At 47.3% G+C, this 115,343-nt stretch carries 100 protein-coding genes and 3 riboswitches; of the genes, 85 read left to right on the forward strand and 15 right to left on the reverse strand.

The features are described from left to right. The first annotated feature begins 215 nt into the window (after positions 1-215). The 11 genes from H9X84_RS01450 to H9X84_RS01495 all read left to right on the forward strand — a co-directional run bounded on the left by H9X84_RS01450 (position 216) and on the right by H9X84_RS01495 (position 12,331). A complete protein-coding gene (locus H9X84_RS01450; protein ID WP_205132549.1) occupies positions 216-878 on the forward strand; it encodes a Crp/Fnr family transcriptional regulator in 663 nt (220 codons plus the stop codon). 128 nt (positions 879-1,006) lie between these two features. Beyond that, on the forward strand, positions 1,007-1,777 hold the full coding sequence (locus H9X84_RS01455) for a formate/nitrite transporter family protein (protein ID WP_205132550.1): 771 nt from the start codon (positions 1,007-1,009) through the stop codon (positions 1,775-1,777). 2 nt (positions 1,778-1,779) lie between these two features. Continuing rightward, complete coding sequence (gene asrA, locus H9X84_RS01460) at positions 1,780-2,796, forward strand: anaerobic sulfite reductase subunit AsrA (protein WP_205132551.1); 1,017 nt, start codon at positions 1,780-1,782, stop codon at positions 2,794-2,796. Continuing rightward, positions 2,789-3,583, forward strand: coding sequence for an anaerobic sulfite reductase subunit AsrB (asrB, locus tag H9X84_RS01465; protein WP_205132552.1), 795 nt, complete (start codon positions 2,789-2,791; stop codon positions 3,581-3,583). Before asrA ends, asrB begins: the two co-directional genes overlap by 8 nt. 12 nt (positions 3,584-3,595) lie before the next feature. After that, entirely contained in the window at positions 3,596-4,561 is a 966-nt protein-coding gene (gene asrC, locus H9X84_RS01470; protein ID WP_205132553.1) for a sulfite reductase subunit C, read from the forward strand. Between the two features lie 769 nt (positions 4,562-5,330). After that, a complete protein-coding gene (locus tag H9X84_RS01475) occupies positions 5,331-6,332 on the forward strand; it encodes a FecCD family ABC transporter permease (RefSeq protein ID WP_243423485.1) in 1,002 nt (333 codons plus the stop codon). After that, positions 6,325-7,104 (forward strand): ABC transporter ATP-binding protein, encoded by a 780-nt coding sequence (locus H9X84_RS01480; RefSeq protein WP_205132554.1) that lies wholly within the window; start codon positions 6,325-6,327, stop codon positions 7,102-7,104. Before H9X84_RS01475 ends, H9X84_RS01480 begins: the two co-directional genes overlap by 8 nt. 356 nt (positions 7,105-7,460) lie before the next feature. Next, entirely contained in the window at positions 7,461-8,483 is a 1,023-nt protein-coding gene (locus tag H9X84_RS01485) for an ABC transporter substrate-binding protein (protein WP_205132555.1), read from the forward strand. 862 nt (positions 8,484-9,345) lie between these two features. Beyond that, positions 9,346-9,480, forward strand: a complete 135-nt coding sequence (locus H9X84_RS13185) for a hypothetical protein (protein WP_275552233.1) — start codon at positions 9,346-9,348, stop codon at positions 9,478-9,480. Positions 9,481-9,769: 289 nt separating this feature from the next. Next, a complete protein-coding gene (locus H9X84_RS01490) occupies positions 9,770-11,413 on the forward strand; it encodes an EAL domain-containing protein (RefSeq protein ID WP_205132556.1) in 1,644 nt (547 codons plus the stop codon). Between the two features lie 207 nt (positions 11,414-11,620). Then, entirely contained in the window at positions 11,621-12,331 is a 711-nt protein-coding gene (locus H9X84_RS01495; protein ID WP_205132557.1) for a GAF domain-containing protein, read from the forward strand. A gap of 170 nt (positions 12,332-12,501) precedes the next feature. Here H9X84_RS01495 and H9X84_RS01500 read toward each other — a convergent pair whose 3' ends face one another. Continuing rightward, positions 12,502-13,407 (reverse strand): LysR family transcriptional regulator, encoded by a 906-nt coding sequence (locus H9X84_RS01500; RefSeq protein ID WP_205132558.1) that lies wholly within the window; start codon positions 13,405-13,407, stop codon positions 12,502-12,504. A gap of 148 nt (positions 13,408-13,555) precedes the next feature. On the opposite strand from H9X84_RS01500, the gene H9X84_RS01505 reads away from it, so the two are divergent. From H9X84_RS01505 to H9X84_RS01545, 9 genes are all read left to right on the forward strand, one after another. Then, positions 13,556-14,584 carry a YeiH family protein gene (locus H9X84_RS01505; RefSeq protein WP_205132559.1) on the forward strand — a complete coding sequence of 343 codons (1,029 nt, stop codon included), beginning with the start codon at positions 13,556-13,558 and terminating at the stop codon, positions 14,582-14,584. Positions 14,585-14,742: 158 nt separating this feature from the next. Continuing rightward, on the forward strand, positions 14,743-15,330 hold the full coding sequence (locus H9X84_RS01510) for a hypothetical protein (protein ID WP_205132560.1): 588 nt from the start codon (positions 14,743-14,745) through the stop codon (positions 15,328-15,330). Positions 15,331-15,352: 22 nt separating this feature from the next. Further along, positions 15,353-19,018 carry a helicase-exonuclease AddAB subunit AddA gene (gene addA / locus H9X84_RS01515; RefSeq protein ID WP_205132561.1) on the forward strand — a complete coding sequence of 1,222 codons (3,666 nt, stop codon included), beginning with the start codon at positions 15,353-15,355 and terminating at the stop codon, positions 19,016-19,018. Positions 19,019-19,402: 384 nt separating this feature from the next. Continuing rightward, positions 19,403-20,098: a response regulator transcription factor gene (locus H9X84_RS01520; RefSeq protein ID WP_205132562.1), complete on the forward strand. Its 696-nt coding sequence runs from the start codon at positions 19,403-19,405 to the stop codon at positions 20,096-20,098. Next, positions 20,073-22,346, forward strand: coding sequence for a sensor histidine kinase (locus H9X84_RS01525; RefSeq protein WP_205132563.1), 2,274 nt, complete (start codon positions 20,073-20,075; stop codon positions 22,344-22,346). Before H9X84_RS01520 ends, H9X84_RS01525 begins: the two co-directional genes overlap by 26 nt. 181 nt (positions 22,347-22,527) lie before the next feature. Further along, positions 22,528-23,796, forward strand: coding sequence for a chloride channel protein (locus H9X84_RS01530; protein WP_330612222.1), 1,269 nt, complete (start codon positions 22,528-22,530; stop codon positions 23,794-23,796). Positions 23,797-24,062: 266 nt separating this feature from the next. Then, entirely contained in the window at positions 24,063-24,869 is an 807-nt protein-coding gene (locus H9X84_RS01535) for a transporter substrate-binding domain-containing protein (RefSeq protein WP_205132565.1), read from the forward strand. A gap of 196 nt (positions 24,870-25,065) precedes the next feature. Next, positions 25,066-25,755: an amino acid ABC transporter permease gene (locus H9X84_RS01540; protein ID WP_205132818.1), complete on the forward strand. Its 690-nt coding sequence runs from the start codon at positions 25,066-25,068 to the stop codon at positions 25,753-25,755. Next, complete coding sequence (locus tag H9X84_RS01545; protein WP_330612224.1) at positions 25,745-26,491, forward strand: amino acid ABC transporter ATP-binding protein; 747 nt, start codon at positions 25,745-25,747, stop codon at positions 26,489-26,491. Before H9X84_RS01540 ends, H9X84_RS01545 begins: the two co-directional genes overlap by 11 nt. 116 nt (positions 26,492-26,607) lie before the next feature. Here the strand turns inward: H9X84_RS01545 and H9X84_RS01550 are convergent, their stop codons facing one another. Beyond that, a complete protein-coding gene (locus H9X84_RS01550; RefSeq protein WP_205132566.1) occupies positions 26,608-28,131 on the reverse strand; it encodes a putative polysaccharide biosynthesis protein in 1,524 nt (507 codons plus the stop codon). 198 nt (positions 28,132-28,329) lie between these two features. Beyond that, positions 28,330-28,430, forward strand: a riboswitch (glycine riboswitch). After that, positions 28,431-28,508, forward strand: a riboswitch (glycine riboswitch). Between the two features lie 79 nt (positions 28,509-28,587). Here H9X84_RS01550 and H9X84_RS01555 point away from each other — a divergent pair. From H9X84_RS01555 to H9X84_RS01630, 16 genes are all read left to right on the forward strand, one after another. Then, complete coding sequence (locus H9X84_RS01555) at positions 28,588-29,916, forward strand: APC family permease (protein WP_205132567.1); 1,329 nt, start codon at positions 28,588-28,590, stop codon at positions 29,914-29,916. Between the two features lie 702 nt (positions 29,917-30,618). Next, complete coding sequence (locus H9X84_RS01560) at positions 30,619-31,083, forward strand: Na+/H+ antiporter subunit E (protein WP_205132568.1); 465 nt, start codon at positions 30,619-30,621, stop codon at positions 31,081-31,083. Next, complete coding sequence (locus tag H9X84_RS01565; RefSeq protein ID WP_205132569.1) at positions 31,080-31,403, forward strand: monovalent cation/H+ antiporter complex subunit F; 324 nt, start codon at positions 31,080-31,082, stop codon at positions 31,401-31,403. Before H9X84_RS01560 ends, H9X84_RS01565 begins: the two co-directional genes overlap by 4 nt. Beyond that, entirely contained in the window at positions 31,400-31,705 is a 306-nt protein-coding gene (locus H9X84_RS01570) for a cation:proton antiporter (protein ID WP_205132570.1), read from the forward strand. The genes H9X84_RS01565 and H9X84_RS01570 overlap by 4 nt, the downstream gene beginning before the upstream one ends. Further along, positions 31,702-31,968 (forward strand): hydrogenase subunit MbhD domain-containing protein, encoded by a 267-nt coding sequence (locus tag H9X84_RS01575; protein WP_330612225.1) that lies wholly within the window; start codon positions 31,702-31,704, stop codon positions 31,966-31,968. Before H9X84_RS01570 ends, H9X84_RS01575 begins: the two co-directional genes overlap by 4 nt. A gap of 1 nt (position 31,969) precedes the next feature. Continuing rightward, a complete protein-coding gene (mbhE, locus tag H9X84_RS01580; RefSeq protein WP_205132571.1) occupies positions 31,970-32,875 on the forward strand; it encodes a hydrogen gas-evolving membrane-bound hydrogenase subunit E in 906 nt (301 codons plus the stop codon). A 1-nt stretch (position 32,876) separates the two neighbouring features. Continuing rightward, positions 32,877-33,251, forward strand: a complete 375-nt coding sequence (locus tag H9X84_RS01585) for a sodium:proton antiporter (RefSeq protein WP_205132572.1) — start codon at positions 32,877-32,879, stop codon at positions 33,249-33,251. After that, the gene (locus H9X84_RS01590) at positions 33,251-34,756 is read left to right on the forward strand and encodes a complex I subunit 5 family protein (RefSeq protein ID WP_205132573.1); all 1,506 of its coding nucleotides are present in this window, start codon (positions 33,251-33,253) and stop codon (positions 34,754-34,756) included. The genes H9X84_RS01585 and H9X84_RS01590 overlap by 1 nt, the downstream gene beginning before the upstream one ends. A gap of 32 nt (positions 34,757-34,788) precedes the next feature. Beyond that, entirely contained in the window at positions 34,789-36,255 is a 1,467-nt protein-coding gene (locus H9X84_RS01595; protein WP_205132574.1) for a complex I subunit 5 family protein, read from the forward strand. 18 nt (positions 36,256-36,273) lie between these two features. Further along, positions 36,274-37,752: a complex I subunit 5 family protein gene (locus tag H9X84_RS01600; RefSeq protein ID WP_205132575.1), complete on the forward strand. Its 1,479-nt coding sequence runs from the start codon at positions 36,274-36,276 to the stop codon at positions 37,750-37,752. A 15-nt stretch (positions 37,753-37,767) separates the two neighbouring features. Next, complete coding sequence (locus tag H9X84_RS01605; protein WP_243423486.1) at positions 37,768-39,729, forward strand: complex I subunit 5 family protein; 1,962 nt, start codon at positions 37,768-37,770, stop codon at positions 39,727-39,729. 126 nt (positions 39,730-39,855) lie between these two features. Continuing rightward, the gene (locus H9X84_RS01610) at positions 39,856-40,926 is read left to right on the forward strand and encodes an FAD:protein FMN transferase (RefSeq protein ID WP_205132576.1); all 1,071 of its coding nucleotides are present in this window, start codon (positions 39,856-39,858) and stop codon (positions 40,924-40,926) included. A gap of 11 nt (positions 40,927-40,937) precedes the next feature. Further along, entirely contained in the window at positions 40,938-41,234 is a 297-nt protein-coding gene (locus H9X84_RS01615; RefSeq protein WP_205132577.1) for a permease of phosphate ABC transporter, read from the forward strand. A gap of 329 nt (positions 41,235-41,563) precedes the next feature. Continuing rightward, positions 41,564-41,884, forward strand: coding sequence for a hypothetical protein (locus tag H9X84_RS01620; protein WP_205132578.1), 321 nt, complete (start codon positions 41,564-41,566; stop codon positions 41,882-41,884). A 158-nt stretch (positions 41,885-42,042) separates the two neighbouring features. Further along, complete coding sequence (locus tag H9X84_RS01625; protein ID WP_205132579.1) at positions 42,043-42,726, forward strand: single-stranded DNA-binding protein; 684 nt, start codon at positions 42,043-42,045, stop codon at positions 42,724-42,726. A 21-nt stretch (positions 42,727-42,747) separates the two neighbouring features. Beyond that, the gene (locus tag H9X84_RS01630) at positions 42,748-43,230 is read left to right on the forward strand and encodes a cob(I)yrinic acid a,c-diamide adenosyltransferase (protein WP_205132580.1); all 483 of its coding nucleotides are present in this window, start codon (positions 42,748-42,750) and stop codon (positions 43,228-43,230) included. A gap of 60 nt (positions 43,231-43,290) precedes the next feature. Here H9X84_RS01630 and H9X84_RS01635 read toward each other — a convergent pair whose 3' ends face one another. From H9X84_RS01635 to H9X84_RS01650, 4 genes are all read right to left on the reverse strand, one after another. Further along, positions 43,291-45,498: a YhgE/Pip domain-containing protein gene (locus H9X84_RS01635; protein WP_205132581.1), complete on the reverse strand. Its 2,208-nt coding sequence runs from the start codon at positions 45,496-45,498 to the stop codon at positions 43,291-43,293. 108 nt (positions 45,499-45,606) lie between these two features. Next, positions 45,607-46,359 carry a 4-hydroxy-tetrahydrodipicolinate reductase gene (gene dapB, locus H9X84_RS01640; protein WP_205132582.1) on the reverse strand — a complete coding sequence of 251 codons (753 nt, stop codon included), beginning with the start codon at positions 46,357-46,359 and terminating at the stop codon, positions 45,607-45,609. Between the two features lie 88 nt (positions 46,360-46,447). Further along, entirely contained in the window at positions 46,448-47,329 is an 882-nt protein-coding gene (gene dapA, locus H9X84_RS01645) for a 4-hydroxy-tetrahydrodipicolinate synthase (protein WP_205132583.1), read from the reverse strand. 35 nt (positions 47,330-47,364) lie between these two features. Continuing rightward, positions 47,365-48,360, reverse strand: a complete 996-nt coding sequence (locus tag H9X84_RS01650; protein ID WP_205132584.1) for an aspartate-semialdehyde dehydrogenase — start codon at positions 48,358-48,360, stop codon at positions 47,365-47,367. A 116-nt stretch (positions 48,361-48,476) separates the two neighbouring features. Continuing rightward, a riboswitch (Lysine riboswitch) is annotated at positions 48,477-48,656 on the reverse strand. Between the two features lie 146 nt (positions 48,657-48,802). On the opposite strand from H9X84_RS01650, the gene H9X84_RS01655 reads away from it, so the two are divergent. From H9X84_RS01655 to H9X84_RS01725, 15 genes are all read left to right on the forward strand, one after another. Further along, positions 48,803-49,018 (forward strand): small, acid-soluble spore protein, alpha/beta type, encoded by a 216-nt coding sequence (locus H9X84_RS01655; protein ID WP_205132585.1) that lies wholly within the window; start codon positions 48,803-48,805, stop codon positions 49,016-49,018. A gap of 77 nt (positions 49,019-49,095) precedes the next feature. After that, on the forward strand, positions 49,096-49,863 hold the full coding sequence (locus tag H9X84_RS01660) for a class I SAM-dependent DNA methyltransferase (RefSeq protein WP_205132586.1): 768 nt from the start codon (positions 49,096-49,098) through the stop codon (positions 49,861-49,863). Position 49,864: 1 nt separating this feature from the next. Further along, on the forward strand, positions 49,865-50,743 hold the full coding sequence (hslO, locus tag H9X84_RS01665) for an Hsp33 family molecular chaperone HslO (protein WP_205132587.1): 879 nt from the start codon (positions 49,865-49,867) through the stop codon (positions 50,741-50,743). 38 nt (positions 50,744-50,781) lie between these two features. Further along, the gene (locus H9X84_RS01670; protein WP_205132588.1) at positions 50,782-51,210 is read left to right on the forward strand and encodes an NUDIX hydrolase; all 429 of its coding nucleotides are present in this window, start codon (positions 50,782-50,784) and stop codon (positions 51,208-51,210) included. Positions 51,211-51,875: 665 nt separating this feature from the next. After that, the gene (locus H9X84_RS01675; protein ID WP_205132589.1) at positions 51,876-52,202 is read left to right on the forward strand and encodes a hypothetical protein; all 327 of its coding nucleotides are present in this window, start codon (positions 51,876-51,878) and stop codon (positions 52,200-52,202) included. After that, positions 52,189-54,183 (forward strand): V-type ATP synthase subunit I, encoded by a 1,995-nt coding sequence (locus tag H9X84_RS01680; protein ID WP_205132590.1) that lies wholly within the window; start codon positions 52,189-52,191, stop codon positions 54,181-54,183. The genes H9X84_RS01675 and H9X84_RS01680 overlap by 14 nt, the downstream gene beginning before the upstream one ends. After that, the gene (locus H9X84_RS01685; RefSeq protein WP_330612226.1) at positions 54,173-54,661 is read left to right on the forward strand and encodes a V-type ATP synthase subunit K; all 489 of its coding nucleotides are present in this window, start codon (positions 54,173-54,175) and stop codon (positions 54,659-54,661) included. Before H9X84_RS01680 ends, H9X84_RS01685 begins: the two co-directional genes overlap by 11 nt. Before the next feature lie 26 nt (positions 54,662-54,687). Next, positions 54,688-55,248, forward strand: coding sequence for a V-type ATP synthase subunit E (locus tag H9X84_RS01690; RefSeq protein ID WP_205132592.1), 561 nt, complete (start codon positions 54,688-54,690; stop codon positions 55,246-55,248). Between the two features lie 12 nt (positions 55,249-55,260). Further along, positions 55,261-56,238 (forward strand): V-type ATP synthase subunit C, encoded by a 978-nt coding sequence (locus tag H9X84_RS01695; RefSeq protein ID WP_205132593.1) that lies wholly within the window; start codon positions 55,261-55,263, stop codon positions 56,236-56,238. Beyond that, on the forward strand, positions 56,231-56,548 hold the full coding sequence (locus tag H9X84_RS01700; RefSeq protein ID WP_205132594.1) for a V-type ATP synthase subunit F: 318 nt from the start codon (positions 56,231-56,233) through the stop codon (positions 56,546-56,548). The genes H9X84_RS01695 and H9X84_RS01700 overlap by 8 nt, the downstream gene beginning before the upstream one ends. Before the next feature lie 21 nt (positions 56,549-56,569). After that, on the forward strand, positions 56,570-58,345 hold the full coding sequence (locus H9X84_RS01705) for a V-type ATP synthase subunit A (protein WP_205132595.1): 1,776 nt from the start codon (positions 56,570-56,572) through the stop codon (positions 58,343-58,345). Continuing rightward, on the forward strand, positions 58,342-59,718 hold the full coding sequence (locus tag H9X84_RS01710; protein ID WP_205132596.1) for a V-type ATP synthase subunit B: 1,377 nt from the start codon (positions 58,342-58,344) through the stop codon (positions 59,716-59,718). Before H9X84_RS01705 ends, H9X84_RS01710 begins: the two co-directional genes overlap by 4 nt. Before the next feature lie 6 nt (positions 59,719-59,724). After that, a complete protein-coding gene (locus H9X84_RS01715) occupies positions 59,725-60,399 on the forward strand; it encodes a V-type ATP synthase subunit D (RefSeq protein WP_205132597.1) in 675 nt (224 codons plus the stop codon). Positions 60,400-60,520: 121 nt separating this feature from the next. Continuing rightward, positions 60,521-61,471, forward strand: coding sequence for a nucleoside hydrolase (locus tag H9X84_RS01720; RefSeq protein ID WP_205132598.1), 951 nt, complete (start codon positions 60,521-60,523; stop codon positions 61,469-61,471). A gap of 61 nt (positions 61,472-61,532) precedes the next feature. After that, complete coding sequence (locus tag H9X84_RS01725) at positions 61,533-62,651, forward strand: glycosyltransferase family 2 protein (RefSeq protein WP_205132599.1); 1,119 nt, start codon at positions 61,533-61,535, stop codon at positions 62,649-62,651. Positions 62,652-62,754: 103 nt separating this feature from the next. On the opposite strand, the gene asnA is transcribed toward H9X84_RS01725, so the two are convergent. After that, positions 62,755-63,762 (reverse strand): aspartate--ammonia ligase, encoded by a 1,008-nt coding sequence (gene asnA, locus H9X84_RS01730; RefSeq protein ID WP_205132600.1) that lies wholly within the window; start codon positions 63,760-63,762, stop codon positions 62,755-62,757. Between the two features lie 160 nt (positions 63,763-63,922). Between asnA and H9X84_RS01735 the strand changes: the two genes are divergently transcribed. The 3 genes from H9X84_RS01735 (at position 63,923) to H9X84_RS01745 (ending at position 67,567) form a co-directional block, all read left to right on the forward strand. Next, entirely contained in the window at positions 63,923-64,300 is a 378-nt protein-coding gene (locus H9X84_RS01735; RefSeq protein WP_205132601.1) for a BlaI/MecI/CopY family transcriptional regulator, read from the forward strand. Between the two features lie 4 nt (positions 64,301-64,304). Next, on the forward strand, positions 64,305-66,842 hold the full coding sequence (locus H9X84_RS01740) for a M56 family metallopeptidase (RefSeq protein WP_205132602.1): 2,538 nt from the start codon (positions 64,305-64,307) through the stop codon (positions 66,840-66,842). Between the two features lie 77 nt (positions 66,843-66,919). Further along, positions 66,920-67,567 carry a sugar O-acetyltransferase gene (locus H9X84_RS01745; RefSeq protein ID WP_205132821.1) on the forward strand — a complete coding sequence of 216 codons (648 nt, stop codon included), beginning with the start codon at positions 66,920-66,922 and terminating at the stop codon, positions 67,565-67,567. Between the two features lie 46 nt (positions 67,568-67,613). Here the strand turns inward: H9X84_RS01745 and H9X84_RS01750 are convergent, their stop codons facing one another. Next, the gene (locus H9X84_RS01750; RefSeq protein ID WP_205132603.1) at positions 67,614-68,507 is read right to left on the reverse strand and encodes a DegV family protein; all 894 of its coding nucleotides are present in this window, start codon (positions 68,505-68,507) and stop codon (positions 67,614-67,616) included. A 157-nt stretch (positions 68,508-68,664) separates the two neighbouring features. On the opposite strand from H9X84_RS01750, the gene H9X84_RS01755 reads away from it, so the two are divergent. The 15 genes from H9X84_RS01755 to H9X84_RS01825 all read left to right on the forward strand — a co-directional run bounded on the left by H9X84_RS01755 (position 68,665) and on the right by H9X84_RS01825 (position 84,361). Then, positions 68,665-69,123, forward strand: coding sequence for a CarD family transcriptional regulator (locus tag H9X84_RS01755; protein WP_205132604.1), 459 nt, complete (start codon positions 68,665-68,667; stop codon positions 69,121-69,123). Between the two features lie 72 nt (positions 69,124-69,195). Then, the gene (locus tag H9X84_RS01760) at positions 69,196-70,272 is read left to right on the forward strand and encodes a PIN/TRAM domain-containing protein (RefSeq protein WP_205132605.1); all 1,077 of its coding nucleotides are present in this window, start codon (positions 69,196-69,198) and stop codon (positions 70,270-70,272) included. Positions 70,273-70,338: 66 nt separating this feature from the next. Further along, a complete protein-coding gene (gene ispD / locus H9X84_RS01765; RefSeq protein ID WP_205132606.1) occupies positions 70,339-71,034 on the forward strand; it encodes a 2-C-methyl-D-erythritol 4-phosphate cytidylyltransferase in 696 nt (231 codons plus the stop codon). Further along, a complete protein-coding gene (gene rnhA / locus H9X84_RS01770) occupies positions 71,031-71,498 on the forward strand; it encodes a ribonuclease HI (protein ID WP_205132607.1) in 468 nt (155 codons plus the stop codon). Before ispD ends, rnhA begins: the two co-directional genes overlap by 4 nt. A 112-nt stretch (positions 71,499-71,610) precedes the next feature. Then, the gene (locus tag H9X84_RS01775; RefSeq protein ID WP_205132608.1) at positions 71,611-71,811 is read left to right on the forward strand and encodes a cold-shock protein; all 201 of its coding nucleotides are present in this window, start codon (positions 71,611-71,613) and stop codon (positions 71,809-71,811) included. A gap of 218 nt (positions 71,812-72,029) precedes the next feature. After that, the gene (gene typA / locus H9X84_RS01780; RefSeq protein WP_205132609.1) at positions 72,030-73,865 is read left to right on the forward strand and encodes a translational GTPase TypA; all 1,836 of its coding nucleotides are present in this window, start codon (positions 72,030-72,032) and stop codon (positions 73,863-73,865) included. Between the two features lie 56 nt (positions 73,866-73,921). After that, the gene (locus H9X84_RS01785) at positions 73,922-75,553 is read left to right on the forward strand and encodes a putative polysaccharide biosynthesis protein (RefSeq protein WP_205132610.1); all 1,632 of its coding nucleotides are present in this window, start codon (positions 73,922-73,924) and stop codon (positions 75,551-75,553) included. A gap of 97 nt (positions 75,554-75,650) precedes the next feature. Next, the gene (gene uvrC / locus H9X84_RS01790) at positions 75,651-77,501 is read left to right on the forward strand and encodes an excinuclease ABC subunit UvrC (protein WP_205132611.1); all 1,851 of its coding nucleotides are present in this window, start codon (positions 75,651-75,653) and stop codon (positions 77,499-77,501) included. Between the two features lie 72 nt (positions 77,502-77,573). Continuing rightward, complete coding sequence (gene hprK, locus H9X84_RS01795; protein WP_205132612.1) at positions 77,574-78,503, forward strand: HPr(Ser) kinase/phosphatase; 930 nt, start codon at positions 77,574-77,576, stop codon at positions 78,501-78,503. Positions 78,504-78,518: 15 nt separating this feature from the next. After that, positions 78,519-79,427: a UDP-N-acetylmuramate dehydrogenase gene (gene murB, locus H9X84_RS01800; protein WP_205132613.1), complete on the forward strand. Its 909-nt coding sequence runs from the start codon at positions 78,519-78,521 to the stop codon at positions 79,425-79,427. A 24-nt stretch (positions 79,428-79,451) separates the two neighbouring features. Then, positions 79,452-80,324, forward strand: a complete 873-nt coding sequence (gene rapZ, locus H9X84_RS01805) for an RNase adapter RapZ (RefSeq protein ID WP_205132614.1) — start codon at positions 79,452-79,454, stop codon at positions 80,322-80,324. 44 nt (positions 80,325-80,368) lie between these two features. Continuing rightward, positions 80,369-81,322 carry a DNA-binding protein WhiA gene (gene whiA, locus H9X84_RS01810; protein ID WP_205132822.1) on the forward strand — a complete coding sequence of 318 codons (954 nt, stop codon included), beginning with the start codon at positions 80,369-80,371 and terminating at the stop codon, positions 81,320-81,322. Beyond that, positions 81,319-81,561, forward strand: a complete 243-nt coding sequence (locus tag H9X84_RS01815) for an HPr family phosphocarrier protein (RefSeq protein ID WP_205132615.1) — start codon at positions 81,319-81,321, stop codon at positions 81,559-81,561. Before whiA ends, H9X84_RS01815 begins: the two co-directional genes overlap by 4 nt. Positions 81,562-81,806: 245 nt before the next feature. Continuing rightward, positions 81,807-83,270 (forward strand): stalk domain-containing protein, encoded by a 1,464-nt coding sequence (locus H9X84_RS01820; RefSeq protein WP_205132616.1) that lies wholly within the window; start codon positions 81,807-81,809, stop codon positions 83,268-83,270. A 170-nt stretch (positions 83,271-83,440) separates the two neighbouring features. Continuing rightward, positions 83,441-84,361 (forward strand): AEC family transporter, encoded by a 921-nt coding sequence (locus tag H9X84_RS01825; protein WP_205132617.1) that lies wholly within the window; start codon positions 83,441-83,443, stop codon positions 84,359-84,361. Here the strand turns inward: H9X84_RS01825 and H9X84_RS01830 are convergent. Continuing rightward, a complete protein-coding gene (locus tag H9X84_RS01830; RefSeq protein ID WP_205132618.1) occupies positions 84,354-85,220 on the reverse strand; it encodes a LysR family transcriptional regulator in 867 nt (288 codons plus the stop codon). The two genes, H9X84_RS01825 and H9X84_RS01830, sit on opposite strands and share 8 nt — an antisense overlap. 98 nt (positions 85,221-85,318) lie before the next feature. Between H9X84_RS01830 and H9X84_RS01835 the strand changes: the two genes are divergently transcribed. From H9X84_RS01835 to H9X84_RS01880, 10 genes are all read left to right on the forward strand, one after another. Continuing rightward, positions 85,319-86,236: an acetamidase/formamidase family protein gene (locus H9X84_RS01835; protein ID WP_205132619.1), complete on the forward strand. Its 918-nt coding sequence runs from the start codon at positions 85,319-85,321 to the stop codon at positions 86,234-86,236. Between the two features lie 189 nt (positions 86,237-86,425). Then, positions 86,426-87,658, forward strand: a complete 1,233-nt coding sequence (locus H9X84_RS01840) for a 6-phosphofructokinase (RefSeq protein WP_205132620.1) — start codon at positions 86,426-86,428, stop codon at positions 87,656-87,658. A gap of 48 nt (positions 87,659-87,706) precedes the next feature. Further along, complete coding sequence (locus H9X84_RS01845; RefSeq protein WP_205132621.1) at positions 87,707-88,240, forward strand: BofC C-terminal domain-containing protein; 534 nt, start codon at positions 87,707-87,709, stop codon at positions 88,238-88,240. Between the two features lie 317 nt (positions 88,241-88,557). Further along, positions 88,558-90,615, forward strand: coding sequence for a glycoside hydrolase family 13 protein (locus H9X84_RS01850; RefSeq protein WP_205132622.1), 2,058 nt, complete (start codon positions 88,558-88,560; stop codon positions 90,613-90,615). Beyond that, positions 90,612-91,274 carry an RluA family pseudouridine synthase gene (locus H9X84_RS01855; protein ID WP_205132623.1) on the forward strand — a complete coding sequence of 221 codons (663 nt, stop codon included), beginning with the start codon at positions 90,612-90,614 and terminating at the stop codon, positions 91,272-91,274. The genes H9X84_RS01850 and H9X84_RS01855 overlap by 4 nt, the downstream gene beginning before the upstream one ends. Positions 91,275-91,427: 153 nt before the next feature. Further along, positions 91,428-93,875, forward strand: coding sequence for an ATP-dependent Clp protease ATP-binding subunit (locus H9X84_RS01860; protein WP_205132624.1), 2,448 nt, complete (start codon positions 91,428-91,430; stop codon positions 93,873-93,875). A gap of 153 nt (positions 93,876-94,028) precedes the next feature. Next, complete coding sequence (locus H9X84_RS01865; protein WP_205132625.1) at positions 94,029-94,442, forward strand: endosialidase; 414 nt, start codon at positions 94,029-94,031, stop codon at positions 94,440-94,442. A gap of 92 nt (positions 94,443-94,534) precedes the next feature. Then, on the forward strand, positions 94,535-95,911 hold the full coding sequence (gene radA, locus H9X84_RS01870) for a DNA repair protein RadA (protein ID WP_205132626.1): 1,377 nt from the start codon (positions 94,535-94,537) through the stop codon (positions 95,909-95,911). Between the two features lie 148 nt (positions 95,912-96,059). Then, a complete protein-coding gene (locus tag H9X84_RS01875; protein ID WP_205132627.1) occupies positions 96,060-99,527 on the forward strand; it encodes a pyruvate carboxylase in 3,468 nt (1,155 codons plus the stop codon). A 327-nt stretch (positions 99,528-99,854) separates the two neighbouring features. Continuing rightward, positions 99,855-101,159 carry an acetyl-CoA hydrolase/transferase family protein gene (locus H9X84_RS01880; RefSeq protein WP_205132628.1) on the forward strand — a complete coding sequence of 435 codons (1,305 nt, stop codon included), beginning with the start codon at positions 99,855-99,857 and terminating at the stop codon, positions 101,157-101,159. Positions 101,160-101,208: 49 nt separating this feature from the next. Here the strand turns inward: H9X84_RS01880 and H9X84_RS01885 are convergent, their stop codons facing one another. Together H9X84_RS01885 and H9X84_RS01890 are read right to left on the reverse strand one after the other, a co-directional pair. Continuing rightward, positions 101,209-101,886, reverse strand: coding sequence for a YoaK family protein (locus H9X84_RS01885; RefSeq protein WP_243423487.1), 678 nt, complete (start codon positions 101,884-101,886; stop codon positions 101,209-101,211). A 15-nt stretch (positions 101,887-101,901) separates the two neighbouring features. Next, positions 101,902-103,434, reverse strand: a complete 1,533-nt coding sequence (locus H9X84_RS01890) for a YifB family Mg chelatase-like AAA ATPase (protein WP_205132629.1) — start codon at positions 103,432-103,434, stop codon at positions 101,902-101,904. Between the two features lie 199 nt (positions 103,435-103,633). Here H9X84_RS01890 and dprA point away from each other — a divergent pair, with 199 nt between their 5' ends. The 6 genes from dprA to H9X84_RS01920 all read left to right on the forward strand — a co-directional run bounded on the left by dprA (position 103,634) and on the right by H9X84_RS01920 (position 111,248). Beyond that, positions 103,634-104,725 (forward strand): DNA-processing protein DprA, encoded by a 1,092-nt coding sequence (dprA, locus tag H9X84_RS01895; RefSeq protein WP_205132630.1) that lies wholly within the window; start codon positions 103,634-103,636, stop codon positions 104,723-104,725. 23 nt (positions 104,726-104,748) lie between these two features. Beyond that, a complete protein-coding gene (gene topA / locus H9X84_RS01900; protein ID WP_205132631.1) occupies positions 104,749-106,899 on the forward strand; it encodes a type I DNA topoisomerase in 2,151 nt (716 codons plus the stop codon). Between the two features lie 162 nt (positions 106,900-107,061). After that, positions 107,062-107,793 (forward strand): 30S ribosomal protein S2, encoded by a 732-nt coding sequence (rpsB, locus tag H9X84_RS01905; RefSeq protein WP_205132632.1) that lies wholly within the window; start codon positions 107,062-107,064, stop codon positions 107,791-107,793. An 86-nt stretch (positions 107,794-107,879) separates the two neighbouring features. Next, complete coding sequence (gene tsf, locus H9X84_RS01910) at positions 107,880-108,812, forward strand: translation elongation factor Ts (protein WP_205132633.1); 933 nt, start codon at positions 107,880-107,882, stop codon at positions 108,810-108,812. A 102-nt stretch (positions 108,813-108,914) separates the two neighbouring features. Next, positions 108,915-109,910: a DUF2971 domain-containing protein gene (locus H9X84_RS01915; protein WP_205132634.1), complete on the forward strand. Its 996-nt coding sequence runs from the start codon at positions 108,915-108,917 to the stop codon at positions 109,908-109,910. An 84-nt stretch (positions 109,911-109,994) separates the two neighbouring features. Further along, entirely contained in the window at positions 109,995-111,248 is a 1,254-nt protein-coding gene (locus tag H9X84_RS01920; RefSeq protein WP_205132635.1) for a diaminopimelate decarboxylase, read from the forward strand. 76 nt (positions 111,249-111,324) lie between these two features. On the opposite strand, the gene H9X84_RS01925 is transcribed toward H9X84_RS01920, so the two are convergent. From H9X84_RS01925 to H9X84_RS01940, 4 genes are all read right to left on the reverse strand, one after another. Then, positions 111,325-112,218 carry an aldo/keto reductase gene (locus H9X84_RS01925; protein ID WP_205132636.1) on the reverse strand — a complete coding sequence of 298 codons (894 nt, stop codon included), beginning with the start codon at positions 112,216-112,218 and terminating at the stop codon, positions 111,325-111,327. 65 nt (positions 112,219-112,283) lie between these two features. Next, positions 112,284-113,696: a tetratricopeptide repeat protein gene (locus H9X84_RS01930; RefSeq protein WP_205132637.1), complete on the reverse strand. Its 1,413-nt coding sequence runs from the start codon at positions 113,694-113,696 to the stop codon at positions 112,284-112,286. Positions 113,697-113,711: 15 nt separating this feature from the next. After that, on the reverse strand, positions 113,712-113,882 hold the full coding sequence (locus H9X84_RS01935) for a hypothetical protein (RefSeq protein WP_205132638.1): 171 nt from the start codon (positions 113,880-113,882) through the stop codon (positions 113,712-113,714). A gap of 16 nt (positions 113,883-113,898) precedes the next feature. Continuing rightward, on the reverse strand, positions 113,899-115,188 hold the full coding sequence (locus tag H9X84_RS01940; RefSeq protein WP_205132639.1) for a bifunctional folylpolyglutamate synthase/dihydrofolate synthase: 1,290 nt from the start codon (positions 115,186-115,188) through the stop codon (positions 113,899-113,901). Between the last annotated feature and the right edge of the window lie 155 nt (positions 115,189-115,343).

Below are 115,343 nucleotides of genomic sequence, written 5' to 3' on the forward strand. Positions count from 1 at the left end.
AAATCCTCATCATAATAATTTTTTTTAGTCATAAAGATACCTCCTTTTGGTGTCTAACATTATGGTACATCTGTTTATAAATCGTGTCTACTTATTTAATATAGATCCATTATGTTGAGATGAAATAGGGGAGGAAGGCTAATTTTCCGAAAACGTGCGATCATGAAAGAAATAATGAACTGTGGATTATCTATCAGCGAAATGGGATGGGAATTATGAAAAATATAGACCGGCTACTTACATATCCATTATTTCGAAATTTACAGCCAACAGCCTTGGAGGAAATTCTCCATTGTGTTCATGTGCAGTACAGAAGTTTTCCTAAAGGTTATTATCTGGCTATGACAGAGGATGAAATCAGATATATTGGTATTGTCTGTAAAGGCAGTGTACAAATGATAAAAGAAGATTATTGGGGCAATAAAACCCTTTTGGTACATATGCTTCCCGGCGAGTTGTTTGGGGAAACTTTTGTTTGCAGTGCGCTGTTTGCTTCAAAAGTTTCTTTTGTAACGGCAGAAAAAACGGAAATTCTGTTTTTGAATTATGATAGAGTGATGCATACATGTTCTTTGACTTGCAGGTACCATCATCGGCTTATTGAGAATATGCTGCAATGTATTGCCGAAAAAAATATGCGATTGATGGAAAAAATAGAAATCGTATCTAAGAAAAACCTTCGTGATAAGTTGATGACGTATTTATCTTTTGAGGCGCAGAAACAAGGGACAGAGTACTTTACCATTCCTCTTGGGCGTATGGAACTGGCAGAGTACTTATGCACAGATCGTAGTGCTATTACAAGAGAATTGGTAAGTATGCAGGAGGATGGCTTGATCTCTTTTAAAAAGAACCAGTTTCGTATTTTGACAAAATAAAGAAATTTACAGAGACCTTTTGTTCTGACAAGAGGTCCTTTTTTTAAAAAAATTTTGGTTGGGTTGCCTGCGCAACGTCAAAGGTGGTTGTTTTTTGTTATTTTAATAACAAGAAGGGAGGCAATGTTATGTATCAAGAAGAATTTATGGCAGTAGGTCAAGCGTCCATTGGAAAAGTAAATTTCCTAAGAAAGAATCCCATAGGATATTTTCTTGCATCTATGTTAGCGGGAGTTTATGTGGGATTTGGTATCTTATTGATTTTTTCCATTGGCGGGCAATTAGCAGGGGCATCGTACACAAAGGTGGTGATGGGTATTTCTTTTGGTATTGCCCTGAGTTTGGTGATTATAGGAGGTGCAGAACTTTTTACCGGTAACAACTTCGTTATGGCAGGTGGCATGCTGCAAAGGAAAGTCAGTTTGCAGCAATCCATAGCGCTTTGGATTGTGTGTTTTTTTGGAAATTGGCTGGGCGCTATTGTCCTTGCAGCAGTTTTTGCAGGTACTGGACTGGCAGAAGGAAACAAGATTGGAGATTTTATGATTACATCTGCTGCATCAAAAATGTCAGCCGGTATGCTGCCTCTGTTTTTCCGGGGTGTGTTGTGCAATATGTTAGTATGTTTGGCAGTATGGTGTGGATTTCGATGCAAGAGCGAAAGCGCAAAGCTGATGATGATTTTCTGGTGTCTCTTTGCGTTCATTACAACGGGGTTTGAGCACAGCATCGCCAATATGACACTGTTCACATCCGCTATCTTGTTGGATGGAACAGGAACGATCACCCTGAATGGGTATTTGTATAATTTGTTTTTTGTAACGTTGGGAAACATGGCAGGAGCAATCTTAGGTCTTGCAATTCCTTATGGAATCATTGGGAAAAAGAAAGAGGTGTAATTATGGGTTATTGTTTTACAGAAGATGGGATGATGTCTGTCTGGAGTGAACTGGAAAAGCGGTATGATATTTACGCACCTAAGCGCTTTGCGGGAAAGGGAAGGTTTTCCGATACAGACTGTGTGCGGTATGGGCAGGTGCATAGCGCAACAGAGATTGTGTTTGACAAGAAAGCGGAATATTCAGCGAAAGAGTTTCTTCTGCCCAATGCGGAAACTTTGTTTTACTTTACCGAAGATCAGATTCTTGAAAGCGCCTGCAAAGAAAAAGAAATGCTGGTTTTTCTAAGAAGCTGCGACCTGCATGCCATCAAGCGGTTGGATGCTGTATATTTGGAACAGGGGTTTATTGACAGCTATTATAAGCGCCTCAGAGATAAAGTGAAATTTGTTTTAATGGGCTGTCCAAAGGCTTTTGATACATGTTTTTGCGTAGATATGGGTACAAACAAAAGCACAGATTATGATATGAGCATTGATAAAGTCAATGACAAATACTATATGGACTGCAAAATAGAAGAATGGACAGAACTGTTTGCGCAAAGCGCGGAAAGGGTTCAGGATGTACAGCCTGCTTATGTAACAGAAACGAAAACTCATGTAAATTTGCCGGTACAGATGCCTAACACCATGCTGCAAAGCGATTTATGGAGAGAATATGACGGCAGATGCATTGCCTGTGGCAGATGTAATTTTGTTTGTCCCACTTGTACCTGTTTTACCATGCAGGATATGTATTATACAGAAAACGGAAAGGCTGGAGAAAGACGCAGAGTATGGGCATCCTGCATGGTAGATGGTTATGCGGATGTTGCCGGCGGCGGTACTTATCGAAAAAAACACGGGGAACGTATGCGCTATAAAGTGCTCCATAAAGTCTGGGATTTCCAGAAAAAACATGGCTATCCTATGTGCGTAGGGTGCGGCAGATGTGATGATATTTGTCCGGAATATATCTCATTCTCTCATTGCGTAAATGGGTTGAAAAAGGCTTGTAAGGAGGTAATGGAAAATGAATGAAAACGTATATGTACCATTTTTGTCAAAAATCCAGAAGGTCATTCGGCATACATCCATTGAGTACACATTTCGTATGGAATACCATGGCAACGTAAAACCGGGACAGTTTTTTGAAGTTTCCATGCCAAAATATGGAGAAGCTCCCATTTCTGTCAGCGGCATCGGAGAGGGCTATGTGGATTTGACTATCCGTCGTGTTGGGAAAGTTACTCATGAGATTTTTGAAAAATATGAAGGGAATTCTCTGTTTTTGAGAGGGCCTTATGGAAATGGATTTGAGGTTTCGGACTATGCAGGCGGTGAACTGGTTATCGTTGCCGGAGGTACAGGGGTGTCTCCTGTTCGTGGCGTCATTTCTCACTTTGGGAACCATCCTGAGGAACATGATGGAATGACTTTGATTGCAGGCTTTAAATCGGATGATGACATTTTGTTCAGCATGGATTTTGAAACATGGAAAAAACAAATGAATGTGATTTTGACAGTTGATAAAGGTGAACCTTCCCCAGATCGTCAGGTTGGGTTAGTCACATCGTTTATTCCACAGTTGGAGCTGAAAGATGTCGCATCCGCGAAAGCCATTGTAGTAGGTCCTCCCGCTATGATGCGTTTTTCGACGGCTGCGCTTTTGGAGAGAGGCTTCCGGGAAGAAAATATCTGGATTTCTCAGGAAAGAAAAATGTGCTGTGGGCTTGGAAAATGTGGTCATTGCCGTATCAACGATAAATATGTTTGTCTGGATGGACCAGTATTTCCCTATACAGTAGGGAAAAATCTGTTGGATTGAGGAGGGAACATAATGGATATCAATACGAAAAAATTGAAGAAAAACGCATTTCGTGTGACAAAGGTGCGGAATAAAACCGCTTCCCGTATCCGTGTGCCCGGCGGTCATCTGGAGGCAAAATACTTGCCTGTGCTGCAGCATATCGCGGAAGCATATGGTGATGGAACGTTGCATATTACCAACCGTCAGGGATTTGAGATTCCGGGCATTGATTTTGAAAAGATGGTAGAGGTAAACGCTTTGTTGGAAAGCATCATCACAGGCATGGATATCAATCGTGAAGAAGAAAATGGGGGTTATCCGGCAGCAGGTACAAGAAATATTTCTGCTTGCGTTGGGAATCGTGTTTGTCCCTATGCTTGTTATGACACAACGGCTTTTGCTCAGAGAATTGAAAAAGCTGTTTTCCCTAATGATCTTCATTTTAAGATTGCGCTGACGGGCTGTTCCAATGACTGTGCGAAGGTGAGAATGCATGACTTTGGCATCATTGGCATGACAGAACCACAGTTTGAGCCTGACAGATGCGTAACCTGTGGTGCTTGTGTGAAAGCCTGCACAAAAAAATCAACAGGTGCTTTGACAATGGTGAATTTCCGCCCCCAAAGAGACGCGCAAAAATGTATTGGTTGCGGAGAGTGTGTTTTGGCTTGTCCTAATATGGCGTGGACAAGAAGCAAGGAAAAATACTATCGTTTGACACTGCTGGGCAGATCTGGGAAAAAGAATCCCAGATTGGGAGAAAACTTCGTCAAGTGGATTGATGCGGATAGTATCGTTCAGATTATTTTGAATACGTACGAATATGTGGAAAAATATATTGATCCGGAAGCTCCCGGCGGAAAGGAACACATCGGTTATATCGTAGACCGTACAGGATTTGAGGAGTTCTATAAATGGGCGATGAAAGGGGTACATCTCTCAGAGAAAGCGGAAATTACATCTCCTATGTATTGGTCCGGAATCCGTTATAAATAAGGAAAGCACTGTGTCTTACTCCATATGTGTAGAATCTGCTCAGGAAAAATTGTTATGTGTATCACTGGGATTAAGTCAGGCTATGAAAGTGATGAATCAAAGAATAGAATGCATCATCGAAGAATTAAATAATTAAGTTCCTATATAAAGCTTTATTTAAGTTGGGAATAGAAAAAAATCCTCTTTTCTGTGAAATTTAAGGGGACGGAGGGAGATATTTCAAATAATTTTATGAAATATCAGCATATTAAACCAGCGAAATATTTGGAACTCACCCAAAGAAAGAAGCGGAGTATAGAGAGACTCTGCTTCTTTCTTTTCGACTATAAAAAATAAGTATGAGGAATATAAAAACGAGGTGCCAGGAAGATGAACAGTAGAAATTTTATAGATGATTTAACTGAGAAAATGATTTGCTTTGTTCAAAGAAATGCAGATCAAATCCTACATTTTGTGTAAATGTATTGGTTTGCGCAATTTCAGTGTTCCGGAGAATAAGCTCACATGAAAACAAAACTTATTACGGCATGTGCGGCCTTAGTGCATGATATAGGGATTCTTTCTGCTGAAAGAATTGTGTTTGCAAAATGCGGAGAGAAAGACGGATTTGTTATTTAGATGAAAATCCCCAAAGGTAACAAAATTCAAGAAGCGGAATATTTATTTTAGATAGCATACATCAAACTAATTTAAAAATGTGCCTGTGATCCGGCATCAAAAAGAATTTCTGAGAATTATATTTAAAATACTTTACTTGTGGAGGAAAAGGATGAAAACACAAAGCAAAATGTTAATTTTATCTTTTATAATTATTTTACTATTTGTATTGACACTCTGTTTCAGCCTATTTACAGGCAATACGATGTTTTCGCCTTTAAAATTATGGAATGATTTTATTCAGGGACAATCAAATACAACGGAATATCGTATTTTTATGTATTCCCGTTTGCCAAGAACAATGGCGGCTATAGCAGCTGGTGCTGCTCTGGCAGTCAGCGGTACTTTAATACAAGCGGTATTAAATAATGCATTGGCAAGTCCTAATATTATTGGCGTCAGTTCTGGTGCAGGCTTTTTTGCATTGCTGAGTGCGTCATTTTTCCCAATGTATCCTGGGCTTGTACCGATATCGGCTTTTTGGGGAGCATTATTGACCAGTATGTTGATTTACCTGATTGCAGTTAAAACTGGTGCTTCAAGAATTACTTTGATATTGTCTGGTGTCGCAATCAGCGGAATTCTTTCAGCCGGGATAGATTTGATTACGATACTATATCCAGATGATGTTATTGGTGCTACTGGATTTATGGTTGGAAGTTTTTCGGGAATAACATTTTCCTCCTTGTTTCCAGCGGTTTTTCTCATTGGTATCGGTATTTTGTTTGCTTTCGTTTTTAGTTATGATTTGAATATTCTTGCTTTGGGAGAAAGTACAGCAGCCAGTTTGGGCTTGCGGGTATCTTCTCTGCGTCTTTTGGTTATTACGGTGTCTGCGTTGTTATCAGGAGCCGCTGTTAGTTTTGCGGGGCTTTTGGGCTTTATTGGCTTGATCGTACCGCATATTTGCCGCGCTTTGGTTGGGCATGACTATCGTAAGCTGATCTTCTATGCGGCTGCCATAGGAGCAATTTTCGCAATGTTATGTGATTCTTTAGGGAAATTGCTGTTTGCGCCTTTTGAAGTCCCGGTCGGGATTGTTCTTTCATTTTTAGGCAGCCCCTTTTTCTTGTTTCTTCTTTTTGCAAAAAAAAGGGGGCGTATTTATGAATGATGAAACAATTCTTTCTCTTCACAATGTAAAAGCAGGTTATGGCATGTCAACAATTTTAACCGATATTTCACTGGAAATAAAGAAAGGCGAAATACTTACTCTGGCAGGATGCAACGGCAGTGGGAAATCAACTCTGCTAAAAGCATCTTCACGCCAGATTCCATTAAAAAGCGGAGAAATTTTGTTAAAAGGCAAAATGCTTTCTTCATATCCACAAAAAGAACTTGCAAAAACAATATCATTTTTAACACAAATGCCAATTACGCCAGCAATTTCTGTTGAGAATCTCACACTTCATGGTAGATTTCCATATTTGGGATTTAGCAGAAAAATTACGAAAGAGGATAAAGAGAAGGTGGAACAGGCAATGGAGATGGCAGGTGTTGTATCATTCAGAAAACGAGATTTGCGTCAATTATCCGGAGGGGAACGGCAGAAAGCGTTTTTATCCATGGTGATTGCGCAGGATACGGATGTGTTGTTTTTAGATGAACCGACGACATATTTAGATATCGGCAAACAGTTTGAAATATTAGATTTAGTGAAAAAGATAAATAGCGAGGGCAAAACGATTGTTATGGTACTTCATGATTTGGCTCATGTTCTATCTTACAGCAATCGGATCGCTTTAATGGAAAAGGGAAAGATCCTTGCGTTAGATAGTCCGGAAAGGATTTATGAAAATGGTTTATTAGATACGCTATTTGGTGTACAGGGACATTTTGCGGAAAGGGAAAAAGTTTATTATTTTACATCTTTTTGTAAAAAATAAGGATACCAGAAAAACTGCCTGCTGAAAATCAGGTTGTGCCTATGATATTATCTGAAAACACAATCAATACGTCATATTGGAAGACAAAACACTGCTGACGGCAGTCTGGCCAGAACCAATGTCATATGGGGCGAGCCTGCTTTTCCTGTCAAAGCAGGGAGAAACAATACACTAAAAATGCCGTAGCCGGCAGTAATCATCGCCAAGGCGTACGGCAAACACTCAGAAACAAAAAATGACTTCTCATCTAATCATAAAACCATCTGGCATTTCTTTTTAAACTATTTGACCGGAAAAAGCCTTTTCGGCAAAAAGGAATTACGGCTTAGCAGCACCAATAAAGGAGAGAACATAACATGAAAAAAAACTGGCATCGTATGTGTACAGCAGGACTGTCCACATTGCTGCTTTTGTTCAGTTTAAACGCCTGCACAAATACAGCGGAACAAACACAGCAAACAAAACAAACAGAAGATACACAACAGATCGAAGCGAGCGATACAGGATATATTGCCTATCACGATGCGTTCGACAGAGAACAGGAATTGACTGCGGAAAACGCAAAACGTGTAGTTGCGCTGTATGGTTCTTTTGCCGAGGCTTGGGAACTGGCAGGCGGTACACTGGTTGGCGTAACTGAGGACGCCATAGAAGAGCGCAATATGGATTTGGGAGAAGATGTTGCCATGATTGGCAGTGTCAAAGAGCCTAATTTCGAGGAAATCATCGCACTCTCTCCCAGCCTTGTCATATTGTCCGCTGATGTTGCCACACAAGTAAATCTAGAACCAGCATTACAGCAAGCGAGTATTCCGTATGCCTATTTTCGCGTAGATACTGTGGAGGATTATGTGGAAATGATGCATGTTTTCAGCTATTTGAACGGACGCGAAGATTTGTATGAGCAAAACGCAGAATCTGTGTATGATAAAGTACAGGAAATTAAAGCACTTGTGACATTGCAGCCCAACCCGACGGGCTTGTTGATTCGTGCGTTCTCTACAGGTGCGAAGGCAAAAGGTGCGGATAACCAGACCGGTGTTATCATGCGGGATTTGGGTGTTGATAATATCGTTGCACGCCATGACAGTTTATTAGAAGATTTGAGCATTGAGGAAATCATTACAGAGGACCCTGATTATATTTTTATTACTACCATGGGAAGTGAGCAAGCAGCTTTAACCGCTTTGGAAAAAGGTATTATGACAAATCCTGCGTGGGCAGGCTTGCACGCCGTGCAGCAGGACAAATGCTATGTATTGCCAAAAGATTTATTCCACTACAAACCCAACGCGCGCTGGGCGGAAAGTTATGCCTATATGGCGAAAATTTTATATCCCAATCTGACAGAGGAAATAGATAATATCATGGCAACTTAAAGGGAGTTCATTTACGTTGTGTTTATGGGTATTGCTTGTACTTGTGATTTGTTTAAGTCTGTTTACAGATTCCAGCAGCCTTTCTATGGCACTGCTTTTGGAACAACTGCGTACAGACGATACCACAAGCACAGCGTACTCATTACCATTGTACCATCATCGAATTCGGTTACACATTCTGCAGTACATCATTACTAGGCGATACATGCTCAGAATTTTATTGGTGTCGTAAGTTCATAAAACCAGTTTTTATTCTTTTGTAATGTCAGCCTGACTCAATTTGTCCATATATCTCATTTACTTTTTTCCAGTGCATTCTTTCGGGATATACTGGTCTATTTTGTGTGTTCTTTATTGTACCATTGTGAGTATGTTTTGTATACAATAATAAATGAAATGATAGGGACATGTTAACAGGATGTTGAATAGTTGTCCCGCTTTCATCAAAGAAAAGACTTGTATCATTCAAGCCGTTTTTTTCTTTGTGAGAAATGGATTTCGGCTGAGGAATGCTTTGTTCCTCAAGTTCCTCTACCGCCCGAAAAAGTAGTTTTTGATAATTTGCTTATCTGAAACAGATAAAAAAGTGGTAACTTCATTGTTATGTCGGAAGCGGCAAATTGCAATGATTATGTAAGAGAATCTGCAAATGCGGATGAAATTTGGACAGAAGTTTATTAAAAGAATTTAAAGAAAAAGGCTTATGTTTTGGCATAACCCTTTTTTGTATAAGGAAAACCACGCGTTAGACGCGTGGTTCAAAAAAGCCTTCCGGCGTTGAGGCAGAAGCAAAACTTCATTTCCCTATCATGAGATTGCATTCTGCCAATTGCAGGAAATATAGTGAAAAGGAGGTCCGTATATGGGAATTTTATTAAGATATTTTAAACGGAAAAGAAGAGGAAACTATGGCAGAAATGGAAAAAAACAAACGGAAAAATTTATGGTGCGTGTGATCCCGAAATTCGCAGTTAATATAATTGTGCAAAGAATATAATTCTGCGGGAACAGGCCAATGGTGTTCGTTGGGGGCGGAATGGCAAGGCGGAGAACTGGGGCAGCGATGATAAGATCCTTTCATCACAAAAAAAGACTGCACGAAAACGAGAAGTGTGCTATAATTTATGCAAAGAAAATAGCAAAGAGAGTCTATAAATGATTTGATTGTATGGTATTAGATGATTATTTTTATCTATGGAGCATGAATTCGCTATACTTTAGATAAATCTGTAACTATAAAATGCTTGTCACCGGATGCGCAGGCAGAAAAAGAAAGTGTGGTAGAAATGGAAACTGTTTGGGAAAAACCTCAGCTTCGGCAAAAAATATTGAATCAATTTGGCAACAGTGCGGGAATGTGCTGCCAGTTCTATCACTTTGGGGAGAAAATATTTTGCTTTTCCGATAACATTGGAGAACTGACTGCCGAAATTACCGACTGTTCTTGTTCTCTGGAACAATGGTATCAGGTAATTTATGAGTCGGATCGGCGCAGACTGCAGCGGTATGTCGATGGTTTATTCCATAGGACGGAGGAAAAATATAATTTCAACTACCGTTTGCGTAATCGAAAAGGTCAGCTGGTTTGGGTAACCAGCAAGGGAAAATGTACCTTTGACGAGGAGGGGCATCCAAAGTATTTTCTGGGATTTCTCGTAGTTCCCAAAGAACGGCAGGACGATGATGAGAAAACTCGTCAAGCCGCATTTTTGCAGGAACTTAACGCTCTGCACAGTCAGGGGGAAGACGGTTACCTGTTGATGGTAAATGTGGATGACCTGAGTCAGATCAATTTGAAATACGGCCGGGAATTTGGAGACGGCATTCTCCGGAATCTGGAGAACAGCATGGGAAGTGCGCAGTCCCGGTTTTCCCGCCCCTTCCGAAATGGGCACAGCAGTTTTTGCACTTTGGTTACGGGGACACACAGGGAGATAGTAGAGTCATATTTTCGTACTTTACAGCAGGATATGCAGGCACAATGCACTTTGTCTCGAGGATGTGTGTCATTGCAGGAATTTCAGGTTCCCAGCAGTGAGCTGCTGGTGCATTATGCTTCAAGTGCGCTGGATACTGCAAAGCTGAACGGAAAAAACAGGTTGGTGTTCTTTCACCCCGAGGATTATGAACGAAGGCTGGCCGAAATAGAGTTGCAGGCGGAGCTGGAAGAGGCTGTAAAAGAGAATTTTTCCGGGTTTTCCCTTCGGTACCAGCCTCAGGTTCGTTCCGAAACCTTTGAATTGGCCGGCGCGGAGGCATTGGTCCGCTTTCATTCTCCGAGGAGGGGGATGGTGCTGCCGGCGGAATTTGTACCCATTTTGGAGCGCAGCGGTCTGATGATACCCGTAGGAAGCTGGGTGCTCCGTACCGCTTTGGCCCAGTGCAGGGTATGGCGGGAAAAACTGCCTTCCTTCCGAATCAGTGTGAATATGTCCTATACGCAGCTGCGGTGTCCGGAGATTCAGGCCGAGGTACTCTCGGAACTCCGGGAAAATGATCTTCCGGGCAGCGCCTTGACCATTGAGGTGACGGAAGGCATTGAATTGCAGGAATATGGATATCTGAATGCCATTTTCAGTGCATGGAAAAAAGAGGGGATAGAGATTTCCGTAGATGATTTCGGCACTGGTTACTCTAGTCTGGGTTGGCTGAAAAAACTGGAAATTGATGAAATTAAGATTGACCGCTGTTTTATCAGCGGTATCCAGCATAGCGTGTATAATCTGCGTCTTGTGTCCAATATTATTGAAGTTGCTAAAAGCGGCTTTCTCCGGGTTTGCTGCGAGGGTGTGGAGACGATGGAGGAATTGGCCGCGCTGGAGACATTACAGCCTGCTTTATATCAGGGTTTTTATTTTTCAAAGCCGGTTCCGCCGGAGCATTTTGCATTAAATAGTCTGATGCAGCGGTTTAAAGAGCAGTGCCAGTAGATGGAGCATACTTCCTGCGCAAAAGGAAGCTCATTGGAAAGTCCAACCATATTGGAACACGCCGTTTTGGAAAAATCAGAAGATGCGATTACAGTGTGCGATATGGTTACTCATGAGCTTTACTATCTGAATCCGGCAGCGCAGCGGATTTTTGGTGTAAGAGACTATCGTGGAAGGAAATGCTATCAGGCTTTGCGAGGTCGCAGTATGCCATGCGAATTTTGCCCCAAAGATATTTTGCGTCATGATACCTTTCATATCTGGGAAGATAGAAATGAGTATTGCGACCGCCATTTCCTATTGAAGGATAAACTCATGGATATCGGTGACAAGACGGTACGATTCCAGGTAGCAATGGATATTACAAAACAGGAGTACGTCAGCCAGAAAACCAGAGAACGTCTGGAATTTGCCAATCGTATTGCGGGTTATGCCGATCTGCTTGGCCGGCAGAAGGAATGGCGTAAGGTCGTGAATGTGGCACTGGCAGGTATGGGAGAGTTTTATAAGGCAGACCGTGCCTATCTTTTTGAAGAAGTTCCGGGGAAAAGCGGCTATTGGAGCAATACCTTTGAGTGGTGCGCGCCGGGGGTAACGCCTCAGAAGGATAATCTTCAGCAGGTACCGCCGGAAGCTGTGGAACGGTGGATGGAAGCATTCCGCACGCAGGGCTCCATTTTGCTTTATAATCTGGAGCCTTTGCGGAAAAAATCACCTTTGGAATGGGAGATCCTGAATAGTCAGGATATTCAGCGCGTGATTGCCGTACCGTTGATGTCCAACGGTCAAGTGGCTGGATTTATCGGTGTTGATAATCCCCGCTATGCAATTCAGGACGATACCCAAATCCGGGTACTGGCCAGCTTTATGATGGTTCGTTTCCGCAGAGAACGAAAGAACTGGCAGGAAAAGCAGTAACAATAGTAAATTTGAGTTCATCATCTGTCAAGATCGTCAGCCATAACCTCGTTTTATGAAGCGGTTATGGCTGATTTTTTTGTCAGCCAACAAAAAAACCCGGCTATGCCGGGGAATCAAAAAGACTTATTTTATATGAATGATTCAGCGCAGATGAGTTGAAAATGCAATTATTCTGTGGTCTTTGTACGGAAGGTTTCTTCTGTTTGAAACAGGCGGAAAATATCCTGATAATATGTATCAAAGGTACTGTTTTTCCGCCAGATAAAGTTAAAGGCGTGGGAGAGGGCGCAGTTTTCCAGAGAAATCTCTCTTAACTGTCCTTTTTCCAGTTCTTCCTGAACGACGGGCAGATAGAAAAAGGCGATACCGGCTCCTGCGCAGACCATTTTTTTGATAACATTCAGACTTCCCAGCTCTGTAATCAGAGGGAAATCCGATAGTGTCAGGTTATGATCTTCCAAGGCACGGGAGAGGACTTCTCTGGTGCCGGAACCGGGTTCCCGGATCAGAAGACGTTCCTCTAATAGATCCTCCAGACGCAGAATCGGTCTGGAGAATGTGTAGGAAGGGGCACATACGGGGATATAAGGCTGGATACAATAGGAGAGGCTTTCGTATTCCTGTCTCGGGAAAAAGCCTTCTACAATGGCGAATTCGATTTCTCCGTTATCTAACAGTCGCAGCAATTCTTTTGTATTTTCCACGATCATTCGAAGGCGCAGGGTAGGCTCCTCCTTTAAAAGGCCGGTCAGAACCGGAGGCATGACATATTCTCCGATGGTGAGGGTAGCGCCGAAACGGATGCTGCGGCGGGTGCCCAGCTGACGGATGGCATCCCGAAGATGTTGGTCGTCCTGATAAAAGGTAGTAGCCGTTTGAAGGAAAAGCTGTCCCGCTTCCGTTAAAAATATCTGTTTTCCCTGATAGCGGAAAAAACGGGCGCCGTACTGCTTTTCCAATGTATGAATATGCTGGGTCACTGCGGGCTGTGTGATATGGAGCAGTTCTGCCGCCCTGGTGAAGTTCATGGTCCGGCAAACCGTTAAAAAGGTTTCTACACGAAAATCCAGCATAAAAAGACCTCCTTTCTCCTGGAAAATATTTCTCCTATAACCATAACATATAATTATCGAAAAATAAACTATTATAATTTGACTTTATTGTTAAGAGCATTTACAATAAGTTTAACAAACATGATGGAATATTTTAGGAGGGATTGTTGTGAGTAAAGTAAGTAAGCTGGCGCCCGGTGTTGCCCTTTGTCTGGTAATTGCGGTGCCGTCCTGGCTGCTGGGCAAGAAGTTCCCCATTGTAGGCGGAGCGGTATTTGCGATTCTGATCGGTATGGTCATCGCTATTTTTTATCAGAATCGGAATAAGACAAAAGACGGTATTACCTATACATCGAAGAAAATCCTGCAGTACGCGGTTATTCTGCTGGGGTTTGGCCTGAATCTGTCAGAGATCGCCAGAGTAGGCGCAACTTCTTTGCCGATTATTATTTCTACCATAGCAACTTCTTTGATTGTATCCTTTGTGATCCATAAACTGCTGGCGGTACCTTCCAATATTTCCACACTGGTAGGTGTTGGTTCCTCCATCTGCGGCGGTTCCGCTATTGCCGCTACGGCACCTGTTATTGGCGCGGATGACGAAGAGATCGCGCAGGCCATTTCTGTTATCTTTTTGTTCAATGTCATCGCCGCTTTGATTTTCCCTACCATGGGTAATGCGCTGGGACTGAGCAATCAGGGCTTCAGTCTGTTCGCAGGTACAGCGGTTAACGATACTTCCTCTGTTACGGCGGCTGCTTCCGCATGGGATGGAATGCATCCCGGTGCCGGCGCTCTGGAAGAGGCAACCATTGTTAAACTGACAAGAACATTGGCGATCATCCCCATTACGCTGGTATTGGCACTGCGCCAGACTGCAAAGGCGAAAAAGGCAGGCGGCGAAGCAAAAGGCAGCTTCAGCCTGACAAAGATCTTCCCGTTCTTTATTCTGTTCTTTGTGCTGGCTTCTATTATCACCACAGTATCTGTTTCCGCAGGGGTAGACGCGTCTGTCTTCTCTCCTCTGAAGGAACTGTCCAAGTTCTTCATTGTAATGGCCATGGGCGCCATCGGGCTGAACACAAATATTGTAAAGCTCATCAAAACTGGCGGTAAGCCCATTGCTATGGGGTTCTGCTGCTGGGTAGCCATTGCCTGCGTCAGCCTGGGTATGCAGCATCTGCTGGGTATTTGGTAATGTAATATACAAGATTCCTCTTTCTTGACGGTATGGACTTTTGTCTGTGCCATCTTTTTTTGCGGAAAAACAACGAAGGGCGGCTGTATTTGCGGCGAAAGCCCTCTCTTATTTCTCTTTGTTCTATTTTACAATAGAACCAGAGAGGAGTGTGTGCCATGAAATTGGGACAAAAAAATAAAGAACAGGAAAAGGAAGCCCGCCGGAATTTAGCGGAAGCCAGAGAAGTATTTCTGGAACGGGCGTATGCTTTGGATAATCTGTTTTACAGCGGGTTTTATGCCCAGTGTGTGGAAAGTACAGCGGCAGACGGATGGGAGATATTTTTTGAGGACCACAGCGCCGCTAATTTTTTTCGGGAAAATATGGAGCGGCTGGATGAAAGCGCGGCGCAGAGGTTTTATAAGCTGGCGGGGATCCATCATACCATCCGGGTGCTGCGGCGGCGAAAAAAAGAATTGGCGTGGGACGAGATGAAAGAGCAGATGCGTCAGGTTTACGGGCTGAGTGATACGGAAATGGAGATGGCACAGATTCTATACCGCTGTGCCTGCCTGTACCAGAATCGTTTCCCTGATCTTTTTTCACGTACAACGGCGCGGTATCTGTTTCACCTGACCTGGCTGACCCCCTTTTTATTGGCCTTTTTGATGAACTTCTGGTATAATTCATACAGTAGTTTTATGGCGTCCTATACGGGTTATGTTCCCTTTCATATCAGACGCAAACGGGTAACGGCAGGATAAAGAAAGCAGGGAAGTGAAGCAAATGGGCAATACATGGACCGATCAGCAAAAAATGGCCATTCAGGCAAAGGACAGCGATATTCTTGTTTCCGCGGCGGCGGGCAGCGGCAAAACGGCCGTATTGGTGGAACGAATCATATCCGCCGTAACGGCGGAGCAGAATCCCAGGGACATCGATCGGATGCTGGTGGTGACTTTTACCAAGGCGGCGGCTTCGGAAATGAGCCAGAGAATTGGCGCGGCCATTTCTGCAAAGCTGGAGGAGCAGCCGGACAATGCCCATCTGCAGAATCAGCTGACACTGCTGAACCGGGCGGACATCAAAACCATCCATGCTTTTTGCTTGCAGGTAATCCGGGAATATTACAGCAGACTGGATCTGGACCCGGCGGTAAAGACAGCGGACCCTTCGGAAATATCTCTTTTGCAGAAAGAAGTGCTGGCGGATCTGTTTGAGGAGCTTTACGGCGAGGAACGGGAGGATTTTCTTCTTTTGCTGGAAACCTATGGAGAGGCTACCGGAGACCGAAAGCTTCAGGAACTGATTTTGCAGGTCTATGAATTTGCGCAGGGATATCCTCAGCCTAAAGTCCTGCTGGAACGAATGGCGGAAATGTTTTTCCTGCGGCCGGAGGATACGGTAGACACCTGCGTTTGGATGGAACTGGTGCAGGAAGGCATCAGAAATGGCGTGGATTTTGTCCGCTATCTGCTGAAAAAAGCGGAGGAACGCGTTGCCGGAGACAGCGGCTTCACAGCCTATGCGCAACGCCTCGGCGCGGAGTGTGCCGCTGCGGAGGAATTGGCGCTGGTGTTGGAGGAACGGAATTACCGGCGTTGGCACATGGCATATGTGGCCATGGAATTTGCCAGACTTCCCGCTTATCGGGGAGAGGATAAGGAAAGCGCGGAATATGTGAAGGGTCTTCGGAATGAGGCCAAGGCGGCATGGGGCAAGCTGGGGGAAAAGTATTTCCGTTACGGCGAGGAGACTCAGAGCAGCCTTATCCGTCAGCTTTACCCTGTGGCAAAAGCCCTGTCGGAGATTACCATACTCTTTATGGACCGTTTCGCTGAGGCGAAAAAAGAAAAGCTGTGGATTGACTTCCATGATTACGAGCATTTTGCTTTGGAGATTCTGACGGAAAAGGGCAGTGAGCCGGGCCATGTGATCCCTTCTGACGCGGCCAGGGAAATTGCCGGGAAATATGATGAAATCATGATTGATGAGTATCAGGACAGCAATCTGGTGCAGGAAATGGCGCTTTCCGCCGTATCGGGCGAATGGGAAGGAAAGAACAACCGCTTTATGGTGGGAGACGTGAAACAGAGTATTTACCGTTTTCGTCTGGCTATGCCGCAGCTGTTCAATGAAAAATACAGAGTTTATCCCATCCAGGCAGGCGGAAAAACGAGGAAGATCATACTTTCCAAAAATTTCCGCAGCAGAAAAAATGTGCTGGATGGCATCAATTTTCTTTTCCGCCAGATCATGAGTCTGGAATTCGGGGATGTGGATTATAACGAAGAGGCGGCGCTGTATGCCGGGGCCAGGTTCCCGGCCTGCCAGGGCCTTTGCGGAGGAGATAACGAAATTCTTCTGGTGGAAACGGCATTGCCGGAGGAAAGCGAACTGCCGGAAGAGATTGAGGAAATGGGCCGCAGAGAACTGGAGGCAACTGCTATTGCCGCGAAGATCAAGGAGATGATGGCGGCGGGATACCAGGTGCTGGATCATGGTGAGTATCGCCCTATGTCCTTTGGGGATGTGGCGGTGCTGTTGCGCAGTGTGAAAAACTGGGGCTCTGTGCTGGATGATTGTTTTGCCAGGGCGGGGATTCCCTATTTTGCGGAAACAGCATCCGGCTATTACGATGTGCCGGAGGTAGACACGGTGCTGAATCTGCTGCGGCTCATAGATAATCCCTTGCAGGATATTCCGCTGCTGTCACTGCTGCATTCTCCCATTTACGGCATCAACGCCGACGGTTTGGCACAGATTCGCCTTTTTGGCGGGGAGGGGCGGTTTTATGACTGTGTACTGGCCTATGCCGCCGATGGCGAGGAAACAGATATACGCAACAAACTGGAGAAATTTCTGACAGACCTGAGTCGATGGCGGCAGGAGGAGCGTCAGCTATCCTTGACGGAACTGCTGCGGATGCTGTATCGGGAGACCGGGTATTATGATTATGTTGGTCTGACGGCAGGAGGAAGACTTCGGCAGGCCAATCTGCGGCTGCTTTTGGAAAAAGCGGAGCAGTTCGAGAAAAACAGCAGGCGGGGACTTTTCTTTTTTGTCCGTTTTGTAGAAAGCATGAAGACGGCGGAAGCGGAATCCTCCTCGGCGAAGCTCCAGAATGCCGGAGAAGATCTGGTGCGGGTCATGACTATACATAAGAGCAAAGGTCTGGAGTTTCCGGTGGTTTTTCTGGCGGATACCGTGAAAAAATTCAATGAGGCCGACGGAAGGGCGCCTGTCATTACCCACCAGCAGTGGGGCTATGGTATGGACTATACGGATCTGGAGCAGAGAGCGGTATATTCCACTCTGGCAAAAACGGCTCTGGCGGAGGAGGTGCGGCTGGAAAATCTTTCGGAGGAAGTCCGTGTTCTGTATGTGGCGTTGACGAGAGCCAAGGAAAAGCTCATCCTGACAGGCGCGGTAAAAGATATCAGAAAATCGTTGACCAAATGGATGGAAACGGCGGACAGCCAGGAAGAACGCCTGCCTTTGTTCCGTCTGCGGCGGGGCGCTAACTATCTGGACTGGATCATGCCAGCCTTTCTGCGTCATCCCACAGGCAGAGCCATGGCGCAGGAGTGGGGAATAGAGCCAGCGGGGCGAACGTTGCCGGACGAGTCCTGTTGGAGCTGGCAGGTACGCAGCCGTATGGATCTCTATTTAGAGGAAAAGGAAGAAACAGAAGTGGCTAGGGATTTAAAAGAATATTATCGGAACTGGGAGAGCGTTGGGGATTACAGCGGCAGCAGACAGGAGATTTTCCGTGTTCTGTCCTGGCAGTATCCTTATGGGGAAGAAACGGCGTTACCGGCAAAGGTTTCTATTTCTGAGATCAAGCGCAGAAATGCCGCCGAGATTACCGGAGAAGAGCCGACTCCTGCGGAAATGCCCTGGTTTTCGGAAAAAGTTCGGACGGAACGTCTGACGGCGGCCCAGATAGGTACAGCCATGCATGTGTTTATGGAAGCGGCCGATTTTCGCCGGGAATATGATGCCGGAGAGATTCAGGAGCTTTTGGCGGAGCTGGTGGCGGAGGACAGACTATCCGCCCGGGAGGCGGCGGCAGTACGGCGAAAGGAACTGCTGGCCTTTTTCCGCTCTGATTTGTCAAAACGTATGAGAGTGGCGGAAAGGATAGAAAAAGAACGGCCTTTTTCTATGCTGGTGGAGCCAAAGGATATTTTTCGGGAAGAAAAATACTGTAATATGGAGGAATATATCCAGATCAACGGGATCATGGACTGCTTCTTTTATGAGGAAGATGGTGTGGTGCTGGTTGATTACAAAAGCGACAGGGTCTATGATGAGGAGATCCTGAAAGAACGCTATCAAATCCAGATGGCCTTGTATCGTGAGGCGCTGGAAAGAGTTACGGATCGACCGGTAAAAGAGGTTTATTTGTATTCTTTCGCCATGGGAAAGGCAGTTTCCATGGGAATGTGACATGGCCCAAAAGAATGAAAAACAGTGGCCTCTATCGGAGGAAAGAGAAAAGCGCTGGAGTCCTTTGCGCGTGTCAAGGATTCCGGCGTTTTTTATAAAGAAGTCCTGAAATAAAGCGGTTTTCTAGCAAAAGTATCGGAATCTTCTTTGGAATAGGGATTCCGGCAGTACGAGTTTTCTTATAAAGACGTTCCGGACGTTCTTCTTTTTTATTTCCCGGGAAATGGGTACGGCAAAAATAGCCTTTGTGTTTTGGCCAAGAACATGATACACTGGATGAAACTTAATAATTTTGTAAGGAAGTTCATGGAATTTTGTAATTTCTATTTGATAAGCTGAAGATCAGGATAACAGAAGAGAAACGCAGGACGGGGAGGCGGTTTTATGGAAAAGTTTAATATTCTGGTATGTGACGACGATAAAAGTATCGTAGACGCCATTGAAATTTATCTGAAGCAGGAAAATTATAATGTAATCAAGGCCTATAACGGGCTGGAAGCGCTGCAGGCATTGGAGGAAAATGAGATCCATCTGATTCTGCTGGATATTATGATGCCAAAAATGGACGGGCTGAACACGACAGTAAAGATCAGAGAGACTTTGAACATTCCCATTATCATTCTGTCTGCAAAATCGGAAGATACCGATAAAATTCTGGGGCTGAATTTTGGCGCCGATGATTATATTACAAAGCCCTTTAATCCTCTGGAACTGTTGGCCAGAGTAAAAAGCCAGATGCGCCGTTATACTGCTCTTGGCTCTATTGCGGAAAAAAGCAATGTAATCAAGATCGGCGATCTGGAACTGGACAAGGATGCTAAAGAAGTAAAGGTAAGAGGCGAGGCTGTAAAACTGACAGCGACGGAATACGGTATTTTGCAGCTTTTGATGGAGAACGCCGGAAAGGTATTTTCTATCGATCAGATTTATGAAAAGGTATGGAATGAACTGTCCTTTGCGCCGGAGAATACAGTTTCTGTTCACATTCGGCGTATCCGGGAGAAGATTGAGATCAATCCTAAGGAGCCGGAATATTTGAAGGTGGTGTGGGGGATTGGCTACAAAATCGAGAAAATATAAAAGCTATCAGACCAGATGGAAGGTCTGTATGGTCATATTGCTTTTCATCAGTGCGCTGCTGATTTTTCTCAGCGGCGTCATTTTTACCAATATCTCTAAAAACTGGCGTACAGACGCTCTTTACGCAGAGGATTTCTATGATACACTGGAATTTCGAAACGCTGTATATGATGCCCTGGATGATGTTGTGCTGGCGGATGTATTTTATGAAAGCGAAGCCAAGATCAAAGAAGGTGAAAAGATCGACAGGGAAGCGCTGATCGAAGGGTTCAAACGCTATTACGGCATTATTGACGGTGTCATTACAGGCAGTACAGAAATCAATGATACCTATGACGGGCTTGAGGTGCATGGCATCATCCCGCCTACGCTGGAAAGCAATTTTCTGGAATATCAGGAACTGGTGGAAAGCAGACTGCCCCAATATCGGGAAATTTATATCCAAAACCAGCTGGATGATTACAGAGCGGCGGAACGGGCATTGGAAGATCTGGTAAATTTCCGGTATTTTGTAGAGGATGAAAATGGGAATATCCTGGGAGGAAACGCTACCCGGGGAGAGGTCAGCAGTATGGACCATACCATTATGCTGTCCCGGGAATTCAGCAGCGATAACCTGAGCCAGGATACCTATTATCCGTACAGCAATTATTATCTGGAAAACAGCAACTACCGTGTGTATGCCGCAGTCAAAGAGCCTTTGGAGGCAGGCGACAGATTTTATGATCTGTATCAGGATTTTCGCTTTGCCAGAGCGAGCCTGCCTTATTTATTTGGAGTTTCCATCGTTTCCTGCATTGTTTTTTTGTTTTGCCTGATCTATTTGATCCGAGTAGCGGGGCAGCGGGAAAAGGGCGGAGAGGTTACTTATCTGCTGGTGGACCGTATGTACAATGAGGTGCATTTTCTGCTGGTAGGTGCTTTTGCGCTGCTGGCCTTTTTCGCGGGATTTTCCATGCTGGATACCATTTATATGGAAACGATGCCTTTTTGGTCCTATGTATTTATTACGCTGCTGGGGCTGATCTATATTGCTTCTGTTGCGGTAGGGCTCAGTTATATTCTGTCGGTGACAAGACAGATCAAGGGCAGGCGGTTTTTCAGAAACACGTTGGTCTCTGCTCTGATTCGAAAGATTTCCTCTCTCTTTACGGGAACTACTTTCCGGGGCTGGATGGTACTGGTAATGCTGGCATACGGCATGGGAAATGGGGTGCTGGTATTTTTCATGTGCATGTACTGGTACTCAGATCTGATGCTGCCGGCTTTTCTGGCACTGGTGGCCTTTAATGTTTTCTGCCTGTATCTGTTTTTGCGGGCACTGCGTTCTTTGAAAAAAATCATGATTTCCGCCAGGGAGACTTCCAAGGGAAATCTGGCCTATCAGCTGGATTTGGCGGAGATTTCTCCTTCTTTCCTGAATTTTGCCGAGGATATCGCCAATATACAGGATGGCTTGAAAAATGCCGTAGAGGAAGCGGTCAAAGGGGAACGGATGAAAACAGAGCTGATTACCAATGTTTCCCACGACCTGAAAACACCTTTGACGTCGATCATCACCTATGTGGATCTGCTGAAACAGGAAAAGCTGGTGAATACTACGGCGAAAGGATACGTAGAGATCTTATATGAAAAGTCTTACCGTCTTAAGCAGCTGATTGAGGATCTGATCGAAGCCAGCAAGGCCTCCAGTGGTAATGTGAAAGTAGTAAAAATGCGGGTGGATTTTCACCAGCTTGTCATGCAGGCTGTGGGTGAAATGGAGGAAAAAATCGAAAGCTCCGGCCTTCAGGTCAAACTCAGTTGCCCGGAGCCCGTTTATATTGATGCCGACGGCAGGCATATGTGGCGGATATTGGAAAATCTTTTATCAAACGCCGCCAAGTATTCCATGCCTAATTCCAGAGTCTATGTCGATATTTTCCGAACGGAGGAGCATGGCATATTAGTGATGAAAAATGTTTCGGCTGCGCCCATCGACTTTGACGCTACCAGATTGACAGAGCGTTTTGTCCGCGGGGATTCTTCCAGAACGACGGAAGGCAGCGGTCTGGGTCTTTCGATCACCCAAAGTCTGACAGAACTGCAGGGTGGCACCTTTGGCATACAGGTGGACGGCGATCTGTTCAAGGCAATCGTCAGCATGCCTTTGTGGATTACAGAGGAGGATGAACTGGAGGAAGAGGAAGAAACCTTGGTACAGGAGGAAGAACCTTCAGAAGCAGACGAAGAAATGCTGCAAGAATGATACAATCTATATATTAAGAAAAAAGTCTTTCCGGGCAAAAGACGGTTTTTGCCGGAAAGACTTTTTTGCGTATGAAAACAAAAGAAGCTGGACTGTCATTTCTCAGGGACCGCTTGTTTTTTGCCGGAGAATCAGGTATATTTGAAATGTAAATTTTTCGATCAAAATGGAGGAAACAACGGTGCGGGAAAAAATATGCTGGCTAAAAGAATATTTGGAAAGCGGAGAGGATGGATTTCTGATCTTTCTGTCCTGGGCTATGGCCAGCAGTATTGTAGGTTTGACTGTGGGGCTGGTGGGAATTGCCTTCCATGTGACGCTGGAATTTGTGACTTCCTACCGTACCGCCCATCCGGCCATTATTTTTTTGCTGCCTTTGGCCGGTCTGGCGATTGTGTTCCTGTATCGTATCCTGCATATGGAAAAAGATAAGGGCACCAATTTCATATTGATGGCTGTCCGGGCCAATGAGGAAGTCACCTTTAAAACGGCGCCCCTGATTTTTATCAGTACGGTGCTGACACATTTTTTCGGCGGCTCTGCCGGACGAGAAGGGGCAGCTTTGCAGATTGGTGGCAGTATTGCCTCCTCTATGGGCAGATGGGCTAAAATGAACGAAAAAGACGAGCGAATCATGACCATGTGCGGTATGAGCGCAGGCTTTGCGGCTCTTTTTGGGACGCCCATTGCCGCTGTGGTTTTCTCTATGGAAGTCATTACCGTTGGTGTTATGCATTATTCTGCTATGGTGCCCTGTGTCATATCCGCGCTGGTAGCGGCGGGGCTTTCCTATGGTGTGGGCATCGCTCCGGCAGGGTATACGCTGCTGGGAGTCCCGGAAATGAGCCTGAATGGGGCGTGGAGCGTTGGGATTCTTGGAATATTCTGCGCGGTGCTCAGTATTGTTTTCTGTCTGGTTATGGAAAAAACAGGGGCGGTTTATCGCAGATTTCTGCCCAATGCCTATCTGCGGATTTTTATTGGCGGCTGTATTGTCATTGGCGTGACGCTGCTGCTTGGCACTCGGGATTACAACGGCGCGGGAATGGATGTGATCGCCAGAGCCATGCGTGGACACGCAGAAACAGAGGCCTTTCTGCTGAAAATCATATTAACGGCTTTAACGCTGGGAGCCGGTTATAAAGGCGGCGAGATCGTGCCTTCTTTCTTTATCGGTGCGACCTTTGGATGTGTGGCAGGGCCGTTGTTGGGATTGTCGCCTTCTTTTGCGGCAGGGCTGGGGATGGCGGCTCTTTTCTGCGGTGTGACCAACTGCCCGCTGGCGTCTTTGATTTTATGTTTGGAGCTGTTTGGTATGGAGGGGATTGGCTATTACGCTCTGGTTTGTGCCATCAGCTACATGCTGTCCGGCTATTATGGACTTTACTCGGAACAGAAGATCATGTATTCCAAGATGAAGCCTGAATTTATCAATAAAAAAGTCCATTGATGAATGAAATATTCACTTATACATTTCAATATGCATTTGTCGTGTGACAAGAGGCGAGTTTTCTCCGTAAAAATGAGAACGGGTTTCTCTATAAATTAGAAAAAAGGTTGAGTTTTTGTGCATAATGCCTAAAAATCAGGCCTAAAATTTGGATTTCTCGGTGGTGATTTGGGTTGAATTTTATGCACAGATCAAGTATAATGCCATTATGTGATCGGCAGAGGCCGGTCCCAAAAGCATGAGAAAAAAGAGGGAGGAACTCAAACATGAAAAAGTATTTGAAAAGCATTTTTGGTGCTGCAATGGTATTGACTATGACAGCTGCTCTGGCAGGCTGCGGCGGCACAACAACAGATGAAACAGCAACAGATGACACAGCAAACACAGAAGGGAAAGAAACTCTGATTATGGCAACAAACGCAGAATTCCCTCCTTATGAATACTACGAAGGTCAGGAAATTGTTGGTATCGACGCTGAAATCGCAAAAGCAATCGCTGACAAGCTGGGTTATGAACTGAAAATCGAAGATATGGCTTTTGAATCCACCATTCCTGCTGTTGTTTCCGGCAAAGCAGATATGGTTATGGCTGGTCTGACTGTAACAGAAGAACGTCTGGAAAGCGTTGACTTCACAGACAGCTACGCAACAGGCGTACAGGTTATCATCGTTCCTGAAGGTTCCGAAATCACAAGCGTTGACGATCTGTTCGCAGAAGGCGCTAACCACATCATCGGTGTACAGACAGCAACCACAGGCGATATCTACACAACAGGCGATATCGAAGACGCTGGCCTGGGCACAGTAGAACGTTACAACAAAGGCGCTGACGCAGTAGCATCCCTGCTGGCAGGCAAAATCGACTGCGTTGTTATCGACAACGAACCCGCAAAATCTTTCGTAGCTGCAAACGAAGGTCTGAAGATCCTGGATACAGAATATGTAACAGAAGATTACGCTATCGCTCTGGCAAAAGACAGCGAACTGACAGAGCCCATCAACACAGCTCTGCAGGAACTGATCGCAGATGGTACAGTTCAGAGCATCATCGACAAATACATCACTGCTGAATAATTCAGACAGTATTGTAACATCAGTCAAAGATCCGGGGACGGGAAACCGTCCCTGTTTTCTTATGTATGGTTTTTGTGGAAATTTTTGGTGCAGAAAATATTTTTTTGAGAGTTCCCATAATCAATAAAAAGAGTAAGGAGGATTTCTTTTGGAAGGATTACAACTTTGGTGGGAGGGCATCCAGAAGCAGTTTGTGATGAACTTCATTGCGGATGATCGCTGGAAATATCTGAGAGACGGCCTGGTTGTTACATTGCAGCTGACGTTCTGCGCGGTTTTGATCGGTATTGTCATCGGTGTTGTTATTGCTATGATCCGCTCTACCCATGACAAAAATATCAATGAAATGCATAAGGGATTGGGGAGCCTGATCCTGAAATTTCTGAACTTTATCGCGAAGGTGTATCTGACGGTGATTCGTGGTACTCCTGTGGTTGTCCAGCTGATGATTATGTATTATATCATCCTGGCTTCCTCCAGCAGCAAGCTGCTGGTAGGTACTATTGCCTTTGGTATCAACTCCGGTGCCTATGTGGCGGAGATTGTGCGAAGCGGGATTATGTCTGTGGACCAGGGCCAGTTTGAGGCGGGCCGCAGCCTGGGCTTCAACTATGTACAGACCATGCGTTATATTATCATTCCGCAGGCGCTGAAAACAGTGCTGCCTACGCTGGCGAACGAGTTTATTGTACTGCTGAAGGAAACTTCTGTTGCCGGCTATATCGCCATGCAGGATCTGACCAAAGGCGGCGATATTATCCGCGGCGCTACCTTTAGTCCGTATATGCCCCTATTTGCGGTGGCACTGATTTATCTGGCAATGGTAATGTTCTTTACCTTCCTGGTAAACAGACTGGAAAGGAGGCTGAGAAACAGTGAGCGGTAATGAAGCGTTGATTCGAGTGGAAAATTTGCAGAAGCATTATAATAAAGGCGTCATTAAGGCGCTGGACGGCATCAATACAGAGATCAAAAAAGGCGAGGTTGTTGTAGTAATCGGACCTTCCGGTTCCGGAAAATCCACCTTCCTTCGCTGCCTGAATCTGCTGGAGGTACCTACCGGCGGCCATATCTTCTTTGAGGGTGTGGATATTACAGACGCGAAGACGGATATCAATGTCCATCGCCAGAGAATGGGGATGGTATTCCAGCACTTTAATCTGTTCCCCCATATGACGATCTTGAAAAATATGACCATCGCGCCCATGAAGCTCCAGGGCAAAAGCGAGGCGGAGGCAACAGAGATGGCCATGAGTCTGCTGCGCCGTGTTGGGCTGGAGGATCGTGCCAATGCCTATCCTTCTCAGCTTTCCGGCGGTCAGAAACAGCGTATCGCCATCGTCCGGGCCCTTTGTATGCAGCCGGAAGTGATGCTATTTGACGAACCCACCTCCGCGCTTGACCCCGAAATGGTTGGGGAGGTACTGGAGGTTATGAAACAGCTGGCGAAAGAAAACATGACCATGGTAGTGGTGACCCATGAAATGGGCTTTGCCAGAGAAGTGGGTACCCGCGTTATGTTTATGGCCGATGGCAAACAGGTGGAAGAGGGGACTCCCGAGGAGATCTTCACCGATCCAAAGAGTGAGCGTTTGCAGTCATTCCTGGCGAAAGTACTGTAAGGTTTCGGTATTTTGTAATGAAAAAAGCACGAGGTTTGAGGCGGTTCCCTCAGAAAACAAAAAAATGTTTTCTGGCGAGTGCTCCGCTTTCCCTCGTGCTTTTTGTGTGTTCTGCATCAGAGAGACTTTCCGGAGGGAAAGAGCGTTTCTTTGGAAAGGCAGCCCAGAAGAAACAAAAGCAGAAGATACAGAAGCCCCATGCCGGAAAAAGTCAAAAGAAAAAAGGGCTTTGACGGTGTTCCGTTCAAAATCAGGAATCGAATGGGCAAAGCGGTGCCCAGTCCTGCCAGCAGCGGTTTCCCAAGGCAGGAAAGAGGAGAGGGCATTCCTCCGGTGGCCCCTTTCAGCCGAAGCAGAGCCAGCGCCGTAGTTAGCAGAAGGCTGAGAAACCATCCCGCCAGAAAAGCGGAAATGCCATAAATGGGCATAGCAAACCAGACGAAAGCGATGGTGATGGCGGATGAGAGAATATGGCTCCAAAAGAGAAAGATATGCTCTCCCAGTCCGTTGAGGAGTCCGGATAAAGTGGTCTGCCCATAGAGAAGGGGGCAGAGGAAAGCCAGGGGCAGCAGCAGTCTGCCCAGTTCCGGCTTTCCGTAGATGAGATAGCAGATCTCTTTCGGGAACACCGCAAAGAAACAGGCGGCGCCAACGCTGATGACGGAGGTAAAGAGTAAAGAAGCCGATACGGTCCGGGAGAGCCGGCGGGACTGGCCGGCGGCACAGGACTGTGTGATCTCCGGCACCAGAGAGGTGGAGGCCGCCATCAAAAAAGCCGAGGGCAGCAAAAGCAGAGGCATTGCCATCCCCGTCAGTTCCCCGTAAAGAGCCAGCGACTTTTCCGCGGAGTAGCCATAAGCCTGAAGTCTGCCGGGAATCAGAATATTTTCCGCGGCGGAAAGCAGAGAAGAGGAAATCCTGGTGGCGGCCAGCGGCAACGCCATAGACAGAATCACGAAAGCGGCACTCCGGGAAGAAAGAGAGGGACGCTTTATCAGTTTTCTGCGGCGTTTGAAGCGCAGGTAGGAGAACAGAGTAAAGCCAAAGGAAAGGGTTTCACCGGCAAAAATGCCGCAGACAGCGGCGAAGCAGGCATAAGACAGCCCAAGGGGAACAAAAAGATCCGCCAGAAGGAAAATCGTCAGAAGGCGAACAATCTGTTCCAGTACCTGAGAGAGGGCAGGAACCTGCATTTGCTGTAAGCCCATAAAGAAGCCCCGCAGACAGGACCCGGCCGCCATAAGCGGAATGGCGAACGCCAGCAGACGAAGAGACAGAGCCGCCCGGCCGTCATGGAGAATTCCAGCAGAGATTTGCTCCGCGCCAAAAAAGAGAATTGCTCCTGCTGCGGCGCTGAGGACCAGGCACATCCCCAGCGCCTGCTTTACAATACGGCCCATATTCCCTGTTTCGCCCCTGGCGGATTCTCTTGCGGTCAGACGGGAAACAGTGGTGGTAAATCCGGAGGAAGTCACACTCCACGCCAAGGCGTAAAGGGGCATGATAAGCTGATAGAGGCCCATGCCTTCCGCCCCAATGGCTTCCGACATATAGATCCGATAGTAAAAACCGAGAAATTTTGTAAAAAGATTGGCGAAAGTTAGGATGATTGTACTTTGGATCAGCTGCTTTTTACTCATGAACGCACCTATTGGGAATAATTTGTACTATACTTATGATTTCTTTTGTAAAAGTATACAAAATTTATTTCTTATGCTAAATATTTACAAAAAATGGGATGAAAAAATGCGTATCAACTAAAAAATAGTTCATTCTTTTTGTTGACAAAAATACTTTTTCTGTATATAATTTACAGTAAGAAAATCATGAATACCCAAATGAAGCGAGAGGGAAAATTTCCATCGGGGATGCCAAAGATGCAATCTGAAAACGGCCGAATTTCAGAGAAACTTTCGGGCAAAAAGACCTTTCGTGGATGGAAACTCTGGAGAGAATTTCCCTTAGGGGAGGTCACCGTAGAAGTAAAGCTTTCAGGTAAAGGAACAGAGGATATCAGGCATACCTTTTGCCCGGATGTCCTTTTTTCTTGTGCGAAAGGGGAAGATTTTCTAAATTATTAGAGGGAGGAATTTGGAATGGAAAACAAACAAGAACTGAAGAAGAATCTTGGCATGTCCACCGCTATGGCAACCGTTGTCGGCTGTGTAATCGGCTCAGGTGTATTCTTCAAACCCCAGGCGATTTATACTGCAACTGGCGGCGCACCCGGTCTGGGTATGCTGGCTTGGCTGATTACTGGTCTGGTATGTATCGCCGCAGCGATGACATTCGCTGAAATCGCTATCATGATCCCCAAAACAGGTGGTATGGTAGCTTATCTGGAAGAGGCTTTTGGTAAAAAAGTCGGTTTCCTTGCTGGTTGGATGCAGAGCGTACTGTTCTATCCTGCCATGATCGCAGCCCTTGCGGTTGTATTTGCTGAACAGGCATCTTTATTTATTGGCGATGGGTTTATGCTGCCTACCGCAATCGTAGCAATCATTTTTGTTATTATTCTGAACAACCTGGGTTCCGCTGTCGGCGGTGCCGCACAGATCATCTTTACAGTATGTAAGCTGATCCCTATTGTATTGTTGATTATCTTTGGTTTCCTGAGAGGATCCGGCGAAAACCCTATTTTCAATCCTATGATCGGTGAAGGCCTGAGCCCCGTAGTTGTACTGGGTCAGCTGATGATCGCCGTACTGTTCGCTTTCGAAGGCTGGACAAACGTAGGTGCGATCGCCGGTGAAATGAAGAACCCCGGCAAAGATCTGCCTATAGCGATCGTTGGCGGTGTATCCGTTATCATGGCTGTTTACTTCGTAATCAACCTGGCTTACCTGTGGGTACTGCCCGCAGATGAAATGATGAACCTGGCAGCTCCTGCTTCCGCAGTAGCTCTGGCAATCTTCGGTGATTTCGGCGGCAAGCTGATCTCCGTTGGTATCATGATTTCCGTTATCGGTGCGGCAAACGGCTTTATTCTGTCCGGTTCCCGTGTTGCTTATTCCCTGGCTTCCGAAGGCACACTGCCTTTCAGCAGCAAACTGGCAAAGATCAACAAAGCACAGGTTCCCACAAACTCCATCCTGCTGATCGGCGTTCTGGCTTGCCTGTACGCAGTCAGCGGTCAGTTCAATACACTGACAAACCTGGCAGTATTCTCCTGCTGGATCTTCTATACACTGACCTTTATGGCAGTTATCAGCATGCGTAAAACACAGCCTGACAGAGAAAGAACATACAAAGTACCTCTGTACCCTGTGATCCCTATTATCGCTATCATCAGTGGTCTGTATGTAATTATCAACCAGCTGTTCATGTCCGGTATGACAACAACTCTGCTGGCTGTTGGCAGTATCATCCTGACATTGATCGGTCTGCCTATCTATGCGACAACGACAAAAAAGAAAAACATGTGATTATTGACCTGAGGAATTGATTCCCCCGTATCTGCGGACCACGAACGGCAGGTACGGATCTTTCGATATCATATGAGAGGGGCTTCCTCGTAACGAAAAGCATGAAATCTCACAAAGGGATTTCATGCTTTCTTTTTTTGCAATTTAGGCGGAAAAAAGAAAATAAATTTTCGTAGGGGACATATAAGTTTCCTTTAAAGAAAATCACGAATTTTGTTAAATTTATGAAAATGAAAATAGAAACAAAAGGGAAAAAATGGAAAATAAGTGATTATTTTTTTTTCTATTGTTCTTTCGGTGACGGAGGAATGTATTTTTATCAATGCACTGGTAAAATCAGGGTTTTGTTTGTCGGACAACCTGGAAGAAGGACAGTTGTCTTTGCCAGCCCCCGAAAACTAAGGATTTGACGGAAAAATACAAAAAAATGGGAGCGGAAAAGAATGCTGTAATTTATTCATTTTATATGATTTATTGAAATAAAAATAGAAAATAATATACATTTAGCACAGAAATATGTGTTTCGTTAAGAAAATGTTAGGAATTTAATCGGCATATAGCACTACGATACTTGACAATTTCCCAGGATTCACCGATAATAGAATCGTTAAATACCGTAAAAATGGATAATTTTGGTGTCCAACCGCGGTAAAAAGAGGTATTCTTTCAGGGTACTGCGTGATGAGAAGGAAGGGTGATGGGATGTACCTGATATTGCTTTTGTTATGGTTTATTTTCAGTGGAAAGATCACTTTGGAGATCGCATTGTTTGGTCTGGTGATCTGCAGCTGGCTGTACTGGTTCATGACAAAGTACATGGATTACAATGTGAAAAAAGATATTGCTCTGATAAAGAAGATCCCGCTGTTCCTGCTCTATGGCGTGACCTTGGTATGTGAGGTCATCAAGTCCAATCTGGCAGTCATCCGGATCGTGCTTTCACCGGGATTGGAATGTGAGCCCACCTTCACCACATTCCAGACAGATTTAAAAACAGAAGTAGCCAGAGTAACACTGGCCAACAGTATTACGCTGACGCCTGGTACTTATACCTGCGGTTTGGAAGGAAATACATATACTGTCCATGCGCTGGACAAAAAATTTACGGAGGGGATTGACGAATCCGTATTTGTAAAACAGCTGAGAAAGTTGGAGGAATCAGTATGAGTGAGATATTACATACCATATTGGAGATCAGTATGCTGGTACTGGCCGTTGGGATCATTCTGGCATTTGTGAGAGCGCTGCAAGGGCCAAGATTTACCGACAGGATTGTGGCCATCAATATGATTGGTACCATGACCACCGCCATTATCTGTATACTTTCCGCTTATTTGGGAGAAACCTCTTTGGTGGATGTGGCGCTGGTATATACACTGCTGAGCTTCCTGGCCGTGGTGATTATCTGCCATGTGGTTACACTGCACCATAAAGGCCGGGAACTGCATCTGAAAGAAAAACAGGAGAAGGAGGCGGAAAACTCATGAGAGAGATCATAGCGGCAGTCTTTATCATAGCGGGCATGCTGGTATTTGTGGTAGCACTTTTGGGGATCTACCGCCTGAAATATGTAATGAACAGAATCCACGCGGCGGCGCTGGGAGACACCATGGGTCTTGGCCTGGTGACCATTGGTCTGATGATCCTGGGCAAGGATGTATTCCATATCGCCAAGTATATTCTGATTATACTGTTTTTCTGGATGTCCAGTCCCATTGCTTCCCACATGATCGGGAAGGTGGAAATGCTGACAAATAAGGATTATGACGAAAGGGTGCATGGCAAATGAGTATGGAATTAAGCACAATCATACAGATGGTCCTGGTTGTATTCCTTATCGCCAGCGCCATCGGGGTTTCGATCACAAGAAACCTGTTTCTGGCGGTAATCGTCTTTATGGGGTACAGCTCCATTATGGCGATTATCTGGGTATTTTTGGAGTCTCCCGACCTGGCCATCACAGAGGCGGCCGTTGGCGCGGGGGTAGACAGCGTTTTATTCTTCCTCACGCTGAAAAAGGTACACGCTTTGAAAGGAACGAGGGAAGGATAATATGAACGAGAAAAAAACATTCTGGCAACACCTTCAGGCATGGGTCAATGGAGAGGAAGCCATGCTCCATGCGGATGAATATATTAAAAAACGGGAACTGCCCCGTGAAAGGAACTGGATCAGAAAACCGGATTTCCAGAGAATCAAGGCCAACAAAGGGCTTTACTGGTTCCTTTGCGTACTGGTATCGGTGGTATTTATTACCATTATGCTGACGGTTGTGGCGAACCTGCCTACCTTCGGTCAGCCAATTAACCCTGCGAATAACGAGGTAGTGGAACGGTATCTGGAAAAAGGCATTGAGGAAACCGGCGCCATCAACTTTGTGGCAGGTATGATCCTGGATTACAGAGCCTTCGATACCTTCGGTGAATCTAATGTATTGTTCCTGGCAGTCATCAGCGTATTGATTCTGCTGAAACGCGACAAGAAAAATATTGATGCCAGAGAGGATCGGGAAACGGAGGAAGATGAGCGGTTTGATAAATCGGATCACAAGTCTATTTTGAAGATCGGCGCGAAATATCTTTCCCCCGTAATCATTCTTTATGGGATCTATGTAGTACTGAATGGTCATCTTTCTCCCGGCGGTGGCTTCTCCGGCGGCTCCATTATCGGCGCTGGCCTGATTCTTTACGCTGCGGCCAATGGACATGAAAAGATGCACAGATTTTTTACATTTAAAACATTTACCTTAATCAGCGTAGGATGTTTGCTGACTTATTGTGGCTGCAAGAGCTATTCCTTCTTTACAGGCGCCAACCATGTAGGGTATGAGATCCCGAAGGGCATTCCGGGCAATATCCTCAGCGCGGGATTTATCCTTCCGCTGAATATCTGCGTCGGATTGATTGTTGCTTGCACAATGTATGGTTTTTACGCACTGTTTACAAAAGGGGATATGTGATATGAGTCATTTGCTTTTAAATTATTATGAAGCGGCTTCGGTTATCCTTTTCGGTATCGGATTTATGAACCTGCTGCTGCAAAACAACTTAATTAAGAAATTTATTGGTTTGAATATTATGGATACGGCGGTGTATCTGTTCCTGGCGGCCAAAGGCTACATTTTCGGCAGAGTAGCGCCCATATTGACCAACGGTGTGATTGATGCGGATTATTATATCAATCCTGTGCCGGCTGGTCTGGTATTGACAGGGATCGTTGTATCTGTCAGTGTCACAGCGTTTTCTCTGGCGCTGGTACAGCGGCTGTATAAGCATTACGGCACGCTGAATATGGATGAAATCATGAAATTATCCAGAGAGAGGGAGGGTGAGTGATGGAACACGTAAATCTGGTACATAATATACCCTTCTTCAGTATCTTTCTTGCCATGTTCTGCGGCATTATTACGCCGCTGCTCAAAAACGGAAAGGTCGCGCATAAGGTACATATGATTATGGTACTGATTGTAATGGTGATGTCAGCGATTCTGCTGATGAGCGTAGTCAAGAACGGGGAATCCTTTACCTTTATGATGGGGCATTTCCCTGCACCCTGGGGCAACGAGCTGCGGGCTGGCCCGCTGGAGGCGCTGATGGCTCTGACCTTCAGTGTGGTTATGTTCCTGACGGTGACCGGCGGCATCGAATTTATTTACCATGATGTGGTGCCTGAAAAACAAAGTCTTTATTTTATCATGATGAACGCCATTTTTGGCGCGATGCTGGCGCTGGTGTATACCAACGATATTTTTACAGCATACGTATTTATTGAGATCATTACCATTGCCTCCTGTGCACTGATTATGGCAAAAGGTACTGCACAGGCTATGGTGGGCACAACACATTATCTGGTCATCAGTCTGCTGGGTTCCGGTCTGGTGTTGCTAGGCATCTGTATCCTGTACAGTATCACAGGCCATTTGCTGTTCCCACAGATCAAGGAGGCCGTTATGGAACTGTATCAGACGGGGGAATATGCTTTTCCTCTGCTGGTTGTTACGGGCTTTATGTTTATCGGGATCGCCATCAAAAGTGCGCTGTTTCCCTTCCATTCTATGCTGCCCGGAGCATATCAGGCGGCAGTACCTACTTCCAGCGGTATTCTGTCCGGTCTGGTGCTGAAAAGCTATATCGTCCTGGGGATCAAGCTGATTTACAGCGTATTTTCTGTTGATGTTATGCTGAATCTGAAGATTATGGATATTCTCTTTGTCTTCGGTCTGGCGGGCATGGTTATGGGGTCTGTTTATGCGATGAGGGAAACCAGAATGAAGCGTATGCTGGCTTATTCCTCCGTAGCGCAGATCGGGTATATCTATATGGGTATCGGCATGGCTTCCAGAATCGGTATGGTAGCTGCCTGCTTCCATATTCTGGCCCATGCGGTAACGAAGTCCATGCTTTTCCTCTGCTGCGGCAGTATGGTAGAAAACTGCGGCAACAAAGAGCAGATCTACTATATGCGCGGCGCGGGTCTGCGCAACCCTTTGGCAGGTATTGGCTTTACTGTCGGCGCTCTATCTATGGTCGGTGTACCATTGTTTGTCGGATTTATTTCAAAGCTGTATTTTGCGACGGCTTCTATTTACGCGCCGGGCAAAATGGCGGCGGTTTTGATTGTGCTGGGGATCAGTATGATCTTGAATGCGTTGTATTTCCTGCCTTCTGTCATCGCCATCTGGACACCGGTGAAGAACGAGGACGAGGAGAATAAAAAAGCAGTTATTTCTCCTGCTTTCGGCGTTTCTATCGTGCTGTTTATCCTGATCAATATTGGAATGGGCATTTTCTATCGTCCTTTCATTTCCATGATTGAAATGGGTATCAGTCTGCTGCAGTAAATCGAAACGCAAGAGGGGATAGGTGATTGAGAATGAACGGAAACGCAATAATGCTTTTTCCGCTGCTCTTTCCTTTGATCGCCGGTATTATCATCGGTTTTCAAAAGCAGGAGAAGCAGCGAAATCTGCTTGTTTTTATAACGATAGCCATTGAGCTTGCCGTAGTGGTATATCTGGCAGGAGGAAGCAATACTCTGGTGGTTTGGCAGATGACGGACCGGCTCTCATTGGCATACCATACGGATGGTCTGGCGAAGTTTTTCGCTGTTATGATTTGCGCGATCTGGCTTTTGGCGGCAGTATTCTCCTTTGAATACATGAAGCACGAACATAAGCCTGCCCGGTTCTTTATGTTTTATACCATGGCGCTGGGGGCTTTGATGAGCCTTTGCTTCTCATCCAATATGGTAACATTGTATTTATCTTATGAATATATGACCCTGCTGACACTTCCGCTGGTCATCCATACGGGAACGGTGGAAGCAGTACGCGCGGGTATGAAGTACCTGGGGTATTCCGTATTCGGCGCGGGCCTTGGGCTGATGGGGCTGTTCTTCCTGAACAGCTACTGCACCTCTACCTCCTTTGTGCCCGGCGGTACATTGGATCAGGGGCTCTTGGGCGGAAATGGAAGCCTGATGCTGCTGATTTACTTCCTGATGATGATCGGCTTTGGATGTAAGGCGGGTATGTTCCCCCTGCACGCATGGCTGCCTACGGCCCATCCCGTAGCGCCTTCCCCGGCATCTGCCGTACTGTCCGGCATCATTACCAAAGGCGGCGTTATTGCCATTATTCGTGTGACCTTCTATCTGGTGGGGGCGGACTTTATCAGAGGCAGCTGGGTACAGACCGCGCTGTTGACCCTGGCTATCATTACCGTATTTATGGGCTCCATGCTGGCCTATAAAGAGCGGCTTTTGAAGCGGCGGCTGGCTTATTCCACCGTCAGTCAGGTTTCTTATGTACTGTTTGGTCTAATGACACTGCATCCCATTGGGTTTGTGGGCGCGCTGATGCAGGTGGTATTCCACGCGGTTGCGAAGAATATCCTCTTCCTTGGCGCCGGTGCTATCATTTATAAAACAGAAAAAACCTATGTAGATCAGTATAAGGGATTGGGCAAACAGATGCCTGTGGTGATGTGGTGCTTTACCATCGCCTCTCTTTCTCTGATCGGTATTCCGCCCACTGGCGGTTTCGTCAGCAAGTGGTACCTGGCCCAGGCTGGTCTGGACCCTGCTTATGGTACGCTGGGACTGGTCGGCGTAGCGGTGCTGATGGTCAGCGCCCTTTTGACAGCGGGGTATTTGCTTCCCATTGTAATTGACGCGTTCTTCCCCGGAAAAGACTTTGATGATACGAAGCTGGAGAAAAAAGAACCGAATTATCTGATGACGGTGCCGCTGGTTCTGCTGTCGGCAGCCGTATTGGCCTTTGGGATTTTTCCCGGTGGCCTGATGCAATGGATCTTGAATATTAGCAGCGTTATTTTCTAAGGAAAAGGTGGGAACGATATGGGCGCATTTATAACCATTTTACCGGTGATCTTTCCAATGATCGCGGGCGTGTGCCTGCTTCCGGTAAAATTTAAAGACAGAAAACAACGAGAACGATGGGTTCTCACGATCACGGTTCTTAACGCTATATTCGCGTTGTTCGCCATTTATGGCGGTATGGCGGAACCGCTGACTTTCCTGCGCTTTAGTGATAAATTAACGCTGGCGCTGGATATTGATGGTCTTTCCAAGGTATTTGGTACCATGGTATCTGTTCTTTGGATCATTACGACCATATACGCCTTTGAGTATATGACACACGAGGGCAGGGAAGATAAATTCTTCGCCTTCTTTACCATGACCTTTGGCGTTGTGCTGGGGATTGCCTTTTCCAGCAACTTCCTGACGATGTATTTATTCTATGAATTCCTGACTCTGGCGACGCTGCCTCTGGTCATGCACGCCATGGACAATAAGGCCCGCTATGCCGGAAAAATGTATATCCTTTACATGATGTTCGGCGCGTCTTTGGCCTTCATTGGATTCGTATTTATTTACTGCTATGGTTCTACCATTGACTTTGTGCCCGGCGGTGTATTGAACCCGGCGCTGGTAGCGGGTCATGAAGGCACCTTGCAGATGGTATTTGTGGCGGCTTTCTTCGGTTTTGGCGTAAAGGCGGCAGTGTTCCCGCTGTACCGCTGGCTGCCGAAGGCATCCGTTGCGCCGACGCCCGTTACGGCGCTGCTTCATGCCGTGGCTGTCGTAAAATCCGGTATTTTTGCCATCATTCGTCTGACCTATTACAGCTTTGGCACCTCTTTTCTGATTGGTACCTGGGCGCAGAATGTAATGCTGGTCATGGCGGCCATTACCATTGTGTTTGGTTCTACGGTGGCACTTCGTACACCACATGTAAAAAGAAGATTTGCCTACTCAACGGTATCCAATCTTTCCTATATCATTTTTGGTATCGCGCTGATGACGCCGGTTGGCTTAGCGGCGGCCCTGCTGCATATGCTGTACCACGCGGTTTTAAAGATCACATTGTTCTTTACAGCCGGGGCGGTGCTTTATAAAACGCACAGAGAATATCTTTATGAGATGGAGGGCTTTGGCAGGTACATGCCGGTTACTTTTATAGCCATGGCCATTACAGGCATCGGGCTGGTAGGTATCCCGCCCTTTGCAGGGTTCCACAGTAAATGGGCTTTGGCGACGGCGGCGGTGGAGACCGGCAATCCGGTAGCTTATATCGGCATTGCAGCATTGATTATCTCTGCTTTGCTGACGGCGCTGTATGTATTTTATATTATTGTGCGGGCGTTTTTCCCCAGGGAAAAGGAATATCCGGCTGGGTATTACGATCATGTATCTGATCCCAACTGGTATATGAAGGGCCCGCTGATCGTTTTGACGATCGCGTCTATTGTTCTGGCGCTGATCCCGGGACAGCTTCTGGATATCCTGGGCGGCGTTGTATCACGTTTGTCGTAAAGGAGGGGAGAAAAAATGACAGAGGTTATGAATAACGTTTTGCTGCCGTTTCTTGTTTTCTTCCCTATGATTGGCGGTCTGATCGGCTATATCATCGGCAGACGGAATCAGGGAGCCAGAGATTTCTGGGCCATGGCCGTTACACTGGTGGTTTGTATCGGCGCCTTTCTGCTGATGGGCAGAGAGGAAGGCTATGCGGCAGTGGGCATTTGCGGCCTGGGCCTGCAGATGGAAAGTGGCGGGTTTCAGCTGATTCTGGCGGTGCTCACTGGTGTGATCTGGTTCCTGACGACAGTATTTTCTAAAGAATATTTCGCGCAGGATAAAAACCTGAACCGGTATTATCTTTTTATGCTGCTGACGGAAGGGGCTACCATGGGTATTTTCCTTTCGGCGGATTTCTTTACCACCTTTATTTTCTTTGAGATCATGTCCTTTACTTCCTTTGTGCTGGTAATGCATGACGAGACAAAAGAAGCCATGAAGGCGGCAAAGACTTATCTGGCAGTGGCGGTGCTGGGCGGTCTGGTGACTCTCATGGGGCTGTTCATGCTCTATCAAAAGACCGGTACATTACAGATGAATGAATTACAGCAGATTTTTTCCGTGATGGAGGACAGATCCGCTTATTATTGCATTGGCGTATTGGTGTTCTTCGGTTTCGCCGCGAAGGCGGGTCTGTTTCCGCTGCATATCTGGCTGCCGAAGGCATATACCTTGGCGCCTGCGCCTGCCAGCGCGCTGTTGTCCTGTCTGCTGACAAAGACAGGCGTATTTGGCGCGATGGCCATTACGGCGAAGATTTTCCTCTACGACGCTGTGTGGGGCAATTTTGTGCTGATTCTTGGCGTAATTACCATGCTTATGGGGGCAATACTGGCAGTGTTTTCCATCAATTTGAAACGGACGCTGGCATGCTCTTCCATGTCACAGATTGGTTTTATTATGGTGGGTATCGCCATGCAGGGAATTTTGGGCGAGCATAACGCCCTGGCGGCGGCAGGTACACTGCTCCACTTTATCAACCATTCCATGCTGAAACTGGTGCTGTTCCTCAGCGCAGGTGTAGTGTTTATGAGTCTGAAGGAGCTTGATCTCAATAAGATCAAGGGCTTTGGCAGAGATAAGCCGCTGCTGAAGGGGATTTTCCTGATGGCCCTGCTGGGGATCGGCGGTATCCCTCTTTGGAACGGCTATATCAGCAAAACGCTGCTGCATGAGAGTATTGTGGAATACATTCATTTACTGGAAGAAGCAGGGCAGTCGGCGGCTTATATGCAGATGGTAGAATATCTTTTCCTGTTTGCGGGCGGTCTGACACTGGCCTATATGACAAAGATTTTTGTGGCTGTGTTTGTGGATAAAAACCCCAACCCTCTGCCGGTGCAGAAAAAAGGCCCTTATATGAGCAAGGTCAATGCGGTAATTTTAACTGTATGCGCTCTGGCACTGCCCGTATGCGGCATGCTGCCTTATATGACGCAGGACCGTCTGGCGGAGCTGGGCAGAGGTTTTCTGGGTGCCCACGCGCCGGAACACGCTGTGGAATACTTTGCCTGGGTCAATCTGAAAGGCGCGGTGATTTCCCTGGCTGTGGGCGCGGTAGTATATTTCCTGTTTATCCGAAAGGTGCTTATGCGCAGGGACGCGGCTGGAAATGTGGTTTATCTGGATCGTTGGCCTAAATGGCTGGATCTGGAAGAAAAGGTATATCGTCCGCTGCTGTTGACGGTACTGCCTTTTATCGGCGGTTTCTTCGCAAGATTGGCGGCAACATTAACGGATGGTTTTATTTCTATCCTGCGTATGCTGATATTCAACGATGACAATGGTCGTGTGATCCCGCCGGAGGACAAATATTTTTCCGCCTATACCGATGGGGAAACGGACAAGACTGTATACCGGGAAGGCTTTGCGCGAAGCCTTCTGATGATCGGCATTGGTCTTGCTGTAGCGATGCTTTATATTCTGGTATAAATAAAAGAGGGCGAACAGCGGTTTTCCGGGAGTTTTTCGGAAAAAGGCAGTTCGCCTTTTTGTTTGTTTGACAGAGGACATTTTGCCATGTAAAATAAAAACAAAGATTGTCAAAGGAGAAGAAGGATGAAGGGAAAACGGATGATGTTATGCCTGTTGGGCGGTATGATGCTTTGTTCCGGCTGTGCCGCAAGACGGGAGCAAGCCCAGCAGATGCTGCAGCAGCAAAAGGAAGAAGACCGGTATGATTCCATGACACTGGCCATGGATACGGTGATCAATACCACTATATATGACGAGAGAGGCGAGGAGCTTTTGCTGGAGGTGGAGCAGGAGATCCAGCGTTTAGAAGGACTGTTTTCTGTTACAAAGGCTGACAGTGATATTTCCAAACTGAACGCTAACGCCGGAAAAGAGGAAACTGCGCTTTCAGAGGAAACATACGCTCTTTTGAAAACCAGCAAAGAGATTTCCACTGAGACCGGCGGCAGCTTTGATATTACCATTTCCCCTGTGGTCAAGCTGTGGGGATTTACGGAGGAAGAGCATCATGTGCCTTCTCAGACGGAAATCGACCAGGCTATGGCATTGGTAGATGAGGACCAGCTTCTGATGGAAGAAAATAATACCGCTTATCTGGAGGAGGAAGGCATGGCGGTAGATCTGGGGGCCATTGCCAAGGGATATGCTTCCGATGTGGTAGCGGATCTGCTGCGGCAGGAAGGCGTAGAATCGGCACTGATTTCTCTGGGAGGAAATCTGGCTTGTATCGGTACAAAACCGGACGGCTCTTTATGGGAGGCTGCCTTGGCGAATCCATTGGACGAAACAGATTATGTGGGACTGTTCCAGGTTTCTGACTGTTTCCTGATTACTTCCGGCGGCTATCAGCGGTATTTTGAGCAGGACGGCAAACGGTATCACCATATTATTGATCCCGATACAGGCTATCCGGCGGAAAGCGGCTTGCTGTCCGTGACGATCCTGAGTGAGGACGGCACAAAGGCGGATGCCCTTTCTACGGCGCTGTTCGTTATGGGGCTGGATCGAGCACTGGATTTCTGGCGAAACAGCGATGATTTTGAGGCGGTATTGATTACAGAGGACGGCAGAGTCATTGCCACAGAAGGGGCCGCGGCGGTATTTTCCTTTGAAGGGCGTGACAATGACTTTACATATGAAACGGTGAACAGATAAGGAGGACGGCCATGAAAAAATTACTTGCTTTGCTGAACGGTTATGTTCTGGAATGCGAATGGAAGGATCTTGCGCTGATGAAAACCTGTATTTGCGCTTTTGGCGTGATGCTGGGGTTAAGTCTGCCCAGAGAGAAAAAGAAACCTGCTCTGGCAGTGAGCGGGGTATTGTTTGTTGCGTCAACTGCGCTGCTGGCAGTACGTTTTCTCAAGGAGTTTTGCCCCTGCTGCGCGGCGGAAACAGAGGAGGAGACTGCCGATGGTGAGGACGAAGAAGGATTTATCATGCGGATCGTAGAAGAAGAGTGATCCATGTGGCAAGACAGGAAGAAAATCGGGCCGAGGATTTCCCGCGGGAAGGGAGATTTTCGGCCTTCCTGCATTTTTTGGAAAGTGTTTGCCAAAGCCGGGAAGAGAAAACTGTGAAAGTTGCATGAGAATGGGGATTTTTCCTTTGGGTTTTTGGGGCTTGTGCAAAAAAAACAGAAAAAATTTCTGGTTGTGGAAAGGAAGGATTTTCCTTGATTTTGCAAGGTTTTTTCTGTTGTACCCTTCCTTTGGGACCAGAGGTTGATATTGACATTTGTCCTTGTAATCAGTACCATAGAGAGAGAATGTAGAAACAAATGGAGGCGTGTATGGCGAAAAGGGAACCAGTTCTGGATTTTGAGCAGTCCAGAAAAAGAGTAGTGGATTTTTTTGGTTGTGACAGTGATTTTTTCATCAAGCCCCTGCTTGATCTGGAATGGACAGTCAAGGAGTCGGAGGACTTTTTCTTCCTTTCCTACTGGACGAAAGAGGGGAAAAAGGTCGATGCTGTCGTGGTGAAAAAGGGCGGACAGCCTTTGATCTATAAAACAAAGGATTATACCATGGTCGTCGCCATAGACTGCGTGAAGATCGGTTTTGTTTTCCGCAACGGAAAAAATATAATGGCGGAAGAGACCGAATCGTTGTAACAAAAATACTTTCCCGCGAGGACGGAGAAAGAATTTCGCCGATGCGGAAAAGGCGCTTTTTTAAAACAGACTTCTAAACGTGTTTTTGCGGAATAGACTGTTTAAAGAAAAGCAATGCTGAAAAGAAATTTTTTTTGGCAGAGAAAAGGGGAGAAAGCATGCAGATAAATAATTGGCCGGAGAACAACAAAGTGACTGTTACGGGGATCGTAGCGGAAGAAGCGGCTTTCAGCCATGAAGTATACGGAGAAGGGTTTTACACATTTAAGATTGCCTCGGAACGTTTGAGCGATCAGGCGGATATCCTTCCGGTGATGATTTCTGAAAGGATTTTGGCAGTTTCCGGCGGAGAATTGAAAAAAGGCAGCAGGATACGCATAGTTGGCCAGCTGCGCAGTTATAATAATTACACAGAAACAAAGAGCCGTTTGGTATTGACCATATTCGCCAGAGAGCTGTCCCTTCGTCCGGAGGAGACTACGGCGGCGGTCAATGAGATTCATTTGCAGGGATATATCTGTAAAAAACCTATTTACCGAAAGACTCCCTTTGGCCGGGAAATCTCCGATATTCTGGTGGCAGTGAACCGAGCCTATAATAAATCAGACTATATCCCCTGTATTGTATGGGGCAGGAATGCCCGGTACGTGGATACGGTACAGGTAGGTACTCCCATTGAAATCCGAGGCCGTATTCAAAGCCGCACCTACCAGAAAAAACTGGGAGATGTGGTGGAGGAAAGAGTGGCCTATGAGGTTTCGGTTTCCCAGATCAGTCTGGCGGAAGGACATACAGGGGAAAAGACGGAAAAAGGCGGGGAAGGCGTAACGCCGACCGTATAAAAAAACAGGAGTTGAACAAAAGTGAAGCAAGGACAAATTTCAGTATATTACGGGGCGGGAAAAGGAAAAACTTGCGTGGCGCTGGGCAGAGGCCTGCGTGCTTTGGGAGAAGATCTTCGGGTCGTAATGATCCAGTTTATGGATTACCATAGCCACAAGGAGATGGCGCTTCTGGAAAAACTGGAACCGGATTTTCGTGTGTTCCATTTCGAGAAAAACCGTACTGGCGAGGTCATTACGGAGGAGATCCGAAAGGAAATCGCCGGAGAGATCCGCAATGCCTATAATTTCGCCAAAAAAATCCTGGATACAGGCGAGTGTGAGATGCTGATGCTGGATGGTATTCTGGAATGTGTCGAAGAGGGCTTCCTTCCGGAGACGGATGTAGTTGCGCTGATGGAAAAGCGGCCGGAAAATATGGATATGATATTAACGGGGTCTGGCTTGCCCGGTGGTGTGGCAGAAAGAGCCAACAGTATTTATCAGATCGTTCCGGAAAAATAATCAATCAGGAAAATAGAAAGCGTGGAAAACTCAGATGGAGTTGTCCACGCTTTTTTATGGTTACATCAGGCCGGTTTCCTCCAGTTTTTCTTCAAAGAAATGCTTCAGGCGGATCAGCGGTGTACGCAGCACAATACCGATCAGCAGAGAAATCGGGATAAAAGGGGATGTCTTCAAAAAATCCATCCAATAGGCGTTTTCATACATACCGCCGACACACTCCCGCATGGCGTTAATCATATGAGTAAAGGGCATCAGCGGATTCAGTACACGGAAAAACAGCGGCGTTACTTCAATGGGGAAGGTGCCGCCAGCTCCGGCTACCTGAATCACCAGAAAAACTACTGCGATGGCTTTGCCCACGTCTCCGAAGGAGATGGTCAGTGTATAGATGAAAAGGCTGAATACAAAAGCGGTGTAAATGGCGGCCAGTACGAAATGTCCGGGATGGAGACATTGTATTTTTAGAAGCAAGAGATCTCCTGCCGCCACAACGATCCCCTGTACAACAGCAAAGAGTAAAAAGATCATATACCGCCCCAGATACTTCTGCCAATGGGTCGCTTTGGCAATGACGTCATCTTCCCGTATTTCGCATTTAAGAATGGCCGCAAGAATCAGACCGCCAACCCAAAGACAAAGGACAGTGTAAAAGGGCGTCATGGCGGAGCCGTAATTCTCAATAGGGTAGAGCTTATGGGTGGTCAGCGTCACAGGGGAGGCCATAAATTCACTGATGGACTCCGGGTCAGTCTGTATCAGCCGCAGGAGCTGGTCTAAATCGCCTCCAGCCGCAAGTTTTTCCCCTTCATGATAAATTCTGTCCATATGATCGTTCATGTAATCTACGGCCGTATTCAGCTGAGAAAGGGCATCCAAAAGATGTGCATAAGTTATATCCAGACCGTCCAGCGTCGCTTCTGTATGGGGCAGGCTGGATTCCAGCAGGGCCATCCGGTTGGAAGCGGCAGAAAGGACGTCATATATGTCATCCAGAGAAGTCAACAAATCATTTTTTACATTTTTACGATAATATTGCTCCAGATCTCTCTGGGCGTTCTCCAGAGCATCATAATTTTGGGAAAGCTCGTTCAACAGGCTTTCGGAAAGCTGTACACCTTTGGAGACGTTAGATTTTGCCGTATAGAGCCGATCAATTATGAGTTGGGTGCGGTCGATCTGGGCGCTCATTTTTTGCAGGAGCGTCTCTGTGGCGGGGTGGCTGTCTCCGGGAAGAAAATGGTCCAATTCCGTCAGACCGGCAGAAATACCTTCCTGAAGACGCAGGAGCTTCTGGTTCAGGTCAATGGCCTTTTGGAGGGCGGACTGCACTTTGACGCTATCTGTTTCGGCAATGGAACAGGCAAAATCAGAAGCGTTTTCCGCCGCGGCAGCCAGATCGTCCATAGAGGAGAGAATGTCATCCATTTGATCCAGCGTCCTTTTGGTGAGCAGATGGGCGGCATCAATGGCGGAAGTCATGTTTTCCGTCTTGATCTGACCTTCTGGCAGTATTTCGGAAAAATCCGGCAAAAGATCACGGGCGGTGTCTCCAATTTGCTGCGCGGCCCGCAGAGTCCCTTCAAGGGCCTTTAAATTAGTAGAAAGGAGTTTGGTATCCTCCTGCATCCGTGAAAGGATTTCCAGAACATTAGAGGAGACTTTATTTTCCAATTCGGACAGGCCTTCTCCCGCAAGATTCATAACGGAAGAGAGGGCCTGAGAAACGGCGCCCACAAAGGATTCGTTCACCTGCTGCTGGATAGTGCCTACGCCTTTGTCCGTAATTTTGGTGGCGATGGCGTTTTTCTTCTCATTGACATAATAGGCGATTTCCGGATGGGTCACATCTTCTGTCAGTATACTGGCGATATCCCGGCTGAAAGAGGCGGGGATCACGACGGCGGCGTAATAAGAACCATCGGAAACACCATTCATGGCATCCTCTTCATCTACAAACTGCCATCCGATTTGATTGTTTTTCTTCAGATTGTCTATGACCATTTCCCCGATATTGATTTCTGTGTCGGAAAGAAGGCTTTCCGCATGTTCCGGCAGATCCAGATCCGCGGGCCGAAAGCCCATATCCTCATTGACAACAGCGACTTTTAACCCGCCGGTATTGCCGTAGGGGTCCCAGTTGGCCGCGATATTAAACCAGGCGTACAAGGACGGCAGAAGCATAATGCCCGCGGCAATCAGGGCCGCAAAAGGATTTCGGAATACAGATAAAAGGTCTTTTCGGAATATGTACCAGATAGTTCTCATGTGAGTCCTCCATTCAGATTTTTCGTAATCCAATTATGAAAGAAAAAACAAAGCAGCACAATAGACAATTGTGCTGCTTTGTCGCATCTATATTTAATTGAAATCTGCTTATGCCAGAACTTCCTTCATGGAGTACAGACCGGCGGGCTGGCCAGCCAGGAATTTTGCCGCTTTTACCGCGCCGACCGCGAATACTTCACGGCTGGCAGCGTGGTGGCTAAGGGTGATCACTTCATCCCGTCCTGCGAAAACCACATCATGCTCACCGACAATGGTACCGCCGCGCAGCGCGTGCATACCGATCTCGGTGCGTTCTCTCTTTTCCCGTTTCTGGGAACGGTCATATACATAGTGAAGCTGGTGGTCCAGAGCTTCGTTGATGGCGTCTGCCAGAGCTACTGCGGTGCCGCTGGGGGCGTCAATTTTCTGGTTATGGTGTTTTTCGATGATCTCAATATCGAAGTTTGCGTCATAAAGGATATTTGCCGCACGCTGTACCAGATCCAGCAGCAGATTGATGCCGACGGACATATTGGCGGATTTCAGGATGGCAACATGATGGGATGTTTCCTTCATTTTTGCCAGAGTATCATCGGAAAGCGCTGTGGTACACAGAACAACGGGGGTCTGTGTTTCCTTGGCGTAGTCCAGCAGAGCGGGTACCGCTGTGGCGGTGGAGAAGTCAATGATAACGTCGCCTTTTATGGTACATTCCGCGGGAGAAGCGAAAACAGGGAAATCCAGCGTGGGTGTGGTGGGATCAATGCCTGCTACTACCTGGCACTGGGGATCATTTTTAATGATTTCAGCAACGACATGGCCCATTCTGCCGCCGCAGCCATGGATAATAATATTTGTCATAAGTCAAAACCTCCTTATAAAATGGGAAAGCCCGTGGTGCCTTGTCTGAAACAGAACAGGCAGACGGGCTTTTGATTGTAATATTGAATTACAGCAGACCGTAGTTTTTCAGAGCGGTCTTCAGTGTTTCCAGATTCTTTTCTTCCATATCGCACAGAGGCATACGGCAGGGACCTACCTCATAGCCCATCAGGTTCAGGGCGGCTTTTACAGGAATAGGATTTACTTCGCAGAACAGCGCGTTAATCAGTTCGATGGCATCCAGCTGCAGTTTTGCTGCGCCTTCAATATCGCCGGCGAAGAATTTAGCAACCATATCATGGGTGTTTTTGGGTGCTACGTTAGACAGTACGGAAATAACGCCTTTTGCGCCCAATGCCAGCATGGGAACGATCTGGTCATCGTTGCCGCTGTAAATATCGAAATCGGGTCCGCACAGTGCAGCGATCTCAGCGATCTGAGAGAAGTTGCCGCTGGCTTCTTTTACGGCTACGATATTTTCTACCTTGGACAGTTCATAAACTGTTTTGGGAGCGATGTTGCAGCCGGTACGGCCGGGAACATTGTACAGGATTACGGGAATCTTGATGCTGTTTGCTACTGCGGTATAGTGCAGGATCAGGCCCTTCTGTGTTGCTTTGTTGTAGTAGGGGGTTACCAGCAGAACAGCGTCTGCGCCTGCTTTTTCACAACCCTGCGCCAGTTCGATGCAGTGTGCGGTATCGTTGCTGCCTGCGCCGGCAATTACGGGAACGCGGCCGTTTGCCACTTCTTTGGCATAACGAACACATTCGATCTGTACTTCATCGCTCAGTGTGGATGCTTCACCGGTGGTGCCGCAGATAATCAGAGCGTCTGTCTCATTGGCGATCTGGAATTCGATGAGTTCTTTCAGTTTGTCAAAGTTTACACTGCCGTCAGCATATGTAGGTGTTACCAGGGCTACGCCCGCGCCTTTAAAAATAGACATAATCATTTACCTCCTTAAAAATCTCCTGATGATGTTTACTGCATATTTTTAATAATTTCTTCTGCGATCTGTACTGCGTTGGTGGCTGCGCCTTTTCTGATGTTGTCAGCTACAACCCAGAGGTTAACGCCGCTTTCTACGCTTTCGTCGCGACGGATACGCCCGATGAATACTTCATCATGACCTGCCGCGTTGATGGCCAGAGGATATTCATTTTCCTGAGAATTGTTCTGCAGAACAACGCCCGGTGCGTTTCTTAATGTTTCGATCAGTTCATCCAGATCGAAGGGTTTTTCAAATTCAATATTGATAGATTCGCTGTGGCTGTCGAATACAGGCACACGAACGGTAGTTGCTGTTACGCGCATATTGTCGTTATGCAGGATTTTTCTGGTTTCGTTTACCATTTTCATTTCTTCTTTGGTATAGCCGTTGTCCAGGAATACGTCAATATGGGGCAGGCAGTTGTTGGCGATGGGGTGAGGGAACTTCTTGGGAGCTTCGCCTTTCAGACCGTTCTCCAGATCCTTCCAGCCTGCCAGACCTGCGCCGGATACTGCCTGATATGTGGAATATACCACACGTTTGATTTTATATTTGTCGTCCAGAGGCTTCAAAGCAACCATGGCCTGAATGGTGGAGCAGTTGGGGTTGGCAATGATGTTTTTGTGCCAGGCGATATCTTCGGGATTTACTTCGGGAACGACCAGAGGTACTTCCGGGTCCATACGCCACTGAGAACTGTTGTCGATGACGATACAGCCGTGGGCCGCCGCGATAGGAGCAAATTTCTCGCTGGTGCTGCCGCCTGCGGAGAACAGGGCAATATCAATGGGTTTATCGAAAGAGTGCTCTGTCAGTTCTTCTACCACATATTCCTTCCCGTTGAAGGTAAGGGTGGAGCCTGCGGAACGGCTGGATGCCATTACATAAAAATTTTCAATGGGCAGCTGTCTTTCTTCCAAAACCTTCAAAAAGGTTCTGCCTACCATACCTGTTGCGCCTACAACGGCAAGATTTACTTTCTTCATTTTAAAGATACCTTCTTTCCTATGTATTGATTTATTGTATCCGTAGAAACAAAAAAGAGCCGGCGCTGCCGACTGCAAAAAACCATAGAAAATAAAGTGATTTCTCCATGGTAAAATGAGATCGTAGCGCTCCATTGGGGAAGACCCAATGACAGTCATACGGATCTTATCCGCACAACCAGAAGAAAACAGATAAGGCTCTTTCCTTCTTCGGCATTTTCCCCTTTTGCCGAGCTTCGTGTATCCCTTATGATATTCGCCCGGGTACTCTTGAAAAATGCACCTCTACTTCCTTTGTATTTACTTATGGTATAGTCTAGCAAAAGAAAGTGATTCTGTCAAACCATTTCTGCGGTTTTTCCAAAAAAAGCGGGAAATCCATTTTTGCAGGAAAGAAAAAGGGGATTTTGGCGCATCCTATGGCAAAAAGGAGGCGTTTTGTATGGAACAGAAAAAGAAAAAAGAACTGACACCGGCGCAGAAGGCGGATCTGGCTATGAAATATGAGATTGCGGCAGAACTGGGATTGGCGGACAAAATAGAAAAGGAGGGTTGGAAGGCGCTGACTTCACGGGAAAGCGGACGTATCGGGGGCATTATGGGGAAGCGGAAACGGGAATGTAAAAAAGAACAGCCAAAACAGCAGGAAACCCTATAAAAATACTTGCATTAGAATGTCATAGGAGATATAATTTAAAATTAGACTATGGCAGGATCGAATGAGGGAGGAGACCAATGGAGACTTATCAGCTCTTTGCGTCAGTATATGATATTTTTATGGATGAGATACCCTATGAAGCATGGATCGACTTTCTCAGGGAGATCTGGCAGAAGGAGGGGGTACATCCCCAAAGGATTACGGATCTGGGCTGTGGTACGGGCAATGTTCTGCTGCCTCTGGCCAGAGCGGGCTATGAAATGACGGGAGTGGATCTCTCCTATGATATGCTGGCTCAGGCGGAGCACAAGCTGCGTCAGGAAAATCTTTCCGCCAGGCTGCTTGCCCAGGATATGACGGAATTTTCCCTGCCGGAAAAGGCAGACTGTATCATCAGTCTTTGTGACTGTCTGAACTATCTGACAGAGGATGGCGAACTGTCGGCAGCCTTTGGCTGTGTGGCAGAACATTTGGCGGAGGATGGGCTGTTTTTCTTTGATATGAATACAGCCTACAAATTCCGGGAGATCTACGGAGACAACACCTATGCTTCCGTGGAAGAGGATGCGGCCTATATCTGGGAGAATACCTATGACGAGGAAGACTCCATCAATGAATATGCGGTCAATTTCTTTCTGCGCCGCCCGGATGGCAGCTATGAAAGAACAGAGGAATATCATTATGAAAGAGCCTATTCTATGGAAGAAATAGAGCAGGCCTTAGAAGAAAACGGCCTTTGTGTGGCGGGTGTCTATGATGATTACCGCTGGCAGGCGCCGGAAGAAACGTGCCAGAGAATCTGTGTTCTGGCAAAAAAGAGGAAAGAGAAAACGGAGGAAGAATGAGATGCAGGATTATGTAATCAGAGCAACGGCGGGCAACGGCAGCATCCGTGCCTTTGCGGCCAGCACAAAAAATCTGGTGCAGCACGCCAGAGAAATTCATCATACCTCTCCTGTGGCGTCTGCCGCATTAGGGAGAATGCTGACAGCGGCTGCTATGATGGGCAGCATGCTGAAGGGGGAGAAGGATCTGGTGACCCTTCAGATCCGGAGCCTGGGGCCGCTGAAAGGCATTGTGGTTTCCGGGGACGCCCAGTGCAGAGTCAAGGGATATGTGTTTAATCCCAGTGTGGATATCCCCTGTAAGTATCCGGGCAAGCTGGATGTCAGCGGTGCCATTGGCGAAGGCTATTTAAGCGTCATCAAGGATATCGGCCTGAAGGAACCCTACGCGGGGCGGATCAAGCTGATCAGCGGTGAGATCGCGGAGGATCTGACATATTATTACGCTCAGTCGGAACAGGTGCCTTCCGCGGTAGGTCTTGGTGTACTGGTGGATACAGACACTTCTATCCGTCAGGCAGGCGGTTTTATGATTCAGCTGCTGCCGGACGCAACGGAAGAAGCGATTTCTACCTTGGAACAGAGGCTGAACACCATTCCTTATATGACAGATCTTCTGGATATGGGAAAAACACCGGAGGATATCCTGGAGATGATTCTGGGAGATATGGATTTGAAGATCATGGACAAGGTACCTGCGGAATTCTACTGCAACTGCACGAAGGAACGTGTAGAAAAGGCCTTAATCAGTATTGGTAAGGAAGAACTGGAAAAGATCATCAATGAGGACAAAAAAGCAAACCTGCATTGTCATTTCTGTTCCAAAGAGTACGATTTTACGGAAGAGGAACTGCGGACTTTGCTGGAAAGTGCGAAATGATTTTTTGATTGTGAAGGGAGAAAAAAGGAGGTGAGCCTGTGAAGCGTGATTTTGCCGTGGCTGTGAAGGCAGTCATTGTGAAAGAGGATAAAGTTCTTGTACTGCGCCGTTCCCGTCGGGAAATGGAATGCAGCTACATGAATAAATACCAGAAATGGGATCTCCCCGGAGGCGGACTGCATTTTTACGAAAAGGCAGAGGATGGACTTCGGCGGGAGATTCGGGAAGAGACAACGCTCCAGGTCAGCATCGGAACGCCGGTTTCCATGTTCGATGTGATACGGCGGCAGGTTCACCTCTGCATCTTCACTTATGCGTGCCGCTGGGAAGCGGGAGAGGTACGCCTGAGTGAGGAACATGAAGCATACATATGGATGACCGGAGAGGAAGTGGCGCAGAGCACACTGCCTTTTTGGATGAAACGGGATCTGCTCCGGGGCCTGGAGCAGTTTGGGAAAAACGCGTGATTTTGCCTATGGCAAAGAACGCGTTTTTTTGTGAAGAAAATCAGAATGAAGAAAATCCTGCAAAACCCAATGTTATGTGTAATTTTTTCAAGGGAATCCGTTTATTTTGCGGAAACAAATGTTAAAAATATGTAAAAAAACCATGAAAAAGACAAGTCTATTTTGTGTGAATTCACAATAGCTTTTTTTTGAACAGTAGAAGTATTCACGACTTTAGATTTTGTGTGCTAATAAATAGTATGCAAAATACCATAGACAAATCCCGATAAATTAAGGATTTTGTTTTTCTGAGAAATATATTTCGATTTAATTTTAACAATAATGTCGACGATTCTGCATTTTTATATAAACAACGGGGCGGAAGTGCATATTGACATTATGGAATCGTTCCAGTATTATTTAAAATAAGGTATGGTATAAATACAAGTCATACCCCGGATTTGCCGATAAAACTTATAAAATTTTGACATTTTTTACCGGCAAAATGTTTTCCTTTTTTGTGTTAAATGAATGGGAAAGGAAGGAAATGCATTGGTTTGCGTGGAAGGGTACAGGGTATTACTGGAAACATGATTATGTTATATTATTAACAATATGTTTTGTATCGGAACATGAAACACCTATGCAGACAGTAACAAAAAATTGCAGCAAGAGAGGTGATGAAGGTGGCTTATGAAATTTTGAAAAGTATTGTGGATGCGGAAGCACAGGCTGTGGAAAAGAAACGTCAGGCCAATGCGGAAGCCGAAAATATGAAGGCGGAAGCAAAGGCACAGAGCACGGCCCTGCTGGACAGCACCCGCAAAGAGGGCCTGCGGGAGATCGATGACGCAGTAGCGCGCGCTGTGGAAGACAGTGTGGTTACCATTCAGGGGATTCGCCGCGATGCCCAGGAGGCTTGTTCGGAAATCAGAAGTCAGGCTGCAGGCAAAAAGGAAAAAGCAATTCAGGCGGTAATCGGAAAGGTTGTGGGAACTTATGGCAGTTGTTGAGATGTGCAAGCTCTCTGTCATCGGTTTGAACAGCAGCCGTACACCTTTTCTCCATGAATTGATGCGTCTGGGGGTTGTAGAGATCAATTCCCAGGAGGGCGTTGTCAATGATGAGGAATGGATGCCAGACATTTTCCGGACCAGTAACAGCGCGGATGTATCCCGACTGGAAGCCGATCTTTCCCGCGTCAGTGTGGCGCTGGATGCCATCGGCAGGTATGATACAGGGAAAAAACCCCTGATTCATACCAGAAAGGAAATCCGCAGAAATGAATTCGTTCGCTATATGGACGAAACCAAAACGGCAACAGAACGGAATGTGGACAAAGCGGTTCAGGCGGCAAAGGCCATTGCCGATGCCCAAAGTGAGATCAATCGTCTGCGTACGGTGATCGCCGGTCTGAAGCCCTGGGAAAAGCTGGATGTTCCTCTGGAGATGTCGGAAACAGAGTTTGCCTGCATGATGCTGGGAACAGTCAGTGCCAAGACCAATACGTCTCAGGTAATGACAAAAGTTCCGGCGGAAGCGCCGTCGGCAGTGGTTTTGGAAATCAGCGCCGATCAGCAGCAGAAATACCTTGCGCTGATCTCTCTGAAAGAGGAGAGAGAAAAAGCACTAGAAGCTCTGCGGGAATATAATTTCTCGCCGATCACGCTTTCTGACAGCAAGGGCAAGCCGGCGGATCTGGTAACGGCTTATGAAGGCCAGATAACAGAGCTGGAAGAAAAGATAAAGGAAAACGAAACCATTCTGGGCGGTATGGCTCCGGTAAGAAAAGATATCGAATTCCTTTACGACAGCTTGACGATGCGGCGTGACAGAGCCCGCATAGTCGGAGATATGCTGAGCACGGAAACAGTATTCTATTTTGACGGCTGGCTTCCGAAAAGAAGTCGGGACAAAGTGGAATCTTTGCTTCGGGATTATAAGTTTTATTATGAGATCAAGGAACCGGATCCCGACGAGGAAGTGCCGATTCTGCTGCACAACAACGGTGTGGTAACGGCATTTGAGGGAATTACAGGAATGTACAGCCTTCCTTCCCGTCATGATGTGGACCCCACAGCGCTTCTGGCGCCATTTTATTTCCTGTTCTTCGGGCTGATGCTCTCCGACGCGGCATATGGTATTATCCTTTCTGTGGGATGTGCCATTGTATTGAAGAAATACAAGCTGGAAGGCACCATGTATCGTATGTTTAAAATGTTCTTCTACTGCGGTATTTCCACATTTATGTGGGGCGCATTGTTTGGCGGTTGGTTCGGTGACTTTTTCACCGTGGCCGCAAGGACCATGTTCGGCGTGGACTTTACCATTCCGGCGATCTGGTTCAACCCTCTGGAAGAACCTATGAAGCTGCTGATCTTCTCCCTGATTCTGGGCGGAATTCACATCTTCGTTGGTATGGGCGTGCAGGCCTATATGTACATCAGAGACGGTCATCCGCTGGATGCGGTATTTGACATCGGCCTTTGGTATTTGCTTCTGATCGGTCTGGTACTCTTCGGTTTCGGCGGTACCCTGGGAAGCGCCTTCCCTGCGGTAGGCAAATATATGGCCATCGTCGGCGCTGTTGGCATCCTTTTGACCGGCGGCAGAAAGAAAAAAGGCATTGGCAAGATTACAGGCGGTCTGGGCAGCCTCTACGGCATCACCAGCTACCTGTCTGACGTGCTTTCCTATTCCAGACTGCTGGCGCTGGGTCTGGCGACCGGCGTAGTAGCGCAGGTTGTCAACACGCTGGGCTCCCTGGCAGGCGGCGGCATCGTTGGTTCCATCGTTTTGATCGTTGTGTTCCTGGCAGGTACGGTATTTAATATCGCGATCAATGCTCTGGGCGCGTTCGTACATTCCTGCAGACTGCAGTACGTTGAATTCTTCGGTAAATTTTATACAGGCGGCGGCAGAGAGTTCCGTCCTTTTGAAAGAAAGACCAAATATATCAAGATTATAGAGGAGGATGTTGAAGATGGTAGATAGTTTATTAAACGGTCAGGTATTGGCATTATCCGGCGCGGCGATCGCCGCAGCGTTGGGCGGTATCGGCAGTGCTTTGGGTGTAGGTGTAGCAGGTCAGGCTGCTGCCGGTGTTGTATCCGAAGACCCCAATAAATTCGGTCAGGTTCTGCTGCTGCAGGCTCTGCCCGGCACACAGGGCATTTATGGCCTGCTGATCGCCTTCATCGTAATGGTTAAAGTAGGTTTGTTGGGCGGCGACGGTATGCTGGATCTGTCCGTAGCACAGGGCGCATCCATTTTTATGGCATCCCTGCCCATCGGTATCGTTGGTCTGGTTTCTGCCATCGCTCAGGGCAAGGCAGCGGCAGCAGGCGTTATGTTGGTAGGCAAAAGACCCAGTGAGCTGGCAAAAGGTATGCTGTTTGCGGCTATGGTAGAAACATACGCAGTATTGGCGCTGTTGGTATCCTTCCTGATGCTCAACAGCCTCCAGCTGTAATTCGTAAAAAAGGAGGAATCACTCCTATGAATGACGGTAAAATCATTATAGACAGAATCATGCAGGAAGCGGATAAGGAGATCCAGGTAATCCTGGGTCAGGGCAAAAAAGAGGCAGACGCCATTTTAAAGGCGGCCCAGGAAAAAGCCCGCAAGGAAAAGGAATCCTACCGCAAAAGAGCTGAGGAAGAAGCCAGAAAGGCACATGCCAAAGAGGTTTCCGGCGCTGAAATGGAAGCGAAAAAATCCCTGCTGCAGGAAAAGCAGGCCATTTTGAGCGAGGTAATCGACGAGGCAAAAACAAGACTGGAACAGCTGCCTGATGAGGAATATGCAAAAGTCATTGGCGGTATGCTGGATCGTCTGGACCCTGCGGAAGGCAAGGAAATCATCGTTTCTGAAAAGGATCATTCCCGTCTGGCGGCTGTGATTGCCGAAAAGGGACTGGTGCTGTCCGACGAAACAAGAGAGATCGATGGCGGTTTTATTGTAAAGAACGGCGATATCGAATATAACTATTCCTTTGAAGCGATCATTATGGTAGAAAAAGAAGAGATTCAGCAGACAGCAGCGAAAATATTGTTTTAAGGAGGGGTAGAAATGTCTAAAAATAAAATTTACCCTTTCGCCGTGGCGAGCGTTCGTTCCATGGAAAACAAGCTGCTGAGCAAGCAGAAGCTGATGCAGATGGCGGAAGCCAAATCTGTGGAGGAGGCAGTACGTATGCTGTCGGATACCGCTTATGGCAAGACACAGATTCAGGATGTGCATCAGTTTGAGCAGATGATCGAGAGCCATTTGGAGGAAACCTATACTTCCGTGGCGAAATTGATCCCGGACGAAGCGCTGATTGATATTTTCCTTTATAAAAACGACTATCACAATGTGAAAGTTCTGATTAAGGAGGAAATTTCCCGTGTCAGCGGCAAGCGTCTGCTGGTCAGAGGCGGTACTATCCCGCTGGAGGTTCTGGTAAAGAGTTTCCGGGAACGCAATTACGCGGAGCTGCCTACCATTGACGGAGATGCTGTGGAAGAGGCCATTGCCTTGTACGCAAAGACGAAAAACGGCCAGTACATTGATACAGTTCTGGATAAAGCCTGCTTTGCGGCAATGGCGGCCAGAGCGGCGGAAATGAAAAACCGCTTTGTGCAGAAGTATGTTATGATCCTGGCGGATCTGACAAATCTGAAAACAGCGCTGCGCGTAAAAATGATGAGACGGCCTTTCCAGGCATTTGAGGACGCTTATGTTGTCGGCGGCAGTATCCGGCTGGATATTTTTGTCCGGGCTTTCCGGGACGAGAGCCTGATTCCGGTGTTGAAGGAAACGGCATATGGTTCTCTGTGTGAACAGAATATGGAGCAGGGCTTTACGGTATTTGAAAAGGCCTGTGACGATTATCTGATGGACTATGTAAAAGAAGCCAAGTATAAAACACTGACACCGGAACCGGTTGTTGCCTATATACTGGCAAAGGAAACAGAAGCGAAATGCGTCCGGATCATTCTGACTTGCAAAATGCATGAGATCGATGCGGAGATCATCAAAGAAAGGGTGAGAGAAGTATATGTCTAAAGTTGGTATCATTGGCGATAAAGACAGTATTCTGGGCTTCCTCGCTCTGGGAATCAATATTTTTCCCGCGTATACTCCCGAGGACATCAAAAAGACCATCCACAATCTGGCGGAAAAAGAGTACGCGATCATTTATATCACGGAAGAAGCCAGCTTGCAGGCGAAAGAGAGTATTGCGAAATATAAGGATTTTGAATTACCGGCGATCATCGTGATTCCGGGCATCGGCGGCAGCATGGGCCTGGGTATGAACGAAGTAAGAGAGTCGGCGAAACGTGCCATCGGTGCGGATATACTATTTGGTGAATAAGGATTGTAGGTGAGTGAAGATATGAAAGCAGGCACGATAGTGAAGGTGTCCGGCCCGTTGGTCATCGCGGAGAACATGAGGGAAGCCAATATGTTCGACGTGGTACGTGTATCCGACAAGCACTTGATCGGTGAGATCATCGAGATGCACGGGGACAGAGCATCTATTCAGGTATATGAAGAAACATCCGGTCTGGGCCCTGGTGAGGAAGTTGTTTCCACAGGGATGCCTTTGAGCGTTGAGCTGGGCCCCGGCCTGATCTCTACCATTTATGATGGGATTCAGCGTCCGCTGGAACGGCTGTATGAGCTGAGCGGCACAAATATCCATAAGGGCGTAGAGGCACCTTCTTTGGATCGCGAGAAAAAATGGAAATTTGAACCTGCCTGCCAGGTCGGCGATAAAGTAAAAAGCGGCGACATCATCGGCAAGGTACAGGAAACAGCGGTAGTAGAATGCCGTATTATGGTACCCGTTGGTGTAAAGGGCACCATCAAGGAAATCTATATCGGTGACTTCACAGTAGAAGAAACCGTATGTATCATTACAGATGAAAAAGGCAAAGACATCGAAGTAACCATGATGCAGAAATGGCCCGTTCGTAAGGAAAGACCTTACAAGGTAAAAGAAACACCCGACTCTCTGCTGGTAACAGGTCAGAGGGTTATCGATACGTTCTTCCCCATTACAAAGGGCGGCGTTGCTGCTATCCCTGGCCCCTTTGGCAGCGGTAAGACAGTAACACAGCATCAGCTGGCAAAATGGGCGGATGCGGATATCGTTGTATACATCGGCTGCGGCGAGCGCGGCAACGAAATGACAGACGTACTGAACGAGTTCCCCGAACTGAAAGACCCTCGTACCGGCGAGTCTCTGATGCAGAGAACCGTTCTGATCGCAAATACTTCCGATATGCCCGTAGCGGCCCGGGAAGCATCCATTTACACAGGCATTACCATTGCGGAATATTTCCGTGATATGGGTTACAGTGTAGCGCTGATGGCAGACTCCACTTCCCGTTGGGCTGAGGCGCTGCGTGAAATGTCCGGTCGTCTGGAAGAAATGCCCGGTGAAGAAGGCTACCCTGCATACCTGGGTTCCCGTCTGGCACAGTTCTATGAAAGAGCCGGCCGCGTAGTCTGCCTGGGTTCTGACAACAGAATGGGGACTCTGACAGCCATCGGTGCGGTATCCCCTCCCGGCGGCGATACTTCCGAACCTGTATCTCAGGCGACACTGCGTATCGTCAAGGTATTCTGGGGTCTGGATTCGTCTCTGGCATACAAGAGACATTTCCCTGCTATTAACTGGCTGACCAGCTACTCCCTGTATCAGGATAAGGTAGATGTTTGGGCGGACAAAAATGTCGATCCCAATTTCTCCGAACAACGTACTCTGGCGATGCGTCTGCTGCAGACCGAAGCGGAACTGCAGGAAATCGTACAGCTGGTTGGTGTAGACTCTCTGTCTCACAGCGACAGACTGATTCTGGAAACAACACGTTCCATTCGTGAGGACTTCCTGCATCAGAACTCCTTCCACGAAGTGGACACATACACTTCTCTGCATAAGCAGTATCGTATGCTGAAACTGATCCTGAACTTCTATGAAGAAGCAGGGGAGGCTATCAAACAGGGCGTTCCCATCCAGAAGATCACAAAGCTGGACGTTGTAGAACGTATCGGTCGTGCAAAATATGTGGAAGAGATCAACGTAGACAAGAGTTACGATGAAATCGAGCAGGATATTAAATCCGAAATGAAAGAATTGATTCAGAAGGGGGCTGAGGAATTATGATAAAGGAATATCGTTCCATTCAGGAAGTTGCCGGCCCTCTGATGGTTGTATCCGGTGTTGAAGGCGTAAAATACGACGAGCTGGGTGAAATCGAGCTGGCAAACGGTGAGGTAAGAAGATGCAAGGTTCTGGAGGTAAACGGCGATACTGCTCTGGTACAGCTGTTTGAATCTGCTACTGGTATCAACCTTTCCGACAGTAAAGTGCGTTTTTTGGGCAAGAGCCTGGACTTTGGCGTTTCCCCTGACATTTTGGGACGTGTCTTCAGCGGCATGGGCAAACCCATCGACAATGGCCCCGAAATCATTCCCGAAAAGAGAATGGATATTAACGGCGCACCTTTGAATCCTGCGGCAAGAGAATACCCTGCGGAATTTATCCAGACTGGCGTTTCCGCCATTGATGGTCTGAATACACTGGTTCGTGGTCAGAAACTGCCAATCTTCTCTGGTTCCGGTCTGCCTCACGCAAATCTGGCAGTACAGATCGCCAGACAGGCGAAAGTAAGAGGTACTGATTCCAAATTCGCCGTAGTATTTGCGGCAGTTGGTATCACCTTTGAAGATGCGGAATTCTTCATCAATGATTTCCGTCAGACAGGCGCCATCGACCGTTCCGTTGTATTTGTAAACCTGGCAAACGACCCTGCCGTAGAGCGTGTATCCACACCTCGTATGGCACTGACCGCTGCGGAATACCTGGCATTTGAACAGGGGATGCACGTACTGGTCATCATTACCGATATTACAAACTACGCCGAGGCTTTGCGTGAAGTATCCGCGGCGAAAAAAGAGGTTCCCGGACGCCGTGGCTATCCTGGTTACCTGTATACTGACTTGGCGACCATGTATGAACGTGCCGGACGTATCAAAGGAAAACCCGGCTCTATTACCATGATCCCCATCCTGACTATGCCCGAGGATGATAAGACACATCCCATCCCCGACTTGACAGGATATATTACAGAAGGCCAGATTATTCTGAGCCGTGACCTGTATAAAAAAGGTATCCAGCCTCCTATCGACGTACTGCCGTCCCTGTCCCGTCTGAAGGATAAAGGTATCGGCAAAGACAAGACAAGAGAGGACCATGCGGATACCATGAACCAGCTGTTCGCGGCTTATTCCCGTGGTAAAGATGCGAAGGAACTGATGGCAATCCTGGGCGAAAGCGCATTGTCCGAGACTGACCTGATGTATGCGAAATTTGCGGATGAATTTGAAAAACAGTATGTTTCTCAGGGCTTCCGTACAGACCGTACCATTGAACAGACATTGGATACCGGCTGGAAGCTGCTGCGGATGCTGCCGAAGAGTGAGCTCAAACGTATTCGTGACGAGTATCTGGAAAAATATCTGCCGGATGAGGAGTGATGAACTGTGACGAAATTAAACGTCAATCCTACCCGAATGGAAATGACCAGGCTCAAACGTCAGCTGAAAACGGCGACCAGAGGGCATAAACTGCTGAAGGATAAACTGGATGAACTGATGAAGCAGTTTTTGGAGATTGTCAGAGAAAATAAACGTCTGCGTGAGCAGGCGGAGGCGGCCTTGGAAGAGGCTTATCGCAACTTCATTATCGCCAGAGCGGTCATGAGCGAAAGCTCTCTGTCCGAGTCCTTGATGATCCCCCAGCAGGCTGTCTCCGTTAAGGTGACCAGACGAAACATCATGAGCGTAAATGTGCCTGTATTTGACTTTAAGAAGGAAGAGGGCAGCGGCGATATCTATCCCTATGGTATGGCGTTTACCTCCGGGGAACTGGACAGCGCCATGAATTCCTTCTCTGACGCCATGGAACCGCTGCTGCGGCTGGCGGAAAGTGAAAAAACAGCACAGCTTTTGGCGCAGGAGATCGAACGTACCCGCCGCCGTGTAAACGCGCTGGAAAACGTTATGATCCCCAACTATCAGGAAACCATTAAATTCATCGCCATGAAGCTGGAAGAAAACGAAAGAGCCGGCACAACCAGAATGATGAAGGTAAAGGATATGGTTTTGAAAAAAGCCATCGAAGAAAAGAGAACGCGGGACGAGGCGGCACACGCCTGAGTTTCGTAAAAAACACGCAGGATATTTTATCAAAAATATCCCGCGTGTTTTTTTGCATAATGCAAAAAAACATCAGCTGCGGTATAATAAAACAAAAATAAGCGCAAAAGGAGGGATCAGCATGAAAAAACTGATTCTGGATTTGGATACTGGTATTGATGACAGCATGGCGCTGGCCTATGCAGTGGAAAGTTCTGATTTTGAACTGATTGGTGTAACAGGGACATACGGAAATGTTTATACGGAAGTAGGTGCGCAGAATGCGCTGAATGTATTGCAGGTACTGGGCCATTCTGATGTACCCGTCTACTGTGGCGCGAAGCATAGTTTGCATACAGAACGGTATCTCCGCCATGAGATCAGCGCGAAAATCCACGGAGAAAATGGTGTCGGAGATGTTGATCTGCCTATGGCATCCAGACCCATAGAAGAAAAAAAAGCCGTGGATTTCCTGATCTGGGCCATTACAAAATACCGTCAGGATCTGGTTATTGTAGCAACGGGGCCTTTGACGAATCTGGCACTGGCATTAAAGCAGGCGCCGTTGCTGAAAGAGATCATCGGGCCTGTGGTCATAATGGGAGGTGCTTTGACTGTGCCGGGAAATGTAAGCCCTTATGCCGAGGCCAATATTTCCAAGGACCCTCATGCGGCAAAATTCCTTTTTGAAAGCGGTATCGATCTTACTATGGTGGGATTGGATGTCACCGAGCGTTCTCAGCTGACGAAACAGGATACGCAGACCTGGCGTCAGGTACAGACCATGTCCGGCAGGGTATTTGCCGATATGGTAGATTATTATATTGCGCAGCATCCCCACAGCGGCGCAACAGCATCCTATCTCCATGATCCCTCTGCGGTCATTTGTGCCGCACATCCCGAATGGTTTACTATGCTGCCCATGCATATGACGGTAATTACGGAAGGAGAAGGTACAGGGCGTACCATTGGTGATCCTGCCAAGCTGAGGACGCCGGAACCCAGAGTAAAGGTCTGCGTTGGTGTGGACAGTGAAAAGGTAGAAAGACATTTTGTGGAGACATTAACGGCGTTGTTCCGAAAGGCTATTTAAACAGGCACGAAGCACAGAAAGTTTCATAGACTGAAAGGAAAAGGTCTTTGGAGGTGGCTGTATGGCTTCCATCAGCCTGTGTATGATCGTGAAAAATGAGGAAGAGACCATGGCTCGTTGTCTGCGAGGAGTAAAGGGGATCGTGGACGAAATGATCGTAGTGGATACGGGTTCCACAGATAAAACAAGGCAGATCGCTGCTGTGGAAGGGGCCAAAGTTTTTGATTTCCCGTGGCAGGAGGATTTTTCCGCCGCCCGAAACTATTCTTTTTCTCTGGCCGTATCGGATTACTGCATGTGGCTGGATGCCGATGATGTTCTGGACGAGGAAAACCAGCGGCGTTTGGCGGAATGGAAAAATCGTCTGGATCAGGAGCAGCCGGATGTGGTGATGACGCCCTATGATGTGGCGTTTGACGAGGAAGGCAGAGCTATCTTTACTTATTTTCGGGAGCGTATTCTGCGCAGAGGTCCCTTGAGCCGCTGGCAGGGGAGAGTTCATGAAGTCATTACGCCGTGGGGAAAGGTGGTTTATGGAGATGTGCATATCCGCCATAAAAAGGAAAAGCCCCATGATGGAGACAGAAACCTGCGGATTTATGAAACCATGCTGGCAGAGGGTTGTGACTTCTCTGCCCGGGAACTGTATTATTATGGTCGGGAATTGTATTATCATGATCGGAACGAAGAGGCGGCCGCTGCTTTTCGTGAATTTTTACAGCGTCCGGACGGATGGCTGGAAAATCAGTTGGAAGCCAGTCGTCAACTAGCGGAATGTTATGGAAGGCTGGGAGAGGAGGAACAACAGCTTCGTGTGCTGTATGACAGCTTTTTACTGGATCTGCCCCGGGCGGAGACCTGCTGTATGCTGGGTGGGATCTATTTCCGGCAAAAGGAATGGCGGAAGGCAGCCTTCTGGTATGAAACGGCGCTGCGCCGGGAAAGAGAGCAGACCGGCGGATTTGTTCAGGAGGACTGCTATGGATATTTGCCCTGTATCCAGCTTTGTGTTTGCTATGACCGGCTGGGGGAATACGAGAGGGCCGAAACCTGCAACGAAATGGCGGCGCTATGGAAACCAAATGATCCGGCGGTGGCGTATAATCGAAATTATTTCCGGCAGAAAAAGGAATCAGAGACCGGAAATGTGACAAGTGAAAGCCTGAGAACATCCTTATAAAAAAGAACAACACGCTGGAATCCTTGTAACACAGAGGATTTCAGCGTGTTGTTTTGATCCGTCATTTCTTTCAAAAAGAAATGAATATTTTGCTTTTTGTGGTTTACAGCAGTGTAACGCCTGCTTTCTCACAAACATCGATGGTTTCCTGATCCCAAATAGAGGACTGTACTTCACCGATGTGCGCCTTGCCCAGAAGAAGCATGCACAGTCTGGACTGACCGATACCGCCGCCGATGGTGCAGGGCAGTTTGCCTTCCAGCAGCATTTTGTGGTAGGTCAGCTGACGTCTGTCGTCGCAGCCTGCTTTTGTCAGCTGGCTGTCCAGAGAAGCCGCGTCAACACGAATACCCATGGAGGAGACTTCCAGAGCGTTGTCCAGAACAGGATTATAGAACAGCAGGTCCGCGTTCAGCTGCCAGTCATCATAGTCGGGCGCACGTCCGTCATGAGGTTCGCCGGAACGAAGTTTGTCGCCGATCTGCATGATGCAGACAGTTTTGTGTTCTTTAACAAAGGCGTTTTCCCGTTCCTTCGGTGTCAGGTCGGGATATTTGTCTTCCAGCTCCTGAGAGGTGATAAAAGTAACTTCCCGGCACAGCTCTGTTTTGATGCGGGGATATTTTTTCTTCAGAACCTCCAGGGTATCACAAATACAGATGACGATGCCCTGAACAGTGAATTTCAGTTCCTGTAAATTTCTTTTCTCCGGAGTGATGACTTTTTCCCAGTCCCACTGATCTACATAAATGGAATGAAGGTTATCCAGAGTTTCATCCCGGCGGATAGCGTTCATATTGGTGTAAAGACCTTTGCCGGGGCGGAAATCATAGCGGTAAAGCGCCATTCTTTTCCATTTTGCCAGAGAATGTACGACCTCGGCTGTTACGCCGGTGGCGGGTACTTCAAAGCTGACGGGTCTTTCCACACCGTTCAGATTATCATTTAAGCCGGTGCTGGGGTCCACAAACAGGGGAGCGGATACCCGTTTCAGATTCAGTGTCTGGGACAGATGCTCCTCAAATGTCTGATGGATCAGGCCGATGGCATTTTGTGTTTCGTATAATGTCAGGACGGACTGATAGCCTTCAGGAATATATGTTTTGCTCATAATAACACCCTCTTTCTTAAATCACTTTATTAGCATATCATAAACGGTGGAAAAGTCAAGGAAAACCCGTTTTCTTTGGAGGAAAAGCATTGACAGAAAACTCCTACAAGTGTATGATATAGTAAAACATACAGATGTAGGAATAGAAAGGAGGGAAATTATGCAGAAATTACCAGATACGGAACTGGAGATCATGCAGGTGATATGGAAGGAGGGACGTGTGCTTTCCACATCAGAGATCAAAGAACTGCTGGAAGAGCATCGGCCATGGAATATATCCGCTTTGCAGACACTGTTGAATCGTCTCATTGACCGTGGATTTTTGGATTCCTATAAAGAAGGAAAGAGCCGGTATTATCAGACGAAGATAAAGGAGAAAGATTATCTGGCTTTTGAAAACAGTCTGTTTTTGCAGAAAGTCAACGCAAATTCTCTGACAAAGCTGGTGGCCTCTTTGTATCAGAGCAATTCCATTACAGACGAGGATTTGGACGAACTGGCGAAATTCATTGAGGAAAAGACGAGAGGAGGGGCGTAAAGGAATGGAACAGAATCTTTTGATTAGATTGCTGGAATGGATGTTTCAGGCCATTTGGGCCATTACGCCCGGCGTGACGATTTCTGTACTTCTGCTTCTTTGCGCTGCAAAGGTGCTGGGGAAACGGTTGGGCTATGGCTGGATGTGGATCTGCCTCAATCTGATGATACTCATATCTGTTTTTCCAACGATTTACGCAAATGCGAGGATGGATCGATTTTTGGTGTCGATTCCCTCTGTGATCCACTGGGAAAGCGATGGTGTGGAGGATGCCGTATCAGTTCCGCTGTCAACGCAGACAGAAGAACTGGTTTCCGGGAATCAGGAAATAAATGTCACTGTTTCTGATGGAGCGGATTTAAAGGAACGGGAGGAATTTCTGGGAGTATCCTCACAGCCGCCGGAGGAGATGGCTTCTGGATTCCGGTTTAGTCTCTTTTCCATCTGGTTGATGGGTGCGCTGCTTTTTTTGATGTATCATATCATACAATATGCCAGAATGACCGTCTATCTGCGTCGGGGCAGGGAACGGATCAAGGACCCGGAGATTCTGGATCAGTATGCCATGATATTTTCGCAGTATCAGAAACGATGGAAAAAACAGGATTGGGAGCGGCCTGCGATCTATTATCATAGAGGGCTTCCCAGTTCGCTCTGCGTTGGCCTGATTCGGCAGGAGATTTATATAGATTCTCAGGATCGGGATATGAGAGATACGAAATGGATTTTATGCCATGAACTGGTTCACGCCATACGGGGAGACCTTTCAAGCAAAGTAGGGATGTTGATTTTGCAGACTCTGCACTGGTTTAATCCCTTTGTGCATCTGTATGTACGGAAAATGGATCAGATCATAGAAATGGGCTGTGATGAGGAAGTTGTGCGGGATTTGTCTGAGGAGGAGAAAAAGAACTATTGTATGACTATCCTGAACAGCATTCGGGAGGGCAATAGAAAGAGAAGCCGGATGTCTACAGCTTTTATGGAAAACAAAAAGACGTTGAAAAACAGATTGGAGCACATTATGGATGTGAAACCCAAAAAGAAAACCCGCTTCTTAGAACTTGCTTTGGTAATCATGATTTTTTTCGCGGTGAATCTGGTTGGCTGCCAAAAGATGGAAGAGCCGCAGCAAACAGAACAGACAGATTTGATCTCAAAGCTTTACAGCGCACAGACAGACTATATCGGAAATGCCTCCGCCGTAGGCAAAATTCTTGGGCTTCTGCCTTTGCCGGAATATCTGGCCTTTCACGATGAGGGCATGGAGTTGTTTACCGATGAGACGGCGCCAATGGGGGTCAATCGTCATTTGACCTTTGTGGGAACCATTTCCTCTGAAATAGATGACGCCGCATTTGAACGAAACGCCTATTTGTTTTTGGCACTGGTAAATAACGCTGATTTTGTGGAATACACCATCCATGGAGAAGAAAACGCTGTTTTGGTAACCTATCGTTATGACCGCAAAATGGCGGAGGAATATTATGGGGATACAGACCTGCGTTCCTTTACAGCAGACCCGCAAACTTTCCGAACTTTTGTGGAGGAACTGAGTCAGCTTTTTGATTCTCCGCTGACAGAGGATGCTTTTGCAGAAACATCCGCAACGTGGGAAGAAAACCAGAGGCAGGCAGGGCAATATATTGCCACATTGGCAGAACTGCCAATGGAGGGAGATTTTACATCCTGGGCGGAGAAAATCCGCCAGCAGCCGGAGTTTGACGCTTTGTGCAAACTGGGGGATGATACCCTGATCTATTGTCTCAGTCATTTTGCTGTTTATGCCGGGGAGGATACGGAAAGCATGGTTATGATGCTGGCAGCGGATCAGATCGCCTTTGGTGAGAAGGATCCGGCGGAACTGGCACAGACCACACCTGCCCAGTGGTATAGTTTTTACAACGCTCTGGATTCTGTTTATCTTGGTTCTTTTTACAAGGGTATGGAAAAACAGTATGCCGCTATGCCGCAGACCAGCTATCTGTCGCTTTCCAAAGAAGCGGCAGCTTCTACGGTGATATCCAAGAACAGCGATGTACAAGCTGTCTATGAAGCGCTGTCTTCACTGTATGAACAGGAGGCCGGAGATGGGCATAGGATGACGATTTTTGCACCTCTGATTTTAGATATCTCGAAATCAGAGAACTGGATGACTGTCAGCTGTGTGGTGCATACAAGAGAGTATTGTCTCATGCGGGTGAAGGAAAAGGGGTACTGCATGAAACAAATCAGCGGGTCCAGCGTTCCGGCCAGCTTGTTCTTTACGAAGGAAGAAGGTGGATGGAATATCTCTGATGTCCGTTGGGCAAAGGATGGCAGCCAGTATGAGCCTTCCATTAAAGCCATGGCACCCAATGACGTAGTAGCACAGAGGATGATGTCTTATGATTCTGACGAAATTACAAGACTGCTGTATGAAAATATGATTTCTTATCTGGAGATTGTCGGAGTCACACAAAACGGGCCTTATATTTATGATGGCTCCTATATGGAACCAGATACAAAGACGGAAATCTCCAAATTCCTGCGGTTGGCATAAGACGGATTCTTTCTGGAAGTATGTTCCTGGGTGTGCTAAAATAGACGAAGGAGATATTTTTGGAAAGGATGATGGAAATGACAGAGGAAGAAAAGATTTTCGCGGGAAAAATGTTCGACCCAAGAAAACAGGAATTGAAGGATATTAAGCATAAGGCCCACGCCGCCTGCCTCAGATATAACCAGATGGACGAGTACGATCCGGATCGTCTGCCGATCGTGAAGGAGTTTATCGGCGGTATCGGCAACGTATATTATTTTCAGGGACCCATTCAGTTTAATTATGGCTCTCATACCTTTATCGGGGAAAACTTTTTTGCCAATTTCAATCTGACGGTCATGGATGACGCCAGAATTTATATTGGGGATAATGTTTGTTTTGGGCCGAATGTATCTTTAATGGCTACCTCCCATCCTTTGATCGCGCAGGAACGAATGGGGCTGGATGAGGAAGGAAAGACCACCATGGCGGAATACGCCGATGAGATCCATATTGGGAATAATGTATGGATCGCCTGCAACGCCATTGTAACCGGGGGCGTGCATATCGGGGATGATGTGGTCATTGGCGCGGGAAGCGTAGTGACAAAGGATATTCCTTCCGGGTATCTGGCCTATGGGAATCCCTGCCGTCCGGTGCGGAAAATAACAGAGGCAGACAGCAAAAAAGATTTGATCCTGCCGGAGGATCGGGAACATTTTTCCTATAATCTGAAAAAGAAATAAGCATAAAAAGGCCGTTGGAAGAGGAATCTTCCGATGGCCTTATTTTTTACAGATTGTATGCTTCAAAGCGTTTTACAAAGCAGACGCCGGTGGTACCGGGACCGGTATGGCTGGAAATGGTGGCGCCAATTTGATAAAAAGGCTCCAGAGGAAGGGAAGGAAGATGCTGCCGCAAATATTCCCGCAAAAGAGGAACCTCTTCAAACAAATCCGTAACACCGATATTTGCCAGATACTGTGATGGGTCCTCTCCCGATTCCTGAAAATGGAAAAGCGCCAGTTCCGCCAGCTTTTGCAGTCCTTTTTTCCGGCTGCGTACAGCGCCGCCTACATGGATTTCTCCGCCCTTGAGGATGATGACGGGCTTAATTTTCAGAAGGCTGCTGGAAAGTGCGGCGATTTTTCCGATTCGTCCGCCCTGTTGAAGATGCTTCAGGCCGCCAATCATGAAAATAATCCGTGCGTCTTCCTTGGCTTGCTCCAGATAAGAAGCGATTTGGACAGCGGTTTTGTCGGCATCCCGCATTCTTGCGGCCTCTTTCAGAAGAAGGGCCTGAGAACCGGTGGCGTTCCAGCTATCGATGATGTAGATTTCTCCATCCGGATAGGTCTCTTCCAGAATCAACTTGGCAGTCTGGGCCGACTGCACGGAACCGCTGAGGGTATGGGTGATGTGGCAGCTGATGATCTGCCCGCCCTGTTCCAGAACGGGGGTAAACGCTTCCACATAGTCGTGGACAGAGGGCAGAGAGGTAGAAGGAAAGCCGTCTTCCTCCAGCATAAAGCGATAAAAGACATCCAGAGACAATTCCTCCAGTTCTTTTTGATATTGATGTCCACCCATGGATACGTAAAAAGGAATGACAGAGATGCCCAGACGAGCAGACTCTTCTTTGGTCAGGTCGCAGGACCCGTCGGAAAAAATAAAAACGTTAGACATAAGCGCCTCCTTCCTGAGAATCATATTCTTAACATAAATTTAGCACAGAATACGCCAATTTACAATATACAAAAACACGTTATGTAGTATAAGAAACTGGATGCATTTTGTATAAATATTCAATAATTGGAGATACTCTCCAAAAGGAGGGATGCGTATGTTTTTGGCGGGGGAAACCATCTTCTATCCGCTTCATGGCATCGGAACGGTGGTAGGGATCGCGGAGGACGGAAGTTATCAGATCCATCTGGCGGAAGAGAATGTTAATATTAAAGTTTCACAAAAAGGGGCAGCGGCCATCGGACTGCGCTATCCTCTGACAAAAGGGGATTTTTTTCAACAGCTGGAAGCGGGAAAGACTGCGCAGATCCCACAGGAGAAGCCGTGGCGACAGCAGCGAAAGGAGAACGCCGAAAGCCTGAAAAGCGGAGAAATCAAACAGGTAGCATCAGTGCTACGCCGGCTGGAGGAAAAGGAGCGGAAAAAGCCGTTGTCCGCCAGTGAGATCCGCATGAAACGCCTGGCTAGACAAATTATACAAAGTGAAATCCGATTTATTTTGGATATTGACGAAAAAAAAGCGAAAGAACTCCTTGCCAATTTCATGAATTATTGATAAAATTTGAATAAGGCGCAGGAGGGGTTTTATACTTTTTTCCGTGGCGCTGGGCGAAAGGGGGTGAAAGAGATGAAAAAGCTGCTTGAAATTATCATTAGTTTGCTGGTTACGGCGGCGATGTACGCAATCTTACATGTTATTTTCATACTGAATGTATTCCAGCTGGAAACACATTTTACAAGATATCTGCCCATAGGACTGGCGGTATTGACCGGACTCATATTCTATTTTATCATTGCATCGGCTGTGACGGAAATGATGATGCGGCGGCTGGCACAGACGGAGGACAGGCTGTCCAGAATGAATGTCAAAGAATTGTTTTTCTCTGTACTGGGATGTCTGTTTGGTCTGATGATCGCCAATTTGATCGGTTTGGCCTTCCGGGGATTCGGTGCGGCAGGGACATTTATTGTAGTTTTGCTGAATATCCTTTTTGGTGTGCTGGGGTTCCGTGTGGCCAGAAAAAAGAAGGATGAAGTCAATGTGACCAACCTTCAGCGGATTTTGATGCAGAATCATCCGCTGATGCAGGAAGGCGTCGTATATGGGCGCCCTAAAATACTGGATACCAGTGTAATCATTGACGGTCGGATCATGGATATTCTTCAGACTGGATTCATTGAAGGCAAGATTATCATTCCGGATTTTGTGCTGGAAGAGCTGCGTCATATTGCGGATTCGGCGGATGGATTGAAACGGAATCGGGGCAGACGTGGTCTGGATATTTTGAATGAGATCCAAAAACAGCTGGCAGTTCCGGTGGAAATCAAGGAGTTCAGTGTAAATCAGCCCATGGAAGTAGATTCAATGCTGCTGAAAATGGCGGAAAGCATGGATGCCTTCGTGGTGACCAATGATTTTAATTTGAATAAGGTCGCGGAATTCCAGGGTGTTCGGGTACTGAATATCAATGAGCTGGCCAATGCCATCAAGCCGGTGGTGCTGCCGGGAGAAGAAATGCAGGTGACCATCATCAAGGCTGGTAAGGAAGCGGGCCAGGGTGTGGCGTATCTGAACGATGGCACGATGATCGTTGTGGATGGCGGCAGCAAGCATATTGGAGAAACAAGAACCGTTGTGGTTACCAGTGTGCTTCAGACGGCGGCAGGCCGTATGATCTTTACAAAGCTGGTCGCGGCTGCGTGATCGAGGAAAAGCGGGGATAAGGCTTTCAGGCGTTATCCCCTTATTTTTACGAAAGGGAGAGAAACCATGAGACCCTACTGCACGGCCGTCATTATGGCGGCAGGAAAAGGAAAACGGATGGGCACAGATATCAGCAAGCAGTTTTTGCCGGTCTGCGGAAAGGAAATCCTTGCCTGGACGGTAGAAAAGTTTGAGGCCAGTCCCTCGGTGGATGAAATTATCCTGATGGCGGGAAAAGAAGGCAGAGAAGAAGTACAGGAGCTTTGTGACCGATATGGCTGGAAGAAAATCCGTCAGGTGGCGCTGGGCGGCAAGGAACGCCAGGATTCTGTGGCAAATGGGCTGGAGCTGCTGTCCGCTCAAACGGAGGTCGTATTGATTCATGACGGCGTCCGTCCCTTTGTGACAGAGGAGATGATCCGGGAAAGCATTGAGGGCGCTTTAAGTTATGGCGGCTGTGTCATCGGTGTTCCGGCAAAGGATACCATTAAGGTCTGTGACAAGAACCAGATGGCGGTGGAAACGCCGGAGCGCAGTACCTTATGGCAGATACAGACCCCCCAGACCTTTCAGCGGGAACTGATCTGCCGTGCCTATGAAAAAGCGAAAGCGGACGGCTTTCTGGGAACAGATGATGCGTCTGTGGCGGAGCATATGGGACGGCAGGTCTATGTGGCCAAAGGAGACTACCGCAATATCAAGATTACGACAAAAGAGGATCTTGTGATCGCGGAAGCGTTTATCAGGGAGGAAAAAGCATGAAGGAAGTCGTGATTTATACAGATGGCGCCTGCTCCGGGAATCCGGGGGCCGGCGGCTATGGCGCGATCCTGATGTATGGCAGTGCCAGAAAGGAGCTTTCCGCCGGGTATCGTCTGACAACCAACAATCGTATGGAAGTGCTGGCGGTTATTGCGGCGCTGGAGGCGCTGAAAGAGCCTTGCAGTGTCATATTATACAGTGATTCCAAATATGTCGTGGATGCCATTGAAAAAGGCTGGGTTACAAAATGGAAGGCCAATGGCTGGTACCGGAATAAGAAGGAGAAGGCGTCCAATGTGGATCTGTGGGAACGGCTGCTGGTACAGCTGGAACGGCATAAAGTGCGGTTTCAGTGGGTCAAGGGACATGCCGATAATCCGGGGAATGAGCGCTGCGACGAACTGGCACGGGCGGCCATTGTTTCCGGGGACCTGCAGGAAGACGAGAATTACGGAAATATGTAAAAAATGTAATAAAAATGAAAAATCCGCAGGGGAAATATGCATTGACACCCTTAGAAATATATGGTAGTATCGGGATGTAACATTTTTATTTTTTTAGTAGGAGGATTTATCAATGAAAAAAGGTACAGTAAAATGGTTTAATGCAGAAAAAGGCTTCGGTTTTATTTCCGTACCTGGCGAAGATGATGTATTCGTACATTTCTCCGCAATCCAGGCTGAAGGCTACAAGACTCTGGAAGAAGGCCAGGAAGTAGAATTTGAAGTAGTACAGGGTGCAAAAGGCCCTCAGGCTGCAAACGTAACAAAGGCTTAATCAATCTTATTTATTGAATTGCAGATGCTTACGCATTGAAAGGATATAGAATATCATTCGGTTATGTCAAGAGACCCTTCGCAGGAATGCGAAGGGTTTTTTCTGTGAACAATCGGGGGAAAATGGGGTTTTTTGTCAAGAAATAATTGCATCAAAAACAGGGCTGTGCTAAAATAATATGATGTACGTAAGAAAAGAAGGAAACGGAGTTTGAGATCATGAGACAGAAAATTGAGAATATCAGAAATGTAGCTATCATTGCCCATGTCGATCACGGCAAAACCACACTGGTGGATCAGATGCTGCGTCAGAGCGGTATCTTCCGCTCCAACCAGGTGGTACAGGAACGTGTCATGGACAGCGGAGATATTGAACGGGAACGTGGAATCACTATCCTGTCTAAAAATACTGCTGTTCACTATGGCAATACAAAGATCAATATTATTGATACACCGGGACACGCGGACTTCGGCGGTGAGGTAGAACGTGTTCTGAAAATGGTTGACGGCGTTGTTCTGGTGGTAGACGCCTTTGAAGGCCCTATGCCCCAGACAAAATTCGTTCTGCGCAAGGCGCTGGAACTGGATCATCCTGTTGTAGTCTGTGTCAATAAGGTAGACAGACCGGAGGCGCGTCCCCAGGAAGTGGTGGACGAGGTCCTGGAGCTGTTCCTGGAACTGGAAGCCAACGATAAGCAGCTGGATTCTCCCTTTGTATTCGCTTCCGCAAGAGGCGGCTACGCTTCCGAAGATCCGGAAGCCAGAGAAGGAGATATGAAGCCGCTGTTTGAGGCCATTCTGAACCATATTCCCGCGCCGGAAGGCGATGCGGACGCGCCCTTGCAGGCACTGATCTCCACCATTGATTACAGCGAATATGTGGGACGGATCGGTATTGGCAAAATCGAAAACGGCACCATCCATGTCAATGACGAAGTGGTGGTTTTGAATATGCACAACGCGGAAACCCAGAAAAAGGTCCGCATTACAAAGCTATATGAATTTGACGGCTTGCAGAGAGTAGAGGTAAAAGAGGCTAGCGTAGGCAGTATCGTAGCTCTCAGCGGTATTGAGAACATTATGATCGGGGACACCATCTGTTCTCCTCTGAAACCGGAAGCGCTGCCTTTTGTAAAAATTTCGGAACCTACTATTTCCATGACATTCTCTGTCAATGACAGCCCCTTTGCCGGTCAGGAAGGAAAATATGTTACCTCCCGTCAGATTCGTGACAGACTGTATAAAGAACTGAATACAGACGTGAGCCTGCGGGTAGAGGATACAGATTCTATGGACGCCATGAAGGTTTCTGGCCGTGGGGAATTGCATCTGTCTATTCTGATCGAGACCCTTCGCAGAGAAGGCTATGAATTCCAGGTATCCAAGCCGGAAGTTCTGTATCACGAGATCGATGGCAAAAAATGCGAGCCTATGGAAGCAGTAACCATTGATGTACCGGAAGAATTTGTGGGAAATGTCATTGAGAAACTAGGGGCAAGAAAAGGGGAAATGACCAATATGGCGCCTTCCAAAGGCGGCTATACCCGTCTGGAGTTCTCTATCCCCGCCAGAGGTCTCATTGGTTATAGAAATGAATTTTTGACAGATACCAAGGGTAACGGTATTTTGAATTCTATTTTTGACGGCTACGCTCCTTACAAAGGAGAGATCCCTACCAGATCTCAGGGATCTCTGGTGGCTTTTGAAAGCGGTGAGGCCATTACCTATGGTCTGTATAACGCACAGGAGAGAGGCGATCTGTTCATTGGCGCCGGCGTAAAGGTATACGAAGGGATGATCGTGGGCCGCAACGCCAGAGCCGATGATATGGATATTAACGTCTGCAAGAAAAAACAGCTGACCAATACACGTGCATCGGGTTCTGACGATGCTCTTCGTTTGACTCCGCCTATCCAGATGTCTCTGGAGCAGTGTATGGAATTTATTGGTGATGATGAACTGGTAGAAGTAACACCAGTTAGTCTTCGTATGCGGAAAAAAATACTTGACTGCAATCAGCGCAGAAAATTTAGAATCCACGGGAAACAGGCATAAGTAAGAAACTGCTTTGAAAAAACAGGAAAACAGTGGAAGGGAATAGAGGTGTACCCATGGCGGTGAAGGTGAAAAAAAGAGGATCTTTTGTAAAGCAGGCGGCGATTCTGGCTTCTGCTGGTATCCTGGTGCGTTTTTTGGGCTTTGTCTATCGTCTGCCCCTGACCAATATGATCGGGGACGAGGGAAATGCCATATACAGCGCTGGGTATTATATCTATACCTTTTTGCTGATCCTTTCTTCCGCCGGGCTGCCTGCGGCTATCTCCAAGCTGGTTTCAGAACGTCTGGCGCTCAGGCAGTATCGAAACGCTCATCATGTATTTCAGGCGGCACTGATCGTTTCGGTGAGTATGGGTTTGTTTTTCGGCATCATACTTTTTGTATTCAGTGACAGAATCGCTGTGATTTCTGGGATACCAGAAAGCTCTTACTGCGTGAAAACTTTGGCACCTACGCTTTTGGTTGTTGCGGTGATGTCAGCATACCGCGGATATTTCCAGGGAATGAATACCATGGTTCCCACAGCAATCTCACAGATCATAGAACAGATTTTTAATGCATTTTTCAGCGTTTATCTGGCCTATGTATTCTTAGGACTGTATATTCCAGAGGGAATGACAAAAAATATTCCTCTGGGGGCTGCTGGCGGTACTATGGGTACTGGTGTTGGCGCTGTTGCCGGATTGGTGGTTGTTGTCTTTAGTTATATGCTGATCCGCCCTACACTGACCAGAAGAGCAAGACGATGTCATCAGCCAGTGGAGATCAGCAGGAAGGAAGCTGTGGGAATGGTGTTGCAGACGGCCTGGCCTATTATTGCGGGAACGGCTGTGTTTAGTATCACCAATCTGATTGATATGAGTATGGTGATGCGGATTCTGGAAAGCATCAACTATACCCATGATGAAGCAGAAGTTCTTTATGGACAGCTTTCCGGTAAGTATGTGACATTGACGACGCTGCCGGTATCTATTTCCACGGCCATTGCAACGGCGGTACTGCCCAGTATTGCCGCTTCCGTAAAGCTGGGGGAGAAGAAACAGGTACGTAAGAAAATGGATTTGACCTATCGTATTTCCATGATTATTTCTGTGCCCGCCGCTGTTGGGATCGGCGCCCTGGGCACACAGATTATTGCTATGTTATTTCCCAGCGCCAGTGAAGGCGGAAGCCTGCTGACAGTGGGAGCGGTCTCCATTATTTTCCTGGCCCTCTGCCAGACCTCTACGGGGATTTTACAGGGGATTGGACGTATCAAAGTACCGGTGGTCGGCGCCCTGCTGGGAGCGGTCGCCAAGATTATTTTGAATTTGCTTCTGATTTCCAGACCCAGCCTGAATATTTATGGGGCGGTGCTTTCCACCACGGGATGCTATTTCGTAGCGGCGGTATTTGATGTTGCTATGCTGTCCCGTTATACAGGAACAAAATTTGATATTATGGGCAGTTTCCTGAAACCCATCATTGGCTCTGCCATTATGGGCGCCGCAGCGCTGGGGGTATATCATGGGCTGTATCTGCTGCTGCCCAATAACACAGCCTGCACATTGATCGCCATTGCCATCGCTATTGTGATTTATGGTCTGGTTATGCTGGTTATCAAAGGGATCACGGAGGATGACCTCCAGCATATTCCCGGGGGAACCAGACTGATACCAATGCTGCGGCGGTGTCATCTGCTGTAATTTTTAGAAGAAACAGGGGAGTGGAAGGGGAAAATGAAGATTTTTCCGGCTGCTCCCCTTCTGTATATCCAGAGGAAAAAAGAGAGGAGGGAAGCTGATGTTTGATATTGCGGAGGAATTGAAAAAGCTGCCGCAGAAGCCCGGTGTTTATCTGATGAAAAACGATATGGGCGAGATTATTTATGTGGGGAAGGCCATCAATCTGCGCAACCGTGTGCGGCAGTATTTCCAGAGCAGTAAAAATCATACGCTGAAAACAAAAAGCATGGTGCCGCATATTGCCGAGTTTGAATATATCGTCACCGATTCGGAGATGGAAGCGCTGATTTTGGAGTGTAATCTGATCAAAAAGCACAGCCCAAGATATAATATCATGCTGAAGGATGATAAAACCTATCCCTATATCAAAGTGACCCTCCAGGAGGATTTTCCCAGGATTTTTGCTACACGGCGAAGAGAAAAAGACAAGGCCAAATACTACGGGCCTTTTACAGACGGCCTTGCCATGAAGGAAACCATTGAGACCCTCCATAAGCTCTTTCCCATTCGAAAATGCAAGAAGGTATTTCCGAGGGACATCGGTAAGGAGCGTCCCTGTCTGAACCATCATATCGGGCAGTGTCTGGCGCCATGCAGCGGGCAGATAACCAAGGAGGAATACGGTCTTTACGTAAAGGACGCTATGGATTTCCTGGAAGGACGTCATGAGGATATCCTGAAAAAAATGAAAAAAGAGATGATGGAAGCGGCGGAAAAAATGGAGTTTGAAAAGGCCGCCTCTCTCCGGGATAAAATACAGGCCATCCAGAGTATTGCCCAGAAACAGAAAATGGCGAATACGGTAATGCAGGAGGCGGATGTCATCGCTTTGGTGCGGGCTTTTTCCCAGTGCCTGGTACAGGTATTTTTTATCCGGGACGGCAAAATGACGGGCCGGGAGAATTTTACGCTGACGGCGCCGGAGGAGCAGAGCCGAAGCGAGATTATGACAGCCTTTGTTACGCAGTTTTACAGCGGCACGGCCCATATTCCGAAAGAAATCATATTGCAGGAGCCGCTGCTGGAAGAGGAAACACCGCTGCTGGAGGAATATCTTTCGGAAAAGCGGGGCAGCAAGGTGACTTTCACATTGCCCCAAAAAGGGGAGAAACAGAAGCTGGTGGAATTGGCTTACAAAAACGCCAACCTTGTTTTTGAACAGTTTGGGGAGCGGATGCGCAGGGAAGAAATGCGGACGAAAGGGGCTATGGAGGAAATCCGGCAGGCTCTCGGTCTGCCCCAGACACTGCATAGAGTAGAGGCCTATGACATTTCCAATACTCAGGGATTTGAGTCTGTGGGCTCTATGGTGGTTTTTGAGGACGGAAAGGCGAAATACAGTGATTACCGAAAATTTAAGATCAGAACAGTAGTGGGGGCCAATGACTTTGCTTCCATGCAGGAGGTACTGTGCAGAAGGCTGAATCATGGCATCAAGGTACAAATGGAAGGGAAGAACGACAGCTTTACCCGTTTGCCGGATTTGATCCTCATGGACGGCGGCAGGACACAGGTCCACGCGGCCCAGGAGGTACTGGCGGAATTTGGCATGGAGATCCCTGTCTGCGGCATGGTAAAGGATGACCGGCACCGCACCAGAGGGCTGTTTTTTGACGAAAGAGAAATTCTCCTTCCGCTGTCCTCGGAAGGTTTTCGTCTGGTGACAAGGATACAGGATGAAGTGCATCGTTTTGCTATTACCTACCATAGACAGCTGCGGCAGAAAAAAGCCCTCCATTCCGCTTTGGATGATATCAAGGGCATCGGTCAGGTCAGAAGAAAGGCGCTGATGCGTCATTTTGGCTCTGTGGAGCGGATCGCGCAGGCGGAGGTGGCGGAACTGCTGGAGGTGGAGGAAATGAATATCCCCTCGGCGGAAGCGGTTTATGCTTTTTTCCATGGAGATTGATTGCATCCTTTTGTATTTTTCGGTATGATAAAATAGTAATCATATTGTTTGGCGAGGAAAGGGGTTGCGGAAATGTATTCTGCGGATATTAAAAAATTTGTAGAACGATTTGAACTGGAAAATCTTCTGCCGGAGATTGACCTGGAAGGACGGGTCATCAGCCGGAAGGAAGTCAACCGTCCTGCCCTTCAGCTGACAGGATTTTATGAGAGATTTGACAATGACAGAGTACAGATCATTGGACGGGTAGAGCACAGCTATCTATTGACGCTGGACCCGGAAGAACGCCGTCAGGCTATCTGCCATTTGTTTGAGTATCATATCCCCTGTCTGATTATCTGTAAAAATCTGGAGATTTTCCCGGAAATGCTTTATTACGGGAGAAAATACGGTGTGCCGATTTTCCGTACCCAGGATACGACTACCAGCTTTGTGGCGGAACTGATCGTTTGGCTTCATGACGAACTGGCGGATCGGGAGACTGTCCATGGGGTATTGGTGGATATTTACGGGGAAGGCGTTTTGATTATTGGAGACAGCGGTATCGGCAAAAGCGAAACTGCACTGGAGCTGATTAAAAGAGGCCATCGTCTGGTGGCGGATGACGCTGTGGAAATCCGGAAGATCGCGGATAAGAAGCTGGTAGGCTCCTGTCCGGAGCTGATCCGTTATCTCATTGAACTGCGAGGTATCGGTATCATCAATGTAAAGGAATTGTTTGGCGTCGGCGCAATCAAAATGAAAAAAACCATTGACCTGGTGATCCGTCTGGAAATGTGGGACGGCACCACCGGCGGCTATGACCGGATTGGTCTGGACGAGGAATATATTGACATCCTGGGGAATAAAGTTCTTTGTAACACTATCCCCATTCGTCCCGGCAGAAATGTGGCTGTAATCTGTGAATCTGCGGCCATTACCAACCGTCAGAAGAAAATGGGCACCAATACGGCGAAAGAGCTGGAAGCCAGACTGATGATGAAGTGCAAAAATTCAAAGTAAACAGAGGAGTATGCCATGGAAAAGACAGTAGCGTGTTTAAAAGAAATATTGGGAGCGGAGGGCCTTCTGGAACAGGAATCCATGGCCTTGCATACAACCTTTAAAACAGGCGGCCCGGCGGATCTTTTTCTGATGCCGGAAACTGCACAGCAGCTGAAAGAAACCATTTCGAAGCTGCGCCAGGCCAATATCCCCTATTATATATTGGGCAACGGCAGCAACCTGCTGGCAGGCGATAAAGGCTATCGCGGCGCCATGATCCAGCTGTACAGCCGAATGCAGAAGATCCAGGTCAGTGGAGAGGAGATCCATGTGGAATGCGGCGCGCTGCTTTCCGCAGTGGCGGCGGAGGCAGCAAATGCGTCGTTGGAAGGCTTTGCTTTTGCTTCCGGCATCCCTGGCACTTTTGGCGGTGCCGTTGTGATGAATGCGGGGGCCTATGGCGGTGAAATGAAGGATGTTCTGGTCAGTGTGGATGTACTGACAAAGGATCTGGAGGTTCTGTCGCTGCCGGCGGAGGAACTGGAGCTTTCCTACCGTCACAGCATCGTGCCGGAAAAGGAATATATCGTTCTGGGCGGTGTGATTCGCCTGAAAAAGGGCAATCAGGAAAAGATCCGGGAGGAAATGGCGGAACTGGCAAAACAACGCAGGGAAAAACAGCCTTTGCAGTACCCCAGCGCGGGAAGCACCTTTAAACGACCGCAGGGATATTTTGCGGGAAAACTCATCAGTGATGCCGGACTAAAAGGACGGAGTGTAGGCGGTGCGCAGGTTTCGGAAAAACATGCCGGTTTTCTGGTGAATAAGGGAGGTGCCACGACCCAGGATATTTTGGATCTGATCCGGATCTGCCAGGATACGGTATGGGAGCAGTTTGGCGTAAAGCTGGAAACGGAAGTGAAATTTATCGGGGAGCAATAAGACGGAAAGGGAGGTGTTTCGTCTGTGAGGTTCGTGATTGTTACGGGGATGTCCGGTGCCGGGAAATCATCGGCGCTGCGTTTTCTGGAAGATATCAACTATTTTTGTGTAGATAATATGCCGCCGGCGCTTCTGCCCAAATTTGCGGAGCTTTGTTTTGAGCAGGACGGCGGCTTTGAACGGGTAGCTATCGGAATTGATATCCGTGGCGGAAAACTGTTTTATGATCTGTTTTCCGTATTATTCCAGCTGCAGGAAAGCGGCTATGAATACGAGATCCTGTTTTTGGACGCAAAGGACAGTGTACTCATCAAACGGTATAAAGAAACCAGAAGGAGTCATCCGTTGTCCCGGAAGGGGTCCATTGAAGAAGGCATTTCCAAGGAACGGGAAATGCTGCGGGATGTAAAGTCGAAGGCGACCTATATTATTGATACCAGCAATGTATTAACGAGAGAATTGAAGGAGCAGATCAACCGGATCTTTCAGGATGATGAGAAATTCGACAATCTGGTTATTACTGTTTGTTCCTTTGGGTTCAAATACGGGATACCGCCGGACAGCGACCTGGTATTTGACGTGCGCTTCCTGCCTAATCCCTATTACATTTCCGAATTGAAGGAACTGACAGGAAACGATGCCCCGGTCAGTGATTATGTGATGGGGTTTGAGGAAAGCCGGGCCTTTTTGGACAAGCTGGTGGATATGCTGGAATTCCTGATCCCTCACTATATCAAAGAGGGAAAAAACAGCCTCGTCATCAGCATTGGATGCACAGGCGGAAAACACCGTTCAGTAACATTGGCAAACGCTTTGTTCGCGGCGCTGAGTCAGGAAAAGCATACAGTCCTTTTGAAGCATAATGACATTGAAAAAGATGCCAAGAGAAAAGGCTGAAAGGAAGAAGAAGGAACGAGGATTTTATGACGGAAATCGCAAATTTGTCATTTTCATATAAGGTTAAAGAGGAGTTGTCCGCCCATTTTGGGAATGCCCGTCATTGTATGATCGCGGAACTGGCTGCCTATATAAATATGTGTGGACAGATCGTCACTTTTGGAGATTCTTTTTGTTTAAAAATACATACAGAGAATTTTTTTGTAGTGAAAAAGTGCTTTACATTATTGAAAAATGCTTTTAATATTAGAGTTGAATTATCCGTACGCAGCGGCAGCCGGAAAAAGCGGTCATATCTTCTTTTGATCCGGGATTCTGCGGATGCGCAGCGGGTTTTGATGGCAGTCGGCGTGCTGCATCGTCAAAGAGGAGAGAGCAGACTGAAAAACTGTATTTATCCTCCTGTGACGGCATCTGTATGCTGCCGGCGGGCATATGTGAGAGGGGCTTTTATTGCGGCGGGCTCAGTAAATAATCCGGAAAAGAACTATCATCTGGAATTTGTTCTTTCTGACGCGGAGCTGGCGGTACAGCTGAAAGACCTGATCAATTCCTTTGAATTAGACGCCAAAATGGTGGAAAGAAAAGACCATTCTGTTGTATATCTGAAAGAAGGAGAGCAGATCGTAGATCTGTTTAATGTCATGGAAGCGCATGTGGCTTTGATGGATCTGGAAAATGTTCGGATCGTAAAGGAAATGCGCAATGATATCAACAGAAAGGTAAACTGCGAAACGGCAAATCTGAACAAGGTGGTCGGCGCTGCTGTAAAACAGCTGGAGGATATTGCCTATATTGAACAGACCATAGGTCTGGGGCAGCTGCCGGAACAGCTGGAGGAGCTGGCGAGGGTGCGGCTGGAATACCCGGATAAGAGTCTGAAGGAGCTGGGAACATATCTTTCAGAGCCTGTGGGAAAATCCGGCGTTAATCATCGTTTGCGTAAAATCAGCAGTATCGCGGAATCTTTGAGAGAGGGTAAGGGTGAAGTAGAATGACACAAAAAACAGTTACGATCAAAGCGGCTTTAGACGCAAGACAGGCAGCCTTCTTTGTACAGACTGCAGGCAAATTCAAGAGCGAAATCCGTATTGCCATTGAGGACAAGAAAATCAATGCCAAAAGCATCATGGGTACCATCGCACTGGATATGCAGGAAGGACAGTCTGCGCTGATTATTGCCGAAGGTGTGGACGAAGAAGCGGCGGTCAACGAATTGGCTGAGGTATTATCCTGATCTCCACTGGTTAAAAATACGAAAGAAAATAGAAATGAGAGCAAGGGGTGTCCCGAAAACGGACCTCCTTGTTTTTTTGTGTTCTAATTATGCAAATTGTGAAAATAAAGGAACGTATGTTTTATAAATAAAACTGTTTTTTTATATAAAATCGACAAAAACAAATATATGTTCGTATTATGATTGAATGAGAATTACGAATTGTGATATAATGAGAGCAAAGTAATGGAAAGGGGGACAATACATTGAAAAAGATTGTCGTTGCGCTTTTGATGGGAATGCTTTTATTGCTTCCCGTAGTAGGAGTGGGAGAAAGTGAGGGCATCGGTGTCTCCATCGACGGGGACAAAGTGGTCTATACATCTTCCTCGGGAAAGCCGTTTGTGGATACGGCGGGCAGGACACAAGTGCCGTTTCGCCAGACAATGGAGGAATTTGGCTGCGAGGTATCATGGGAGGAAAATACACAGACGGCTGTGGCCTCCAAGGATGGTATTGTAGTTAAAGCGCCCATCGGTGAGAAGAATATTTACCGTAATGGTGTAAAGGTAGAAAATGATACGGCGGCATTGATTCAGGGTGGCAGAACCTATTTGCCGATTCGTGTGGTTCTGGAAAGCTTTGGGGCAAAGGTTGTCTGGAATGGTGCGGAAAATATGGTAGAGGTCTCTCTTTCCGTAAATGAGAATGGCCAGATTCAGGTGCATTTTCTGGATGTGGATCAGGCGGATGCCATATTGATCGACGATGGAGATTTTGAGGTATTGATTGACGGCGGTACAAAAGCGGAAGGCAGTAAGGTGGTTTCCTATTTATCCGGGTATGTGGACGGAGATCTGGATGTTCTTGTGGCTACCCATGCCCATGAGGACCATATCGGCGGACTTCCGGCGGTATTTGACCGCTACACGGTGGATATGGTTATCGACAGCGGAAAAAGCGCGGACTCCGCGATCTATACGCTGTACAGCCAAAAACGTACCGCGGAGCAGTGTGTGTATGAAACTGCCGATCAGGGGAGAACTATTGAACTGCCCAGCGGTGCCAAACTGGAGATCCTTCCTATGAGCGGAAATTATACAGACGCCAATGATACCAGTGTGATTACACTGCTGGATTATGATGATGTGGAGGTTTTGTTCATGGGAGACGCCTCGACGGAGGTAGAACAGAACAATCTTTCCAGATTCAGCGATGTGGATGTTTTGAAAGCGGGGCATCACGGCTCCCGTACCGCGGGCAGTGCCGCCTTTTTGCAGCGGGTACAGCCAGAGTATGTGGTGATTTCCGCCGGATTGGATAACCGCTATGGACATCCTCATCAGGAAGCCCTTTCGGCATATTTGAATACCGGCGCAGCTGTATATGGCACCTTCCGCTCCGGGGATATTGTGATGACAACAGACGGCAGTGAGATTTCTTTCCAGACAAGCCGAAAATTGACAATGGCGGATGTTGGCGCCAAAAGCGGCAGCCAGACCACTTCCTCTGTGTCCGCTGCGGCGCCGGTTACAACGCCTTCGCAGCCTGCGGCATCTCAGCCGGTGGAAAGTACGGCCGTTTACATTGGAAACAGCAATTCCATGATCTTCCATAGAGCGGACTGCAGCTCGGTGGCCCGGATGAGCGAGAAAAATAAGGTATCCTTGCCTTCGGCGGCAGAGGCACTGGCACAGGGATACCGTGGATGCAAGATCTGCAATCCATAAGCAGGATGGATTTTGAAAAATCAAAAGCAGAAAGGTTCTTTGGCGGAAGAGTCTTTCTGCTTTTTTTCATGGGCAAAAGTCTGTTTTTTCTAAATTTATAGTTGAGAAAGTGTAGTACTTGACGTATACTTTTCTTTAGGTATTTTTTGTAAAAGAAAGAGGGGGAGTCTATGGAAGTGCTATCGATTGTGCTGCCGGTATTCGTCATGCTGGCACTGGGGATGACATGCAGCCGTATGAAGCTGATCTCAAGAGAAGGTATGGATGGGATCAAGCTTTTGGCTACCAATATCATGCTGCCGGTGGTATTGGTAGATGCTTTGGGAACTGCGGAATATAACGCCACGACGCTGTTGATCCTGATTGTCATGTTTGTGCAGCTGCTGATCGCTCTGGGGGCCGGGTACCTGTTTCGTCCGCTGGTGGGCGGCAGTGGAAAATATTTGCCCTTTCTGACAGCCAGCTTTGAGGGTGGCATGATGGGGTATCCGCTGTATATGGCAATCTGCGGAACTGCGATGCTGTCTAATATTGCAACGTTAGATATGGCAAACTGTATTTTTACCTTTACCGTATATCTGGCATTGATTACGGCCACAGGGAAAGGAAAGAACAGCGGCAGAGAACTGCTCAATACTGTTTTGCACGCACCTGCCATGTATGGTGTAGCTATCGGTATGATTCTGGGGGTAACGGGAATCCTGCCAAAGGTGGCGGCTTCTTCTGTGGGTGGAATCTATTCCGCTTTAGTGAGCATGATTACTACACCAGTATCCGCACTGATTTTGCTGTGTGTTGGCTATGATCTCCAGCTGGACAGACGGGTCCTGACGGCGGCGGGGAAATCCGCGGCGATCAGACTGGTTCTGCAGGCTGTGCTTCTGGCGGGCGTATGGCTGATTCTTAGCCGGTTTGTTACAGAACGGGAAATGTTTATCGCCATTGTTCTGTATGCTTTTATGCCGCCTTGCTTTATGAGTCCGCTCTATGCTGTGGATGAGCGGGATAAGGCGTATACTTCTACGACCATATCTTTATATACATTGATCTCTATTGCCGCTTTTACGGTGCTGACGGTCGTATTCAGCTGAGTTGGCAGTGGGACAGATGAGACAGAAACGCTTCGGTACCTTTGGAGACTGGGGCGTTCTTTTTTATGGCGATACCAATGGTACGGACAGAGGCAGGATGAATTGGGACAGCCGCGACCCGGAAACGGGAGGTGTCCGCCACCAGTTCATGGAGAAGGCTGATGCCCAGACCGGCTTCCGTCATGGAAAGTATGGCGTGGTCATCGCTGACGGCATGGATCATAGCCTGTGCCAACGGCAGCTGAGCGAGGATACGCCGGATTTCCTGATCCCGCTCTTCCACCGGCTGCAAAAGGATCTGGCCCCCAAAGGCCGACAGAGGGAAAGTCTGTTCCTTGGCCATAGGATGGTCCATGGGCAGCACGGCAACCAGTCTGTCCTGCAGAAGAGGATGTATTTCCAGATCCGCCTCCGCAGGCAAAGGCAAAAAGCCGCAGTCTATGATGCCCTGACGAAGCCACTCCCTGATCTGTGCGTACTCTCCGTGAAAGAGCTGAAAGGAAATCTGGGGAAATGCTTTTTGGAATTTTCCAAGAATATGAGGCAGAAAAGAGGCACTGACACTGGAAAAGGCGCCGATTCGTACAAAGCCGGCCTCGGCCTTATGAAGCCGGTGAATCTTTTCTTCCAACGTTTCCTGTGACTGGCAGATACTGCGCAGTTCTTCCAGAAGAGCCAAACCATCTGAGGTGGGGCTGAGATTTCCGCGATTGCGCAGCAGCAGCGGCAGATCCCATTCCTCTTCCAGCTGGGCGATCATACGGCTGACAGCGGACTGTGTATAGCCTAGCTGTTTTGCCGCCTTTGTGATGCTGCCGGTATGGATAACGGATAAATAAGCTCTGTATTTTTGTATCATGAAATCACAATCATTCTATTTTATCATATTTAATATGATAAAGATTCGTTTGTGGAATGTCAATTCATCAGATATAATGAAAAAAAGGAGGCGGTACGATGAAAAAGATTACAACGGAATATATTATTGAGAAATTTTCAAAAAATAATCCGGTGGCGGCTGTGGTAGAGCCGAGGGAACTTTTTGCGCTGGATACGCTGGACTGTTTTGGGAATATGTATTACGGGACGGCGGAAGAAGAAATGCCGCCCTCCAATCCGGCAACGGGAGCGGTCTATGTGAAAGGCGCTATGCCGGGGGATGTGCTGCGTATAGAGATTCGGAACATCCAGCTGGGCAAGAAGGCTGTCATCGAAAGCGTCGCGGGGAAAGGCTGTCTGGGAGAACTGGTAGAAGAGGATAGTTTTCAGGTGTATGAATTGGAGGAGACCAGCTTTTGTTATGGAGAAAAGAAACTGGCGCTCTCTCCGATGATTGGTGTTTTGGGAACTGCACCGGCAGAGAGGGAGATTCCTACCCTTTTGCCTGGGGCCCATGGAGGGAATCTGGACTGCCGGCTCATAAAGGAGGGGGCTGTGGTCTATTTACCTGTTTTTGTGGAAGGCGGTCTGCTTTCGGCAGGAGATCTGCATGGCCTGATGGCAGATGGAGAAGTCGGATACAGCGGGTTGGAAACCTATGGAACGGTCTGGATGCGCGTGGAAGTAATCAGCGGAGTTCGCCTGCCTTCTCCTATGGTGTATGCAGAAGGATGCTGGTATCTTTTGTCTTCCGCCGAAACGTTGGACGAGGCGGCGAAGCAGGTTTGCGTGGATCTGTGCGGTCTTTTGACGGAATATGAGGGCTGGAAACGGGAAGATACGGTACGACTGCTGAATTTGATTGGAAATTTAGAAATTTGTCAGGCGGTCAATCCTTTGAAAACAGTCCGTCTGGGAGTCGGCGAAGAATTTCTGGAGCGGCTGCCCAGGCGAATGCGGTCGGAGATTCTGGAATCAAAAACACCTGTCATTTGAAAGTGTGGAAATCAGAAAAACAGAGGCGTGTCCGCCAGAGAACGAATGATTGTGTGCGCAGTGGGAAACTGTATGGAATCCGGGGAATTTGCATATTGTATCTTTTTGGGATTAGGGATATAATGGATACTACGACACACGAAAAAAGAACAGTTTAATTTGCTGTAAAGCGGGAAGGGCGGACGATATATGAAAAAGAATTTGCTTGTTGCGCAGTCTGGGGGGCCATCTGCGGCGATCAATGCCACATTGTGCGGCGTTGTGGAAATGGGACTGGCAAATGATGAGATCGACAAGATTTATGGTGTAAGAAACGGCATTATGGGGCTGCTTTCCGAGCGACTGGTGGAATTAAACGAGCTTCTTGCGGAAGCTGACGCAAGACAGCTTCTTTGTCAAACGCCATCTTCTGTATTGGGGTCCTGCCGTATGAAGCTTTCTCCATGGGAAGAAAATTCCTATGAATATGAAAAAGTGATTGCTGTACTGCGAAAATATAATATCGGCTATTTTGTGTTTATCGGTGGCGGAGACTCTATGGATACTGTTGGCAAGCTGGCACAGTACTGCCGGGATCACCATTATGATATCAATATCGTAGGCGCGCCTAAGACCATAGACAATGATCTGGAGGGGACGGATCACGCGCCCGGTTTTGGTTCCGCGGCAAAATATATCGGCACTACCTTTTCTGAAATTGCCTGCGACTGTAATGTATACGCGCTGCCTTCCATTACCATTGTAGAGATTATGGGGCATGACGCCGGATGGCTGACGGCAGCGGCTGCGCTGGCGCGAATCAATGAGGATGATGCGCCGGATCTGATCTATCTTTGCGAGAAACCGTTTTCCATTGACCAGTTCCTGTTTGATATAAGGGAAAAAATGATGGAGAAGCGTTCTGTTATCGTGGCGGTCAGCGAAGGCCTGCGAGACGAGAATGGCGTTCGGATCGTGGATATCCTTCAGGAAAAGGCAGAGGAGGATCTGGGCTATAAAGTAGCCAGCGGCATCGCGCAGGGGCTGGAGGAAATTGTCCGCCAGGAGATCGGATGCAAGGTACGAGGCATCGAATTGAATCTGATGCAAAGATGCGCGTCTCACGCAGCCAGTCTGGTAGATATAGAGGAAGCCAAACGTTTGGGCTTTGAAGCGGCTGCCTATGCCGTAAAAGGCGTGACCGGCGAAATGGTCTGCCTGCGCCGCGTTGCCAACGAGCCCTATGAAACAGAGATCTTTTTGGTTCCTGTGGAGGAAATCCTGGGCAGAAGCAAGAAGGTGCCAGTGGAATGGATCAATGAAGAAGGAAATGACATCACAAAGGAAATGATGGATTATCTGCTGCCTTTGATTCAGGGAGAACTGCCCTGCACCTATCATCATGGCGTGCCGGTGCATTTCCATCTGCCCAAAGAGAAATAAATGTATAAAAAAGCCAAAAGATGCCCATACTCCCACTGAGGTGGTCGTATGAAAGTTCGGGACATACTTTTGGCTTTTCTTGTCTTCGTGTGCTTTGCGGCATTCGGATTTTGGTATACCTATGCGCCCCAGCCCCCTGCCCAGACAGAGGCGGAGGAGATTCTGCCGGCGGCGAAAGAAACTGTAATAGAGAAAGAGACGCAGATGGTCTATCAATATTATTATACCGACGATGATATTACAAAAGAACAGAAAGAACCGGCGCAGGATTATCTGGTGGGACTGGATCGAAGACAGCTGGAAAGTATTTTTCAGGGCTGGCAGCTGATCTATTTTTCGCCGGAGAAAGTGATTCTGCGGTGCAGCGTGGAGGGTGTGAGTACAGAAAGTTATCTGCTGGGGATCTTTGAAGGATATCTGGCCGTTTATTGTGAAAAGGAAGGACAGCAAATAACGCTGACAGAAAAGACGGATATCCCTGTGACCGCTTTGCCATTGGAGGAACAGCAGCAGCTACAGGAAGGAATCCGTGTAAATGGAGAGGAAAATCTGGCAAAATTATTATCAGACTATACAAGTTAGACAAAGAGAGATGGATAAAATTGTTGTTTTTGTGGATTTTGAAAAGACTGTAAAAAATTGCTAGACATTTAACGTCCCACGTGCTATAATCATAACTGTGAAAACTCCCCAATATTTTCACATTGCGGTTAACGCAATCCCAATAAGAAATACCTTCTCTTTGTGAAAATGAGCAGCCATCGGCAGGTTGCTCATTTTCATTTGCGTGAAAAACGTGGGGGCCTTTGTGAAAAAATGCGGATGATTCATTGCGATATTCCCATTTGACAGCTTTTTTCCGGCATATTATAATGGAGAAACGCAAGGATGGTGAAAAAATGTCATATGTTGATTTGATAAATAAAAAGAAAGTGGTCTATGATCCGGTTTTCCGCAAGGAGGCCGTATTCAGCGATGAAACACCAAGGTATCGCAGACCTGCGGAACCTTCCGCAGAGGATTTTGTTGAGGTGCGTCTGCGGGTAGGCGCCAATCAGGCTGCGGCTGCGTATCTTTGCATGAACGATAAAAAATATTTGATGGAAAAGATTTTTACAGAGGGCATGTTTGCTTATTACCGTGTACTGCTTCCGCCGACTGCGGAGCAGATGTGGTATTTCTTTTCCATTCAGCATATGGAAAAAGAATATTTTTACAGCCGTTACGGTGTGACAGAAGAAGAACCAAGAGACGGCCTTTTTTCCATTGTCCGGGATTTTCATACTCCTCAATGGGCCAAAGGCGCTGTGATGTATCAGATCTATGTGGACCGGTTCTGTAACGGGGACCCCACCAACGATGTTGTCAGCGGGGAATACCGTTATTTGGGAAAAATCGTCAGACGTATCGAGAAATGGGATACCAAACCCGAAAATGAGGATTTTCGGAATTTCTATGGCGGCGATTTGCGGGGGGTCATGGATAAGCTGGGATATCTGGCCTCTTTGGGGGTAGAAGTGATTTACCTGAATCCGATTTTTGTTTCTCCCAGCAGTCATAAATACGATACGCAGGATTACAGTCATGTAGATCCTCACTTTGGCGTGATTTTGAAGGACGAAAGCAAACTGCTTCATGGCAACGAAAAAAACAGCCGGGCGGAAAAATATATTGCCCGTACTACCGACCCCAAAAATCTGAAGGCAAGTGACGCACTTTTTGCGGAATTGGTTCAGAAAGCCCATGCCCATGGCATCCGTGTTATTCTGGACGGGGTATTCAATCACTGCGGCGCCTTCCATAAATGGCTGGATCGGGAAAAGATTTATTTTCATGATAAAGAAGGCGCTTTTTATTGCAGGAAAAGCCCTTATCACGATTTCTTTTACTGGAACCCTGACGGCACCTATGAGGGCTGGTGGGGCTATGAAAACCATCCCAAGCTGAATTATGAGAATACCAGACTGCGCGAAATGGTCATGGAAATCGGAAAGAAATGGGTTTCTCCGCCTTACTGCGCTGACGGCTGGCGTTTGGATGTGGCGGCGGATCTGGGAAAATCCGAAGAATTTAACCATCAGTTCTGGAAGGAATTCCGAAACGTGGTAAAGACAGCCAATCCGGAGGCAGTGATTCTGGCGGAGCATTATGGCGATGCGGCCAGATGGCTGGAGGGCGACCAGTGGGACAGCATTATGAACTACGATGCCTTTATGGAGCCTGTGACATGGTTCTTTACGGGCGTGAATAAGCATAGTACCGAGTATCGGGGAGACCTGCTGAATAATGCCGACTATTTCTGGGGCACCATGGATTATCAAATGGGAAAAATACCGGTACAGGCCAGAGAGACGGCGATGAATGAGCTTTCCAATCACGATCATTCCCGGTTCCTTACCAGAACCAATGGAAAGACGGGAAGACTTCATACAGAAACTGGTCATACCATGGAGGAAGGCATTCAGATGCCGGTGATGCGGGAGGCGGTACTGGTACAGATGACCTGGCCCGGCGCGCCGACGATTTACTATGGTGATGAAGCGGGGCTGACCGGCTGGACGGACCCGGATAACCGACGTACCTTCCCCTGGGGCAGAGAGGATCAGGAGCTGACAGACTACCATCGAGCGCTGATTTCTCTGCGGAAGGAAAATCCTGTGCTGCGGGAGGGTTCCTTGAAGAAGCTGCTTTCTCAGCAGGGGATTCTGGCCTATGGCAGGTTTGATGAGGAAAGCCGTATGGCGGTACTCTGCAATAATTTGGAAACGGAAGTATATCTGGAAGTAGAGCTTTGGCAAATGGAGGTATCTCTTTTTACAGGGATGCGTGTTTTGATGGAAACGGACGAAAGGGGATACCGGCTGCCCGAGGATAAGATTCTGACGGTAGAAAACGGCATTTTGCGCTTAACGATGCCACCGAGAAGCGGTCTGCTTTTGAAAGAAGTGAAAGAATGAGAATTCGGATATTATATGATGAAAAAGGCATAATGGCGGTGGTGAAGCCGCCGGGGATGCCGGCGCAGCCTGATAAAACGGGAGACAAAGATCTTCTGACGGCGCTGGAGGAAGAAACCGGACACAAGGTTCATCTGGCCCATCGTCTGGACCGGCCCGTAGGCGGGGTACTGCTGCTGACGAAAACGCCTCGGGCAGAGGCGGCTGTTGCCAAGGCCATGGCGGCCGGTCAGCTGCAAAAAACATATTTGGCGGTGCTTTGCGGTGTGCCCCAGGAAAAAGAGGGCCTTTGGGAGGATTATCTCTGGAAAAACGGCCGTACCAATTTGTCGGAGGTGGTTTCCAAGGACAAAAAGGGGGCAAAACTGGCGCGGCTGTCCTACGAGGTTCTGGGAGAGAAGGAAGGGCTTTCTCTGGTGCGTATCCATCTGATGACAGGACGGCACCACCAGATTCGTGTACAGACCTCCAGTCGGGGATTGCCGATCTGGGGAGACAGGAAGTATCATCCTTCCCCGAAAACGGCGCAGGGAGGCCAAATAGCCCTTTGGTCCTGCGGTATGGAGGGAAAACTGGAAAAGAACTGGTCTCTTTGTGTGAAAGCGTTTCCGGAAGAGGACCCCTTCACGCGTTTTATGGAAATATTGGAAAAAATGTAGAAAAGAATACTTTGCTTTTTCCTGCGATTTGTATTATAATATTGATTTGATAGAAGACAGAATAAAAGAACAGCGATGTTCTTTTATTTTCAGGATAAGATTAGCAATCACAAAGCGAAATGGCTAACAAAAATGTAAAGGTTGGTGAGATCTATGCAGGGAAAATATACGAAAAAAGCGCAGGAAGTCATTCAAAGAGCCCAGGAGGCCGCTTTGAAGCTGGGAAATAAATACGTCGGTACAGAACATATTTTGCTGGGGCTGACACTGGTCAATGACAGCGTTGCTTACAAGGCGCTGGAAATGCAGGGTGTGACTTATCACCAGATTATGGAGAAAATTCAGAATATGACCGTTGGCAATACGTCATATTTCATTCCGTCCGATTTTACACCGAGGGCAAAGCGTGTGGTGGAGTTCAGTGTGCAGGAGGCGTTCCGTATGGGGACCGGCTATGTCGGCACGGAGCATATCCTGATCGCTTTGATCCGGGAAAATGATAATATTGCTGTAAGGATTATGACCGCATTGGGCGTAAATCTCCAGCGGCTGTATGATGATATCATGGTGATGCTGGGCGAGGGAGAAAACCAGACAAATAATGTCTACGGCATGAATCCTCAGTCGGAGCAGCAGGAAAAAAGCGCCACGGAAACATTGGATAAATTCAGCCGGAATCTGACGGAGCTGGCAAAGAAAAACAAATTTGACCCCATTGTGGGAAGAGATAATGAGATCGAGCGGATTATTCAGATTTTGAGCCGCCGCACAAAAAATAACCCCTGTCTGATTGGTGATCCCGGTGTAGGCAAGACTGCCATTGTGGAGGGGCTGGCCCAGAAGATCGCCGAGGGCAATATTCCCGATACACTGAAAAATAAAAAAATCGTGAGTCTGGATCTGTCTGCTATGGTGGCGGGTTCCAAGTACCGCGGGGAATTTGAGGAAAGAATGAAAAAGGCGCTGGATGAGGTCAAAGCCGATGGGAATATCATTCTCTTTGTGGATGAGATCCATACTATTATTGGAGCCGGCGCCGCGGAGGGGGCCATTGACGCCTCCAATATCCTGAAGCCTTCTCTGGCGAGAGGGGAAATACAGCTGATTGGGGCAACTACCGTGGAAGAATATCGCAAGCACATTGAAAAGGACGCGGCCTTTGAACGCCGATTCCAGCCGGTAAAGGTGGAGGAGCCGGAGGAAAGCGCCGCTGTGGAAATGCTGCGGGCACTGCGGGATAAATATGAGGTTCATCATAAAGTAACCATTACGGACGACGCCATCGAAGCGGCGGTAAAGCTATCTGCCCGGTATGTGCCGGATCGTTTTCTGCCCGATAAAGCCATTGATCTGATTGATGAAGCGGCATCCCGTCTGCGGCTGAAAGCCTATACGGCACCGGCGGATGTAGCAGAGCTGGAAAAAAAGATTGATGAGATGGAAAAGGAAAAAGAAGAATCCATCAAAACGGAAGAGTTTGAAAAAGCTGCGGAGATCAAACGGGTACAGGATCAGCTGCGGGGGGAATTGAAAGAAGCCAAGAAACAGTGGGAAGAAAAACACAGCGGCGCCGATCAGATGGTAACCCGAGAAGAGGTAGCTGAGGTAGTGTCCCGCTGGACGGGAATTCCTCTGCAAAGCCTGCGGCAGGAGGAAAGCCAGCGGCTGCTGCATTTGGAGGATGTGCTGCATCAGCGTGTCATCGGTCAGCAGGAAGCGGTGAAAGCTGTAGCGCGCGCCGTGCGCCGTGGTCGTGTCGGGTTGAAAGATCCCAATCGGCCCATTGGTTCTTTCCTGTTCCTGGGGCCGACGGGTGTCGGGAAAACAGAGCTTTCCAAGGCGCTGGCGGAAGCTTTGTTCGGAGACGAGAATGCCATGATCCGCATTGATATGTCCGAATATATGGAAAAATACAGTGTATCCCGTATGATTGGGTCTCCTCCGGGCTATGTAGGCTATGAAGAGGGTGGCCAGCTCAGTGAGAAGGTGCGTCGGAATCCCTATTCCGTAATTTTGTTCGATGAAATCGAAAAGGCTTCTCCGGAAGTGTTCAACGTCCTGCTGCAGGTACTGGATGATGGCCATATTACAGATGGTCAGGGCAGGAAAGTGGATTTTAAAAACACTGTTATTATCATGACTTCCAACGCGGGCGCCAGAAGCATCGCCGCTCCAAAGCGCATGGGCTTTACCAGCATGGAAACAGCGGAACAGAGCTATGAGTTCATGAAAAAAAGCGTGATGGAAGAAGTAAAACAGATCTTTAAGCCGGAATTTCTGAACCGTATCGATGATACCATTGTGTTCCATTCTCTGGAAAAAGAGGATCTGCTGGAGATTGTGAAACTGATGTGCCGGAGTCTGTCCAAACGGATTCAGGAAAATATGGGCATCGAGGTAACCTTTACGGAAAAGGCGCTGGAAAAGATCGCGGAAGCGGGATACGACAAAGCTTATGGAGCAAGACCTCTTCGCCGGGCCATCCAGACTCATATCGAGGACGCCTTTGCCGAGGAATATCTTCAGGGTGCTTTTCATGCCGGAGATCATGTTTCCATTGGTCTTAAGACCGGCGGATTCTCCTTCCGGGTTGTGAAATAAGCTGTGATTTATTTGCAGAAATAAACCGATTTTTGGTATATACCTGCGGAGGGTTTTGTGATATAATGACTCTGATTAAGAAGGCAACCAATCACGTCTTTGCAAAAGGGCGAAAAAAACAGGTATAGAAGAGTATATTGGGAGGTACCGAAAATGGCAGTAATTGAAGAATTGATCAGAAAAGAAGATGACGGCAGTATCAGCTTCGGCAACTATCTGATGGATGAAAAGAAAAAAGTTCTGGATTTCGAGGTCCAGGGTGATCTGTATAAAGTGAAAACATTCCGTGAAATCACAAAACTGGAAAAGAACGGCAAAATGCTGCTGGAGGTCGTACCCGGTGCGACCGTACATAATTTCCTGATGAGCGAAAAAGGTGTTTCCTTTGTGGTTGAGGCCAAGGAAGATCTTCAGATGACACTGGAACTGGAGGCGGAAACAGAATACCGCATCCTGGTGGACGACGTGAACCTGGGCAAGATGAAAACCAATATGGCCGGCAAAGTAACGTTCAGTCTGGAAGTGCAGAAGGAAGAGTACGCTGTAAAGATCAGCAAGATCGGCTGATTGGCGGAATAGAAAAAGTTGAACTGCGAAATGGATAAAACGTAAAATGTTTTATCCATTTTATTTTATATAGGATCGAAGGAGGTGGAGCGTTGAAAGAGAAAATCATATATGAATGTAGTGAATGTGGTTATTTATCTCCAAAATGGATGGGAAAATGTCCGAATTGTGGAGAATGGAATACATTGTCCGAGAAAAAAGAAATAAAAGGGCAGAAGAAGGCGGCCCTGCGGGATAAACCGGTGCTTTCCCGCCTGGCGCAGATTGAAAACAGGGAAGATGCACGGATATGCACAGGGATCTCAGAATTTGACCGTGTGCTGGGCGGCGGCATGGTGCGGGACTCTGTTACTATTTTGACCTCTCCGCCCGGGGGAGGAAAATCCACCCTGGCGCTGATGGCAGCCTGCGAGACGGCAAAACAGGGATTTCGTGTGCTGTATGCTTCCGGTGAGGAAAGCGAAACGCAAATCAAGAGCAGAGCGGACCGTATTTTAGGTATCATTGAGGAGAATATCTGGATTCTGGCAGATACTTCTATGGATGCCGTGCTGGCGGCCATAGAGGAAATCCAGGCGGATCTGATTATATTGGACAGTATACAGACCTTCGCGCTGGCAGAGTATTATCCGGCCCGGGCGGGCAATCCTACCCAGACCATGGAATGTGCCTCCGCATTGGTTCAGTGTGCGAAAAATAAGAAAACACCCCGCGCGGTACTGATGATCGGGCAGATGAACAAAAACGACGAAATCGCCGGACTGCGGGCGCTGGAGCATCTGGTGGATACGGTACTGGTCATGGAAGGAGAAGGAGCCGATGAGCTGCGGGGGCTGACGGCGACAAAAAATCGTTTCGGCAGCACAGGAGAGATGGGATTTTTCTCTATGACTGAAAAGGGGCTGGTATCTATCGACAATCCGTCTCTTTATTTTATAACAAAAAGAAGCAGGGAACAGGCTGTTTCCGGCAGTGCTCTTACGGTGCTGCGGGAAGGTTCTAGAGCTGTGGTGGCGGAGGTGGAAAGTCTGGTTTCCCGGTCGTTTTCTCCTTATCCTTCCCGAATCAGCGAAAGCATGAAGCGGGAAACCCTTCATACACTGCTGTCGATTCTGGAACAGCGCGGCGGCATACAGCTTCACGATAAGGATGTGGTAGTGAAAACCACCGGCGGGCTGCGTCTGAAGGAGCAGGCGGCAAATCTGGCGGTGTTGATGAGTATATTGTCCTCCGCAAAGGAAAAACCCCTTCCGCCGGACTGGGCGTTTATTGCTGATGTGGGGTTGACGGGAGAATTGAAAAAAGTGCCGGGACTGGAAAGCAGAATCCGGGAATTGGATCGTATGGGATACAGCTGCGTGGTTACAGCTCAGAATGTGGCCCCTTCTGTGGAATATGCCCATATCCGGGTGGCGGAATGTCGTACTTTATCGGAGGTCATTAGACTGATTTTTCCCGGAAAAAGGTAAATTTTGGTTGTTTGATACACTTTTCCTATCATTTCTTGCATTTTTTTTAGTTTACGAATAGAAGAACCTATATTATAATAAAACAATAGGCATTTAGGAGATTGACTGTTTTACAGTGATGGATAAAAGAAAAGGAGGTATGAGAAGGATGCAGAAGGCAGAAATTAAAAAATTTAAAAAGGTGCTGGTAGCCAACCGTGGTGAAATTGCCATTCGTGTTTACCGTGCGCTGAATGAACTGGGAATCCAGACAGTAGGTATTTTCTCTAAAGAGGATAAATATTCTCTGTTCCGTACAAAAACAGATGAGGCATATATGCTGAATCCGGAAAAGGGTCCCATTGACGCATATCTGGATATCCGCAATATCATCAACATTGCAAAGGCAAAGGGCGTAGATGCCATCCATCCCGGTTATGGCTTTTTGTCCGAAAATCCGGATTTTGTAGATGCCTGCAACAAGGCGGGGATTGCTTTTATCGGCCCCAATCTGGATGTTATGTATGCCATGGGGGACAAGATCTCCTCTAAAAAAATGGCCATTGAATGTAACGTGCCCATCATTCCCGGCGTAGACCATGCGATCCGCAGTCTGGATGAGGTGATGGAGGTTGCTGAAAGAGTCGGCTATCCCGTTATGCTGAAAGCCAGCAACGGCGGCGGCGGCCGTGGTATGCGTATCGTAAATTCAGCGGAAGAAATGCCCAAGGAATTTGCGGAAGCAAGAAACGAAGCAAAGAAAGCATTTGGTGATGATAAGATTTTCGTAGAAAAATATCTGCGCGATCCGAAACATATCGAAGTACAGGTGCTGGGAGACAAATACGGCAACGTGGTACATCTGTATGACCGTGACTGCTCCGTACAGCGCCGTCATCAGAAGGTAGTGGAGTTTGCTCCCGCCTTTACCGTAAGCGATTCTGTCAGAGAAAAAATCTTTGCGGACGCGGTTCGTCTGGCAAAGCATGTAGGATATAAAAACGCCGGTACACTGGAATTTTTGGTGGATGCCGACGAGAACTACTATTTCATTGAAATGAACCCTCGTATCCAGGTAGAACATACCGTTACGGAGGAAGTAACAGGCATCGACATTGTGCAGGCACAGATCCTCATTGAAGAAGGCTATCCTCTGGATTCCCCTGAGATCAACATTCCTTCTCAGGATGCGATCCCCTGCAACGGCTATGCCATCCAGCTGCGTGTTACCACAGAGGACCCTGCCAACAACTTCCTGCCGGATACCGGCAAGATCAGCGTATATCGTTCTCCTGCCGGCAACGGTATCCGTCTGGACGGCGGCACAGCCCATACCGGCGCGGAAATTACACCGTTCTATGACAGCCTGCTGGTAAAGATTATTGCTCATGACAGGACTTTTGAAGGTGTGACAAGAAAAGCTGTTCGTGCCATTAAAGAAACAAGAATCCGTGGCGTAAAAACGAACATTCCTTTCCTCATCAACGTATTGCAGAGCGATGTATGGAACGCGGGCAAATGCACAACAACTTTTATCGAAAAAACACCGGAGCTGTTCCATATCGTACTGGGCAAAGACAGAGCGACAAAGATCGCCGAATTTATTGGCAACAAGATCGTTAACGAGTCCAGAGGACATAAACCGGAATTCGATCCCATTGTTCCACCTTCCTTTGGTCAGGACGAAAACGGAAAGATCATTCAGGTGGAAGGTGCGAAGGACAAGTTCCTGCGTATGGGCGCGGCAGAATATACACAGAGCCTGCTGAAAGAAAAACGTCTGCTGGTAACAGATACGACCATGCGTGATGCCCACCAGTCTCTGATGGCGACACGTCTGCGTACCAACGACTTGATCGTGGCAGCGCCTGCAACCAATATGGCGATGGCAAATGCTTTCTCCGTAGAGGCATGGGGCGGCGCTACCTTCGACGTTGCGTATCGTTTCCTGACAGAGTCCCCTTGGAGAAGATTACAGCAGCTTTCTCAGGCGATGCCCAATACATTGATTCAGATGCTGCTGCGTGCATCCAACGCGGTTGGTTATGCAAACTATCCGGATAACGTAGTAAGAGAGTTTATCAAAGTTTCCGCGGAACGTGGCGTTGACGTTTTCCGTATCTTCGATAGCCTGAACTGGCTGGAAAACATGAAGATGCCCATAGAAGAAGCACTGAAAACAGGCAAGATCGTAGAAGGCGCGATCTGCTATACCGGCGATATTCTGGACCCCAAGGAAACAAAATATACATTGGATTACTATATCCGCAAGGCAAAAGAACTGGAAGCAATGGGCTGCCACATTTTTGCCATCAAGGATATGGCAGGTCTGTTGAAACCTTACGCTGCCAAGGAGCTGTTTAAGGCCCTGAAGGAAGAACTGCATATTCCTCTGCACCTGCATACTCACGATACCACAGGCAACGGTGTCAGCACCGTGCTGATGGCTGCGGAAGCAGGGGTAGATATTGCCGACCTGGCAATCCAGTCCATGAGCTCCCTGACCAGCCAGCCTTCCATGAACGCTGTTGTGGAAGCACTGCGCGGCACAGAAAGAGATACCGGTCTGGACCCCGATCAGCTGGTAGAACTGAGCCACTACTATCAGGGCGTTCGTCAGATCTTCACTGGCTTTGAAAGCGAAATGAAGACACCCAACACAGAAATCTACAAATATGAAATTCCCGGCGGTCAGTATTCCAACCTGCTGGCACAGGTAAAATCCATGGGCTCCGCGGATAACTTCGAGGAGATCAAACACCTGTATAAAGAAGCCAACGAGCTTTTGGGCAACATTGTAAAGGTAACACCTTCTTCCAAGGTAGTAGGTGATATGGCCATTTTTATGTCCAAGAACGGCCTGAATAAAGACAACATCCTGACAGAAGGCAGAGATATTTCCTATCCTGAATCTGTTGTGGATTACTTTATCGGCAACATCGGTCAGCCGGAAGGCGGTTTCCCCAAGGAACTGCAGGAGATCGTGCTGAAGGGCAGAAAACCCATCGATGGTAGAGCAGGTGCGCTGCTGCCTCCTGCGGATTTTGAAGCCATCGGCAAGCATCTGAAAGAAAAACATGTTATGAAGAGTGTAAACTCCAGAAATGTCATCAGCTATGCCCTGTATCCTAAGGTGTATGACGATTACTGCGACCATTGGGAATACTACACAGACGTATCCAAACTGACCAGCGATGTTTACTTCTTTGGTCTGGCTAAAGGTGAGGAAACTTCCATTGAAATCGGCGAAGGTAAAGATATCATCATCAAATTTATCGACATGTCCGAACCGGATCAGAATGGTTTCCGTGCTTTGACCTTTGAGATCAACGGCGTAATGCGTGAAGTCAAGGTTCTGGATAAACATCTGGAAGTTAAGAGTGACGGTAAGCTGAAAGCGGATAAGAACAATCCTTTCCATCTGGGTTCCTCCATCCCTGGTACCATCAGCAAGATCATGGTAAAAGAGGGCGAGGAAGTCAAGAAGAACCAGGCGCTGCTGACCATCGAGGCTATGAAGATGGAAACCTCCATCGTAGCCAAGGAAGACGGCAAGATCGACAAGATTTATGCGGTGGAAGGCGAAAAAGTCAGCCAGGGCGATCTGTTGGTTTCCTTTGTACAGGGTGAGGAATAATTCCGAAAAGCATTGTGAAATACAATGTTCTGTAAAAGGCATATCAAAAAGTAAAGATAAAGCAGGCTCCCCTTGAAAAATATGTGTTTTCTCAAGGGGATTGCAAATGACTATCTTCCTAAGAAAATAGTTTCTATCAGAAAAGAATTGCTGGATTCCCTTGTATTTAGAGGGATTCCGGCAATTTTTGCTTTCTGGTGAAAATGCTTCTATACGTTCCTTTTTATTTATAGGAGGAGAATCTCGGAAAAAAGAAATACGTGTATTGTATCCAAAGGAGAACTCGTGCTATACTAAAAACAAAGAAAGGGGAAAGGTGTGGAACGGATGAAAGACTGGAAAAGTATATATCAGGAACGATTGGTATCAGTGGCGGAGGCTGTGGCTCATATCAAATCAGGAGATCGTGTCTCTGTGGCCCATGTAGGTTCGGAACCCTTTGCGTTATTGGAGGAAATGGTGCGCCAGAAGGAGCGTTATAGGGGCGTAAGTCTGTATTTTTTGCTGTCTCTGGGCGATGCCGGTTATATGGTGCCGGGGATGGAGGAACATATCCGCTTTCATGGCATCTTTTTGGGAGGCTCTACCAGAAAAGGCGTGGCGGAAGGCAGAGGAGAATATCTTCCCTGTTATTTCCATCAGTATCCGGAAATGCTGCGTGCCAGAGGCGGTCTGGATGTTCTGTTGATTTCTGTTACACCGCCGGACAAGCATGGATATTGTTCCATGGGAATGGGGATTGACCATTTGCCGGAATTGAAGGATGACGCGAAAATCGTTATTGCGCAGGTGAATCCCTCTTTGCCCAGAGTTATGGGTAACAGCTTTATCCATGTATCCGAAATTGATTATCTGGTGGAGGCGGATCGGCCTATTCCGGAGCTGTCCCCGGCAAAAATTACGGAGGTAGAGCGTAAGATTGGCCAATACTGTGCCTCTCTTGTGAAAGACGGAGATACGCTTCAGCTGGGGATCGGCGGTATTCCGGATGCAGTGGTGACTTTTCTGACGGAAAAAGAAGATCTGGGCCTTCATACGGAAATGGCGGCGGATGGTGTTGTGGATCTGATAAAAGCCGGGAATATCAATAATAAACGAAAAAAGATCAATAAGGGAAAAAGTATCGCCACTTTTGCGGCAGGCACGAGAAAGCTCTATGATTTTCTGGATGATAACCCGGCCTTTGAGCTTCATCCCGTCCAGTATGTGAACCACCCTAATATTATTTCCCAAAACGATAATGTGGTCTCTATCAATTCCTGTATTCAGGTAGACCTGATGGGACAGGCCAACGCGGAAGTAGTCAAAGGGATGCAGTTCAGCGGTGTAGGCGGTCAGGTGGATTTTATCCGGGGCGCTAATATGAGCAAGGGCGGCCGTGCCATCATGGCACTGCCCTCTACGGCGGCGAAAGGAACCATTTCCAAAATCGTGCCTTTTCTGGATCACGGAGCCGTGGTAACCACGGGAAGAGCGGAAATCAATTACGTAGTTACAGAATATGGTATAGCCCAGCTTTGGGGAAAGACGCTGCGGGAACGGGCAAAAGAATTGATTGCCATTGCCCATCCGGATTTCCGGGAAGAACTGAAAGAAGAATACGCAAGAAGATTTCATGAAAAATTGCGTTAAAGAGAAAACAGCCGTCCGGCAAATATCCGGACGGCTGTTTTTTCATGATTCAGCTTTCTAATGGTTTTTCTTTTACAAACAGCATGAAAAAGGCAATCACCAACAGCAAAATGCAGAAGAGAAGAGCGAGACTGCCTCGCAGCTTCGTTCCAACGGCGCCCAGACCGGCGCCCAGAATAAAGAAAAGGATGATGCCGTAATAGTGCAAAGCTTTCTCCCAACGAGTTTTGTCTCTGGTTTCCAAAAAACGAACCAGATGCTCTGTGCCGCTGCGCAGATTGCCGGTACACATGGTAGTAGCAAAGGGCATACCGTGGACCTTACGAAAACTCTGTACCTGCAAAGAGCAAATAAAGGAAACCAAAGCGTTGGCGATGGCGTCGGCAGAACCCAATGGCAAAAGCAGTACTACCACCAGACAGACGATTTCCAGCAAAAGTACCAGCTGCCGCCAGTGGAGGGCCAAACGGCCTTCTTCCCAGCGGTGAATCCATTCTCCTGTAAATACACCGAGAACAAAGGCAAATATTGGCACCAGATAAAACAGGGCTTTTCTCCAGTCTCCCTCGGAAAGGCGCACACCCAAAAGGACGATATTGCCTGTCTGGGCATTGGCAAAGACCTGTCCTCTGGCCAGATAAGTATAGGCGTCCAAAAATCCGCCTACCACTGCCAGCATGGCACCAAGACGGAAGGAATCGGACATTTGATTGGTATGTATTGGCATAAGATATTTCCTCCGTTACATCAGGTATTTTCGGTCCAGTGCCCGGTATTGAAGGACTTCCGCTAAATGACGCACCGTAATTGGCCCGCCGCCGTCCAGATCTGCCGCCGTACGGGCAACCTTTAGTATTTTATGGTAGGCTCTGGCGCTAAGATCCATGGTATCGAAGGCTTTTTTCAACAGCTCTCGTTCCATCTCTCCCAGTTGGCAATAAGAGTCTATCTGCGCGGCATTTAACTGAGCGTTAAAGAAAATCCCTTCGTCTTTATATCGTTCCAGCTGTATTTTATGTGCTCGAACCACACGTTCCCGTATTTGTGCGGAGGTCTCGCCCTGAGGGGCGTTTTCCAGATCCTCATAACCTACGGCGGGCATTTCTACCATCAGGTCGATACGATCCAGCAAAGGTCCGCTGATTTTCCCCTGGTATTTGGCAATTTCCGCTGTGGTACAGCGACATTTGTCCCCTGTGCCCAGATAGCCGCAGGGGCAGGGATTCATGGCCGCCACCAGCATAAAATCGGAAGGGAAGGTCAGAGTGCCGTTGACACGGGCAATAGTGACTTTTCGGTCTTCCATAGGCTGCCGCATGACTTCCAAAGCCGTTCTCTGAAATTCCGGGAGTTCGTCCAAAAAGAGCACGCCGTTGTGTGCCAGAGAAATTTCTCCCGGCTTGGGAACTCTGCCGCCGCCGGTAAGAGCGGAAGCGGAAATGGTATGGTGGGGCGAACGAAAAGGCCGGTGATGAATCAGCACGTTTTTGTTTTTTAACAGGCCCGCTACGCTGTAAATTTTTGTGATCTCGATGCTTTCGGCAAAGGAAAGATCCGGCAGTATCGTGGGGAACCGCTTTGCCAGCATGGTTTTGCCGGAGCCGGGTGGTCCGATCATGAGGATATTGTGTCCGCCTGCTGCTGCCAGCTCCATGGCACGTTTGGCGTTTTCCTGCCCCTTTACATGAGAAAAATCCAGAAGAGGATCTCCGCCGCTTTCCTCATAAAGAGCCTGAAGATCTAACGAAACGGGAGACAGCGTTTCTTTTCCTGTCAGAAAGGATACCATCTGCCGGAGACTGTGGATCGCGTAAACTTCCATGCCTTCTACCAGAGCCGCTTCTTCCGCGTTTTCAAAGGGGACGATACATTTTTGTATGCCCTCTTGCAGGGCGCCATAGACCATAGGCAAAATCCCGTTGACAGGCCGCAGAGAACCGTCCAGAGAAAGCTCTCCGGCAAAAAGAATACCTTCCAGCGCAGAGACAGGAAGGATTTCACAGCAGGCCAGAATCCCTGCCGCAATAGGAAGGTCAAAGGATGCACCTTCCTTTCTTGTGTCTGCGGGAGCCAGATTAACGGTGATGCGTTTAACAGGGAAGGAAAAACCGGAATTGCGGATGGCGGTGCGAACACGTTCCCGGGATTCCTTTACGGCGGAATCGGGCAGACCCACAATATCAAAGGCAGGCAGACCGCTGCTTAGGTCTACCTCTACATTGACATGATACCCATCTATTCCCATAAGAGCTGAACTGTTTACAATGGCCAGCATCTTGTCACCTTCTTTTTCGAAATTTTTTCTTATTTATCATATCAATATTTACGAATCGGTGCAATCTATTTTAGGGATTTCTACTATATAATAGGGGTGAATTCACAAAAATATCAAAAATTTCAAAAAAAATCATTGAATTTTGAGAAGAAAGCATATATAGTAGATTTCGTAACTCAAAGGCAGGCGGAGGTGTCTTATGGAAGAATATTACTTGATGTGGCTTTCCCGCTTTATGGTGCATCAGGGGAACAAAGCCCGTTCTCTGATTTCTTATTTTGGTTCGGCGGAAGAGATCTGGCGTGCCAGACCGGAAAAATTAAGGGCTTGTCCGTATATTTCTCCCAAATTGGCAGATACTTTGCTTGCGAACAGAGATGGGACACAGCTGGATGAATGGATCGGGGAGTTAGAGGAGAAGGAAATCAGATTTTATTCTCTGTATCATCCGGAGTATCCCTCTTTGCTGAAAGAGATTCACAATCCTCCTTTCGGTATTTATGTCAAAGGCACACTGCCGGAGGACGAGATTGATAAAGTCGGTGTTATCGGTGCAAGACGCTGTTCCCAGTACGGCGCATCGGTGGCTTACCGTATGACGAAGGAACTGGGCAGAACCAATGTAATCGTTGTCAGTGGTATGGCCCGCGGCGTAGATTCCATGGGACACAAAGGGATTATGGACGGCGGAGGAAGGACCATTGCTGTTTTGGGCTGTGGTGTGGATGTATGTTATCCGGCAGAGAACCGGGAACTGATGGAGCGCATTATGGATAATGGATGCGTCATATCTGAGTATCCACCGCAGACACCGGCGATTCCGTACCACTTTCCGTATCGCAATCGAATCATAGCGGGTCTATGCAAAATGATTGTGGTAGTGGAAGCTGGCAAAAAGAGCGGTACCCTGATTACGGCGGATCTGGCTCTGGAAAATGGACGGGATGTATTTGTGGTGCCGGGAAATGTGACCAGTGCCCTGAGCGAGGGGACCAATAACCTGCTGAAGCAGGGCTGTCCTGCTATTACAGAATCCGGTGATATTTTATTTGAACTGGGCATTTCTTATAAAGAAGGCGAAAAAGAAAAATTCAGAAAAAAAGTAGCGGCGAATCTTTCGCCGGAGGAACAGGAAATCTACGGCCTGATTTCCGAGACAGAACCGATCACAGCGGAAGAGATCGGACGAAAGCTGGAACGGAACATACAGGATGTACAGTATATGCTATCTCTTTTAGAGATTTCCGGACATATCCAGAAGCTGCGTCAGGCAGGATATATCCGGCAGTAGATCATCAGAACATGGGGTGAATTATGACGAAAACAGAAACGGCAAAAACGAAAAAAACGCCTAAGAAATCTGCCTCCAAAAAGTATCTGGTTATTGTGGAATCTCCCGCAAAGGCCAATACCATCGGCAAATTTCTGGGCAGCAGTTATAAAATCGAGGCGTCTATGGGCCACATCCGGGACTTGCCCAAAAGTCAGATGGGCATAGACATCGAGCATGATTTTGAACCGAAGTATATTACGATTCGAGGCAAGGGCGATCTTTTGAGCAAACTAAAAAAGGACGCCAAAAGCGCCGATAAAGTTTATCTGGCAACTGACCCGGACCGTGAGGGGGAAGCCATCAGCTGGCATCTGCTTCACGCTTTGAATCTGGGAGAGGATAAACCTGTCAGCAGAATTACATTTAATGAAATCACAAAGGCGGCGGTAAAACGCTCTATTACAGAGGCCAGAGATATTGACATGGATCTGGTAGATGCCCAGCAGGCCAGACGTGTGCTGGATAGAATGGTGGGTTATACCATCAGTGACCTTCTGTGGAAGAAGGTAAAGAAGGGTCTCAGCGCCGGCCGTGTACAGTCTGTTGCTCTGCGGATCGTCTGTGACCGAGAGGAAGAAATCCGGGATTTTATTCCGGAGGAGTATTGGACCATTGGCGCCAAAATGGAAAACGATCAGAAAAAGACCTTTGAAGCCAGATTTTATGGCAAGGGCGAGGAAAAAATGGAGCTGCCCAATGAGGAAACGGTGCAGCAGGTGCTGAAAGGTCTGGAAAAAGCAAAGTTTGCAGTCACAGAAGTGAAAAAAGGAACCAGACAGAAAAAGCCGGTGGCGCCTTTTACCACCAGTACCATGCAGCAGGAAGCCAGCAAGCATCTGAATATGGCAACCCAGAAGACCATGATGATTGCGCAGCAGCTGTATGAAGGTATCCATGTCAAAGGCGAAGGCAATGTAGGTCTGGTTTCCTATATTCGTACAGACAGTTTCCGTATTTCTGACGAGGCTTATGAAGCGGCGGTGGATTTTATTACGGAAACTTACGGGAAGGAAAATGTCAATCCCGAAAGAATACAGTATAAATCCAAAGGAAAAACACAGGATGCCCACGAAGCCATTCGTCCTACCAATGTGTTCCGGACACCGGACAGCATTAAGGAGTCTCTTACCAAGGATCAGTACAAACTTTATAAACTGATCTGGGAGAGATTTGTAGCCAGCCAGATGAGTCCCGCAGTGTATGATACATTGCAGGTTAAAATGGCGGCAGGGGAATACTCCTTCCGTGCTTCTGGTTCCAGACTGGCGTTCAAGGGCTTTCTGGAAGTCTATAATAAAGGAGAGGAAGAGGCACAGATGCAGATTCCTGAACTTCGGGAGGGAGATATGCTGAAAGCGGCTGAGATTTTGCCGGAACAGCATTTTACCCAGCCTCCTGCCAGATTTACCGATGCATCTCTCATTAAGACGCTGGAAGAGATCGGTGTCGGCAGACCAAGCACCTACGCGCCTACCCTGACCATTATCCAGGCCAGAAATTATGTGACGAAAGAGGCCAAAAATCTGTATCCCACAGAACTGGGAGAAACGGTCAATGAAATTATGAAAACCTATTTCAAGGATATTGTGGATATAGACTTCACCGCACATATGGAGGAGCGTCTGGACGAAGTGGAAATGGGGAAAGAAGAGTGGAAGCAGGTCATCCGTGATTTTTATCCCGAGTTCCATGAGGCGGTGGAGAACGCCGTAGAAAAGCTGGCGAAAGTTGAAATCAAAGACGAGGTTACGGATATTATCTGTGAAAAATGCGGCCGGAATATGGTCATCAAATATGGCAGATACGGGAAATTCCTGGCTTGTCCCGGATTCCCGGAATGTCAGAACGCGAAGCCCTTCTTTGAGGAAGCGGGCGTAAGCTGTCCGGAGTGCGGCGGAAAGGTACTCATCAAAAAGACCAAAAAGGGCCGGACATACTACGGATGTGAAAATAATCCCGAATGTTCCTTTATGTCCTGGAACAAGCCCACCGGAGAAAAATGTCCCAAATGCGGCAGTTTCCTGGAGGAAAAGGGCAAGAAAAACCCTAAGATTGTCTGTTCCAATGAGAAGTGCGGCTATATCAGAGAGGCTGAGGAAGAAAAAGAAGAGGAAAACAGCGAAATCTTATGAAAAAAATAAAAAAAATAGGAAGTTTCAGTTGTTTTTTTTCTGAGGATATGCTATAATCCCATAGGTAACTTAAAAACACACGCATTTGTTGCCCTGTGTCTGGTGCCGATGTGATCGGTGACACGGGGGAGAATGCGGAGGACAAACCACAGGAGGTGCGCTATGAGCGTAATTTCAATGAAACAGTTGTTAGAAGCAGGTGTACATTTTGGTCACCAGACAAGAAGATGGAACCCTAAAATGGCAGAATACATCTTCGCAGAAAGAAACGGTATCTACATCATCGACCTGCAGAAAACCGTGAAAAAAGTAGACGAAGCTTATGCTGAAATCTGCAATATGGTAGCAGACGGTGGCGAGATCCTGTTCGTAGGTACAAAGAAACAGGCACAGGAATGCATCAAAGAAGAAGCTGAAAGATGCGGCATGTACTATGTAAACCAGAGATGGCTGGGCGGTATGCTGACAAACTTCAGCACAATCAAAACAAGAATCGCAAGACTGAAAGAACTGGAAAAAATGCAGGAAGACGGCATTTTCGAAGTTCTGCCCAAAAAGGAAGTTGCAGCTTTGATGCACGAAATGGAAAAGCTGGAAAAGAACCTGGGCGGTATCAAGAACATGAAAAAGGTTCCCGATATGATGTTCGTTGTTGATACCAGAAAAGAAAAAATCGCTGTTCAGGAAGCACATACACTGGGTATTCCCATCGTTGCGATCGTTGATACAAACTGCGATCCCGATGAAATCGATTATGTAATCCCCGGTAACGATGATGCGATCCGTGCCGTAAAACTGATTGCTTCCAAGGTTGCTGACGCAGTTCTGGAATCCAAACAGGGGGAACAGGAAGCAGCAGAAGAAGTTGCTGAAGAAGCAGTAGCAGCAGAATAATTTATACACTGACTTGCCCGAGCTTCAGCCGGATTAACGGGCTGAAGCTCTTTTCATTAAATTCTAACTATACGGAGGGAAAAGACATGGCTATTACAGCAGCAATGGTAAAAGAACTGAGAGAAATGACAGGCGTTGGTATGATGGACTGCAAAAAAGCCCTGACAGAAACTGACGGCGATATGGAAAAGGCAGTAGAACTGCTGAGAGAAAAAGGTCTGGCAGCTTCCGCTAAGAAAGCAGGCCGTATTGCTTCCGAAGGTATCGTTGATATCTACCTGAGCGATGACAACAAGATCGGTACTATCGTAGAAGTAAACTCCGAAACAGACTTCGTAGCAAAGAACCAGGTATTCAGAGACTACGTTGCAGCAGTTGCAAAACAGGCTTCCAAATCCACAGCAAAAGATATGGACGAATTCTTCGCTGAAAAATGGGATCTGGACCCTCAGTTCACAGTAAAAGAAGCGCTGAGCCAGCAGGTAGCTGTTATTGGTGAAAACCTGAACATCAGACGTTTTGAGAAATATGAAAAATCCGGCTCCGGCAAACTGGTTTCTTATATCCACGGCGGCGGCAGAATCGGTGTTATGATCGAACTGGCTTGCGACAATGAAAGCGATGCTTTGGAAGAACTGGGTAAAAACGTTGCAATGCAGATTGCAGCTCTGAACCCTAAATTCATCTCCGAAAAAGACGTTCCCGCTGATTTCATCGCAAAGGAAACAGAAATCCTGACACTGCAGGCTAAGAACGATCCTAAGAATGCAAGCAAGCCCGACAACATCATCGCAAAGATGATTGAAGGCAGACTGAAAAAGGAAATGAAAGAATTCTGTCTGGTAGAACAGCCCTATGTAAAAGACGGCGATCTGACAGTTAAGAAATACATTGACTCCGTTGCAAAAGAAGTTGGCGCGCCCATCGAAATCACACGTTTCGTTCGTTTCGAAACAGGCGAAGGTCTGGAAAAGAAAGAAGAAAACTTCGCTGATGAAGTTGCAAAAGCAATGAACTGATTTTTGACAGCTGATAAAAGCCCGAACCATGCCCGCGCGTGGTTTGGGTTTTTCTTTACAAAAAGGCAGACCCTGGCAGGAGAAAGGAGAGGCGCAGACGTTATGGGAAAGATGGTCTATCATTACTGCAGTTTGGAAACACTGCTGAATATTCTGGAGCATAAAACCATCCGTCTTTCGGATATCAATAAACTCAACGATTCCAATGAGAGCAAGGCATTGCTGCATATTACCAGAAACCGCGCTATTTCTTTGATGCTGTCCCATCTGGAGGAAAAGGATGAGCAGTACATGGGCGGGATGGCATATCGGGAGTTTGTAGTTTATCTGATTGATAAAATGATTGACCAGGTCAAGGGATATCATGATCTTTTAACCTATATCGCCTGCTTTTCCGAATCTGATGACTGTCTGAGTCAGTGGCGGGGCTATGGAGATGACGGCAGGGGGGTAGCCATTGGCTTTGACGTGGACGCTATCCAGGAGCTGCTAAGGGAAGAGGAGGCACATCAGCTGGAATTCCGCAAGGTACGATACATTGATACCGATGTCAACACCTTGTTTTGCGATACCCAGCAGTGTGATCTGAGTATCAGTGTCCATGCTTCTAATCTGGTTCATACGCTCATGTCCTATATCGATCAGAATAAGACCCAGCAGATCTTAAACGGCTCCTATATGGCCACAGAAGAAGGGCAGTGGTTCCTGCCGCTGTTACAGGATTCTTTTTTCTACAAAGACGATTCTTTTGCGGAAGAAACGGAATGGCGGCTGATTTTAAAGGATGAAATCATCAAAAGCGAAGAGGACTGGGGGCAGATTTATAACTGGTCCCGGTATCCTCAGAAGGATAAAACTGTCCTGCAAAAGCTGTTCCCTAAGGCTTTATGCTTCCGCCCTACGGAAAATGACATTATTTCCTATATGGACCTTGATTTTTCCGCGGGGGAACCATCCGCCAACGATATGATACAGGAAATTATCATTGGACCGAACTGTCGGCTGATGTATCAGGATGTGTTTCAGCTATTGGGTCATTTCGGTTTTGATGTGACAAACCTGAAGGTACGCAGATCTTCTTCCACCTATCGAGTCTGAGTCGGAATATGGGGATATCTGGTTGAAAATGGAAACCCTCTTTGTTATAATGGTATCAAATTTTGCAGAAATGGAGACAGACAAATGAAAAAACCTTTTGTTTCTTTGGAGCAGATCCAGAAAATTGCGGAAACATACCCTACACCTTTCCATATCTACGATGAAAAAGGTATTCGGGAAAACGCAAGAAAAGTAAATCAGGCCTTTGCGTGGAACAAAGGCTTTCGAGAATATTTTGCCGTAAAGGCCACACCTACACCCGGTATTTTACAGGTGCTGAAGGAAGAGGGCTGCGGCGCTGATTGTTCTTCCTACACGGAACTGATGATTTCTGAGGCGGTAGGCGTAACCGGTCACGACATTATGTTTTCTTCCAATATGACACCGGCGGAGGATTTCGCTTTAGCGGCAAAACTGGGGGCCATCATCAATTTTGATGACATTACCCATATTCCTTTCTTTGAAAAGATTGCGCCTATCCCGGAAACAGTTTGCTGCCGTTATAACCCCGGCGGTGTGTTCCAGGTTAGCAACGAAATCATGGATAATCCCGGCGATGCCAAATATGGCATGACCAAGGAACAGCTGAAGGAGTCTTTCCGTATGCTGAAGGAAAAAGGGGCAAAGCACTTTGGTATTCATGCTTTCCTTGCAAGCAGCACCAGCTCCAATACATACTATCCCATGCTGGCGAAGATTTTGTTCCAGCTGGCGGTAGAGCTGAAAGAAGAACTGGATGTGCATATCGCATTTATCAATCTGTCCGGCGGTGTTGGCATTCCCTATCATCCTGATGAGGAACCCTGTGATATTATGGCCATCGGGGAAGGCGTGCGTCAGGTATATGAGGAAGTCCTGACACCGGCAGGCATGGGAGATGTTGCTATCTTTACGGAAATGGGCCGCTATATGCTGGCGCCCTATGGTGCGCTGGTGGCAAAAGCCATCCATGAAAAACATATTTACAAGGAATATATCGGTCTGGATGCCTGCGCGGCAAATCTGATGCGTCCCGCCATGTATGGCGCATATCACCATATTACGGTTCTGGGAAAGGAAAATGCGCCCTGTGACCATAAATATGATGTTGTTGGCGGTCTTTGCGAGAATAACGATAAATTTGCCGTTGACCGTATGCTTCCTGAAATTGAAATGGGAGATTACCTCTTTATCCATGACGCCGGGGCACACGGACATTCCATGGGCTACAACTACAACGGCAAGCTTCGTTCCGCGGAGTTGCTGCTGAAAGAAAACGGGGAGGTAGAATTGATCCGTCGGGCGGAAACACCGGAGGATTATCTGGCTACCTTTGATTTTACCGGTTTGTTCCATTAATAATGAAACTGTAAATAGAAAACGCTGTGTTTTACGGGATATCCATAAAAAGCACAGCGTTTTTTTGTTTTGGAAATTAAGGGAGAATATTACCTCCCGCAAGATAAATTTTATACCATTCTTCCCGGGTAAGGCGAATGTTCTGGGCGGAGACCATTTCATCCAGATGTTTTAGATTCATGGTGCCGCAGACTACCTGTATGTTGGCGGGATGCCGCAGAATCCATGCAATGGCGATGACAGCGGGTGTGGCGCCGTATTGGTCCGCAATATTTGCTATTGTCTGGTTCAGCTGGGCGAAGTCCGGGTTGGTCAGAAAGATGCCTTCGATCATGCCGTACTGCAAAGGAGACCATGCCTGTACCTGAATTTGATGCAGACGGCAGTAATCCAGAGTATAGCCATCTCGATTTACGGCGCCGGGCGTTTTCATATTGTTTTCCATACCACTGGTAACCAATACTGTATGGGCGGCACTGAATTGCAGCTGATTACAGATGATTTTTTGCTTTACAGCACTTTGAAGCAGGGAAATCTGCATGGCGTTGAAATTAGAAACGCCAAATTCCAGCACTTTTCCGCTTCTTTCCAGCTGGTCAAAGGCTTCCGCCACTTCTTCCGGCTCCAGGAGAGCATCGGGACGGTGAAGCAGGAGTCGGTCCAGATGGTCAGTCTGAAGACGTTCCAGAGAACGATCTACGGCCTTTAGAATATATTCCTTGGAACAGTCGTACATTTTTCCGGGAACAATACCGCATTTTGTCTGGAGAAAGATTTCCTGCCGCCGGGAAGGTATTTCTGAAAGCCATTTGCCAAAGATACGCTCACATTCTCCCTGGCCATAAATATCGGCATGGTCGAAAAAGGAACAGCCTGCTTCCATGGCGTGATCTAAAAACCGGAAAGCTTCGGTCTGGTTTTTCTCACAGAGGCGCATGCAGCCAACAATGATTCTTTGCTGTGGATTCATAATAAAACTCCTTTCTGAAAAGAGAAATGAAAAACAGTCTGCCGGTCCGACAGACTGTTTCAGATTTACGCGTCAGGAATCTGTTCCATAGCCAGCCGTGTATTTTCCAGCTGGTTGGAATCGGGATAATCGTTGATGACCTGCTGGAAATAGGATTTTGCTGTTTCCGTATCCTGGTTTTCCAGAGCGATCATGCCCAGATAGTAGAGGATATCATCCACAAAGTTTTCGCCATTGGTATATTTCATGGCATTTTCCAGGTCAATTTTCGCTTCGTCATAAAGATTGCTCAGGAAGGCGCTTTTGCCTTTGGTGTAATAGCTGTCGGCAGCTTTAGGATAGGCCGTGGATTTAACACTGTTATATTTTGCCAGATCTTCCTCGCTGAAGCCTACGGTTTCAATGCTGTCCAGTGTGGTGACGCAGCTTTCGTAATCTCCATCAGTCATCTGAGATACGGCTGTTTCCAGCAGTTCCAGATTGGCCTGCTTTGTTTCCTCACTGCGCAGCTGTTTATTTTCATTTTCCAGTGTTTCCAGACGAGTCCGCATTTCCAGAACTTCTTCCGGCGTCATATTGGTTTCACCGGTGAAACTTTCTACCTGTGCCTGCAAGGTTTCAATTTTTTTGTCCTTAGCGTCGTTGATGGCGGGCACGACCAGCACCAGAAGAACAATGGCCGTTACCAGAATACCAGCGCCAAAAGCAATCAGATCCCGGCGTTCCAAAACCTTGGAGCCTTTCTTTTCTGCTCGTTTATAGCGGGGCAGGGGAGGATTGCTGTCTGTTTTCAGAACGGAAACCTTCTGACCGTTGTTTTGTTTTGTATTCAGTTTGCCCTGCTTTGTCTGCTTGCCGGGTGCGATGCCCTGTTCGCTGAGCATAGCGTTATAGTGCAGGGCTGTTGGATTGTTGACGTCTTTTTTCAGTACAAGCTCAATAAACTGACGGGCGCGTTTGTAGTTTTTTTCCATCAGACAGCATAAGATCATAAGGTTATAAGCGTCAATAAAGTTGGGGTTGAAATCCATACTTTTTTTCAGCTGGATAATCGCCAGATCATCGCTGCCCTGTTTTAAATATTGCAGTGCCTGATTGTACAGACGAACGGCGTCATTATATTTTTCCATTTCCCGGGCATTTTTCTGCAAAGCATCGATGTAGTTCTGCGCCGGGTTATGTTCTTTTTTGTAAGAAGCGCTGATGATCCAGTGCTTCAGAGCATCCGCGATCCTGCCGGTTTCACAGTAGATCAGTCCCAGCAGATTTCTGGCGGAAGTATTATTTTTATCAAAAATAAGGCTTTGTTCCAGTTCCTCAATAGCTCCGGAAAGGTCCGAGGCATTGGCTTTTTCCAGTGCCTGATTATACAGACGGATGGAAGCCTGTCTGCTTTTGGCAAAGACATAAGCGTCTACGCCGCAGTTGCTGCAATGGAAGCCTGTGGGAATGTTAAAGCCGCAGTTTGGACATTTCATATTGATCGACTCCTTTTATTCCGTTTCTTCCACAGCGTCCTTTGCGCTCTCCTTTTGCTTCTCATTGGCGATATGCTGTAAAATATCCAAAAGATCCTGCATTTGAGAAGGGTGCAGGGAGGATTCTATCTGATCCAGCTCCATAATGGGGCGGTATTTTGCCAGTTCTTCTTTAAAATTTATCATATCTAAACCCCCAGTATTATTCGCAAAGTAGTTTCCTGATCTCACCGATCATGTACAAGGAACCGCAGCAGAGGATCATGCCCTCTTTGGCTGTCAGTTCTTTGGCCTTCTGACAGGCCTTTTCGATTTCTTTTTCCACATAAACCGGTTTGCCGTAAGCCAGCACGGTTTTCTCCAAAAGTCGGACATCCAGTTTTCTTTCATTGGCAGGTTCTGTCAAAATGGCCTGATGGATCAATGGAAAGATCTCAGATGTCATCAGTTCATATTCTTTATCACCTAAAACGCCCAATACTAGCGTAATTTTTTTATCTTTTGCGTAAGCAGGCAGAGAAGAAGCCAGCTGCTTGATTCCATCGGCGTTGTGCGCGCCATCCAGAAGGATTAAAGGATCTTTTCCGCAGATCTCCATACGTCCCGCCCATTTTGTGCGGCACACGCCTTCCCGAATGCCTTCTTCTGTCAGGGAAAGTCCCTGTTTCTGCAAAACTGCGCAGGCATTTAAAACAGTGACACAGTTTTGAATCTGATAGTTGCCTAAAAGGGGAAGGTGGAGATCCTGATAAGAGATGAGGCGGTTTTTTACAGAAAAGACCGTTTCCTCCATGGATTGGGATGTAACATGGATCACAGACTCCGTCTCGCAGTAGAAGGGCGCGCCGACAGATTTCGCGGCGGCCTCAGCAATATTATATACTATTTTTTCCTGTGAATACAACACCACAGGGGAATTTTTCTTGATGATTCCGCATTTTTCCGCCGCGATTTCTTCTATGGTATCCCCCAGAAAAGCGGTATGGTCGATGCTGATGGACATAATGAGACTGAGCAGAGGAGCGGTGATGACATTGGTGGCGTCATAACGTCCGCCAAGGCCTACTTCGATAATGGCCAGATCAACCTTTTTCTGGGCAAAATAATGAAAGGCTGCGGCTGTTACGATTTCAAAGAGCGTGGGAACTTCTTCCCCCGCTGCGTCCATCTGTTCGCAGAAGCCTCGTACCAGGGTGATTTCCGCAGCAAAATCTTCATCGGAGATATCTGTTCCATTGATGCGGAACCGCTCGTTATATTTCTCCAGATGAGGAGACGTATAAACCGCGGTGCGGTATCCGTGGACTGTCAGAATGGAGGAAAGCAGGGCAGACGCGGAGCCTTTTCCGTTGGTGCCGGCAATATGGATACAGGTCAGCTGATCCTGTGGATTTCCCATACGTGCTAAAAGTGCCTTGATACGGGAAAGACCGGGCACAGAGGCAAAGCCGACTTCTTTTTCCAGATACTCTATGGATTGCTGATAATTCATCATAATTCCTCCCTTTTCAGTCTGAACAATATTATAGCAGGAATGGATTTTTCTGCAAGATGATTAAGAAAACCGAAATAATAATTTATTTTCCGGTGGATAAGGGTAAGAAATGGTTGTACCAAAAGGTAGAAAAATGTATAATAAAAAAGATT

It is taken from the genome of Anaerotignum lactatifermentans (assembly GCF_016902535.1).
GTDB lineage: Bacteria > Bacillota > Clostridia > Lachnospirales > Anaerotignaceae > Anaerotignum > Anaerotignum lactatifermentans_A.

What these genes read in the sequence shown, in the direction of transcription:
- H9X84_RS01450 (WP_205132549.1), top strand. Translation starts at nt 216, where the DNA reads ATGAAAAATATAGACCGGCTACTTACATATCCATTATTTCGAAATTTA.
- H9X84_RS01455 (WP_205132550.1), top strand. Translation starts at nt 1,007, where the DNA reads ATGTATCAAGAAGAATTTATGGCAGTAGGTCAAGCGTCCATTGGAAAA.
- asrA (WP_205132551.1), top strand. Translation starts at nt 1,780, where the DNA reads ATGGGTTATTGTTTTACAGAAGATGGGATGATGTCTGTCTGGAGTGAA.
- asrB (WP_205132552.1), top strand. Translation starts at nt 2,789, where the DNA reads ATGAATGAAAACGTATATGTACCATTTTTGTCAAAAATCCAGAAGGTC.
- asrC (WP_205132553.1), top strand. Translation starts at nt 3,596, where the DNA reads ATGGATATCAATACGAAAAAATTGAAGAAAAACGCATTTCGTGTGACA.
- H9X84_RS01475 (WP_243423485.1), top strand. Translation starts at nt 5,331, where the DNA reads ATGAAAACACAAAGCAAAATGTTAATTTTATCTTTTATAATTATTTTA.
- H9X84_RS01480 (WP_205132554.1), top strand. Translation starts at nt 6,325, where the DNA reads ATGAATGATGAAACAATTCTTTCTCTTCACAATGTAAAAGCAGGTTAT.
- H9X84_RS01485 (WP_205132555.1), top strand. Translation starts at nt 7,461, where the DNA reads ATGAAAAAAAACTGGCATCGTATGTGTACAGCAGGACTGTCCACATTG.
- H9X84_RS13185 (WP_275552233.1), top strand. Translation starts at nt 9,346, where the DNA reads ATGGGAATTTTATTAAGATATTTTAAACGGAAAAGAAGAGGAAACTAT.
- H9X84_RS01490 (WP_205132556.1), top strand. Translation starts at nt 9,770, where the DNA reads ATGGAAACTGTTTGGGAAAAACCTCAGCTTCGGCAAAAAATATTGAAT.
- H9X84_RS01495 (WP_205132557.1), top strand. Translation starts at nt 11,621, where the DNA reads ATGCCATGCGAATTTTGCCCCAAAGATATTTTGCGTCATGATACCTTT.
- H9X84_RS01500 (WP_205132558.1), bottom strand. Translation starts at nt 13,407, where the DNA reads ATGCTGGATTTTCGTGTAGAAACCTTTTTAACGGTTTGCCGGACCATG.
- H9X84_RS01510 (WP_205132560.1), top strand. Translation starts at nt 14,743, where the DNA reads ATGAAATTGGGACAAAAAAATAAAGAACAGGAAAAGGAAGCCCGCCGG.
- addA (WP_205132561.1), top strand. Translation starts at nt 15,353, where the DNA reads ATGGGCAATACATGGACCGATCAGCAAAAAATGGCCATTCAGGCAAAG.
- H9X84_RS01520 (WP_205132562.1), top strand. Translation starts at nt 19,403, where the DNA reads ATGGAAAAGTTTAATATTCTGGTATGTGACGACGATAAAAGTATCGTA.
- H9X84_RS01535 (WP_205132565.1), top strand. Translation starts at nt 24,063, where the DNA reads ATGAAAAAGTATTTGAAAAGCATTTTTGGTGCTGCAATGGTATTGACT.
- H9X84_RS01540 (WP_205132818.1), top strand. Translation starts at nt 25,066, where the DNA reads ATGAACTTCATTGCGGATGATCGCTGGAAATATCTGAGAGACGGCCTG.
- H9X84_RS01550 (WP_205132566.1), bottom strand. Translation starts at nt 28,131, where the DNA reads ATGAGTAAAAAGCAGCTGATCCAAAGTACAATCATCCTAACTTTCGCC.
- H9X84_RS01555 (WP_205132567.1), top strand. Translation starts at nt 28,588, where the DNA reads ATGGAAAACAAACAAGAACTGAAGAAGAATCTTGGCATGTCCACCGCT.
- H9X84_RS01560 (WP_205132568.1), top strand. Translation starts at nt 30,619, where the DNA reads ATGTACCTGATATTGCTTTTGTTATGGTTTATTTTCAGTGGAAAGATC.
- H9X84_RS01565 (WP_205132569.1), top strand. Translation starts at nt 31,080, where the DNA reads ATGAGTGAGATATTACATACCATATTGGAGATCAGTATGCTGGTACTG.
- H9X84_RS01570 (WP_205132570.1), top strand. Translation starts at nt 31,400, where the DNA reads ATGAGAGAGATCATAGCGGCAGTCTTTATCATAGCGGGCATGCTGGTA.
- H9X84_RS01575 (WP_330612225.1), top strand. Translation starts at nt 31,702, where the DNA reads ATGAGTATGGAATTAAGCACAATCATACAGATGGTCCTGGTTGTATTC.
- mbhE (WP_205132571.1), top strand. Translation starts at nt 31,970, where the DNA reads ATGAACGAGAAAAAAACATTCTGGCAACACCTTCAGGCATGGGTCAAT.
- H9X84_RS01585 (WP_205132572.1), top strand. Translation starts at nt 32,877, where the DNA reads ATGAGTCATTTGCTTTTAAATTATTATGAAGCGGCTTCGGTTATCCTT.
- H9X84_RS01590 (WP_205132573.1), top strand. Translation starts at nt 33,251, where the DNA reads ATGGAACACGTAAATCTGGTACATAATATACCCTTCTTCAGTATCTTT.
- H9X84_RS01595 (WP_205132574.1), top strand. Translation starts at nt 34,789, where the DNA reads ATGAACGGAAACGCAATAATGCTTTTTCCGCTGCTCTTTCCTTTGATC.
- H9X84_RS01600 (WP_205132575.1), top strand. Translation starts at nt 36,274, where the DNA reads ATGGGCGCATTTATAACCATTTTACCGGTGATCTTTCCAATGATCGCG.
- H9X84_RS01605 (WP_243423486.1), top strand. Translation starts at nt 37,768, where the DNA reads ATGACAGAGGTTATGAATAACGTTTTGCTGCCGTTTCTTGTTTTCTTC.
- H9X84_RS01610 (WP_205132576.1), top strand. Translation starts at nt 39,856, where the DNA reads ATGAAGGGAAAACGGATGATGTTATGCCTGTTGGGCGGTATGATGCTT.
- H9X84_RS01615 (WP_205132577.1), top strand. Translation starts at nt 40,938, where the DNA reads ATGAAAAAATTACTTGCTTTGCTGAACGGTTATGTTCTGGAATGCGAA.
- H9X84_RS01620 (WP_205132578.1), top strand. Translation starts at nt 41,564, where the DNA reads ATGGCGAAAAGGGAACCAGTTCTGGATTTTGAGCAGTCCAGAAAAAGA.
- H9X84_RS01625 (WP_205132579.1), top strand. Translation starts at nt 42,043, where the DNA reads ATGCAGATAAATAATTGGCCGGAGAACAACAAAGTGACTGTTACGGGG.
- H9X84_RS01635 (WP_205132581.1), bottom strand. Translation starts at nt 45,498, where the DNA reads ATGAGAACTATCTGGTACATATTCCGAAAAGACCTTTTATCTGTATTC.
- dapB (WP_205132582.1), bottom strand. Translation starts at nt 46,359, where the DNA reads ATGACAAATATTATTATCCATGGCTGCGGCGGCAGAATGGGCCATGTC.
- dapA (WP_205132583.1), bottom strand. Translation starts at nt 47,329, where the DNA reads ATGTCTATTTTTAAAGGCGCGGGCGTAGCCCTGGTAACACCTACATAT.
- H9X84_RS01650 (WP_205132584.1), bottom strand. Translation starts at nt 48,360, where the DNA reads ATGAAGAAAGTAAATCTTGCCGTTGTAGGCGCAACAGGTATGGTAGGC.
- H9X84_RS01655 (WP_205132585.1), top strand. Translation starts at nt 48,803, where the DNA reads ATGGAACAGAAAAAGAAAAAAGAACTGACACCGGCGCAGAAGGCGGAT.
- H9X84_RS01660 (WP_205132586.1), top strand. Translation starts at nt 49,096, where the DNA reads ATGGAGACTTATCAGCTCTTTGCGTCAGTATATGATATTTTTATGGAT.
- hslO (WP_205132587.1), top strand. Translation starts at nt 49,865, where the DNA reads ATGCAGGATTATGTAATCAGAGCAACGGCGGGCAACGGCAGCATCCGT.
- H9X84_RS01680 (WP_205132590.1), top strand. Translation starts at nt 52,189, where the DNA reads ATGGCAGTTGTTGAGATGTGCAAGCTCTCTGTCATCGGTTTGAACAGC.
- H9X84_RS01685 (WP_330612226.1), top strand. Translation starts at nt 54,173, where the DNA reads ATGGTAGATAGTTTATTAAACGGTCAGGTATTGGCATTATCCGGCGCG.
- H9X84_RS01690 (WP_205132592.1), top strand. Translation starts at nt 54,688, where the DNA reads ATGAATGACGGTAAAATCATTATAGACAGAATCATGCAGGAAGCGGAT.
- H9X84_RS01695 (WP_205132593.1), top strand. Translation starts at nt 55,261, where the DNA reads ATGTCTAAAAATAAAATTTACCCTTTCGCCGTGGCGAGCGTTCGTTCC.
- H9X84_RS01700 (WP_205132594.1), top strand. Translation starts at nt 56,231, where the DNA reads ATGTCTAAAGTTGGTATCATTGGCGATAAAGACAGTATTCTGGGCTTC.
- H9X84_RS01705 (WP_205132595.1), top strand. Translation starts at nt 56,570, where the DNA reads ATGAAAGCAGGCACGATAGTGAAGGTGTCCGGCCCGTTGGTCATCGCG.
- H9X84_RS01710 (WP_205132596.1), top strand. Translation starts at nt 58,342, where the DNA reads ATGATAAAGGAATATCGTTCCATTCAGGAAGTTGCCGGCCCTCTGATG.
- H9X84_RS01720 (WP_205132598.1), top strand. Translation starts at nt 60,521, where the DNA reads ATGAAAAAACTGATTCTGGATTTGGATACTGGTATTGATGACAGCATG.
- H9X84_RS01725 (WP_205132599.1), top strand. Translation starts at nt 61,533, where the DNA reads ATGGCTTCCATCAGCCTGTGTATGATCGTGAAAAATGAGGAAGAGACC.
- asnA (WP_205132600.1), bottom strand. Translation starts at nt 63,762, where the DNA reads ATGAGCAAAACATATATTCCTGAAGGCTATCAGTCCGTCCTGACATTA.
- H9X84_RS01735 (WP_205132601.1), top strand. Translation starts at nt 63,923, where the DNA reads ATGCAGAAATTACCAGATACGGAACTGGAGATCATGCAGGTGATATGG.
- H9X84_RS01740 (WP_205132602.1), top strand. Translation starts at nt 64,305, where the DNA reads ATGGAACAGAATCTTTTGATTAGATTGCTGGAATGGATGTTTCAGGCC.
- H9X84_RS01745 (WP_205132821.1), top strand. Translation starts at nt 66,920, where the DNA reads ATGACAGAGGAAGAAAAGATTTTCGCGGGAAAAATGTTCGACCCAAGA.
- H9X84_RS01750 (WP_205132603.1), bottom strand. Translation starts at nt 68,507, where the DNA reads ATGTCTAACGTTTTTATTTTTTCCGACGGGTCCTGCGACCTGACCAAA.
- H9X84_RS01755 (WP_205132604.1), top strand. Translation starts at nt 68,665, where the DNA reads ATGTTTTTGGCGGGGGAAACCATCTTCTATCCGCTTCATGGCATCGGA.
- H9X84_RS01760 (WP_205132605.1), top strand. Translation starts at nt 69,196, where the DNA reads ATGAAAAAGCTGCTTGAAATTATCATTAGTTTGCTGGTTACGGCGGCG.
- ispD (WP_205132606.1), top strand. Translation starts at nt 70,339, where the DNA reads ATGAGACCCTACTGCACGGCCGTCATTATGGCGGCAGGAAAAGGAAAA.
- rnhA (WP_205132607.1), top strand. Translation starts at nt 71,031, where the DNA reads ATGAAGGAAGTCGTGATTTATACAGATGGCGCCTGCTCCGGGAATCCG.
- H9X84_RS01775 (WP_205132608.1), top strand. Translation starts at nt 71,611, where the DNA reads ATGAAAAAAGGTACAGTAAAATGGTTTAATGCAGAAAAAGGCTTCGGT.
- typA (WP_205132609.1), top strand. Translation starts at nt 72,030, where the DNA reads ATGAGACAGAAAATTGAGAATATCAGAAATGTAGCTATCATTGCCCAT.
- H9X84_RS01785 (WP_205132610.1), top strand. Translation starts at nt 73,922, where the DNA reads ATGGCGGTGAAGGTGAAAAAAAGAGGATCTTTTGTAAAGCAGGCGGCG.
- uvrC (WP_205132611.1), top strand. Translation starts at nt 75,651, where the DNA reads ATGTTTGATATTGCGGAGGAATTGAAAAAGCTGCCGCAGAAGCCCGGT.
- hprK (WP_205132612.1), top strand. Translation starts at nt 77,574, where the DNA reads ATGTATTCTGCGGATATTAAAAAATTTGTAGAACGATTTGAACTGGAA.
- murB (WP_205132613.1), top strand. Translation starts at nt 78,519, where the DNA reads ATGGAAAAGACAGTAGCGTGTTTAAAAGAAATATTGGGAGCGGAGGGC.
- H9X84_RS01815 (WP_205132615.1), top strand. Translation starts at nt 81,319, where the DNA reads ATGACACAAAAAACAGTTACGATCAAAGCGGCTTTAGACGCAAGACAG.
- H9X84_RS01825 (WP_205132617.1), top strand. Translation starts at nt 83,441, where the DNA reads ATGGAAGTGCTATCGATTGTGCTGCCGGTATTCGTCATGCTGGCACTG.
- H9X84_RS01830 (WP_205132618.1), bottom strand. Translation starts at nt 85,220, where the DNA reads ATGATACAAAAATACAGAGCTTATTTATCCGTTATCCATACCGGCAGC.
- H9X84_RS01835 (WP_205132619.1), top strand. Translation starts at nt 85,319, where the DNA reads ATGAAAAAGATTACAACGGAATATATTATTGAGAAATTTTCAAAAAAT.
- H9X84_RS01840 (WP_205132620.1), top strand. Translation starts at nt 86,426, where the DNA reads ATGAAAAAGAATTTGCTTGTTGCGCAGTCTGGGGGGCCATCTGCGGCG.
- H9X84_RS01845 (WP_205132621.1), top strand. Translation starts at nt 87,707, where the DNA reads ATGAAAGTTCGGGACATACTTTTGGCTTTTCTTGTCTTCGTGTGCTTT.
- H9X84_RS01850 (WP_205132622.1), top strand. Translation starts at nt 88,558, where the DNA reads ATGTCATATGTTGATTTGATAAATAAAAAGAAAGTGGTCTATGATCCG.
- H9X84_RS01855 (WP_205132623.1), top strand. Translation starts at nt 90,612, where the DNA reads ATGAGAATTCGGATATTATATGATGAAAAAGGCATAATGGCGGTGGTG.
- H9X84_RS01860 (WP_205132624.1), top strand. Translation starts at nt 91,428, where the DNA reads ATGCAGGGAAAATATACGAAAAAAGCGCAGGAAGTCATTCAAAGAGCC.
- H9X84_RS01865 (WP_205132625.1), top strand. Translation starts at nt 94,029, where the DNA reads ATGGCAGTAATTGAAGAATTGATCAGAAAAGAAGATGACGGCAGTATC.
- H9X84_RS01875 (WP_205132627.1), top strand. Translation starts at nt 96,060, where the DNA reads ATGCAGAAGGCAGAAATTAAAAAATTTAAAAAGGTGCTGGTAGCCAAC.
- H9X84_RS01880 (WP_205132628.1), top strand. Translation starts at nt 99,855, where the DNA reads ATGAAAGACTGGAAAAGTATATATCAGGAACGATTGGTATCAGTGGCG.
- H9X84_RS01885 (WP_243423487.1), bottom strand. Translation starts at nt 101,886, where the DNA reads ATGCCAATACATACCAATCAAATGTCCGATTCCTTCCGTCTTGGTGCC.
- H9X84_RS01890 (WP_205132629.1), bottom strand. Translation starts at nt 103,434, where the DNA reads ATGCTGGCCATTGTAAACAGTTCAGCTCTTATGGGAATAGATGGGTAT.
- dprA (WP_205132630.1), top strand. Translation starts at nt 103,634, where the DNA reads ATGGAAGAATATTACTTGATGTGGCTTTCCCGCTTTATGGTGCATCAG.
- topA (WP_205132631.1), top strand. Translation starts at nt 104,749, where the DNA reads ATGACGAAAACAGAAACGGCAAAAACGAAAAAAACGCCTAAGAAATCT.
- rpsB (WP_205132632.1), top strand. Translation starts at nt 107,062, where the DNA reads ATGAGCGTAATTTCAATGAAACAGTTGTTAGAAGCAGGTGTACATTTT.
- tsf (WP_205132633.1), top strand. Translation starts at nt 107,880, where the DNA reads ATGGCTATTACAGCAGCAATGGTAAAAGAACTGAGAGAAATGACAGGC.
- H9X84_RS01915 (WP_205132634.1), top strand. Translation starts at nt 108,915, where the DNA reads ATGGGAAAGATGGTCTATCATTACTGCAGTTTGGAAACACTGCTGAAT.
- H9X84_RS01920 (WP_205132635.1), top strand. Translation starts at nt 109,995, where the DNA reads ATGAAAAAACCTTTTGTTTCTTTGGAGCAGATCCAGAAAATTGCGGAA.
- H9X84_RS01925 (WP_205132636.1), bottom strand. Translation starts at nt 112,218, where the DNA reads ATGAATCCACAGCAAAGAATCATTGTTGGCTGCATGCGCCTCTGTGAG.
- H9X84_RS01930 (WP_205132637.1), bottom strand. Translation starts at nt 113,696, where the DNA reads ATGAAATGTCCAAACTGCGGCTTTAACATTCCCACAGGCTTCCATTGC.
- H9X84_RS01935 (WP_205132638.1), bottom strand. Translation starts at nt 113,882, where the DNA reads ATGATAAATTTTAAAGAAGAACTGGCAAAATACCGCCCCATTATGGAG.
- H9X84_RS01940 (WP_205132639.1), bottom strand. Translation starts at nt 115,188, where the DNA reads ATGAATTATCAGCAATCCATAGAGTATCTGGAAAAAGAAGTCGGCTTT.